Consider the following 113652-nt stretch of genomic DNA (forward strand, 5'->3'; position numbering starts at 1 on the left):
TGGCCGGCCGCGGCCTTGTATTCCTGCACCCAGCGCGCCAGCACGGCCGGGTCCATCACGTCCTCGATGCGCGCGAAGCCCTCGGGGGCGCGTTCTTCCACCATGTCGAGGATGGCGTCCAGGCCCTCCTGCCGGTTCAGGGCCACGATGCGGGCGGTGGCGGGGCGGCGCGCGGCCTCGTAGTGTTCCAGCGCGGCGACGGGGTCGGGCTGCGCGTGCAGCGCATCGGCCAGCGCGCGGGCGTCCAGGATGGCCTGCGTGGCGCCGTTGGAGCCGATGGGGTACATGGGGTGCGCGGCATCGCCCAGCAAGGTGACGCGGCCGTGGCGCCAGCGGGGCAGGGGGTCGCGGTCCACCATGGGCCACTCCAGGATCTGCGTGGCCGCGCGGATCACGCCGGGCACGTCCAGCCAGTCGAAGCGCCACGCGCCGAAGGTGGGCAGCAGGTCGTCCACCGCGCCGGGCCGGCTCCAGTCGGCGCGGTCGGGCGCCCGGAGCCCGCCGCCGAAGCCGTCCTCGCGCAGGCGGCGGTCGGCCACCCAGTTGATGAGCTGCGTGCCGTCCGCCGCGGGCGGTGCGATCGGGTAGACCACGAACTTCGCCCGGCGGTGGCCGGCCTGCACCATGGTGCGCCCGTCCAGGAACGGCCTCGCCACGGTGGTGCCGCGCCACATCATCATGCCGTTCCAGCAGGGAGCGCCTTCATCGGGATAAAACTGGCGTCGCAGCGCCGAATGGATGCCGTCCGCGCCGATCAGCAGGTCGCAGGGCAGCGCCTCGGTGCGGCCATCGGCATGGGCGATGTGGGCGGTGGCGCCGGCGTCGTCCTGCGTGCTGCCGGTAATGCGGGCGCCGCTGCGCAGCTGTGCCGCGCCGAGGCGCCGCGTCGCCTCGTCCCACAGGAACATCTGCAGCTGCCCGCGGTGCACGCTCAGCTGCGGATGGCTGTAGCCCGCGGCCACGCCGCGCCGGTCTTCGTAGATCGGCTGGCCGTGGCGGTTGGCGAAGACCAGCGCCGCGGTCTCCACCCCCATCGTGCGCAGCGCGGGTAGCAGCCCCAGGCCATCGAGCACCGCCACGGCGTGCGGCAGCAGGTTGATGCCGACGCCGAGCGGCTTCAGGTGCGCGGACGCCTCGCACACGGTGATGCGGTGGCCTTGCGCCGCCAGGGCCAGCGCGGCCGTGAGGCCGCCGATGCCGCCGCCGGCGACGACGATGTGAAGCGGTGCAGAGGGCATGGGGTGTCTCCGGGTTGTCCTGCTTGACGCCGTGCGATGGCGCCGCCTATTGTTGCGCCATGCAACAAAAATCGGCACGCGCGAAAACCCTGCCCTCCCACGCGCCGGCCAAGCCTGCAGCGCCGGCGCGCCCCCCGGATGCGCCCGAGGGCGAACTGCGCCCCTTGCCGGGCCTGGACTACGGCGTGCTCGACCAGCTCATGGGCTATGCATTGCGGCGCGCGCAGAACGCGCTGTACCTGCACTTTCAGCGGGCCGTCGCCGCGCAGGCCGACGTGAGCCCGCAGCGCTTCGCCGCGCTCGTGCTGGTGGCGGGCAACCCGGGCCTGCGCCAGGGCGTGCTGGCCGATGCGATGGGGCTGCACCGCAGCGGCGGCATGCGCCTGGTGGACTGGCTGCACGCCCAGGGCTGGTTGCGGCGCGCCCCCGATCCGCTGGATGGCCGCGGCTGGACCCTGCACCCCACGCCCGCGGGCCGTGCCGCGCTGCAGCGGCTGAGCGAGGCGGTGCTGGCGCACGATGCGGCGCTGGTGCAGGCGGTGGGCGAGGGCGGCGGGCAACTGCATCCGCTGCTGGAGCGCCTGGCAACGGCGGCGGCGGCAGCGGCCTCGTCCGCGCCCCTCCCTTGATCCCCGCCCCCCTGATGGCCCCGTGGTTCCGGCCGGCACGGTCGTCTGGCATGCTTTCCGGCCTTGCCCCAACAGAACCCACACAAGGAGACAACGCATGACGAAGATGAACCGACGCCAGGCCGGCCTGGCGCTGGCAGGGCTGGCCGCCGCCGGCCTGGGAGCGCCCGCACGGGCGCAGCAGGGCGTGCCCCGCATCCTGGTGGGGTTTCCCGCCGGGGGATCGATCGACGTGGTGGCCCGCCGCCTGGCCGAGCAGTGGCGTGGCCGCACCGGCACCACCACGGTGGTCGAGCAGAAGGTGGGCGCGGGCGGGCGCATTGCCCTGGCCACGCTCAAGGACGCGCCGCCCGATGGGCTCACCCTGGTGCTCAGCCCCTCGTCCATGCTGACCATCTACCCGCACGTGTACAAGCGCCTGCAGTACCGGCCGGCCACGGACTTCATCGCCGTGACGCCGGTGGCCCTGTCCACCTGCGGCTTCATGGTCGGGCCGAGGGTGCCCGAGTCGGTCAAGACCCTGCGCCAGTTCGCCGACTGGACGAAGGCGCGGACCGAGCCCGAGGGCTACGCCTCGCCCGCGGCCGGCGCCATGCCGCACTTTCTGGGCAACCAGTTCGCCCGCGCGGCCGGCATCCAGCTCACGCACGTGCCTTACCGCGGCGCGGCCCCGGGCCTGCAGGACCTGATGGGCGGGCAGGTCGCCTCCGGCTGCTTCAGCGTGGGCGACTGCCTGCCGCACCTGCCCACCGGCCGGGTGCGCGTGCTGGGCGTGACCGACACGCGGCGCTCGCGCTTCCTGCCCGATGTCGCCACGTTCGAAGAGCAGGGCTTCGCCGGCATCCACGGCGTGGAAAGCTATGGGCTGTACCTGCCCGCCAAGACGCCCGCCGCGCAGGTCGACCGGCTGCTGGCGCTGGCGCAGCAGGCCATCCGCGATCCGGCCGTGGTGGAGTCGCTGGCCAAGCTGGGATTCGAGCCCGTCAGCAGCACGCCCGAAGAGTTCGCACGGCAACTGGCGCAGGAGCGCGAGCGCTGGGCGCCCGTGGTGGCCGCATCGGGCTTTTCGTCCGAGGAATAGCCGCTGCCGGGCACAGGGCGGGCCGGGTCAGTCCCAGGCCGGTGCCAGGCCTTGCGGATCGACCAGCCGGCCGCCGCGCTCCAGCGCGGCGATGCGTTGCATCTGCCCATATGCCGAACAGCCATGGCGATGTCGCTGTGCGCGAGCCGGCCTGCCCAATGGAGTGAGGAAGCGCATGCCTCACGCCGAAGCATGGCATGCCACCGTGCGTTGCAGGGACAGCCCTCGTTCTTCTTCTGCCCGGGCGCGGAAACCCTTGAACTGGATGGGCTTGAAGAGATTCTTTTGCCGCTCCGCCAGAATGGCCTTGTCCTGGGTGCCTGCCAGAAAAAGAGCCTTGACGAGGGGCTCGTCGCGCTGCACCTTCAACCGTTCCGCCGGGGTGAGCGCGCACCGGTTGGCGGGAGCTGCGTCGAATTCAAAAACGATTGCGGAGACCACGATGCGGCTCAGTTGGCCGGGTGCAATAGAGGCCGCAGCGTTAAATCCTGCCCAGCAGCCAAAAAAACTGGCAAACGACAGGAGAAAAATACCCACCTTGCGTTGAGCCATCCGAACGCGAATGCGTTCCGAACGTCGGCGATAAGGGCGCAGGGAAAAAAGCAGAAAGAAAGTGCTGGTCTCTTTTTCAGGCAGACGCACTCCTTGTTTCTGCAGCATCGATAAAAACAGGGAAACCTCAAAAATCAATGCGGTGAGTGAAAGGGCCAACGCGACGGCGAGCAGGAGAAAAAAGCTCGTCGCGGCAACATGGGCCATGGGAACGTTGGCCGCACTGATTCCCAGTATTTCTCCGATCCATAGGGCCGCATACCCCTTTGACAGATAGTGAAGTGGAACGGGAATGGCCAAAAGACCGATCTTGAAAAAAGTATCTTCCCAAAGCTGACGCAAGAAAGGCAACTTCACGAGCAGAGATAGAGTCAGCGTCGAAACGAAAAACGCGTAACCCAACAGCAGCAAAGTAATCCAAATAATATCGAGAGGGATGGAGATAAAGTAAAAAAGGACCGCTATCGCAATCACATGCATAATCACGGTGGTCCAAATGCGCGCCACCGATAATGCGTGAAGTTGATTGGCGAAGGAAGTGAGCAGTTTTCTAGTTGCCGTGGTTTTATTTCTCCAAAGCGTTGCCGCCAGGAATGCGTTGACGGAGATGTACGCGACGACAAGCAGTGGAAGACCGAAGACGGCAATGGCCAGAAGTTTCATGAAGGTGTGAGCGGGGGCTCGTTGAACGGCTGAATGAGGCGAATCGATGATTTGCGTTACGTAGTACCCAACGGGCAGCGTCGTCGCGGCAGTTCTCGGGTCGCGGGGTGAGGGGTGGAGGTGCTTCAGTGCCTGTGCCGTTGGGTTGATTGCCCTCGTTGCTGCCGTATTGATAGCAAACGACACGGCCCCAGGCATCGTGCGTGAAGCGCTCGTGCAGCCCGCCCGGGTGATCGACGGCCAGCAGATCGCCGCTGTCCGGGGCGTAGCGGTAGCGGGCCAAGACTATTTGTGTGTATTTTTTTTAAAGCGAACGTATGAAGGAATACCGTACTGTGAATAATTAATCAAAATACAAAAAAATAGAAAGGCGAGATATGAAGGCGCAAATCCTGGGAGTCTTTCCTGAAATGTTAGTGTTATTGTTGGTATGCCGATAATTATAAGATAGTAGGTGAAAACCTTCCAATAAAAATTAAATGCTGAAATCGTAGGATGGGCTGGTTTGCGGCTGATGGTTAAAAGATAGGTAAAGGTGGCAAAAGTGCAAATTAATATACACAAATGCAATATACCAATTGCAGTTTGCAAGAAAATTGGTAAATTATTTTTCAAATTTATTGAATAATAATTTGCCAGCCAAAAGTATGCAATCAAAAAAATATGGAGAAAAATAAGAAATGCACGTGTATTTTTCATCATTTTTCGCAGCTACAGGATACGCTTTTAATGGTTGCATTAACTGACGAGCCAACGAGTACACCAAAACTCCAAGCGCCACTTACGGCTGCACCCTGTATCGCTGATGTTCGTACAGCATTGGTAAGTAGTCCGGGAGTTCTGACCTGTTGAATAAGGCCGTAACCAGATTTTGCCGGGAGACTTTCGCGAGCATATTTAACAGCCGCTTGAACTGCTGTCATGCCGCCAATGCTACCTGCGGTAGCGCCTCCTAGTGCGGCTGTAAACGGCGTTCCAGGGCTGGTTAAAATATCAGGTACTGGTCCGAATAAACCATCTGCAAAACTATCTGCGGTTTTTTGTGTGTCAACATAATTTTCCACCATGTTGTCAAACCATCCTTGATCACAATTCATCAATCCCTTGGGATCGACATATTTAAGAGGAGTATTTGCAGCGTAAGAATAGTTATTCACCCCACCCGTCAACCCAATCGGGTCTTGCGAGACATACCGCCCCAGTTTCGGGTCGTAATACCTGTGCCGGTTATAGAAGAGCGATGCCCCCTCGCCCTCATCGTGCTGGCCCTGCATGCGAATGGGCTGGTGCAGGTTGAGCGGGTTGTGCTCGGTGATCGTGTTCCCCCAGGGGTCCAGTTGGATGTGCCAGTCGATGCGGCCTTGCAGGTTGATGAGCGCCAGGGGCGTGCCCAGATGGTCGCAGTGGTACAGGTGCAGATGGGTGATCTGTGCCCCCTCGCCGCGCAACTGGGTTTGCAGGCGGTCCGCATCCAGCCCCGTGGATTGCAGGTGGCGGCGGGTTGCCTCGCTGGCGCCGTGGCGCAGTTCCTCCTGCAGGGCTTGCAGGGCCTCGGGCTGTTCTCGCTCGCCTGCGTCGGCGGCGCCCAATAGCTGGGCGAGGGTGGGGGGCTCGGCGTGGGCGCGGGTCTGGATGCGCACGAGGGGCAGGAAGGAGCCGGGGGCGTAGAGCGTGTGGATGCGGCGGGTGTCCTCGGGGAGCCCAGGTTTGCCCGTCTCGCCCAGGTCGCGCAATTCGGTGAGGGTTAACGCATCGCCCTGCCATCCGTGGCAGCGCATCTCGGTGTGGGCCACCTGTCCGTCGGTTGCGATGCGCTCGATACGGGTAGCGATACGCCGCCCGAACACATCGTAGTGGTGCACGCGGCGGATGCGCTGGCCGGTGGCGCCGTCGTGCTGCTCGTGGGCGATCAGGCGCTGGGCGTGGTCCCAGTGCAGGCGGTGGGATTGTTGGCCGTCGGCATGGGTCTTCTCCAGCAGGTTGCCGCAGGGGCCATAGCAGTAGCGCCAGGGGCCATGGGCCAGGACGCGGTTGTCGGGCCATCGGTCGCGGGGGTGGCCGGGCAGGGGCGGGGCGTCCTGGCGCAGCAGGTCGAAGGCCGGGTCGTGGAACTGGCGGCGCACCTCGCTCGCCCAGTCTTGGGGGTCGCCTGCCGGGGCGCCGGCCTGGGGCGCCCAGGGGTTGCCGGCCGGGTCGTAGCGGTAGTGCTGCGGCTCGTGCCCGGGCCACTGCGTGGCGGCCAGGCGGCCTGCTGCGTCATAGGCGTGCAGCAAAGCGCCGTGCGGCGTATCGATGCGGGCCAGGCGGCCGGCCGCGTCGTAGTGGTGCTGGCGGGCCAGCGAGGACAGGCCGGGCATGCCCGCGTGGTCCGGGGCCGGCGAACCCTCGGTGCCTGCCAATCCCGCCAATCCCTCGGTGCGCCCGACGGCCATCGCCTGCAGCCGCGACAGCGCATCGCGCCTGTAGCGGGTGCGGGTGGCGCCGAAGTCCAGGGCCACGGGGCGGTGCAGGCCGTCGCGCTCGATGTGCAGCAGGGGTTCTCCGTCCAGCAGCAGGCCGTGCACATGGCCCGCGCCGTAGGTCAGCCACTGCAGCGGGGCCAGGCCCGGCAGGTCGGCCTGCGCCGGGGCGCCGCCCGCCTCCAGGGCGTGGGCGCTCTCGTGGCGCCACAGCAGGGCGCCGTCCAGGCAATGCACCTCCTGGCGCTCGCCCAGGATGCGGCCCAGGCGGTCGCGGCGCAGGTGCACGCTCACGCGGTGGCGCTGCATGGCCGTGTGGTGGTGGGCCGCCACGAGCTGCCCGGCGCCGTCGTGCTCGAACCACTCGATGATCGGCGCGGCCTCGCTGGCGCCGCCGGGCTCCGGCAGCGCTGCGGCCTGTTCCAGCGGCGGGCCTGTATCGCGGGCGACCGGCGTGATCACCCGAGCCAGCAGCCACCCTGTCTCGCTCCACTGGTAGGCGATGGCGTGGCGCGCGTCCTCGGTGCGGGTGCGCTGGCCGGCCCGATCGTAGGCATGGCGGGTGGCGTGGCCGTCGAAGCCCGTTTCCTGCACGAGCCGGTCGCGCACGTCGTAGGTGAAGCGGTGGACGCTGGCGTTCTCGTTGTGCAGCTCCACCAGGCGGCCGGCTGCGTCGTAGCGGTAGTGCTGGGCGAGCAGGGAGGCTGTTTGAAGTGTTTCCGTGCCCACGCCGGGGTGTTGATTGCCCTCGTTGCTACCGTATTGATAGCAAACGACACGGCCCCAGGCATCGTGCGTGAAGCGCTCGTGCAGCCCGCCCGGGTGATCGACGGCCAGCAGATCGCCGCTGTCCGGGGCGTAGCGGTAGCGGGTGGTGCGGGCCAGCGCATCGGCCGTCTCGACGGGCCGGCCGGCGGCGTCGTAGGCCGTGCGCTGCTGCCAGCCTTCCTCGCCATGCACGCGCGTGGTGCGGCCCCAGGCGTCGTACTGCCAGCGGGTGGTGCGGCCGCTGCAGTCGGTGCGGCGGGCCGGCAGGCCCAGGGCGTTCCATTGCAGCGCCGTGGTGCCGCCGCGCGCGTCGGTGATGGCGATGGGGAGGTCGGGGAGGTCGGGCAGATCAGGGAGATCGGGCTGGCCAGGGAGATCGGCCGCAGGCATCTCCGGGTAGCGGTATCGCGTGACCTGGCCCAGCGCGTCGGTGTGCTCCAGGAGCCGGCCCCAGGCATCGTGGCGCCAGGTGGAGGCCAGCGGCTCGCCGGCGGCGCCCTCGGGGGCGCTGGCGAGGTGGCGCAGGGGCAGCCCCAGCGCATCGCGCTCGATGCGCTGGGTGCGCCCGGCCGCCCCGGTGGTGCCGACCTCGGTGATGCCCACGACGAGGCCGGTGGCGGCATCGATGTCGTGGCGCACGCCGCGGCCCAGGGGATCGGTGCGCTCCAGCAGGCGGCCGGCGCTGTCGTGGCGCCAGGCGAAGCGGGCGCCGTCGGCCTCGATGCGCTCGGCCACGCGGGCCAGGCCGGCCTGGCCGGAGAAGACGTAGCGCCGCTGGCGGCCCAGGCCGTCGGTGACGAGGGTGCTGGCGCGCTCGGGCAGGGGCGGGATGGCGGCGGCGTCGGCGGGCAGGGGGGTGTAGTCGAAGTGCAGGTCCAGCCCGTGGGGCGTGGTCTGGGAGACCTGGGTGGTTTGGGAGATGACGCGGCCGAGTGCGTCGTAGGTGTAGCGCGTCATGGGCCGGCCGGCGTGGGCGTGGCCCGTCATGCGGCCGGGGTGGGCGACATCGGCGTAGTCGAACTGGCGCACGGTGCGGCCCGCGTGGTCGATCACGCGGGCGAGTTCGCCGCGCACGGTGTAGGCATAGCGCACCAGGGCCAGGGGCAGCCCCTCGCGCGGTTGATGATTCTCGCGCGGCTGGTGGGGGTCAGCCTCCAGGAGCACGGCCACCAGGCGCACGCCGGCATCCGGTCCCCAGCCGTGGGTGGGCGGGGTGGCCAGGGTGGCCGGCGCGATGCGCTCCAGCTCGAAGCGATAGCGGCGGCCCGCGCCATCGGTGACCGTGTGCAGATGGCCGGCGAAGGGGCCGTCGGCATGGTGCTCGTGGCGCTGCACGCGGCCGAAGCGGTCGCACAGGCCGTGCAGCGTGTCGCGGTGACTGACGCCGGCCCTTGCGGTCCCCGCCACTGCAGTTGCTGACGTGGCCGCAACGCCGGCGCTCGCTGGCGCGAACACCCACCACGGGCCCAGGGGGGAAGCGGTCGCCACCGTGATGCGGGCGTCGGCCCGGATGACCGCGGGCAGCGCATTCCAAAGACCCGCCAGGCGGGCCGCGTGGCCGCCCTGGGCGGCCCCTGGCAGGTGCCCGGTGCCGCAGCGCACGAGCCACAGCCCTTCGCTGGCGCTGTGGGCGATCTCGCCGGGCGCCAGCGGCTCGAATTCGATGCAGCGCCCGCGCCCGTCGTGCAGGCGCAGCGCGCCGGGCGAATCGCCACCCCCATCGCCATCGCCGGGCACATGGGCCAGGCTGGCCTCTCCCGGCAGCCACCACCCCGGCCCCAGCAGCCCCACGGGGGCCGGCTGCGGGCTCTGGTGGCTGGAGTACGAGCGCGTCAGCGCAAACGGCAGGGGGCCGGGCAGGGCGAAGTCCTGCTCTCCCGGCAGCACCTTGGCGCCCAGCAGCGGATTGACCGGGTGGCCTTCGGTGACGCCCCCCGGGCAGGCCGAACAGGCCACGCCCCCGCTGGTGCCGATCAGCACCGTGCGCGAGCCCTGCACGATGGGGCCTCCCTTCTTCGTCAGGTCTGTCTGTCTCGCTGCTGGCTTGCCCATGGGGTCTCGCTTCTGGGGTATCGGTTGATATGGGGTGGGTGCGGGGGCACGGGCGCCGTGGCTTGCCCGCGGCCCTGCCACGTTGCGTGACTGGCGCGGTCAGAACGCCGATTTGGCCAGCACGGACGAGGGTGGGGCGCCTGGCGCGGCCGCCCTGGCGGATGCTGCGGCCTGCCCGGCGAAGCCGGGTGTCTTGCCGGGCGATCCGGCACTGGCGGCGGTGTCCGCGTTGCCTGCGCCATCGCCACCCGCCGGGGCCTCCGGCGGGGTCTGGCTGGCGCCGCAATTCCACTGGATGGTGCCGGCGTCGCCATGGATGCCGCTGTCGCCCTGCAGTTCGATGTGCGCGCCCTTGAGGTAGATGCCGCCATCGGCCTTCAGCACGATCCGGGCCTGGCCGCACGCGAGCTCCAGGTGGTCGCCGCTCGAATGGATGGAGACCTGGCCAACGGTTTCCGTCTTGCGTTCGCCCACTTTCAGTTCGAACGATCGGCCGATGCTGGCGGTGTAGCCCTGGCCGACGAACAGCTTTTTCTGCAGGCCGACTTCGCTGGCCTGGAGCATGCCGACCAGGGAGTTCATCGCCATGCCCACGTTGCGGCTGTAGGCCATGCCGATGTTCATCAGCTTCGCGAGGCCGGTGGTCTCGCGGTAGGTCTTGCCCACGGTTTCCTTCTTGTGGGAGCCCACCTGGATCGTCCAGTCCCGGCCGATGTCGTCCTCTTCGCTCCGCCCGATGGTCTTGGTGCGGTTCTTGCCGATGCGCACCGTTTCGTCGATGCCCACGTCCCGCTGGCGGTGGTCGCCCACGGACAGGGTTTCGTTGTGGTCCACGCGCCGCTGGCGGTCGTTGTGGACGGTCTGGGTTTCGTCGTGGTCGATGGTGGTCACACGGTCGTGGTGCACCGTGCGGGTTTCATCGTGGTCCACCACGGTGCGCAGGTCGTGGCCGATCCAACGGTCCTCGTCGTTTTCCACCTCGGACAGCTGGTCCTTCTGCGCATGCAGCCACAGCTGCTCGGCCCCGGCCTTGTCCTCGAAGCGGATGGCGTTGGCATCGCCCGCCCCATCTTTCATGCCCGCTCCGAAGGCTCCGCCCTTGCTGGATTTGGTCTTGATTCCTGATTGCGTGGCGTTGCCCGGCAGCGCCCACGGCGGCATGTTGTCGGCGTTGTAGACGCAGCCGGTGATGATCGGATAGTCCGGGTCGCCATTCAGGAAATCCACCACCACTTCTTGGTTGATCCGGGGAATGAAGACGGCCCCGAAGCCCGAGCCCGCCCAACTGCTCGATACCCGCACCCAGCAACTGGAGTTCTCGTTCATGGCCCCGATGCGGTCCCAGTGGAACTGCACTTTCACGCGGCCGTACTGGTCGGTCCAGATCTCCTCGCCCGGCGGGCCCACCACCACCGCGGTCTGCGGGCCGGTGGTCTTGGGCTTCGGGGTGGTGCGCGCGGGCGTGTACGGCAGGCTGGTGGGCTGGGCCTGCAGGGTGAACTTCTGGAACGAGCCCTCCTCCTGCGGCGTGCCCTTGGTGCCGGGCGCTGCGGCGCTGACCTGGGGGTTTTCCTTGAAGTGGTATTCGATGCCGGTCAGCAGGTACTGCTGGTTCTGGTCCTCGCGCGGGTAGTTCTCCAGCGTGAAGGTGTAGCCGGGGGCGAGCGCCCGGTGGCGCGACTGGCCCCGGACGGTGCTTTGGCCGGTAAGGCTCGATTGCAGGCGCACGCGGGCATAGGCCTCGCCGTCGCCGAACTGGGTGTAGCCGCCCGGCCATTCGTAAACTTCGTGGGCGTCGTGCGCGTGGCCGGGCGGGGTCTGGCGCATGTTGGACAGGTCGGCACGGGGCTTCTGGAAATCGTAGTCGTCGTTGTAGTGCCGACCCGAATGGATCGTCTGGTGCAGTTCCCAGGCGTGGATGTTCTCTTTGTCGGCGACCGCAGCCTTCTCCGGGGGATGGAACGGGATGACCGCCGCCCCCGGCAGCGGGCTGTGCGAGGCGACGATGTCGTCGGCCAGGATCAGGGTGTGCTGGCCTGCGGCATGCTCGAAGTAGTAGTACGCCCCTTCATGCTCCAGCAGCCGGGACACGAAGTCGCAATCGCTCTCGCCATACTGCACGCAATAGTCCCAGCTGCGGTAGCTGCGGGTGAGCTTCCTTTGCAGGGGGTAGCCGTATTTTCCGAGGACCTCTTCGACGATCTCCGGCGCGGTCTTGTTCTGGAATATCTTGAAATCGGTCTTGCGGGTGGCGAGCCACAGCCAGGGCTGCAGGCGCAGGCGGTAAGAGTAATACCGGTGGTCCTCGCCCTGCATGCCGAAGCGGGTGACGATGCCGTCCAGGTAGCGCCGACCGCCACCTTGCGTTTCCACCACGACCGTGGCGTTCTTGCCCAGCAGCGCCTTCGGGTCGATGCTTTTGCTGTCGCTCAACAAATCCAGGTCGAGGCAGAACAACTGGCTGATGGCTTCCTTGCCCTGCAACTGCCGGAACTGCAGCTGCCCTCCCAGGGGCGTTTGGATCGTGACGCGGCGGGTCATGTTTGGCAGGCCCGCGGACCGGGCCACTACATTGAAATGGCCGCGATCATATATCCGCTGTGCGGAAAGTCAGAAAAAATTCCCTGTCAACGGTGAAAAAAATTGCGCGATAGTTGCGTTACTTTCTTGCAAAAATCAGGGGCTTTTTGCTATCCGCACTGAGCCAATTCGGCTTCAAAGCAAGGGGCACGGCCGTCAAGCGCAGCCGCGAAAATAAATGGCGCGAACTGCAAGCCACCGCTGCAGCCTCTCAGCCCAGCGTCTCCAGGAACGTCTTGCGCCACCAGTGGATGTCGTGCTCCCGGATGCGCTCCATCAACGCCTGGTGGCGCCGCTGGCGTTCCTTGAGGGGCATCTGCAGCGCGGTCTGGATGGTGTCGGCCATGCCCTGCGTGTCGTAGGGGTTGACCAGCAGCGCTTCCTTCATCTGCTCGGCCGCGCCTGCGAAGCGAGACAGCACCAGCACGCCGGGGTCGTCCGGGTCCTGGGCGGCGATGTATTCCTTGGCGACAAGGTTCATGCCGTCGCGCAGCGGCGTCACCAGGCCCACGGCGGCGGCGCGGCACAGGCCCGGCACGCGCTTGCGGGCCACGGTGCGGTGGATGTAGCGCAGCGGCATCCAGTCGAGTTCGCCGTAGTCGCCGTTGATGGCGCCGCACAGGCCTTCCAGCTCCTGGCGCAGGTCGGCATAGGCGTCCACGCTGTCGCGGGTGGGCGAGGCGATCATCACCAGCGTGGCGCTGTGGTGGTTTTCGGGGTAGCGCGCCAGCAGCTCGCGGAAGGCGCGCACGCGCTGTGGGATGCCCTTGGAATAGTCCAGCCGGTCGATGCCCAGCAGCAGGCGCCGGCGCGAATACTCGTCGCGCATGGCGGTGAAGGTCTGCACGGCCTCGGGCGCGGCGGCCAGGCGGGTGAATTCGTCCACGTCGATGCCGATGGGGAAGGCCCCCACCTGCACCGTGGCGCCGAACGCGCGCAGGTGCTGCGGGCCCACGGTTTCCGCATTGGCCTCGTTGCTCAGGTAGCGCGTGAAGTGCGACACGTCGGCCTCGCTCTGCAGGCCCACGAGGTCGTAGGCGAACAGGGAGCGCATGAGCCATTCGTGCTGCGGGATGGCGGCCATGATGAGCGGCGGGGGCACCGGGATGTGCAGGAAGAACCCGATGCGCTGGCGGCAGCCCAGCGCCCGCAGCTCGGCGGCGAGTGGGATCAGGTGGTAGTCGTGCACCCAGATGGTGTCGTCTTCCTTGAGCAGCGGCAGCAGCTTGCGGGCGAACATCTGGTTCACGCGGCGGTAGCCGGCGATGTAGCTGGCGTTGAAATCCGCCAGGTCCAGCCGGTAATGGAACACGGGCCACAGCACGCTGTTGCTGTAGCCGCTGTAGTAGCTGTCGTGGTCTTCCTGGCACAGGTCCACGGTGGCCAGGGTGACGGTGCCCGCCTGGCGCGTCTGCAGCTTGCCTTCACCGGGCAGGCCGTCTTCGGAGATATTGCCGCTCCAGCCGAACCACAGGCCTCCGGTGCGGCTCAGCGTCTCGCCCAGCGCGACCGCCAGGCCTCCGGCGGCGGGCTTGCGGGGATCGGCGATGCGGTTGGAGATGACGACGAGGCGGCTCATGGGAAATTTCCTTGCGGTGCGAACGGGCAGTCGGGGTGGGCGTAGCGGATGCGGCGCCTTTCAGATCACGCTGTCCCAGGGGTCGGACAGCCGGACGGCGGCATTGATGATGCCGACCATGGAATAGGTCTGCGGGAAGTTGCCCCACATCTCCCCGGTCTGCGCGTGCGTGTCCTCGGACAGCAGTCCGAGCGGGTTGCGCGTGGCCAGCAGGGCCTCGAAGATCTCGCGCGCCTGCGCCTTGCGGCCGATGCGGGCCAGCGCGTCGATGCGCCAGAACGCGCAGATGTTGAAGGCGGTGTCGGGCTTGCCGAAGTCGTCGGCGGCCTCGTAGCGGCGCATGTAGGGGCCGTCGCAGAGCGACGCCTCCATGGCGTCCACCGTCGAGACGAAGCGCGGGTCTATCGGGTCGATCAGGCCCACCTCGGCCATCAGCAGCACGCTGGCGTCCAGTTCGTTGCCGCCGAAGCTCTCGGCAAAGGCCTGGCGCTCCTCGCTCCAGGACTTTTCCAGGATCTCGTCGCGCATCGACCGGGCGTGCGCGCTCCAGTAGTCGGCGCGTTCCGGCAGTTGCAGCGAGTGGGCGATCTTGGCCAGGCGGTCGCAGGCGGCCCAGCTCATCAGCGCCGACGAGGTGTGCACCCGGGCGCGGGTGCGCAGCTCCCACATGCCAGCGTCGGGCTGGCCGTACACGCGCACGGCCAGCTCGCCGATCTGCTCCATGCGCGAGAACTCGGTCGCGCCCGCCGGGTGCAGCAGCCGCTGGTCGTGGAAGGCCTGGGCCGCGCCCAGGATGATGTTGCCGTACACGTCGTGCTGGAAATGCTCGGCCGCCTGGTTGCCCACCCGCACCGGGCCCATGCCCCGGTAGCCGGCCAGGTGCGGCACGAAGGCCTCGGGCAGGTCGTGCTCCAGGCCGATGCCGTACAGCGGCTGGATGTGGCCGTCGCTGGCCTCGGCCACCACGTTGCTGAGCCAGCGCAGGTAGTCCTCCATCGTCGCCGTCTCGGACAGGCTGTTGAGCGCCCGCACGACGAAGAACGCATCGCGCAGCCAGCAGTAGCGATAGTCCCAGTTGCGGCCGCTGTCGGCGGATTCGGGGATGCTCGTGGTCATTGCCGCCACGATGGCGCCGGTGTCCTCGAACAGCGACAGCTTGAGCGTGATGGCCGCGCGGATCACCGCGTCCTGCCATTCGAGCGGCACGGCCAGGCGCTGCGTCCAATGGCGCCAGTACCACACGGTTTCCTGCTCGTAGTGGCGCGCCGTGTCGGCGATGCCGGTGGGCAGCGATTCGTCGGCACCCAGAAGGAAGTTGTGCTCGCGCGCCATCACGAAGGGCTGGCCCGACAGCACGTGGGAGATGGGGACGTCGGTGTTCAGCCGCAGCGTCAGGTCCTCGCCCACGTAGCGGATGTGGTTGCTGCCCTGCGTGATCTCGGGCGCGTCCTTGCCCCAGCCGTAGCGCACGTCCACCCTCACGCGGATGCGCGGTGCGCCCTCCAGCCGGCGCACGCGGCGCACCAGCATCATGGGCCGGAAGTAGCGCGAGCGGGCGTAGAAGCGCGGGGCGAAATCCGTGATCTCGATGCTGTTGCCCGAACGGTCGGTGAGCCGCGTGCGCAGCACCGCGGTATTGGGCTCGTACCACTGCTCGGTGGTGGCGAGGTCTTCGATTTCGATGGCGAAGCGGCTGCCTTCGTCGCCCGGCTGCAGCAGGGCGTTGAACACCGGGTCGCCGTCGAAGCGGGGCAGGCAGCACCACACGATGTGCGCCTGCGCATCCACCAGGGCGCTGATGGCGCAGTTGCCGATCAGGCCCAGGGCGAGCGAGGGCTCGGCGGGCGGGCCGAAATGGGAAGCGGTCTTCATGCGGCGGGCCTTTCCGGCGCCGCCATCTGGTAGAGCCATTCGCGCAGCACGGTGGTGTCGTCGCAGCGCACCGTCGCCTGCGTCTCGCCCGTGCCCACCTTGATGCCGATGCCGCCCAGGGCCTGGGTGGCGACGAAGCCGTTCTCGTCCGTCACGTCGTCGCCCGCGAACACAGGGATGCGGCCCTGGAAGGGCGGGTGCTGCATGAAGTCGGTGATCGCCCGCCCCTTGCTGGGGCCCGAGGGCTTGATCTCCAGCACGCACTTGCCCTGCATCAGTTCGAGCCCGGGCGCGTGCTTGAGCGCATGCTCCAGCGTCGATCGGCACAGTGCTTCGAGTTCCTGCGCCTGGCGGTAGTGCAGTGCGACGCCGGCGCTCTTGCGTTCCAGGACCAGGGCGGGATAGCGGTCGCGCAGTGCCTCGATGGTGCGGATGACCGCCGTCAAATCCATGGCCGGCACGGCCCCCACGAGCCCGCTGTTCAGGCGGTACTGGGCGCCATGCTCACAGGCCAGCGGCAACTGGAGGGGGGACAGGAAGCGGTCGATGTCGGCTTGCGTGCGGCCCGTCGCGATGGCCAGGGCACCGCCCAGCCGTTCGTGCAGCGCCTGCAACGCCGGCACGATGCCCGGGGGCACCTGCACCGCATCGGGGTGGGACGCAATATCGGCGAGCGTGCCGTCAAAATCGAGGAAAAGTGCGTATCTCGCAGTCAGTAGCGGTAGATTTTGCATTGCCAGCCACCTTACCAGAAGCCTTCGCGCGGGCTGTAGGCGCCAAGGCAGGGCGGCTGTAGGCGGGTTGAAAACCCCCGCCGCAGCGCCCATGTGCGATGGGCCTGCCCCGGTGCCCTGTGCCTGCCTGGGCCACCACCCTTCCTCATTGCGGCCTTCCATGAACGACACCTCGCACCTGCACATCGTCTGCCCCCATTGCCACACCACCAATCGCGTGCGGACGGACCAATTGGCGAGCGCGCCCGACTGCGGGCAGTGCCATCAGCCGCTCTTCGCCGGCGCCCCTCTGGCACTGGATGCCGATGGTTTCGAGCGCCACGTGCAGCGCAGCCACATTCCGGTGCTGGTGGATTTCTGGGCGCCCTGGTGCGGCCCCTGCCGCGCGATGGCCCCGGCGTTCACGCAGGCCGCGCGCGAACTGGAGCCGCAGGTGCGCCTGGCCAAGCTGGACACTGAGGCCCACCCGGCGCTGGCTGCGCGCCATCAGATCCGCAGCATCCCGACGATGATCCTGTTCCAGAACGGCCGCGAGTCCGCGCGCATCTCCGGCGCGCTGGGGGCGGCGGACATCGTGCGCTGGGTGCGCACCGCGACCCGCTGACTGTTCGGCAGGCGATCGCTTTCAACGGCCCGCTTGCGGGCGCCTGGGGCAAAGAAAGGGCATCAGCCCTGTGCGGCCAGCCAGTCGGCCACCGCGCTCACCCGCGCCTTGCGGATCCATTCGCCCACCTGCGGGCCCGCGGCGCCGGCCGCCGCTGCGCGGGCGGCGATCTCCGCCGTCACCACCGACTGCGCCGCCGCGAGGATGGCTGCCAGCCGGGGGTGCTGGGGGTAGGGCGTCTCTTCGAAGCCGAGCCGGCCCCGCGCGTCGCATTCGCAGGCCAGCAGCACCTCGGCAAAGCGCGCCGGCTTGCGCAGGGCGTCGCAACGCTCCAGGAGCCGCACCAGGGCGGCGGCGTTGAGGTCCGCGCTGCGGTGGATGTGGCCGTGCTCGCGTGCCACCACGTCGGCGGTTTCGCGGCAGTCCACCGGCACGCGCAGGCGCTCGCACACGTCGCGCAGCAGTTCGGCGCTGCGGGTTTCGTGGCCGATGTGGCGCGGCAGCACGTCGGCCGCGGTGGTGCCCTTGCCCAGGTCGTGCACCAGGCAGGCAAAGCGCACGGCCAGGGGCGCCTGCAGCCGCGCGGCCATGTCCAGCACCATCATCACGTGCACGCCGGTGTCGACCTCGGGGTGGTACTCCGCGCGCTGGGGCACGCCCCACAGGCGGTCGAGCTCCGGCAGCAGCACGGCCAGCGCCCCGCAGGCGCGCAGCACCTCGAACATGCGCGAGGGCGCAGGCTCCATCAGGCCGCGGGCCAGCTCCTGCCAGACGCGCTCGGCCACCAGATGATCCACCTCGCCGGCCTCGACCATCTCCCGCATGAGCGCCAGGGTCTCGGGGGCCACGGTGAAGTCGGTGAAGCGAGCGGCGAAGCGGGCCACGCGCAGGATGCGCACGGGGTCTTCGCGGAAGGCGTCGGTCACGTGGCGCAGCACGCGCGCCTGCAGGTCGCGCACGCCGCCGTAGGGGTCGCAAAGGCCATGCGTTGCCGAGGGATCGGAGGCGGAGGCGGAGGCGCCGGCCGCATCGGCCGGCTGCGCGATGGCATTGATCGTGAGGTCGCGGCGCGAGAGGTCCTCCTCCAGCGTGACCTCGGGCGAGGCCTGTACCGCAAAGCCGCGGTAGCCGCGCCCGCTCTTGCGCTCGGTGCGCGCCAAGGCGTATTCCTCGTGCGTCTGGGGATGCAGGAACACCGGGAAGTCGCGCCCGACAGGCAGGTAGCCCTGCGCCGCCATTTCGTCGGGCGTGGCGCCGACGACGACCCAGTCCCTGTCGTTGACCGGGCGGCCCAGCAGCCTGTCGCGCACCGCACCGCCCACCATGTAGATTTGCATGGGCGGCAGTGTACGGCGCGGCGTTGCGGGCCCGGCAGGCATCCCCCCAGCGGCCAGACCGATCGGTTCAAGGCCAAACCGGTGCCATGCCGGCGGATTTCATGCCTGTGTCGCTATTGAAAATATAGCAAACGACAGTTGGCACTGGCTGGCGCACGGGGGCTGCGGGGCGTCGCCGCCCTCGCGCCGCTCAGCGCTTGTCGGCCGTCAGCCGCGCGAGCGCGCCGCGGATCACCTCGATGCGCTGGGCCTCGTAGGAATGGCTGTAGCGCAGGGTCTTGATGCCGTGCGGTCCCGAGATGGCGCGCGCCTCGAAATCGCCCTGCAGCCGGTCGAGGCAGGCCAGCAGTTCGGGGTGGTGGCGCGCGGCCACGGCCCTGTCGAACGAGAGGCTGCCGTCTGCCCTCGGACCGAAATCGCTGTCCGGCAGAGTGCCGTGGCCCGGCGTGAACGGCGGGGGCGGAATGGCGAACCGCGTGGGCGGGCGGCCGGGGCGGTCCACGCCCATCAGGGACGGATCGGGCGGGGTGCTGAAGTAGGTGGAACGCATGGAACTCTGGTCCTGGAGTGGCTGCGTTCACAGCGTGCCGCCGCTCCCGCCACGCCCCTGCCGCAGGCCGGAAGCGATGTTCCATTTTGCGAAGCGCCCCCTCGCGGGCGCTTCGCCGATCAGCGCGCCGTGCGGCCGAGCCGGTAGGGCTCTTCGAAGTCGAGAAAGTCCGCTTCGGCCTCGGCCCCGCGCACCCAGTCCTGCACGCCGGGCAGCGCCAGCACGCGCTCCACATAGCCCGCGATGTGCGCCGGCAGCGGCAGGGCGTAGGTGGTCAGGCGCGAACACACGGGGGCGAAGAAGGCATCGGCGATGGTGAATCCGCCGAACAGCAGAGGGCCGCCGTGCGCCTGCAGCAGCGCCGTCCACATCTCGATCAGCCGCGCCACGTCGGCGCGCACGGCGGGGCGGTCACGCCACAGCAGGGCGCCGGTGTCGGGCAGGCGGGCCTCGATGTTCATGGGGCAGGCGCCGCGCAGCGCGGAGAAGCCGCTGTGCATCTCGGCGCAGACGCTGCGGGCCCGTGCGCGGGCGGCCGCGTCGGCAGGCCACAGCGCCTTGTCCGGGTGCTTTTCCGCCACGTATTCGGCGATGGCCAGGGTGTCCCACACGGCCAGGTCGCCGTCGACCAGCACGGGCACCTTGCCGGTGGGCGTGACCGCCTGGATCTTCTGCTTGAACTGCGAGCCCTCGTCGAAGCTGTCGAAACGCAGCGGCACTTCCTCGAACGCGATGCCGGCCTGGCGCAGCAGCACCCAGGGGCGCATGGACCAGGAGGAGTAGTTCTTGTTGCCGATGTAGAGCTGGAACATGGGATTCACCTCGGAAAACGGGAGGTGCATCCTACGACGCCGCCGCACGGCCCTTCGATGCCTTTTCGCCCGGCGACTGATGCGCGCCGCGCATCAGCGGTGCCTGGCGACCCTGGCCGGTCAGATCGGCCAGACCACGCCGTTGTCGTTCAGGATGGCATTCAGCGGCAGATCGTGGGCCTCGGGCTCGAAGTCGTCGATGTAGCCGTGCGTGAAGCCCAGGCCCACGGTGGTGGGCACCGGCTGCAGCGTGGCCAGCGTGCGGTCGTAGAACCCGCCGCCGTAGCCCAGCCGGTAGCCGCCGGGGCCGTAGCCCACGCAGGGCACGAACAGCAGGGAAGGCACGATCACCTCGGTGTCCTTGGGCTTGGGAATGCCGTAGGCGTCCTCCTCCATCGGGCAGCCGGGGTACCAGGCATGGAAGGTGAGGGTCTTGTGCACCTTGTCCACCACCGGCAGGCCGATGCGGCGCCGCTGGGGCTCGTCGAGCAGTTCGCCGTCTTCCTTCCAGCGGTGCAGCGCCGGGAGCGGGTCGAACTCGCCCTTGATGGGCCAGTAGGCCCCGATGACGGTGTCGGGCCGGTCCACCAGCCAGATTCGCATGACGCGCTGAAGCAGGTCCGCCCGCTGTAGGCGGTCGGAGAGGTTCAGGCGTTCTTCTACCAGTGCGCGGCGCAGGGCTGCTTTGTCCATCACATAATTCCCCCAATGCAATTGCTCAAGATTCTGACACCGCTCGTCGCGGGCGCCTTGCTCGCCGGTGGCGCGACCCTTGCGGTCGCGCAAAACCGGGGTGACGATACCCTGCTGGAGATGCAGCAGGCCTTCCGCAAGGGCGACCGGCAACGGCTCACCCAGTTGCTGCCGAGTGCCCGTGGCCACGTGCTCGAGCCCTGGGCCGCCTATTGGGAGTTGCGGGCCCGCCTCGGCGAGGCCCTGCCGCAGGAGGTGGGCGCCTTCCTGCAGCGCTACGCCGGCACCTACCAGGAAGACCGCCTGCGCAACGACTGGCTGCTGCTGGTGGGCCAGCGCCGCGACTGGGTGCAGTTTTCCGAGTTGCACCCGCAGTTCCGCATGGGCGACGACCGCGAGGTGCGCTGCTACGCGCTGCTGATCGAGCAGATCAAGGGCACGGCGCCGGCCGGCGCCATCGACGAAGTGCTGCGCAACTGGTACGGCCAGCGCGAGGCCGACGATGGCTGCACGCACGCGGTGGCCGAGTTCTATGCCGACAAGAAGGTCACGGCCATGGACATCTGGCGCAAGGCGCGCCTGTCGGCCGAGGCCAACCGCGCCCGCGCCACGCGCAACGCGGTCGAGATCGTGGCGCCCGAGGCGCTGCCGCAGTTGCGCGAGGTGTTCGATTCGCCCGTGAAGTTCCTGGCCGGCCGCGCCACGGCCGCCGGGCGCGTGCGCCAGGAACTGGTCGTGCTCGGGCTCATCAAGATGGCCATGGCCGATCCCGGCGCCGCGGCGCGGCTGCTGGATGCCAAGTGGGGCGTGCAGCTGTCGTCCGAGGAGCGCAACTGGGTCTGGGGCGTGATCGGCAAGCAGACGGCGATCGCGCTGTCGCCGGACGCCATGGGCTACTTCGGCAACGTGTCCAAGGACGCCGACCTCTCCGACGACACCCTGGGCTGGAAGGTGCGCGCCGCCCTGCGGGCCGGCCAGTGGAAGCAGGTGGCGCGCGCCATCGACGCCATGTCGCCCACCGCCCGCCAGGACAGCACCTGGACCTACTGGCGTGCCCGCGCCTGGCTGTCCAACCGCCCGGGCGACGAAGACAAGGCCCGCGCCCGCGAGCTGCTCGAACGCATCGCGGGCACCAACGGCTTCTATGAAATGCTGGCCCTGGAAGAGCTGGGACAGCGCGTGGTGCTGCCGGCCGCGCCCCTGCCGCCGACGCCCGAGGAAAAGGCCGCCGTGCGCGCCAACCCGTCGCTCAACCGCGGGCTGTACGCCATCTTGCTGGGGCTTCGCGGCGAAGGCGTGCGCGAATGGAACTACGCCACCAACCTGCACAGCCCGGGCGGCATGGCCGACCGCGAGCTGCTGGCCGCCGCCGAATTCGCCTGCCAGCGTGAGGTGTGGGACCGCTGCATCAACACCAGCGAGCGCACCAAGGCGGCGTTCGACGCGTCGCAGCGCTTTCCCATGCCGTTTCGCAGCACGGTGGTGGCGCGGTCGCAGGCCATCGGGCTCGACCCGGCCTACGTGTATGGGCTCATCCGCCAGGAAAGCCGCTTCGTCATGGACGCGCGCTCGGGGGTGGGGGCTTCCGGCCTCATGCAGGTGATGCCGGCCACGGCCCGCTGGACGGCCCGCAAGATCGGCATGGCGAATTTCACGCCCGACCAGATCAACGACCGCGAGACCAACATCACCATCGGCACCGCCTACCTCAAGCTGGCGCTGGACGATTTCGACGGCTCCATGCCCCTGGCCGCGGCGGCCTACAACGCCGGCCCGGGCCGCCCGCGCAACTGGCGCAACGGCCCGCTGCTGGAGGCGGCCATCTGGGCGGAGAACGTGCCTTTCAGCGAAACGCGCGACTACGTGAAGAAGGTGCTGGCCAACACGACGCTGTACGCGGCGATCCTGAGCGGCCAGCCGCAGTCGCTCAAGGGGCGGCTGGGCAGCGTGGGGCCGCGCGATGCCGCGGTGCCGGAGCCGAACAAGGACCTGCCCTGATTCCTGCGCGGTGCCGGGTGTGAGGGCGCCCGGCACCGCGGTTTCACCCGGCCGCGGAGGGCGGCCGTTTCATACACAAAAAAACCATGTCCAAGAACAAGAGAGTCGGGGTCGCTGCGGCCATCGCCGTGGCAGCCGGATTGCTGTGCGCGGCCGTTTCGGCGCAGCCGGTCTACAAGTGGGTGGATGCGCAGGGCCGCACGCAGTATGGCCAGCAGCCGCCGGACCGGTCCACGGCCGAGCAGCCGCAGTTGCACAACACGGTGCCGTTCGGCAGCAGCGGCGGGACCGGTTCCGGCACCGCGCCGCGCAAGCTGCCCCGGGACGTGCAGGACCAGGTGAACGGCCTGGCGCAGGGCTTGACCAAGACGCAGCCGGGCAAGGTGCCGCTGTCCTGCGGCAGGGCGGTGAGCAACGCGACCTCGGGCCTGGACACCATGCTGGAGACCGGCGACAAGAACGCGCGCGACGGCTACCTGTCGCGCGAGCAATACGAAGCCACCGCGGGCAAGATCCGCGCCACGCGCAGCCACATCACGGTCGGCGACTGCGAGGCGGCCACCGGCGTCAAGCGCGACTTCTACCAGTGCATTTCCAACGACCGCAACCACGTGATGGGTTGCGCGCAGCAGCACCGCTTCTGAAGTCCCGCCGGCCGGTCCACCGGCCTGCCGGCGCTCAGGGCACGTCGTCGCCCGTGGGCGGGGTCTTGCGCCCGGTGACCATGGCCCGCACGAGGTTCTCACGGTGCTGGTACCCGGTGAACAGCACGCCACCCACGTGCAGGGCGACCAGGCCCAGCAGGGTCCAGCCCAGGCCCTCGTGCAGGTTGGCGAGCCAGCCGTAGCCCCAGAACAAGTCGGTGGTGTAGAGCCAGCCGGTGAACCCCAGCAGACCGATGCAGCCCAGCAGCGCCACCACCATCCAGCCGCCCAGCGGGTTGTGGCCCAGGTGGCGCGGCGCGCGCCCCGCACCCACGGCCCGCGCGTAGGCCCAGGTGGCGGCCGGCCCGCGCACGAACTGCGCGAAGCGCGCGTGGTGCCGGCCCGCGAAGCCCCAGGCCACGCGTGCGCAGGCGATGGCCAGGGCAGCGTAGCCCAGGTTTTCGTGCAGGGGCCCCAGCCGGTGGCGGGTGATCCAGGCCGCGGCGACCGAGGCCACCAGCGACCAGTGCAGGAGCCGCACCGCCGCGTCCCACACGGGGACGGGCGGGTGGGGCGGATTACTTTTCTTCAACGCGTTCCAGCGTCTTGGGGTCGAAGAACGCTTCCACGCGCTTGCCCTGCGGGTCCTTGCCGTACACCTCGTAGCAGGTGGGGGTCTTTTCCATGCGGCGCACGGTCCAGCCTTCCTTGACCAGCTTTTCCTGCAGCTCGGTGTGGGGGCGCCATTCCGAAGCGGGATGGGCGGGGCATTGCACGTCGCCGTGCGCCCAGGCGCCGCCGGCGGCCACGGTCAGGGCCAGTGCGATGGCGGCACGTCGAAAGGGGGTGGAATTCATGGGGAAGCTCCTGCAAAGAAAAGGAATGGGAGGACAGAACGGTTTCGGCCGGCGCAGCGTGTCAGGTCTGCGCCCAGCGGCGCAGGAGATTGTGGTACACGCCCGTGAGCTGCAGCAGCCGCGGGTCGGCGGCGTCCAGCGAGGGGGTCAGGCGCTGGATGGTCTGGTCCAGGTCGAAGAGCAGCGTGCGGTCGCCCTCGTCCTGCACCAGGCTTTCGATCCAGAAGAACGAGGCGATGCGCGCGCCGCGCGTGACCGGCGTCACGCGGTGCAGGCTGCTGGAAGGGTAGAGCACCAGGTCGCCGGCTTCGAGCTTGACGCTCTGCACGCCGAACGGGCCTTCGATCTCCAGCTCCCCGCCGTCGTATTCGTGCGGGTCGGCGAGGAACAGCGTGGCCGACACGTCGGTGCGCATCGACTGCTGCGTGCCGGGCCACTGCATGACGGCGCTGTCCACGTGCGCGCCATAGGTGCCGCCGTCGGCGTAGCGGTTGAACTTCGGCGGGTGGATCCTGCGCGGCAGGGCGGCCGCGATGAAGGTCGGGTGGCGGCCCAGCACCCGCAGCAGGTGCTGGCCCAGTTCCACCGCCACCTCGCTGGCGTCGTCGAGCTGTTCGTTGCGCTTGACCGACCGCGCCAGCGTGCCCGCGGTGGCGCTGCCGCTGCGCCAGTCGGCGCCATCCAGGCGCTGGCGGAAGTGACGGACTTCGTCCGGGTCCAGAACGTGTTCGAGGGTGATCAGCATGGCGTTTCTTCGGACAGGGAGGGAAAGGCCGGCGGCTGGGCCACGAGCGCGCCCGGGCCGATGTCGGCCAGCGTGGCGCAGCCGGCCAGCGCCATGCAGGCCTGCAGTTCTTCGACCAGCAGGCGCAGCAGGTGGGCCACGCCCAGCGCGCCGGCCACGGCCAGCGCATAGACCTGCAGCCGGCCGATCAGCACGGCATCGGCGCCGAGCGCCAGCGCCTTGAACACGTCGGTGCCGCTCCGGATGCCGCCATCGAACAGCACGGGCCAGCCGGGGCCCACCGCCGCCCGCACGGCGGGCAGCATCTGCAGGCTGGCGGGGGCGCCGTCCAGCCCGCGCCCGCCGTGGTTGGAGACGACGATGCCCGCCACGCCCCGGGCCTGCAAGGCGGTGGCGTCGTCGGGGTGCAGCACGCCCTTGACCCAGACGGGCAGGTGCGTCTGCGCCATCAGCCAATCCAGGTCGGCCCAGGTGGGCGCGAAGTGCATGGCATGGAAGACCCGGCCCTGGCCCGGCTGCGGGGCGGGCGGCTCCATCGGGGGCTGGTCGCGCAGGTTCTCGGCGACGCAGGTCGGCGGCATGCGAAAGCCGGCCGCCAGTGCTTGGCGGCCGGCGGTCTGCAGGGCCGCGTCCAGCGTGACGACGATCGCGCGGTAGCCGGCCGCCTCGACGCGGCGAACCAATTGCAGCGTGTCCTCCCGCCGCGGCTGGAAGTACAGCTGGAACCAGCGCGCCGGGCCGCTGGCCTGCGCGATCGATTCGAGCGTGCGGGACGACAGGGTGCTGGCGACCAGGCAGGTGCCGGTGGCCTCGGCCGCGCGCGCGGTGGCGATCTCGCCGTGCGGGTGCGCCAGGGCCTGGAATGCCACCGGCGCCAGGGCCAGCGGGTGCTCCCAGGCCTCGCCGCCCACCACCGCCCGCACATGGCCGTGGCGCACGTCGCGCAGCAGCCGGGGCAGCACGGCCCAGCCGTCGAAGGCGCGCCGGTTGGCCTGTGCCGACGTGCCCAGGCCGCTGCCGCCCGCCACGTAGGCATGGTGCGCGGCATCCATGTGCTTCGGTGCGAGCAGTGCGTAGTCGAGCGCGCCGTGCACGCCGGGTGGAATGCGGTCCGGCGGCGGGGAAGGTGCGGTGGAGGGAAGGGCTGGAGTCATCGTTGAAAGCGGCAATGCCGGGCAGAGCCCGGCATTGGATCAGACCCGGGGCGCCGTTGCCAGCGCGCCGATCAGAACTCGTAGTCGAGCGTGACGCGCACCGCCCGCCCGTCGCCCTTGTACAGGAACGAACCCGAGCGGTACACCGCCGTGTAGTAGTCCTTGTCGCCGGCGTTGAGCACGTTGATGCGGATGTCGGCGTGCTTGTTCAGGCGGTACGAAGCGAACAGGTCGTACACGGTGAACGAGGGCACGGGCTGCGCGCAGGTGCCGTTGGTGTAGCTCGCGCCGGTGTCGGGCTGGCCGCCGCAGCGGTCGCTTTCGTGCCGTGCCGTGGCGCCCACGGACAGCGCGGGCGTCAGCTGGTACTTGCCCTGCACCGAGAACGAGCGGTCGGCGAAGTTCGACAGCGGCAGGCCCACGTTGGCCGCCGTGGCCGACTTGAGCACCTTGGACTTCATGAACGCCACGCCGGCCTGCACCGTGAACTGGGAGGTCACGTTGCCCACCAGGCCGAATTCGACGCCGCGCACGCGGTTCTTGCCGGTGTTGAAGGTGCCCAGCGAGTCGTAGTTGGCGCCCTCCATCACGTCGGACTTGGTGGTCTGGAACGCCGCGGCCGTGAACAGCAGCTTGTTGTCCAGCAGGTTCCACTTGGTGCCGATTTCCAGATTGCGCGAGGTCTCGGGCTTGGCACCGGCAGCGCTGCCGTTATAGACCACCAGGCCGCCGTAGCCGCTGCTGGTGCCGGTGTCGGATTCGCCGCCGTTGATGTCCTGGGCCGAGCCGTAGCTGGCGTACACGATGCCCATGGGGTTGATCTTGTACGACACGCCCAGGTGGCCGTTGAGCAGGGTATCGGTATAGGTGTAGTTGCCCGTCTGCGCGGCCGTGGTGGCGTTGCGCGTGACGAGGCTGAAGTCGGTGTAGTCGGCACGCACGCCGCCGAACACCGTCCACTTGTCGGTCAGGTCCACCGTGTCCATGGCGCTGAGCGCGAAGCTCTTGACCTGCCAGTCGTTGGCCCAGGGTGTCTGGGCGATCTGCCGGCCCATGATGGAGTTCAGGCCCGGCGTGACGGCGCCCGTGGGGCCCGATAGGCAATAGGCCGTGTTGGCGCCGGTGCCCGCCTGCGTGCGGCAATTGAATGCGCCGGTGTTGGTGACGGCGTAGTTGCCGCGCGTCACCTGGTGGTCCGTGTATTCGAGGCCGAAGATGAGTTCGTTCTTCTTGCCGGCGATCTCGGTGTCCCAGCGCAGGTTGGTCTGGTGGGCGAAGTACTTCACTTCCTGCCAGCCATTGTGCGTGCTCAGCGAGGCGCTGGTGAACGGCGTGCCGTTGCTGTAGCGCGTGCCGCCCGAGGCGCCGGTGACCACGTAGCCGTTGTCGGACGTGCCGTAGCGCGTCAGGCTGGTGAGGGTCTTGTCGGGCGCGATGCGCCACTTGACGCGTGCCGTCAGGGCGTCCACGTCGGAGTTCAGGAAGTCCTGGTTCTGCGCGTACACGGGCACACCGGTGGCGGGCACGCGGTTGGGCACCGTGCCGAGCAGGTAGCTGCCCAGGTCGGGGTACTTGTCCCTGGCGCGCAGGCCGTAGTAGTCCAGCGTGACCGACAGGTTGGCATTGGCTTCCCACAGGCCCGACAGCGCCAGGCCCTCGCGGCGGCGCTTGGACGGGTCGCGGTCCGGCACGCCTTCGGTGCTGTAGAGCGCGTTGGCGCGCAGCGCGAACTGGTCCGAGAAGCCCTTGTTGGCATCCAGCGTGGCGCGGCGGTAGCCGTCGCTGCCCGCGCCCACGGAGACGCGCGAGAAGTCGTAGTCCAGCGTGGCCTGCTTGGTGATGGCGTTGATCGCGCCACCGGCCGAGCCGCGGCCGGCAAAGGTCGAGTTCGGGCCCTTGGTGATTTCGAGCTGCTCGATGGCGAAGCTCTCGCGGGTCGTCATGCCGGGGTCGCGCAGGCCGTCCACGAACACGTCGCTGCGGGCTTCCTGGCCGCGGATGATGTAGCGGTCGCCGAAGGCGTTGCCGTTCTCGCCCGTGCCCAGGGTGATGCCGGGCTGGGCCGCGAGGATCTGCTTGAGGTCGGTGAAGCCGGAGTCGTCGATCGCGGCCTTGGTCACCACCGAGATGGTCTGGGGCGTTTCCGCCAGGGGCCGCGTGTGGCGCACGTCGGCCGAGGTCTTGGCCTTGTAGGGCGCGCCCACTTCGGCGTTGGGGTTGGGATCGATGGCCTGGTCCTGCACCGTCACGGTCGGCAGGACGGTGGCGTCCTGCGGCGGTGCGGTCTGGGCCATGGCGGCCCAGGGTAGCAGCACGGCGGTGGAGAGGCTGGCGGCAACGCCCTCGGCCAGGCGGAGGCTGCGGGGTTTCTTGACGGGGTTGGAGTGTTTCATTTTGTTGTCAGAACCAAAAACAGCCGCGATTATTGATACGAATCACTCTCGTTAAGGTGTTGTCTGACAGAGGCACGGCGTGGAATCTGACAATTTGTAAGATTTCCGCCACAAATTCCGCACGGGAGGTGCGCCGGGCGAGAGGTGGGAGGTAAAAGCGGCCCCGGCACAGGCGTGCCGAGCCAGCAAGGCCGGGGCCGCGCCTTCTGCCCTACCGGTTGTGGATCTGCGTGCCCTGGAGGGCGGCGGCACCCGAGCGCACGAGGTCCTGCACCGTGCCCTCCAGCCAGGCCTGCAGCGGCTGGTCGGCGAAGTAGCGCGCGTGCAGCAGCGCGAAGTAGGGCGTCGCGGCGGCCCAGGCCCAGAGCCGCTGCGCCTCGGCCTGCTGCCACTCCAGCAGTTTGTATTTGACGAGCACCTTGGCGGCGTAGCGCGCGTGCTTTTCGGGCGCCTGCACGAAGCCGTCCAGCCGCCGGCGGGCGGTGTCCAGCGCCGGGGCGAGGCCGGTGAAGACGCGGCCGTGCCCGGGAACGAGGGTGCGCGGCGCCAGCGACTCGATCAGGTCGAACGTGGCCGCCACGTCGGCGAAGGCGCTGTCGCCCTCCAGCTCGGGAAAGACCACGCCGAAGCCGTTCTCCCACAGCGCGTCGGCTGAGATCAGCACGGCGTCGACCGGCTCGAACAGCACGATCGAATGCGGGTCGTGCCCGGGGGCCGCATGCACCTGCCAGGCCCGGTCGCCGAGCATCACTTCAGTGCCCGGCTGCAGCACGCCGTCCATGCGAAACGGCGGACAGTCCTGCCCCGTGGGCGTGTAGCTCAGGGCGTTGGCGTCCCACTGGCGCACATGGGCCGCCTGGCCCGGGGGGATGAAGGTGCCGAGGGCGGGCCAGGCCGCCTGCAGCGCGGCGTTGCCGCCGCAGTGGTCGCTGTGCAGGTGGGTGTTGAGCACGCGGTCCAGCGCGCGGCCCTGCAGTGCACCCTGCAGCAGCGCGACGGTCTGCGCGGCATGGGTGCAGTAGCCGGTGTCCACCACCGCCGTGTGCCCGGCGCCGATGAACACGATGTTGTTGGCCGACAGCCAGCCGCGCTCCAGCACGGTCATGCCGGGGGGCAGGGGCGCGGGGCCGGAGGGCGTCGAAAGGGGGGGCATGGCGGTGGCTTTCATGGCGCGCCGCCCCGGGCCGTCTAGAACGTCACGCCGGCGATGAGTATGACATTCGCATAGGGCGTGCATTCGCCGGTGCGCACCATCACCCGCGCCTGCTGGCACAGCCGTTTGAATTCCTCGTGCGGCACGGTCTCGGGCGCCACGGGCAGCAGGCACCAGTCCGGCAACTGGCCTTCGGCGCGTTCGACGGCTTCGGTAGCGACGATGGCGCGTTCCACCTGTAGTTCGGAGAGGACGGCGCACAGCACCTCGTCCACGGCGGGTATGCCGGCCATGACGGCCAGGTCGATGCGGCGCGGCCCGGGGGGAATGGGCAGGCCGGCGTCCCCGATGACCAGCATGTCGCCGTGGCCCATGCAGGCGATGGCATGCGAGAGTTCGGCGTGCAGCAAAGCGCGGCGTTTCATAGCAATCTCCAGTCGGGTGGGCGGGGGCTGGCGGCGACGGCGTCGCGCGTGGGGATGGAGGGCTGGGCGCCGGGCCGGGTCACGCACAGCGCCGCGGCACGGATGCCGCCCTGCACGGCGGGGTCGAGCGCCTCGCCCCGTCCGAGCGCGACGGCGAGCGCCCCCAGGAAGGTGTCTCCGGCGGCGGTGGTGTCCACGGCCTGCACGGCCATGCCGGGGTGGTGGCGGCAGCCATAGGCATCGGCCGCCACGGCGCCGGCGGCGCCGAGCGTGACCACGACGCGCGCCGGGCCGCGCGCGCGCAGCCGCCGGGCGGCGTGCGCCGCCTCGTCCGGGGTCTGGACGGCACCACCCACCAGGGCGGCGGCCTCGACCTCGTTCACGACCAGCGTGTCCACCAGCGGCCACAGCGCATCGGGCAGGGGCTGCATGGGCGAGGGGTTCAGCACCACGCGGCAACTGGCGGCGTGCGCCTGGGCGGCCGCGGCCAGCACCTGGGGCAGCGGCACTTCGAACTGGGCGACCAGGCAGGCTGCTCCCTGCACCGCGGGTGCCAGGGTGGCGGGGTCCAGCACGAACTGCAGGTTGGCCCCGGCGGCCACGACGATGCGGTTTTGCGCCGCGTCGTCCACCACGATGGCGGCCAGACCGGTCGGGGCGCTGTCGTCGGTCTGCACACCCGAGTGGTCGATGCCGTCGGCGTCGAGCGCTGCCCGCAGCGCCTGGCCGTTGCCGTCGGCGCCCACGCGCCCGAACAGGTGCACGTCCGCGCCCAGGCGGGCGCACGCCACGGCCTGGTTGCCGCCCTTGCCGCCGGGAATGTGGTTCAGCGAGTGCGCCATGACGGTTTCGCCGGCGCCGGGCGCCTGGGGCACGCGCAGCACCAGGTCCATGTTGAGGCTGCCGACGACGGCGATGCGGGGGCGGGAAGGAGGGGTGGCGTTCATGCGCGGGAGAAAAGGGACGAAGAGAAGCAGAAAGAAGGGGCGGACGGAAGGGAAAGAAGCCGGGCTGGGGTCAGGAAAAAAGATACCGGGCCGTGGAGGCCCGCACGCGCAGTTCGGGTTGCAGCAGCATTTGGCGCGGCTCCTGCCGCTTGCCGTCGATGCGTTCGAGCAGCATGTCCACCGCCAGCCTGCCGATGCGCAGCTTGGGCTGGGCGACGGTGGTGAGCGGCGGGCTGGTGAAGGCGGCCAGTTCGATGTCGTCGAAGCCGACGACCGACAGGGCATCGGGAATGCGCAGCTGCCGCTCGTTCGCGGCGCACAACGCGCCCATGGCCATGAGGTCGTTGCACACGAAGACGGCGCTCGGTGCGGAAGGAGCACGGAACAGCGCCTGCATGGCCTCGTAGCCGCTCTGGCTGGTGAAGTTGCCGTGCGACAGCATGCCCTCGGAGGAAGCACCGGCCTCGGCCAGCGCCTCGCGCCAGCCCGCGATGCGCTGCTCGCTGGGCGCCAGCCCCTGCGGCCCGCCGATGCAGGCGATGCGGCGGTGCCCCAGGTCCAGCAGGTGGCGGGTGGCCAGCCGCCCGCCCTGGGCATGCGCGGTTTCCACCAGGTCGCAGGGCGGTTGGGGCACCTCGATCTCGCGGTCCACGAGCACGGTGGGGATCGACAGGTTTTCCAACTGCCGCGCCAGCGTGGCGTCGTGCCCGGTCGAGACCACGATCAGCCCGTCGATGCGCCGCTCGGCCAGCACCTGCAGGTAGGAGGCCTGGCGCTGCGCCTCGTCGTTGGTGTTGCACAGGATGAGGTTGTAGCCCGCGCCGAAGCAGCGGTCCTCCACGCTGTGCACCACCTCGGCGAAGTACGGGTTGGAGCTGTTGGGGATCAGCATGCCCAGGGTGCGCGTGTGGTTGCGCTTGAGGCTGCGCGCGATGGCGCTGGGCACGTAGCCCAGTTCGCGGATCGCGGCCTCCACGCGCGCGCGGCCCTCGGCGCTCACGTGGCGCGTGCCGTTGACCACGTGCGACACGGTGGTCACCGACACTTCGGCACGGCGGGCGACGTCCTTGATGGTGGCCATGGGATCAGGGGTGCAGGTGCGGGGCGGCCCGGGGATTAAACGGCTGCCCGGCGCTGGCGCACGGTATCGACGATCACGGCGGCCACGATCACGCAGCCGGTGATGATGCGCTTGCTCGGCTCGCTCGCGCCGATCTGCGCCAGGCCCGCCTCCAGCACCGCGATGATGAGCACGCCGAACGCGGTGGTGATGACCGAGCCGCGCCCGCCCATCAGGCTGGTGCCGCCGATCACCACGGCGGCGATCACCTGCAGTTCCATGCCGGTGCCGGCATTGGGGTCGGCCGCCTCCAGGCGCGCGGACTGCATCAGCCCCGCCAGCCCGGCCAGCAGGCCGGTGAGCGCGAACACCGCGATGCGGATGGGGCGCGGGTCCACGCCCGCCAGGCGCATGGCCTCTTCGTTGGTGCCGATGCCCACCAGGCACCGGCCGAACACCGTGCGCGACAGCACCAGCTGCGCCACCACCACCAGCACGAGGGCCAGCACGAACGCCACCGAGACGCCGCCCGCCACGGGCGCCGACAGCCACGAGATCGCGTCGCCCACGTACTGCGTGCGCGAATCGGTCACCACGTAGGCGCCGCCGCGCACCGCCTCCAGCATGCCCAGCGAGACGATGAACGAGGGCAGGCGCCAGGCCACCGATACCGCACCGGTCACCGTGCCGCAGATCAGGCCGGTGGCCAGCGCCAGCGCGGCCGCGGCCGGCACGCTCCATTTCCACTGCAGGATGGCGGCGGCCGACGTGGCCGCCGACAGCGCCATCACCGATCCCACCGACAGGTCGATGCCCGCGATGATGAGCACGAACGTCATGCCCACGGCCATCACGGCCAGCGCCGGGATCTCGTTGGCGATGGTGACGAAGGTCTCGCGGCTCCAGAAGTACTCGGACATCCACGAAAACAGCACGACCATGCCGACCAGCACGGCCGCCAGCCCCAGGAAGGTGCCCAGTTGCGTGCGCCAGACGGAGGCGGATGTGGCGGCGGAAGAAGAAAGGGCGGCGGCCTGGGGCGCCGGTGCGGGGGTGTTCATGCGGAAAGGGGTTTGGGGGCGGCCGTGCGGCCACCGGGTTCGGAAAAAGCGGCCGCGAGCAGGGACTGTTCGGTCCACTGGCCGCGTTCGAACACGGCCACCAGGCGCCCGGCGCTCATCACGCCGATGCGGTCGGCCATGGCCATCAGTTCGCGCAGGTCGGACGACACCATGCACAGCGCGCGCCCGGCATCCGCCATGCGGTCGAGTTCGGCATACAGGTCGGCGCGCGCGCCCACGTCCACGCCGCGCGTGGGCTCGTCCAGCAGCAGCACGCGGCCGTCGCGGTGCAGCCAGCGGGCGAACACCACCTTCTGCTGGTTGCCCCCCGACAGCTGGCCCACGGGCTGCTCGGGACCGCGGCAGCGCACGCCCAGCGTGCGGATGAAGCCCTGCACCACGCTGCTTTCGTGCGCCCGGCGCAGCCAGCCCAGGCGCGAGACGGCCGACAGGTCGGACAGCGTGGCGTTCACGCGGATCGGCTGCGTGAGCAGCAGGCCCTGCGACTTGCGGTCCTCCGCCACCAGCCCGATGCCCGCCGCGATGGCCTGCATCGGCGAGGCGAAGCCGCGCGGAATGCGGCGTTCGCGCGGCTCGTGGGAATCGTTTGCTATTGAATTTGTAGCGGTATGCCCTAGTACCGATTGTGCTGGAGGCCGATTTGGATCATGTCCTTCGGACAGCACCACCGTGCCCCGGTCCGCCCGGTCGGCGCCGAACAGCAGGCGCAGCAGCTCGGTGCGGCCCGAGCCCACCAGGCCGGCGATGCCGAAGACCTCGCCCGCGCGCAGCTCCAGGTTCACGTCCTGCACCGCCGTGCCCCGGCCCAGGCCCTCGGTGCGCAGCACCACCGGGCCGGCCTGGCGGCGTGGGCGGTGTTCCAGATCGCTCACCGCGCGGCCCACCATGCGCTGCACCAGATCGGCCTCGCTCAGTCCGGCCATGGGGCGGGCGTCCACCAGCGCGCCGTCGCGCAGCACGGCCACGCGGTCGGCGATGCGGCGCAGCTCCTCCAGCCGGTGCGACACATAGACGATCGCCACCCCGCGCGCCGTGAGCCGCGCGATCTGCTCGAACAGGTAGTTGGTCTCCCGCGGCGTGAGCATGGCGGTGGGCTCGTCCAGCACCAGCACGCGCGTGTCGTCGTGCAGGTTGCGGGCGATCTCCACCATCTGCTGCTGCCCCAGCCCCAGGCGCGCGACCGGCGTGGCCGGGTCGATGTCGGTCAGGCCGATCTTGGCCAGCTGCGTGCGGGCGGCCGCATGCAGCGCGCCGCGGCGCAGCCAGCCCGCGCGGTGCGGCAGGCGGCCCATCAGCAGGTTCTCGGCCACGGTGAGCGTGGGAATCAGGCCCAGCTCCTGCATGACCATGCGCACGCCCTGGCCCTCGGCGTCGCGGCGCGAGGCGGGCGCATAGGGGTGGCCCGCGAGCCGCATGCTGCCGCGCGAGGCCGGCTCCAGCCCGCACAGGATCTTGGACAGCGTGCTCTTGCCCGCGCCGTTCTCCCCGGTGAGGGCCAGCACCTCGCCCGCATGCAGCGACAGCGTCACCGTGTGGAGCACCGTGGTGGCGTGGTAGTCCTTGCCCACGCCGATCATCTCCAGCAGGGGGGCGGACGCGGGCGCGGCGGCGGGCGGCAAAGGGGGCACGGGGTCGGTCCTCAGGTCAAAGGCGGCAGGCGAGGAGGTCGGCAGGCGCTGCGGGCGCGCTTACTTACTGTCCTTGGTGACCAGCACCACCTCGGTCTTGACCTCGGCCGGCAACTGGGCCTGCGGCGTCTTGGCGGCCAGGGCTTTCTGCACCAGTTCGATGCCGAACACGGCCTGCTTGGCGGCGTACTGGTCGGCCGTGGCGAGCACGCGGCCATCGGCCAGCATGGGCTTGATCGCGTTGATGTTGTCGTAGCCCACCACCTGCACCTTGCCGGCCTTGCCGGCGGCCTTCACCGCGGCCACCGCGCCCAGCGCCATGCTGTCGTTGCCGGCCAGCAGCGCCACCAGGTCGGGGTGCTCGCGCAGCATGCCGGCAGCGACCGTGTTGCCCTTCTCGATCTCCCACTGGCCGGACTGCACGCCCACCACCTTGATGTTGGCGGCCTTCATCGCGTCCTGGAAGCCCAGCGTGCGCTGCTGTGCGTTGAACGTGGTCGACACGCCTTCGATGATGCCGACCTTGTCGCCCGCCTTGATCGATTTGGCCAGGTAGTCGCCCACCAGCTTGGCGCCTGCGCGGTTGTCGGGGCCGACGAAGGGCACGGTCAGGTTCTTTTCCTTGAGCGCATCGGTGTCCAGGCGGTTGTCGATGTTCACCACCAGGATGCCCTTGTCCACCGCCGCCTTGACGGCCGGGACCAGCGCCTTGGAATCGGCCGGCGCCAGCACGATGGCGTTGACCTTCTGCGCCACGGCCTGCTCGATCATCTTGATCTGCGCGGCAGTGTCCGTCTCGTTTTTGATGCCGTTGGCCACCAGCGTGTATTCGCTGGCATGCGCCTTCTGGTGCGCCTTGGCGCCGTCTTCCATGGTGCGGAAGAACTCGTTGGCCAGCGATTTCATCACCAGCGCGATCTTGGGCTTGTCCTGCGCGAACGCGGGCGAGGCCAGCAGGCCCCCCAGCACGGCGAGGGCGGCGGCGGTTTGAACGGAGCGGCGGGTGAAGGGCATGGTGTCTCCTGGAAAGGGCGTTGTCGGGATACGGAATGCGCCGGTTGCGGACCCGATGGGGCTGTCGAAAGAGCCTCGATCGCCGTCCGGAAAAACCGCCGCGGACCGCCATGGTAGCGAAAGCAAACGTTTGCGCAAACGTTTGCGCGTGGGATTATCCCTGAGCCCAGGGGGCGGTGGTGCTTGGGAAGGGGGGCCGGCGGGCGGCTGCGGCCGGAAAAGAAACGGGGTGCGCGCACAGGGGCGCGGGCCGGCTGACGGAGGGCGAACGGGTGTTTGCCTGCCTGGGAGAGACCGGTAGCAGGACCCGGGCGGGCTGAAATCAGCGGATGCAGCTGTTACTTCTGCGTGCCACCCCGGCCGGGCGGCACGTCATCCGCCGCGGGCTGCCACGGCCCGGCGTGCGCCGGCCGGACTCAGTCAGCTGCGCAGTTCCCGGCGCAAGATCTTGCCCACGTTCGTCTTGGGCAGCGCATCGCGGAACTCGATGTGCCGGGGCCGCTTGTAGCCGGTGAGGTGCTCGTGGCAGTAGCGCTCCACGTCTTCCTCCGACAGCGCCGGGTCGCTTTTCACAACGAACACCTTGATCGCCTCGCCCTGTTTTTCGTCCGGCACGCCGATGGCCGCGCATTCCAGCACGCCGGGGCACAGCGAGATCACCTGCTCCAGCTCGTTGGGGAACACATTGAAGCCGCTCACCAGGATCATGTCCTTCTTGCGGTCGATGATGCGGGTGTAGCCGGCCTCGTCCATGATGCCGACGTCGCCCGTGCGCATGAAGCCGTCCGCCGTGAAGGCCTTGGCGTTCTCCTCGGGCTGCTGGTAGTAGCCGGTCATCACGTTGGGGCCGCGGATGCAGATCTCGCCGGACTGGCCGATGGGCAGGCTTTCGCCGGCATCGTCCTTGATGGCGATGTCGATGCCCGGCAGGGGCAGGCCGATGGTGCCGGTGAACTGCGTGTTGTTCACCGGGTTGTTGGTGCCGATGGCGCAGGTCTCGCTCATGCCCCAGCCTTCGATCATGGTGCTGCCCGTCACTTTCTGCCACTGGCGCGCCGTGCCCTCCGACGCGGCCATGCCGCCGGCCTGGGACACGCACAGGTGCGAAAAATCGAGCGCAGCGAACTGCGGGTGGTGCAGCAGCGCGTTGAACAGCGTGTTGACCGCCGGCAGCATGTGGAAGGGCCGCTTCTTCAGCACCGCGACGAATTTCGGAATGTCGCGCGGGTTGGGGATCAGCGTGAGGTGCGAGCCCTGGCGGATCGCCAGCAGGCACAGCGTGAGCGCGAAGATGTGGTACAGCGGCAGCGCCGCGATGCTGTTGGCATGGCGCACGTCTCCCACTTTGGACAGCGCGGGCGTGAACCACGCCTCGGCCTGCAGCGTGGCGGCCACGATGTTGCGGTGCGTGAGCACCGCGCCCTTCGACAGCCCCGTGGTGCCCCCGGTGTACTGCAGGAAGGCGGTCGAATCCAGCGTGGCGTGGCTGGGCGCCAGCGTGCGCCGCTCGCCCAGGGCCAACGCCTTGTTGAACGGCACCACCTGGCGGCCGTTGGTGAGCGGAATCTCGTAGGCCGGCACCATCTTGGCCAGGTGGCGCACGGCGAACGTGATCCAGCGCCCGAAGGCCGCGCCCAGCAGGTCGCCCATGCTGGCAACGCACACGTGCCGCACGGCGGTGCGGTCGATCACCTCGGCCAGGGTGTGGGCGAAGTTCTCCAGGATCACGATGGCGGTGGCGCCGGAATCCTTGAGCTGGTGCTCCAGCTCCCGTGCGGTGTACAGCGGGTTCACGTTCACGCAGGTGTAGCCGGCGCGCAGCACGCCCACCATGGTCACGCCGAACTGCGGCACGTTGGGCAGCATGATGGCCACGCGCGCGCCGGGCTCCAGTCCCTGGCCCTGCAGCCAGGCGCCGAGCTGGGCCGACAGGCGGTCGAGTTCGCCGTAGGTCATCCACCGGTCCATGCAGACCGAAAAGGGGCGGTCGGCATGCTTGCGGAACGACTCCTCGAACAGGTGCGGCAGCGAGCGGTACTGCTCGGGCTCCACGTTGTGCGGCACCCCCGGAGGGTAGTTTTTCAGCCAGATCCGTTCCATGCGGTCGTCCCTTTCGTGCGCGGGTGGAGGTGGGCACGATTGTGGAAGCGGCTCGCGCCCTGTCCAGGGGGCTTGTCCTATGCCCGTCCCGCAAGTGACATGATGCGGACTCGTTTTTTTCAGGAGCACCGGTCTTGACCAATGCACGATGGCAACGCGGAATGGTGGTGTGCAACCTGCTGCTGGCCGCCGGCTGGCTGGTGTGGCAATGGCCCCACTCGCCCCTGCGGGCGGTGGCGGGCCTGGCCGCGGTGATGCTGCTGCTGCGGCTGTTCATGGGGCTGCAGTTCGTGTGCATGGTCCGCGTGAACCGGCAGGCCAGCCGGGCCGACGGGGTGCCGGTGCCGTCGCTGGCGCAGGTGGTGCGCGCCTGGTCGGCCGAGGCGCGCTGGGCCAGCGTGGTGTTCGGATGGTGGCAGCCGTTTCGCTCCACCGCCGTGCCCGACTGGCTGCCGCCCCCCGTCACCGGCGGCCCGCCGCCCGCGCGCGGCGTGGTGCTGGTGCACGGCTTCATCTGCAACCGCGGGTTCTGGACGCCCTGGATGAAGGTGCTGCGCAGCCGCGGCCACCCGTTCGTGGCGGTGACGATGGAGCCCGCGTTCGGCGCCATCGACGACTATGTGGACACGCTGGACGAGGCGGTGCGCCGGGTCACCGCCGCCACGGGCCGCCCTCCGGTCGTTGTGGGCCACAGCATGGGCGGTCTGGCCGTGCGGGCGTGGCTGCGGGCGCGGCAGGCCGATGCGCGCGTGCACCGCGTGATCACGCTGGGCTCGCCCCACCAGGGCGCGTGGGCGGCGCGGTTCAGCCGGTCCGCCAACGGCCGGCAGATGGTGCCCGGGGGCGAATGGCTGCGGCAGCTGGCGCAGGACGAGCCGCGCGGGCGCGCGGCGCTGTTCACCTGCTTTTATTCCAACTGCGACAACGCGGTGTACCCGGCCGCCACGGCCACCCTGGACGGCGCGGACAACCGCCTTCGCGAGGGCCTGGCGCACGTGCAGATGGCATTCCATCCGCCGGTGGTGCGGGAGTGCCTGGACCTCATCGCGGCCCCGTAGGCCGCAGGGCATTGCCGCCTGCTTCTACGCCGCGGCCGCCGCGGAGCGCCGCGCGTTGAAGTCGTCCGATCCCACGCCCATGTCCTTGCCGTACTGCGGCGACACATAGGCCACGTTGACGCCAGCCAGCAGCCGCTTGAGCTGCTTCACGGCGGCCACGTTGCCGCTGCTGAAATCGTCGGGCAGCGTGAGCCGGTCCTGGTAGGCCAGCTGGAAGGCCCGCTTGTCGTCCGTCGAGCCGTTTTGCGCGGCCTTGAATGCCAGGGCGATTTCCCGCAGCCCCGCATCGGCGGATTCGGGCGTGCCGAAGCCCGCGCGCAGCGCCGCCCGGCCTTCTTCGGTGGAGATGGCCATCACATGGACCGGCACCGGTTTGGCCGTTGGCGCCGGCGCGGCGGGGACCGGGTGCAGCGCCGGCTTGGCGGCAGGGTGCTTTTGCGGGCGGGGCTTGAGGTGCGCCTTGGGCGGTGGAGGCGGGGGCGGCGGTGCGGCGGCGGCCTCGGCTTCGGCCTTGGCGGTGGTTTCGGCCACGGCGGCCGTTTCGGCAGCGGCGGCCGCGTCGGCCGGGGTTTCGGCCGGCGGCTCCGCGGGCGGCATGGTTTGCGGGGCGAACCGTCCCAGGGTGTGGTTCAGGAACTTCTGCAGCGACTGGCCGGTGGTCAGCAGCGACTGGCCGATGTCGGCCAGTTCTTCGCGGATCTCCTGCGACAGCCGCGTCTTGTTCTCCACCATGTGCTGGAGCGCGCCGGACAGCGCATGCAAGGCCGGTGCGGCCTGGGTGGCCAGGCGCTGCACCCGGGCCAGCACCTCCTGGGCTTGGGCGGCGGTCGTGATCTGCACGGTGTTGGCGCTCTCCAGGCCGATGGCCACGGCGGCGTGGGCCACGGACTGGAAGGCCGCCGAGGCCGCCTGCAGCTTGGCCGGCAGCACCGAATACCGCGTTTCCATGGGCGCCTGGGCGGAGGCCGAGCCGCTGGCGGCGCTGCTGCCACTACCGCTGCTCTGGAAGGACGGTCTTTGGGGCAGCACCGAAGGGCGGGGCCCCTGCGGGCGCGGGCTGGCGCCCTGCAGGATGGAGGGGCGCACCTGCGGCAGCACCGACACCCGCGGGGGCCGCTGTGCGGCGGCCTCCGGCCGGGCGGGGTCCTGCGGCGCTGGGGCCGGGGGAAGGACCGAGCTGCCGAACGCCCCTTGCGGCGCGGGCGCATAGGGCGACTGGAAGGTGTTCATCGCCGAGTGCGACTGGTACGCCTGGGGCGGCAGAAAGCTCTGGCGCAGCGGCGACTGGTATTGGGGCGGCAGCTTCGAATGGCGCTGGTAGGTCTCAGGCGGCTCGGTGCCGGGCCGCTGGGGCGACTGGAACTGCGGCGGCAGCAGCGAATGCCGCACTACATGCAGGGGTGCACGCGGCGGCATCGGGGCTGAGGACAGGCGCCGGGCCAGTTCGGGCAGCGTTGGTTCGGCGGAGGGCGGTTGGCGCCTGCGCCGGACGGGCGCGACGGGCGTCAGCAGCCCCGGCGAGGGATCGACGACGATGCCCGGTGCGGGACGCAGCGGTGACGAAATGCCAGAAATGCGCGACATGGATGGATTCCTCGGGGAATCCGCCGCCAATGTGCCTCGCGCTGGGCGCCAGTTGGACCTTGCGGCGGATGACGGAGTCGATCATCCGCCGCCGCACGGGGCCGCCCCTCCCCCGGCGCGAAGCCATGCTGCCGCGTGCGAAGAAGCGGCGGCCGGCCGGGTGCGCGCCGTCAGGCCGGCACGGCCTCGCGCTCGTCGGCCGCGAACTCGGGCTGGCCTTTGAGGCGCTCGTAGATCGGGGCGAAGTCGGCCGCGGTCATGTCGAACAGCTGCTGGAAGCTGTCGATGATGAAGTAGGTCTGCTGGTAGGTGTCGATCTTGTAGCGCGTGCGCATGGTGCGCTCCAGCTGCAGGGGAATGCGCTGCGGCTCGGGGCTGCGCACCGAATGGGCCAGTTCGCCCGAAGAGCTCAGGATGCCGGCGCCATAGGCCCGCAGGCCGTCGTCCTGGCGGATCAGGCCGAACTCGATCGTGTACCAGTACAGGCGCGACAGCAGCTCGCAGGCGCCCAGGCCGTGGGCCTTGAGGCCGCCCTGGCCATAGCGCTGCACGTAGTCGGCGAAGACCGGGTTGAACAGCAGCGGCACATGGCCGAACAGGTCATGGAAGATGTCGGGCTCGACGATGTAGTCGAACTCCTGCGGCGTGCGGATCCAGTCGGTCACCGGGAACTTGCGGTTGGCCAGCAGCGTGAAGAATGGCACCTCGGGGATCAGCCCCGGTACGCCCACCAGTTCCCAGCGCGTGGCCTGGTACAGGCGCTCGTTCACTTCCTCGAAGCGCGGAATGCGGTCGCGCGCGCCGAGCGAGGGCAGGGCCTCGATGAACGCATCGCTCGCCAGGCCCGGCAGCAGGGCCGACTGGCGTTCGTACAGGCGCCGGTAGGTGTCGTGGTCGGCCGCGGTGTAGGCCTCGTAGTCCTGCGCGCAGGTGTAGTCGGCGTTGGCGCGGGCGTAGTCGCCGCGGGGTGGGCGATCGGATTGTCCGTAGACGACGGGGGGCTGTCCCATGCTTGGCTCCTTGGGTTTTGGTATCCATGCCGCAGCCCTGGGCGTCCTGCCCCCGGCCGCGGCTAATCCATCTTGATCTTTGCGGCCTTGATCAGAAAACCGTACTTGCTGTGCTCCGAGCGCACGAACTGACCGAAGCTCTCCAGCGTCAGGTCCTCGGGGTCGAGGCCCATCTTCTTGAAGCGCTCCGTGCTGGCCGGCGACTTCATGCCCGCGCTGAAGGCCATGGCGTAGCGGCGGGCGTCGGCATCGGGCAGCGCGATCGGGGCGAACAGCCCGAACCACGTCACCACGTTGAAGCCCTGCACCTCGTCGTTGATGCTGCGCACGTCGGGCAGGTCGTCGTCCCGGCCCAGCGAGGTCACGCCCAGCGCCTTCAGCTTGCCCGCCTTGATGAGCGGCAGCGACGAAGCCAGGTTGTCGAACACCAGGCTCACTTCCTGGGCCTGCAGTGCCTTGAGCGCCGGTGGCGAACCCTGGAACGGCACGTGCGCCATGCGCGTGTTGGTCAGCGACTTGAACATCTCGGCCGCGATGTGGCCGATGCTGCCGTTGCCGCCCGAGCCGTACTTGAGCTGGTCCGGATGCTTCTTGAGGTATTGCACCAGTTCGGTCGTGCTGCCGATGTTCAGGCTCTTGGCCTGCTCGGCGCTCATCACCAGCACGTTGGGCGTGCGCGCGACGAGGGCGATCGGCTTGAAGTCCTTGATCGGGTCGTACGGAAAGTTCTTGTACAGCCAGGGGTTCACCGCATGCGTGGCCACCGCGCCCATCACCAGCAGGTTGCCGCCGGCCGGGGCTTTCGCCACCAGATCGGCACCGACGTTGCCGCCCGCGCCGGGCTTGTTCTCCACCGCCACGTTGCCCAGCGCCGCCTTGGCGCCTTCGGCAACGATGTGGGCCGAGGCATCGACCGGCCCGCCCGCAGGGTAGGGCACGATGATCTTCAGCGGCGCGGAAGGGGTCTGCGCGTGCGCGGCAAGTCCTGCCATGCACAGCAATGCACCCCCCAGATAGGCACTGGCACTCAATAGCTTCACGGTATCTCCTCCGGTTCTAAGACGTGCCGCAGTATAGAGATGCGTCGCCGTGAAGCTGCATTCGGTTACAGGCGTTGTCTCAGTCGGACTTCAGCACGCCCCGGCGCATCTGGTCGAGCTCGATGCTCTCGAAAAGCGCCTTGAAATTGCCGTTGCCGAAGCCGTCGTCGCCCTTGCGCTGGATGAACTCGAAGAAGATGGGGCCGAGCTGGTTCTCGCTGAAGATCTGCAGCAGCAGCGCGTCCTTCTTGCCGTCCACGAGGATCTTGCGCTTGTGCAGTTCGGCCAGCGGCTCGCCGTGGCCGGGAATCCGCTTGTCCACCAGCTCGTAGTAGGTGTCGATGGTGTCCAGCAGGCGCACCCCGGCGCCGCGCAGCGCGTCCACCGTGGTGTACAGGTCGTCCGAGCCCATGGCGATGTGCTGGATGCCCTCGCCGTTGTACATGTCCAGGTATTCCTGGATCTGGCCGGCCTTTTCCTTGCCCTCTTCGTTGATCGGGATGCGGATCTTGCCGCAGGGGCTGGTCATGGCCTTGCTCTTGACGCCGGTGACCTGGCCTTCGATGTCGAAGTACTTGATCTCGCGGAAGCCGAACAGGCGCTCGTAGAACCCGGCCCATTCGTTCATGCGGCCCCGATGCACGTTGTGCGTCAGGTGATCGATGTAGGTCAGGCCGTGGCCGTGGGGGTTGAGCGCTTCTTCGGCCGACACGCCGGGCAGCGGTTCGAAGTCCACGTCAAAGAAGCCGATGTTGCCGATGTCGCCGGGCTGCGCGCCGCCCTTGCCGCGCCAGCGGTCCACCAGATAGATCAGGCTGTCGCCGATGCCCTTGATGGCGGGAATGTTCAGCTCGCCCGGGCCGGCGGTGCCGGCATAGCCCCAGGCGCCCAGCCCCAGGGCGCGCTCGTAGGCGGCCTTGGCATCGTGCACGCGGAAGGCGATCGCGCAGACGCTGGGGCCGTGCATGCGCGCAAAGCGCTGCGCGAAGCTGTCGGGCTCGGCATTGATGATGAAGTTGATCTCACCCTGGCGGTACAGGGTGACGTTCTTGTGGCGGTGCCGCGCCACGGGCTTGAAGCCCATGCCTTCGAACACCTTGCCCATGGCCTGCGGATCGGGTGCGGCGTATTCGATGAATTCGAAACCGTCGGTGCCCATGGGGTTCTCCCAGGCGGCGGTCTGTTGCGTGGCTTGCTCGGGCAAGGCTGCGTTCATTGGCGTCTCCGTTCGTGGATGGATGTCTGCCATCCACTTTAGGCCGTAGAGACTCAGCATTCGGGCGAAATCGTGCCCCCGGCGGGTCCGTTTTGCAGGAAACCTGCATGAATGGCGGCAATGCCGCAGCCGAAGGTTGCCCGCGGTCAGCGGGCCTGCGTGGGAAGCGCCCGCAGCGCCATGGCGCCCTCCAGGCGCAGTTGCTCCTGCGGGGTGAACAGCTCCGACCGCAGTTGCGCCAGCCGTGCCGAAGAAGACCCCGAGCCCATCGCTGCCTGGTACTGGTCGAGCCGGCCCTGCCATTGCCGGTCCTGCGTGTCCATCTGGGCCAGCCGCTGCGCGGCTTCGGCGCCGTATTGCGCCCTGCGCGCGCTGAAGCGGGCCGTGGCGTCCATGCCCTGCGCGTCGAAGTCCGCGGTCTGCCGGGCCAGGCCCACGTGCGCCACCGCTTCGCTGCGCTGCGCCTGCAACGCGGGGCCGAGGGCGCTTTCGGCCTGCTGCAGGGCCGCGCTTTTCTGGTCGGCCGTGAGCGACGGGTCGCGCTCAATCTCCAGCCGGGACAGCAGGTACTCGTCCATCTGCGCATCCGCGGCGAACAGGGCCTGGTACTCGTCCGGCTCGAAGGCGGCCATGCGCACCTTCTGGCGCGCGGCCAGGGCCTGGCGCAGGGCCTGGGGATCGCGCAGATCGGCGGGCGCCTGCAGCCGCCCCAGCGCCACGCGGTAGTCCACGTAGCGGTGGGCCAGCGCCAATGCGCGGGTGGCGACCTGCGGCGGGAAGAACTGGCCGATCAGGCCCTCCAGCCGTGCCTTGAGAAGGCCGGGCTCCGGCGCTTCGCCCGCCGCGTGCAGCAGGGCTTCCAGCGTGTCGCGCAGGCCGGGTCCCAGCAGCGGGTCGTCGCTGGCGGCGGCCACGGGCGGTGCGGGCGCGTCCCACACCGCCGGCGTGGCCGGACTGCGAGCGCGGGTGCCCGCAGCCATGGCCGAGGCGGTCTCGGCGCCCGGTGTGCGGGGCGCCTGCGCCGCTGGGCCGCCCGCGGTCCACCAGAGCAGGGCGGCGGCCGCGGCGAGGCCGCACCCCGCCAGTGCCGCGCCGGGGATGCGCGTCACTGGCCGGTGCGTCATGGTTCGGCTTGTCACAGGCCCGCTTTCTTGAGGCGGTTGGCCTGGTCCAGGTACAGCGTGACCGGGTCCACCGACAGCCAGTCCCGCAGGCCGAGCAGTTGGTTGATCTCGTCCAGATGGTTCTGACGATAGTCGCCCAGGTGTTTGCCCAGGCGTGCCGAGCAGGCCGACACCAGGCCGTCGTTGGCCTCGTTGAACACCAGCCCGGTCGTGGCGAGCAGGGCGTCGCTGGCATCCAGCACGTTGGTGACCGTGCGCACGCCGGTCCATGAGTAGTAGCGCACGCCGTTGACCAGATCGGCCCCGTCGCCGCAGCCGCTGGTGGGCACGCCCGCGCCGAAGCGCTGGTTGAAGCGCGCCGAACCTTCGGTGGTGAGCGAATCCAGCGCCGCGGTCGGCATCTGCGGCAGGCCGCTGCCGCCCGAAGAAAGGTTGATGAGCGCCACCAGCGCCGAGGCCGCCTGGCTGGCCACCGCCTCGCTCACGCTGCCCTTGGGCGCGACCCCGCGCACCACGTCCGCCACGCGCGAGCCGCGGTTGACGCCGCCCACGGAGGTGACCGACGCCACCCACTGCGGCGCCACCCCGGCGACGTACCGCGCCGTCGGGCCGCCATGCGAATGGCCGATCAGGTGGACCTTCTCGGCGCCCGTGAGCGCCCGGATGTTCTTCACCTGGGCCAGCAACTGCTCGCCACGCACCTCGGTGCTGTTGGCCGCCGATACCTGCGCCACGAACACGCGGGCGCCATCGCGCTGCAGCGCCTGCGGAATGCGGTAGAAGTAATCCACGCCCAGCGCGGAATCGAATCCGAACAGGCCATGTACCAAAACAATGGGGTAGCGGGTCTGCGCGTAGCCGGACTGGGCGCTGGCGCCCTGCAAGCCCTGCAATGCGAACGCGGCCAGGACGAAAGCGAAACCGCGTAGCAGGCGGCTGAATGCAACGAACATGGTTTGTCTCCGGTGGTGGTGTGAAAAACACTCTCTCTTATAAAAAAGAACGACCGTTCTTTTTTTGAGATTTTGCGACGATGCGCCGTCTTCCACATCGGGAAATACGTGCATCCGGCGGCTGTGGAATCCACCTTCGCAGCTGGCCCCAATCTCCGTAGAATCCTGCGCCATGACCGCTGACCACGCACTCGACAAGCTCGACCGCGCCATCTTGCGCTGTTTACAGGTAAATGGACGCGAGACCTACGACGAAATCGGGGAGCGGGTGGGGCTGTCGCCCAGCGCCGTGCTGCGCCGCGCCAAGCGCCTGGAGGACAGTGGCGTGATCGACCGCTACGTGGCGCTGGTCCGGCCCGAGTCGGTGGGCCTGGGCCTCACGGCCTATCTGAACGTGCGCCTCGAAAAGCACACCGAGAGCCACAAGCGCAACCCCATGGACCTGTTCCGCGCCAGCGTGCAGACCTGGCCCGAGGTGGTGGAGTGCGCCGCGCTCACGGGCGAGATGGACTACCTGCTGCGCGTCGTGGTGGCCGACATGGCGCACTACAGCCGCTTCATCATGGACACGCTGCTCAAGCACCCCAGCGTGCAGGATTGCAAGACGAGCTTCGTGCTGGACCGCGTGAAGGCCACCACCGCCGTGCCGGTGTAGCGCGCAGGCGCTCATGAATCCATAGCTGCCCAGGCCCTCGGGCCCATCGGTGGCGTCGTTTCAAGGCAGGGGCCTTCGCCCGCCGCGCCGCAGTGCAACAAAAAGTTTGGTCAGATATAAGGGAAAACCCTAAAATCTCGCCATCATGATCCCCACCCAAGGCTGGCTTCGCGCGTCCCCCGATGCAGGCGGCACTGTGCTGCGCAGCGAAGCGCCCCGTCCGCCGCACCGGCGGGGCAGCTCGCCGGTCATGGTGCCGATCCGCTCGCTCGGCCCCGGGCACCGCGAGCGCATCGCCGCCCACCTGCTGCGGCTGGAGCCTGCGGACCGCTACCTGCGCTTCGGCTACGCCGCCAGCGACGAACAGGTGCAGCGCTATGTGGACCAGCTGGATTTCGTGCGCGACGAGATCTTCGGCATCTACAACCGGCGGCTGGAACTCATCGCCGTCGCCCACCTCGCCTACGCCGATTCGCCAGAGCATCAAAGCTGCGCCGAGTTCGGCGTGTCCGTGCTGGGCCAGGCGCGGTGGCGCGGCTTCGGCGCGCGGCTGTTCGATCGCGCCGTGATGCACGCGCGCAACCAGGGCGTGAGCATGGTGTTCATCCATGCCCTGAGCGAGAACACCGCCATGCTGAAAATCGCGCGCAATGCCGGCGCCACCGTGCGCCGCGACGGCTCGGAGTCCGAGGCCTACCTGCAGCTGCCGCGCGCCGGCCTGGACACCCGCATGGCGCAGATGGTGGTGCACCAGTTCGCCGAGATGGACTACCGCTTCAAGAAGCAGGCCCGCCAGTTCTGGCGGCTCCTGGCCGGGCTGCAGGAAGTGCGGCGCGGCGTGCGCGACGGGCGCCACCAGTCGGCCGAATGACGTCAACGGGCGCCCGGCAGGGCCGCCAGCGCGGCGCTTCCGCTATCCTTGGGGCCTGATCAACCACCGCACGTCCTGCATTCCAAGACCGTGTCCGACCCCCATTCCGCGCGCCCGTCCGAACGAGAGGACAAGCGCACGTTCCTGCAGCGGCTCGTCGAGTTCATCCACCCCGGCCCGGATTCGACCGACGAGCTGATCGCCACCCTGGCGGAAGCCGAAGACAACCAGATCATCAACGCCGATGCCCGCGTGATGCTCGAGCGCGTGCTGCGCATGGCCGAGATGCGGGCCAGCGACGTGATGGTGGCCGCCCCGCGCATGGACCTGATCGACATCGAGGCGCCGTTCGATGCCCTGCTGCACCAGGTGATCGACACCGCGCACTCGCGGTTTCCCGTCTATCAGGGCGAGCGCGAGAACATCATCGGCATCCTGATGGCCAAGGACCTGCTCAAGCTGCAGCGCGCGCCGGAGCTGAACATCCGCGCGCTGTTGCGCCCCGCCGCCTTCGTGCCGGAGAGCAAGGGGCTGAACGACCTGCTGCGCGAGTTCCGCGTGAACCGCATCCACATGGCGGTGGTGATCGACGAGTTCGGCCGTGTGGCCGGATTGGTCACCATCGAGGACGTGCTGGAGCAGATCGTGGGCGAGATCGAGGACGAGTTCGACATCCCCGAGGACGAGGGCGACATCTTCGGCCTGGCCGACCGCACCTACCGCGTGAGCGGCGACACCCCGGTCGAACGGGTGGCCGAGGCGTTCGGCGCGGTGCTCGCGGGCTCCGACCGGACCGAGCCCTTCGACACCATCGGCGGCCTGATCGCGCACGAGATGGGCCGTGCGCCCAAGCGCGGCGAGACGCTCGACCTGGGCGGCCTGCGGTTCGTCGTGCTGCACACCAAAGGCGGCGCGGTGCGCTGGTTCAAGGTGTCGCCGGTTCCCGCCGAAGACGACCGGGCTGCGCACTGATGGGCGCCGCTGGCGCGCGCCGCGGCCCGCTCGGGCCGGTGGCGCTGGCAGGGGGGCTCGCGCTGCTGGCGGGCCTGGCGCAGGCCGCCTCGATCGCCTGGCCCTTCGGCGGCGAGCCGGTGTGGTGGCTGCAACTCCTGTCCCTGGGCGGCTTCGCGTGGCTGCTGCTGGCCAGCCGCAGTGCCCGGCAGGCCGCGGTGCTGGGGTGGCTCTTTGCCACCGCCTGGCTGACGGGCACCTTCTGGTGGCTCTTCATTTCCATGCACACCTACGGCGGGCTGGCCGCGCCGCTGGCCGCGCTCGCGGTGGTGGGGCTGGCGGCGTTTCTGGGCAGCTACTACGCGGTGGCTGCGGGGTGTTTCAAGGCCCTGGGGCAATCAAATCGCCGGCATGCTGCTATCGTTTTCGGAGCATTCTGGCTGCTGGCCGAGTTGGCGCGCGGCCAGTGGTGGACAGGCTTTCCATGGGGCGCCGGCGGCTACGCACACATCGAAGGCCCGCTGGCCGTGCTGGCGCGGTCGGTCGGGGTGTACGGCATCGGCTGCGTCGCGGCCGTGCTGGCCATGCTCTTGGCCCAGGGGCGGCGCAGCGACCTGCGCAGCCTGAAGGCATGGGCCCTGGTGGGGCTGGCCGTGCTGGCCTGGGCCGGGCTGGCGGTGCAGCGCCACTGCGCCGTCGAGCTGTGCCACACGCCGATGCAGCGCCCCGCGCCGCTGTCGCTGGCGCTGCTGCAGGGCAACATTCCCCAGGACGAGAAATTCCAGGCCGGTAGCGGCGTGCCGACCGCCCTGCGCTGGTATGCCGAGCAGCTGCGCAGCGCCCAGGCCGCGCTGGTGGTGGCGCCCGAGACCGCCATCCCGCTGCTGCCGCAGCAACTGGTGCCGGGCTACCTGGATTCGGTCACCGCACGCTACACCCAGGCCCCCGCGGCGGGCCAGGGCGCCGGCCGGCAGGCGGCGCTGCTGGGCATTCCGCTGGGCGACATGGCGCTGGGCTACACCAACTCGGTGATGGGCTTCGCGCCCGGCCAGGCCGCGCCGTACCAGTACGACAAGCACCACCTCGTGCCCTTCGGCGAGTTCATCCCGCCGTTCTTCCGGTGGTTCACCGAGATGATGAACATCCCGCTGGGCGACTTCAACCGGGGCGCCGTGGGGCAGGCACCGTTCCTCTGGGCGGGCGAGCGCATCGCGCCCAACATCTGCTATGAGGATCTGTTCGGCGAAGAACTGGGCGCGCGCTTCACCGACCCCGCCCAGGCGCCGACGATCTTCGTGAACCTGAGCAACATCGGCTGGTTCGGCGATTCGGTGGCCATCGACCAGCATCTGGCCATCAGCCGCATGCGCGCGCTGGAGTTCGAGCGCCCCATGGTGCGGGCCACCAACACCGGGGCCACCGCCATCATCGACCACCGGGGCGTGGTCACGCAGCGCCTGCCGTCGCACGTGCGCGGTGTGCTGACCGGCGAGGTGCTGGGGCGCAGCGGGGCGGTCACGCCCTACGCGTATTGGGTCTCGCGCTGGGGCCTGTGGCCGCTGTGGGCGCTGGGCGCGCTGGTGGCGGGCTGGGCCTGGGTGCGCCGGCGCCGCGCCCGCAGAGCCGCCACCACCTGAAACCCCCGCGCGCCTGGCGCCGACCGAAGGGCCGGCTCAGAGCGCGGCCGCTTCGGAGGGCGCGCGCGCCATCGTCTGCATGAGCACGTCCGACAGCAGGGCCAGCATGCGGGCGGCATGGCGGTCCGGCGGGCGGTTGGCGGCGTGGTAGGCATGCAGCGCCATGGGGGGCAGGTCGCGCAGCGGCACCGCGGTGATGGCGGCCGGGTCGAGGTTGCGTGCGGTCAGGAAATCGACCACCGTCCACCCCATGCCGCGCTTGACCAGCGCCAGGGCCAGCTGCGAGGTCTGCATCTGGATGCCCAGCTCGGTGTGCACGCCCAGGCTCTGTGCCAGTTCGGCCATGGGTTGGCGCATGGGCTCGTCGCCCAGCAACTGGATCATGGGCGTGTTCGCCAGGAACGTGATCGGGTCGGATCGGTTCAACCGCACCGCGCGCAGCCAGATGTCCCGCGCCACGGCGATGAACAGCGGCCCGCTCACCAGGATGCTGCTCTCCAGCTGCGGGTGCGGGTGGTCGTAGAAGCCCAGCGCGAAATCCACCGAGCGGGTGAGCAGCGCCTGCGCCATCTGGTCCTGGTGCAGGGTGCGCACTTCCACGCGCACCCGGGGCGATTGCTGGGCATGGCGCTCCAGCACCGCGGGCAGGAATTCGTGCGTGACGGACGGAATCGCCGCCAGCCGCACCAGGCCGCCCTCGGGCTGGCGCAGGTTGTGCGCAGTGCGGCGCAGTGCGTCGAGCTGGCTGTGGATCTGGCTGGAGGCGGTGAACAGCGCCTGCGCCTCCGGCGTGGGCAGCAGGGCCCCGCGGGCCCGGCTGAACAGCGCGTAGCCCAGTTGCAGTTCCGCGTGCGCGATGGTCTTGCTCACCGCCGACGGCGTGATGTTGATCAGCCGGGCAGCCGCGCTCATGTTGCCGGTCTGCATGACGGCCTGGAAGACTTCGAGTTGGCGGAGATTCATCGCAGGGGAGGGAAAACGAGAATATGACCGGAAGTCACACCCGGCCGGCGATTATTCCCCACAGCCCGCCATGCGGCTTCCTACCATACGGCACCCGCGGAAATGCCGCGGGCACAAAAAGTGTCATTCATTACGGAGACTCACATGCTTTCCCCTCTGAAACTGAAGCGCCTGCTGGCCGGCGCCGCCTTCGCAGCCTGGGCCGTCGTGGCCGCGGCCCAGCCCGCCGCCAAGCCCAACGTCGTGGTCCTGGCCACGGGCGGCACCATCGCCGGCGCGGGCGCCTCGGCGACCAACAGCGCTTCATACGCCGCGGCCAAGGTGCCGGTGGACAAGCTCATCGCGGGCCTGCCCGAGCTGGCGAACGTGGCTAACGTCAAGGGGGAGCAGGTCTTCCAGATCGCTTCGGAGAGCTTCACCAACGAGCAGTTGCTCAAGCTGGGCAAGCGCGTGTCGGCCCTGGCCAAGCAGGCCGACGTGGACGGCATCGTCATCACCCACGGCACCGACACGCTGGAGGAAACGGCGTACTTCCTGAACCTGGTGGTGCGCACCGACAAGCCCATCGTGGTCGTGGGCTCCATGCGCCCCGGCACCTCGCTGTCGGCCGACGGCGCGCTGAACCTGCTGAGCGCCGTCTCGGTGGCGGCCAGCAAGGATTCCTCGGGCAAGGGCGTCCTCGTGACCATGAGCGACGAGATCCAGAGCGGCCGCGACGTGGTCAAGGGCGTCAACATCAAGACGCAGGCGTTCCGCAGCCAGTGGGGCCCGCTGGGCATGGTGGTGGAGGGCAACAACTACTGGTTCCGCGCGCCGGTCAAGCGCCACACCGCGCAATCGGAGTTCAATATCGACGAGATCGAGACGCTCGCCCCCGTGGAGATCGTCTACGGCTACGGCAACGTGCCGCGCTCCACGGTGGACGCCGTGGGCCGCTCGGGCGTCAAGGCGCTGATCCATGCCGGCACCGGCAACGGCTCGGTGGCCGACCGGGTGGTGCCTGCACTGCAGGAACTGCGCGGCCAGGGCGTGCAGATCATCCGTTCCTCGCGCATTGCCGACGGCTTCGTGCTGCGCAACGCCGAGCAGCCCGACGACAAGTACGACTGGGTGGTCGCCCACGACCTGAACCCCCAGAAGGCCCGCATCCTGGCCGCCGTGGCGCTGACCAAGCCCCAGACCAGCAAGGACCTGCAGCGCATCTTCTGGCAGTACTGACCGGGGCCCGATCCGCGCGGCCGCACGCCCGTGCGGCCTGCGCTGACGCGGTCCGGCGCGGTCCGCTTTCATGAAATTAGGGAATCACCCTTGGCCCTGTGTCACAGTCGGCCCTCCGTGTGCCTTGATAATGGATGCCCCGCCACCGAAAAGACCTCGGTGGCGCGCAATCAAAATCCGGCGGGCGCACCGCCGATCTGGAGCACGACTGACAATGGCTGATTCCTTTTCCTATGAACAACTGATCGCCTCCGGCGAGGGCAAGCTGTTCACCCCTGACAGCGGACGACTGCCGCTGCCGCCCATGCTGATGTTTGACCGCATCACGCACATCGACAGCGATGGTGGGGCGCATGGGCTGGGGAAAATCCGGGCCGAACTCGATGTGCGCCCCGACCTCTGGTTTTTCGACTGCCACTTTCAGGGCGATCCGGTCATGCCGGGTTGCCTGGGGCTGGATGCCATGTGGCAGCTCATCGGTTTCTACCTCACCTGGCTGCAGCTGCCGGGCCGGGGCCGCGCCCTGGGCGCGGGCGAAGTCAAGTTCACCGGCGAAGTCGGCCCCAACGTGAAGCTCGTCACCTACGAAATCGACATCAAGCGCGTGATCAAGCGCAAGCTGGTCATGGCCATCGGCGATGCCCGCCTGCTGGCCGACGGCCAGGAGATCTACGTGGCCAACGACCTGCGCGTGGGCCTTTTCAAGCGTGAAGACGGGAAGGACGGAGCACCCGCAGCGGGAGCCACGGCATGACCATGAAGAAGCGCGTCGTCATCACGGGTGCGGGCATCGTCTCGTGCATCGGCAACGACCAGCAGGCAGTGACCACGTCGCTGCGCGAAGGCAAGTCCGGCATCCGCGCCATACCCGAGTTCGCCGAACTCGGCCTGCGCAGCCAGGTGGCGGGCGCGCCGCAGATCGATCTGGACGCGCTCATCGACCGCAAGCAGCGCCGCTTCATGGGCGATGCCGCGGCGTACGCCTACCTGTCGCTGAAGGACGCCATCGCCCAGTCCGGCCTGTCGCCCGCCCAGGTATCCCACCCCCGCACCGGCCTCATCATGGGCTCGGGCGGCGGCTCGCCGGCCAACCAGATCGAGGCGGCGGACACGCTGCGCTCCAAGGGCATTCGCCGCGTGGGGCCCTACCAGGTCACGCGCTGCATGGGCTCCACCGTGTCGGCCAACCTGTCCACGGCATTCGCCATCAAGGGCATCAATTTCTCGATCACCTCGGCCTGCAGCACCTCCGCGCACTGCGTGGGCATGGCGGCGCAGCAGATCGCCTTCGGCCTGCAGGACGTGATGTTCGCCGGCGGCGGCGAAGAACTCTCCTGGGGCCTGGCCACGCTGTTCGACGGCATGGGCGCCATGTCGGCCAAATTCAACGCCACGCCCGAGACGGCCTCGCGCCCCTACGACGTGGACCGCGACGGCTTCGTGATCGCCGGCGGCGGCGGCGCGCTGGTGCTGGAGAGCCTGGAGCACGCCCAGGCCCGCGGCGCCACCATCCTGGCCGAGATCGTCGGCTTCGGCCTGTCGTCGGACGGCGAAGACATGGTCGCGCCCTCGGGCGACGGCGCCATCGCCTGCATGCGCCAGGCCATCGCCGAAGCGGGCGGCGGCACGATCGACTATGTGAACACGCACGGCACGTCCACCCCCGTGGGCGACCTGCCCGAGCTGCGCGCGCTGCGCGAGGTGTTCGGCGACGCGGTGCCCCCGTTCTCCTCCACCAAGTCGCTCACCGGCCACTCGCAGGGCGCGACGGGCGTGCAGGAGGCGATCTACTGCCTGTACATGCTGCAGGGCGGCTTCATCGCCGGCTCGGCCCACATCAAAAACCTGGACCCGGCCGCCGAGGGCATGCCCATCGTGCGCACCTCGCGCGATGCATCGCTGACGACCGTGCTGTCCAACAGCTTCGGCTTCGGCGGCACCAACGCCAGCCTGGTGCTGCGCCGCTGGCAAGATTGAGTGGACGCCCGCGGTGCAACCGCGGTGCATTGCTATGAATATGATAGCTGCCAGCGCTTGATAAGTAAGCGGTGGCGGCTATTTTTGCATGCGGGCGTGGCGGCCCCGTGCCGGGCGTGGCCGATGCGCCGGGCGCGCCTCGTAAAATCGACCGCTTTTGCGCGCGCCTGCGTGCAAACCCTCTCTACCAACCGCATGGCCCCGCCATGCCAGACACACGCATGTTGACCTTCCAGCAAATCATCCTGAAGCTGCAGTCGTACTGGGCCGAACAGGGCTGCGCGCTGCTGCAGCCCTACGACATGGAAGTGGGCGCCGGCACCTCGCACACCGCCACCTTCCTGCGCGCGCTGGGCCCCGAGCCCTGGAAGGCCGCCTATGTGCAGCCCAGCCGCCGCCCCAAGGACGGCCGCTACGGCGAGAACCCCAACCGCCTGCAGCACTACTACCAGTTCCAGGTCGTGCTCAAGCCCGCGCCGGCCAACATCCTGGAGCTGTACCTGGGGTCGCTGGAGGCCCTGGGCTTCGATCTCAAGAAGAACGACATCCGCTTCGTCGAGGACGACTGGGAGAACCCCACGCTCGGCGCCTGGGGCCTCGGCTGGGAGGTGTGGCTGAACGGCATGGAGGTGACGCAGTTCACCTACTTCCAGCAGGTGGGCGGCATCGACTGCAAGCCCGCCACCGGCGAGATCACCTACGGCCTGGAGCGCCTGGCGATGTACCTGCAGGGCGTGGACAACGTCTACAACCTGACCTGGACCGACGGCCTCTCCTACGGCGATGTGTACAAGCAAAACGAGGTGGAGCAGTCCACCTACAACTTCGAGCATTCCGACGCCGACTTCCTGTTCACCGCGTTCAGCGCGCACGAAAGCCAAGCCCAGCACCTGATGGAGCAGCAGCTCGCCCTGCCGGCCTACGAGCAGGTGCTGAAAGCCGCGCACAGCTTCAACCTGCTGGATGCGCGCGGCGCCATCAGCGTGACCGAGCGCGCGGCCTACATCGGCCGCATCCGCAACCTGGCGCGCGCCGTGGCCAAGAGCTACCTCGACAGCCGCGCGCGGCTGGGCTTTCCCATGGCGCCCCAGGAATGGGCCGCCGAAGTGCTGGCCGACCTGGCCCGCGCCGACCAGCAGCAGCAACAGCAGAAGAAGGCGGCCTGAGGCACGCACGCGCATCAGGAAGGAACACAGACCACCATGACCCATCCGAATCTTCTCGTTGAACTGTTCGTCGAAGAACTGCCCCCGAAGGCCTTGCAAAAGCTGGGCGACGCCTTTGCGGGCGTGCTGTTCGAGCAGCTGCAGGCTCAAGGCCTGGCCGCGCCGGGCTCGCGCCTGACGGCCTTCGCTTCGCCGCGCCGCCTGGCCGCGCACATCACCGAGGTGGCGCCCCAGGCCGCCGACAAGGCCGTCTCGCAAAAGCTCATGCCCGTCGCCGTGGGGCTGGATGCCGCCGGCAACGCCACGCCCGCGCTGCTCAAGAAGCTGGCCGCGCTGGGTGCCGACGCCTCCGCCGTGGCCGCGCTGCGCCGCGTGCCGGACGGCAAGGCCGAGGTGCTGTTCCACGACAGCACCGTGCGCGGCGCCACGCTGTCCGAGGGCCTGCAGAAGGCCCTGCAGGAATCCATCGCCAAGCTGCCCATCCCGAAGGTGATGCGCTACCAGCTCGCCTCCGGCTGCGAGCAGCCCGGCTGGACCAGCGTGAGCTTCGTGCGCCCCGCGCACGGCCTGGTGGCCCTGCACGGCACCGAGGTGCTGCTGTCGGTGAAGGCGCTGGGCCTGACCGCCGGCAACACCACGCACGGCCACCGCTTCGAGGCGACCGTGGACCCGGTCGTCGTCACCAGTGCCGACAGCTACGCCCAGCAACTGGCCGAGCAGGGCGCGGTGATCGCGAGCTTCGCCGAGCGCCGCGCCGAGATCGTGCGCCAGCTGCAGGCCGCGGCCGCGCGCGTGGGCGGCGGCGTGCGCCCCATCGAGGACGACGCCCTGCTCGACGAGGTGACCGCGCTGGTCGAGCGCCCCAACGTGCTGGTCTGCGAGTTCGAAAAAGAGTTTCTCGATGTGCCGCAGGAGTGCCTGATCCTCACGATGAAGGCCAACCAGAAGTACTTCCCGCTGCTGCAGGCCGATGGCCGGCTGTCGCACCAATTCTTGGTGGTGAGCAACATCACGCCCGCCGATGCGAGCGCGGTGGTGCAGGGCAACGAGCGCGTGGTGCGCCCGCGCCTGGCCGACGCCAAGTTCTTCTTCGACCAGGACCGCAAGAAGACGCTGCTGTCGCGCGTGGAGAGCCTCTCCAAGGTGGTCTATCACAACAAGCTGGGCACGCAGGGCGAGCGGGTGGAGCGCGTTAGGACAATAGCCAAGGCGATCGCCGAGCAGCTGTTCGCCGGCATCGGCACGCACCACGCGGACCTGGATTCGGCCGAGGGCGAGATCGCCCGCGACTACCTGCTGTCGTGCGTGGACACCGCCGCGCGGCTGTCCAAGGCCGATCTGGTGACCGACATGGTGGGCGAATTCCCCGAACTGCAGGGCATCATGGGCGGCTACTACGCCGCCAACGACGGCCTGGCGCACGAGGTGGCCCACGCCATCGAAGACCATTACAAGCCGCGCTTCGCGGGCGACGAGCTGCCGCGCGAGAACGTGGGCGTCATCGTGGCCATGGCCGACAAGCTGGAAACGCTGGTCGGCATGTTCGGCATCGGCAACCTGCCCACGGGCGACCGCGACCCGTTCGCGCTGCGCCGCCACGCGCTGGGCGTGATCCGCATGCTGGTCGAGCGGGAGTTGCCGCTGGACCTAACGACGTTGCTTGACAATGCCGCCGGCGCTTTTGTCGGAGTCGAGCGATCGGCAATTGAGCCGCTTGAAGAATTCATGTACGACCGCCTCGCCGGCAGCCTGCGCGAGCAGGGCTACAGCGCGCAGGAGGTCGATGCCGTCATCGCCCTGCGCCCGCAGCGCCTGTCGCTGGTGCAAAAGCAGCTCGCCGCCGTGCGCGCCTTTGCCGAACTGCCCGAAAGCCCGGCCCTGGCCGCGGCCAACAAGCGCGTGGGCAACATCCTCAAGAAGGCCGAGGTGGCCGGGCCCGTGGACCCGCACGTCAACCCCGACTTGCTGCAGGAAGAGGCGGAAAAGAACCTCTACGCCGCGCTGCAGCGCTTCGTGCCCGAGGCCGATGCGCAATTCGACGCGGGCGACTACACCGCCAGCCTGCAGACGCTGGCCGTGCTGCGCGCGCCGGTGGATGCGTTCTTCGACGACGTGATGGTCAACGCCGAGCAACTGGACCTGCGCCTGAACCGTCAGGGCCTGCTCAAGCGCCTGCACGTGGCCATGAACCGCGTGGCCGACCTGTCCCGGCTGGCGGCCTGAGGCAGGGTGCCGCGCTGGTGGTAGGCTGGCGCAGTCTTTCACCAGGCGCTCCCACACCATGAAAATCGCCATCCTCGACCGCGACGGCACGCTCAACCCCTCGGGCGAGAGCTTCATCGCTTCGCCCGACGAGTGGACCCCGCTGCCCGGGGCGCTGGAGGCCGTGGCGCGGCTCAACCATGCCGGCTGGCATGTCGTCGTCGCCACCAACCAGCCCGGGCTGGGGCGCGGGCTGTTCGACGTGATGGCGCTCAACGCCATCCACGCCAAGCTGCACCGCAAGCTCGCGGCGGTGGGCGGTCGCATCGACGCCGTGTTCTATTGCCCGCACGCACCCGACGACCTGTGCGCCTGCCGCAAGCCGGCGCCGGGCCTGATGGAGCAGATCCGCGACCGCTACGGCGTGGAGGGTGACGAGGTGCTGGTGGCCGGCAACTGCGTGGAGCACCTGCGGGCCGGCGCGGCCATCGGTGCGCGCCTGCATCGGGTCGGTGCGGCCCAGGCCGCCGAAGCGACCCTGGTCGCCTCGGGCGATGCCCTGCTGCCCAGCCCGTGGCCCGAAGGCACTCAGGTCCATGCCAGCCTGGCCGACTTTGCCGACCACGTGGCCGCGCAATCCGCCGTGGCGGCGCCGGGCCTGAACATCGCCGTCTGATGTGCTATTAATTCAATAGCTACAACGGCATATATTCCTAGGGCATGAGCCCGAAAACACCCATTTTTTCCTGATTGCCATGGCCCTGATCCGCTCCATCGCCCACCTGCTCTGGATGGGCATCACCGTGGTGCCCTATACGCTGCTCATCCTGCTGGTGCGCCTGTTCGGCGCCAGCAGCCGCACGCGCTACCGCATCGCGCGGGCGTGGCTCAAGCTCAGCACCGATGCGGCCCGCGTCATCATGGGCATCCGCACGCGCATCACGGGCATGGAGCACCTGCCCACCGATCCCACGCAGGGCGTGGTGCTGCTGGTCAAGCACCAGTCCACCTACGAAACCTTCCTGATGCCGGCGATCATGCCGCGCCCCCTGGCCTACGTGTTCAAGAAAGAGCTGCTGTACGTGCCGTTCTTCGGCTGGTCGATCGGCAGCCTGGACATGATCCACATCGACCGCGGCCAGCGCGCCCGGGCCTTCGTGAAGGTGCTGCAGCAGGGCCGCGCGCTGCTGGCCAAGGGCACCTGGGTCATCATGTTCCCCGAGGGCACGCGCGTGGAGCGCGGGCGCAAGGGCCAGTACAAGAGCGGCGGCACGCGGCTGGCCATCGAGGCGGGCGTGCCCGTGGTGCCGATCGCCGTCACGTCGGCCAAGGTGTGGCCGCGCAAGGCCTTCATCAAGCGGCCGGGCACGGTGGACGTGTCCATCGGCCGCCCCATCCCGACCGAAGGCCGCAAGCCCGACGAGCTGATGCGCGAGGTCGAGGCCTGGATCGAATCCGAAATGCAGCGCCTCGACCCCGAGGCCTACGCGCCGGGCCGGTGATGCAGCGGCTGGTGCAGCTGGCGCTCGATCTGTTCGGCGGCGCGGCGCCGGCCGAGCCGCCGACTGCGCCTGCCTCCGCGCCCCGTGCCAGGAATTCCAGGCCGAATGCCGCGGATGCCGGCGGTTCGATTGCCGATGGTGCTATTAATTTAGTAGCGAGTGACGCTGCCAAGCCCACGCCATCGCCCGCTCCACCGGTGGTGAAAGCGCCGCCCGTTCCCCTGGGCACGCTGCTCAGCCCCGCGATCTTCCGCCACCCCCGCGCGAGCCGCGAGGTGCTGCTGGGCGATGCCGTCGTGGCCTATGCGCTGCAGCGGGCGCGGCGGCGCACCATCGGGTTCACGGTGGGGGCGGACGGCCTGGCGGTGCGCGCGCCGGGCTGGGTGTCGCTGGCGGCCGTGGATGCGGCGCTGCAGGAAAAATCCGCCTGGATCCTGCGCAAGCTGGGCGAGGCGCAGGACCGCCAGCAGCGCGTGGACGGCGCCCGCATCGCCTGGGGTGACGGCGCCGTGCTGCCGTACCTGGGCGAGCCGCTCACCGTGGTGCTGGACCCGATGCACGGCTTTCGCGGCACGGGCGGCGCGCTGGTCGAGGGCCCCGAGGGGCAGCGCCAGCTGCACATCGGCCTGCCCCGCGCCGCCTCGCCCGCGCAGGTGCGCGATGCGGTGCAGGCGTGGCTCATGCGCGATGCGCGCCAGCGCTTCACCGCGCGGCTGGACCACTTCGCGCCGCTGCTGGGCGTGCGCTGGAGCAGCCTGCGCCTGTCCAGCGCCCAGACGCGCTGGGGCAGCGCGCGCAGCGACGGCTCCATCCGCCTCAATTGGCGGCTGCTGCACTACCGCCCCGCGGTCATCGACTACGTGGTCGCCCACGAGCTGTCGCACCTGCGCGTGATGGACCACAGCCCGCGCTTTTGGGACACCGTGCGCAGCGTCGTGCCCGACTACGCCGACCTGCGCGGGCGCCTGCGCGACGAGCCCGCGCCGCCCTGGGATTGACCGGCGGCCCAAGCCCCTGACGCCAGTGCTTGAACCCCGTGCGGCCCGCCGCCGGTGCTGACAGAATGCCCCGCATGACTTCCAACGCTTCTTCTTCCTCTTCCTCCTCCTCTTCTGCCTCGGACCGGCCGCAGCCGGCCGAGGGTTACGCGGGCGATGTGTCGCCGGAGCTGGCATGGCAGTGGGTGCAGTCGGGCCGGGCCGTGCTGGTGGACGTGCGCACGGATGCCGAGCGCGACTGGGTCGGCTTTGTCCCCGGGGCCGTGGCCGTGCCCTGGAAGCACTGGCCCGGCATGGCACCCAACCCCCAGTTCGACGCCGCCATCCAGGCCGCGGTGCCGCCGGACGGCCAGGCCGTGCTGCTGTGCCGCAGCGGCGTGCGCTCAGTGGCGGCGGCGCGCCGGGCCACGGAACTGGGGCTCACCGCGTACAACATCCTCGAAGGCTTCGAGGGCGATGCCGACGAGAACGCGCACCGCAACGTGAAGGGCGGCTGGCGCTTTCGCGGCCTGCCGTGGCGCCAGGGCTGAGCGCGAAGGGTTCGCTGCCTTCCCGTCTTTCGCCGCCTCGCGTGCCGCAACGAAAACGGGCCCGTGAGGGCCCGTTGGGAGGCGCGCCGCAGCGCGCTTTGAAGGACTGTCAGAGCGCGGGAATGCGCAGCTTCTGGCCGGGGTAGATCTTGTCGGGGTGCGTCAGCATGGGCTGGTTGGCCTCGAAGATCTTGGGGTACTTGTTGGCGTCGCCGTAGAACTTCTTGGCGATGGCCGAGAGGGTGTCGCCGCGCACCACGTCGTGGTATTGCGCTTCGGGCTCGGGATTCGTGACGGACATCTGGTTGTCCACGCTGGTCACGCTGGCCACATTGCCGCAGCACAGGGTCACCTTCTCCTTGGCGGCCTGCGTGGGGGCTTCGCCCTTCACGGTGACCTTGCCCTCAGGGCCGGCGAACACCACCTGGACGTTGCTCACGCCGAGGTTCTGCGAGGCGATGTAGGTCTCGATGGCCTTGCCCGCCTTGGCGTTCAGTTCGTCCTGCGTGGGGGCTGCCGCCGTTGCGGCCTGGGCATCCTTGCCGCCGAACAGTTTTTCGCCGGCTTCCTTGATGAAGCTGAAAAGTCCCATGTGCTGGCTCCTTGGTGTGGTCTGTGGATTGGACCGGCCACTGTAGCGCCATCGTCAGTCCGGGCCGTGTCGGACAGCCGCCCGAAGGGCCAGGCAGCTCCCGCGCGCGGTGCCGGGTGCCGCGATGGAAGTGCGCCGGCGCCGCAGAGTCCGCGCGTCGCGTGCGGGTAAACATGCGCGTCAAGGCGATTTGTAAAACTCGTGATAATCCCGCATGACTTTTCTGGCCATCGACGTCGGCAACACCCGCCTCAAATGGGCGATGTACGACGATCCCCAGCCGGGCGCCGCAGTGCTCGCCCACGGCGCTGAATTCCTGGACAACATCGAACGGCTGGCGGAAAGCTCGTGGGCCGGCTTGCCCGTGCCCGAGCGCATGCTGGGCTGCGTGGTGGCGGGCGACGCGGTGCGCCGCCGCGTCATGGAGCAGATGGAGCTGTGGGACGTGCTGCCGCAATGGGTGGTGTCGTCCGCGCAGGAGGCCGGCCTGGTCAACGGCTACGACCATCCCACGCGCCTGGGCTCGGACCGCTGGGTGGCCATGATCGGCGCGCGCCATCGCCTGCTGGCGCAGGGCCCGGCGCGGCCGCTGATCGTGGTGATGGTCGGCACGGCCGTGACGGTCGAAGCGATCGACGCGCAGGGCCGCTTCCTGGGCGGGCTGATCCTGCCCGGCCACGGGATCATGCTGCGGGCGCTCGAGTCCGGCACGGCGGGCCTGCATGTGCCCACGGGCGAGGTGAGCCTGTTTCCCACCAACACGAGCGATGCGCTCACGAGCGGTGGCACCTACGCCATCGCCGGCGCGGTCGAGCGCATGGTGCAGCACATCACGCAGCACTGCGGCGAAGCGCCCGCCTGCATGATGACCGGCGGCGCAGGCTGGAAGATGGCGCCCAGCATGACCCGGCCGTTCGACCTGGTCGAGAACCTGATCTTCGACGGCCTGCTGGCCATCGCCGCGCAGCGCTTCGCAAAGACCGCCGCGGAGCGGGACGAGGGCCGGGACCGCCGCTGAAAGGCGGGGGCTAGCCTTCGGCCAGTTCGGTCTGGGCCAGCTCCACGCCCAGCCGCTCCAGCGCGTCGGCGGGCTGGGTGGTGGCGACTTCCTCGTACAGGCGCGTGGCGTCGCCCATGCGCTGGTCGCCTTCCAGGATGAGCAGCGCGTTGGCGTATTCGATCTTGCCGATCACCGAGTCCGGGTTGATGGCGAAGGCCTCCTCGAAAAGCCGCAGGCTGCTGGCCTTGCGGGCGCCGTAGGTCATGCTGCCCACCATCTCGCCGACCTTGTCGATGATCTCGGCATGGAACACGGCCAGCGCCAGCCGTGCATCGGCATGGATGGGCGACAGCACGATGGCCTGCTCCAGCGTCTTGCGCACGCGGCTGCCCAGGCCCTGCGCCATGGCCTTGGCCACGCTGATCCCCTGGCTGTAGCGGCCGATGGCGTAGGCATGCCAGAACCAGGCGTTGGGGTTGGTGGGTTCCGCCCGCATCTGCTCGCTGGCCCGCTCGGCCGCCTCGGTCAGCAGTGCCAGGCGCCGGTCCTCGTGCGGCTCCAGGTAGTTCGCGTAGACGATGGTGGCCTTGTTGGCCACCGTGATGCCGGCACCGCCGGCCGCCAGCCCGGCGCGGGCGGCCTCCTCGAAGGCGCCGCGGTGAAAGAGCACCCAGGCGTCGAGTACGGCGGCATCGTCCGGACAGGGCTCGGCATCGCCCGCATGCAGGCGCTTCCATTGGCTGCGCACCGAAGCGGCGGTGAAGGGGTAGGCGTCGGAGTACGGGAAGGGCGTCCAGGGCTTCACGGTGCGTCTCCTCGGGGTGGGGTTGCGTCGGTCAGGCGGCCAGGGCCTGGGTGCTGTAGGCGCCGCTCAGCGCCTGCAGGTGCTCGCGCTGGCTGTCTTCCAGGTAGGGCATGAGCAGGTCCAGCACATGGTGTGCGCCGCGCAGCAGCGCGCTCTGCGCGCTCTCGGGCTCCAGGGCGTGCCGTGGATCGCTCACGTATTCGAAGCTGAGCCAGTAGGTCAGCACCACCACCATGCTGGTGGCCATGGAGCCGGCATCGCGGGTGCCCAGGCGCAGCGCGCCGGTGCGCTCCATGCCGCCCAGCAGCGTGCGCAGGGCCTGGGTCTTGCGCCCGAGCAGGGTCTGGAAGTGGGTCTCCAGGCGGCGGTTGCGCGACAGCAGGTCGTTCAGGTCGCGGTACAGGAAGCGGTACTGCCAGATCAGCTCGAACAGCGTGTGCAGGAAGAACCAGGCGTCCTCGACGTCGCGCACGCTGTCGGCCGCATCCAGCAGCTCGTTCAGGGCCGCCTCGTAGCGCGAGAACAGCACGTTGACCAGCTCGTCCTTGGCCGGGTAGTGGTAGTAGAGATTGCCCGGGCTGATGCCCAGCTCGGCGGAGATCGCGGTCGTCGACACGTTGGGTTCGCCAAAGCGGTTGAACAGCTCCAGCGTGGATTCCAGAATGCGCTCGGCAGTGCGGCGCGGCGCTTTTTTCACCATATCGGCGGCCTCCCGGTGCGTGGGTGGTTGTCTCTTTCACCCACTCTAACCGAGGTGGTCTGCCCGCACGGTGTTGCAGTGCATCATGCAAGGAATAGGCAATCCTTTGGAATGCCCGCTTCCTGCAGGGCGGCCGCACCGCCCGGATCGTCAGTCGGCCGGCGGTTTGGGGGCCCTGGGGCGGGCCGCGGCGGCGGTCTTGCGGGCGGCCGTGGCGCGGCCGGTGGGCGGCTTGGCCGCGCCGCGCTTGGCGGCGGGGCGGGGGGCAGCCTGTGCCTGGGTGGCGGCCTCCAGGGCCCGGGTGAGCGCATCGATGCGCTCGTGCAGCGCCTGCACATCGCGCGCGGTGGGCACGCCCAGCCGGGCGAGCGCCTTGGCCACGCGGTCTTCGAAGATGGTTTCCAGCTTGTCCCACTGGCCCGCCGCGCGCGTGCCGAACTCGCTGGCCGCGCTGGTCATGCGTTCGGCCGCTTCGGACAGGCGCTCCTGGGCTGTGGACTGGCCCTTGCGCTGCATGGCCGCGCCTTCCTTGACCAGCGCCTCGAACACCTTGCTGCCTTCCTGCTGCGCCTTGGCGAACGCGCCCAGGCCCGCCTGCCAGATCTGCTGCGCGGAGTCGCGCGCCTTGCTGCCGTAGAACGGGCCGCTGCCGGCCGGGTCGGCATCGTCCGGTGCGTCGGGGTTTTTGGTGGATCGGGGCATGGATGGCTTTCCTTGGGGCAAGTGGTGCAATGGTGCCGCGCGGGCCGGGTGGTTTGCGGCGGCATCGCTCGAGACTTTACGTGCGCGGCGCGCGCCGTGGGTAGTGTGCGCCCTCTAAACGGCGCGGCGGGCCCGCTGCGGCTCGTAACAGGGCCCCGGCACGCGATGGGATAATCCGCCGCTTTGACACAGCGGCGCCTTCGCGCGACCCCCCATCCCATGATTCTTGTCACCGGCGGCGCAGGCTTCATCGGCGCCAACTTCGTTCTGGACTGGCTGGCTTCGGGCGACGAGCCCGTGGTCAACCTGGACAAGCTCACCTACGCAGGCAACCTGCAGAACCTGGCGAGCGCGCAGGGCGACCCCCGGCATGTCTTCGTGCAAGGCGACATCGGCGATACGGCCCTGCTGACCAGGCTGCTGGCCGAGCACAAGCCCCGCGCCATCGTCAACTTCGCCGCCGAGTCGCATGTGGACCGCTCCATCCACGGGCCGGAGGATTTCATCCAGACCAACGTGGTCGGCACCTTCCGCCTGCTGGAGGCCGTACGGCACCACTGGCTAGCGTTGCCGGAGGGCGAGAAGGCCGCGTTCCGCTTCCTGCACGTCTCCACCGACGAGGTGTACGGCACGCTGTCGGCCAGCGATCCGGCCTTCGCCGAAACGGATGCCTACGAGCCCAACAGCCCGTATTCGGCCAGCAAGGCCGCGAGCGACCACCTGGTGCGTGCCTGGCACCACACCTACGGCCTGCCGGTGCTCACCACCAACTGCAGCAACAACTACGGGCCGTACCACTTCCCGGAAAAGCTGATCCCGCTGATGATCGTGAACGCCCTGGCGGGCAAGCCGCTGCCGGTGTACGGCGACGGCATGCAGATCCGCGACTGGCTCTATGTCAAGGACCACTGCAGCGCCATCCGCCGCGTGCTGCAAGGCGGTGCACTGGGCGAAACCTACAACGTGGGCGGCTGGAACGAAAAGCCCAACATCGAGATCGTGCGCACGGTGTGTGGCCTGCTCGACGAACTGCGCCCGCGCGCCGATAGCCAGAGCTACGCCGCGCAGATCCACTACGTGCAGGACCGCCCGGGGCACGACCGGCGCTATGCCATCGACGCCCGCAAGATCGAGCGCGAACTGGGCTGGAAGCCCGCCGAAACCTTCGAGACGGGCATCCGCAAGACGGTGCAGTGGTACCTCGAAAACCCCGAGTGGGTGGCGGCCGTGACCAGCGGCGCCTACCGCGAATGGGTGCAGACGCAGTACCAGGCCGTGCCCGGCGCAGCCGCTGCGGCACCGAACGCCGTGGCGGCCAGCGCATGAACATCCTGCTTTTCGGCAAGGGCGGCCAGGTCGGCTGGGAACTGCAGCGCAGCCTGTCGGTGCTGGGCACCGTGACGGCGCTGGACCACGACAGCACCGACCATTGCGGCAACTTCGCCGATCCCGCCGGCATCGTGGACACCGTGCGCGCGCTGCGCCCCGACGTCATCGTGAATGCGGCTGCCCACACGGCCGTGGACAAGGCCGAGAGCGAGCCGGAGTTCGCACGCACGCTCAACGCCACCACGCCGGGCGTCCTGGCCGAGGAGGCCGCGCGCAGCGGGGCCTGGCTGGTGCACTACAGCACCGACTATGTCTTCGACGGCAGCGGCGACCGCCCGTGGGTGGAGACCGACACGCCGGCGCCGCTGTCCGTCTATGGCCGCACCAAGCTCGAGGGCGAGCGGCTCATCCAGCAGAGCGGGGCCCGCCACCTCATCCTGCGCACCAGCTGGGTCTACGCCGCCCGCGGCGGCAACTTCGCCAAGACCATGCTGCGCCTGGCCCAGGAGCGCGAGCGCCTGACGGTCATCGACGACCAGTGGGGCGCCCCCACCGGCGCCGACCTGATCGCCGACGTCACGGCGCATGCCCTGCGCCACCTGGAGCGGCGCCCCGAGGATGCCGGGCTCTACCACCTGGTGGCCGGGGGCGAGACCAACTGGCATGCCTATGCAAAATACGTTCTGGCGCAATCGGTACTAGGGGGTGGCGCTATAAAAATAGTAGCTAACGACGTGGCGGCCGTGCCGACGAGCGCGTTTCCCACGCCGGCCGTGCGCCCGCACAACTCGCGGCTCGACACCCGCCGGCTGCAATCCACCTTCGGCCTCGTTCTGCCGCATTGGCAAGCGGGCGTCTCGCGCATGCTGGCCGAAATCCTTTAGCACCCAGGGCAGAGAGAGCACCACATGACCGCACGCAAGGGCATCATCCTCGCCGGAGGTTCGGGCACCCGCCTGCACCCGGCCACGCTCGCCATCAGCAAGCAATTGCTGCCGGTGTACGACAAACCCATGATCTATTACCCGCTCAGCACGCTGATGCTGGCGGGCATCCGGGAGATCCTGGTCATCAGCACGCCCCAGGACACCCCGCGCTTCGAGCAGTTGCTCGGCGACGGCAGCCAGTGGGGCATTCAATTGCGCTACGCCGTGCAGCCCAGCCCCGATGGGCTGGCCCAGGCGTTTCTCATCGGCGAGGAATTCCTGGCGGGCAGCCCGAGCGCTTTGGTGCTGGGCGACAACATCTTCCACGGGCACGATTTCGAGGACCTGCTGCGCAGCGCGCTGCAGCGCGAGGAGGGGGCCAGCGTCTTCGCCTACCACGTGCAGGACCCAGAGCGCTACGGCGTGGCCGAGTTCGATGCCCGCGGCAAGGTGCTGTCCATCGAGGAAAAGCCCAAGGCCCCGAAGTCCAGCTATGCCGTGACGGGCCTGTACTTCTACGACGCGCAGGTGGTGGAACTGGCCAGGCGCCTGAAGCCGTCCGCCCGGGGCGAACTCGAAATCACCGACCTGAACCGGCTCTACCTGGAGCAGGACGCGTTGCACGTCGAAATCATGGGCCGGGGCTATGCCTGGCTCGACACCGGCACGCATGAAAGCCTGCTGGAAGCCGGGCAGTTCATCGCGACACTGGAGCACCGGCAGGGCCTGAAGATCGCATGCCCCGAGGAAATCGCCTGGCGCAACGGTTTCATCGACGATGCCCAGCTGGCTCGGCTGGCGCAGCCCCTGGCCAAGAACGGCTACGGCCAATACCTGCAGCGGCTGCTGCGGGAGCCGCGCGAGTAACGCGAGGATCGCAACAGGCCCGGCGCGCCGCCGCGCCAGGCTGGCGTCCGTCGCGCGTGTCCTGTTCTTCCGCCGGTTTTCTTCTTCCTTTCGTTGTTGGCAATTCCTCCATGAACGTCATTCCCACCCGCCTGCCCGATGTCGTCGTTCTCGAACCCAAGGTGTTCGGCGATGCCCGGGGCTTTTTCTTCGAGAGCTTCAACCAGCGTGCCTTCGACGAGGCCACCGGCACGCGCCATGCGTTCGTGCAGGACAACCACAGCCGCAGCGCCCGCGGCGTGCTGCGGGGCTTGCATTACCAGTTGCGCCAGCCCCAGGGCAAGCTCGTGCGCGTGGTGCGCGGCACGGTGTTCGACGTGGCGGTGGACCTGCGCAAGAGTTCGCCCACGTTCGGCCAATGGACGGGCGAAGAACTGAGCGAGGAAAACCAGCGCCAGATGTGGGTGCCGCCCGGCTTCGGCCATGGCTTCGTGGTGCTCAGCGAGAGCGCGGATTTCCTCTACAAGACCACCGACTATTACGCCCCCGAGCATGAGCGCTGCATTGCCTGGAACGATCCCGCCCTGGCGATCGACTGGCGCTTCGACGGCGCGCCCAGCCTGTCCGCCAAGGACATGAAGGGCCTGCCGCTCAACCAGGCCGAGGTGTTTGACTGACGCCTGCCTGCGGCGGGCTGTGCAGGGCAGGGCCCGGTCCGCAGCGGCTCACGGGCCCTTGGGCTCCAGCGTCTGCTGCGTGGCCCGGTACAGGTGGTCGGAGCCGAACTTCGGGTTGTCCGGATCGAACGAGAACATGTTGTGCCCCCGGGGCACCAGCGCGCCATGCCAGCGCGGCTCGGCGAAGAACGAGAGAAAGTCCGCCCCCCGCTCTGCATGGGCATCGAACACGCGCTGCAGGGCGGTCGCGTCCATCGCCTTCAAGGGATGGAACTCGGTGATGCCGTAGCGGGTGTGGCCGCTGCGGCCCAGCCAGTCGAAGTAGGAATGCCCATAGGTCGGCTCGCCGTACAGGCTCACGCCCAGCCGGATGGAGCCCAGCGGCCGCAGCGATGCCTGGATCGCGAACTTGTTCTCGTCCCAGCCCGGGTTCGTGAACGGCACGATCTGGTGGGTGTAGCGGGGAACGTCCGCCAGGCACGAGCGTGCCACCTCGCCATCGAAATACCGCAGATAGTCGACCACCTGCTTCGCGCGAAAGGCATGCCACAGCGGCACGAGCGGGTTGTAGTAGTACGAGGACGCGTCCCGCGGCGTGTCGATGTGCGCCTGCACGCCGGGCCCGGTAGGCATGCTGGCCGGCAGCGCTGCCTGGGGCTGCGGCTGCGGCGTGCTCTGCTGCCGGTCCATGATGGCCACGTCGCGGCGGCCCAGGTGGGTGAGGGCGCCCGGCCGCGTTTCCAGGAAGATGTCCAACCGGTGCACCCCGGCCGGCAGGCGCCGGAAGTCCAGGTCCATGCGCCAGCCGGTGTTGGCATCGCCGAACTCCGGCTTGGCCGCCAGCACGTCCTGTCGCCCGAGCCGCACAGCGGTCTTGCCCACCAGGCGGCCGTTGCGGTAGATGTGGATCCAGGCGGGGTGTTCCGGGGTGGCTCCTTGCACATGCGCCCAGCCCGAAATGGGCAGGCTGCCCTGCGCGAACGCATCGATGTGCTCGGTGTAGCGGCGCAGCGGCTCGGTGCGGATGTCGCGGGACGGGGGCTCCACCTCGGAGAACGCGGCGTAGTCGCCGCCCACGGCACGGTTGAGCGCCTCGATGCGGCCGAATTCGGCCTGCAGGTGGCGCCGAAACCCTTCGATCGAGGCCGCGCTGTAGTCGGTCACCCGGTAGGCGCCATCGAAGCCCATGCCCGCCTGGAAATTGGGAAACAGGTGGTGCAGTTCCCCCAGCAGCGTGATGCCCCGGATCTTGGCGCGGTCCTGCGCCGGCAGCTGGCAGGCCGCGTCCAGCACGGCCTGCATGGCCTGGGCGCGCCGCTGCGTCAGGGTGTTGCGGGTGGTGGCGAACGTCCAGTTGAAGACTTTGGAGTCGTAATAGTCGTCGGTGCCCAATGCGCCATCCCGGGTGTGGCCCATGTTGGCCGGGTCGGAGGCCAGCGCGGCCTCGATCGGTGCCTCCGCCGAGAAATGCGTGGAGAACAGGTAGAGGATCGCCGGCCGGGGTGTGTCGCGCAACGTGCGCACCAGGCGCCCCACTTTTTCGTCGTCGATGCGCCAGTCCCCGTCCGCCGTCTGGTGGAAAAGACGCAGCAGCGGCACGGGCAGGGTGTAGCCCAGGGCTTCGCGGGGCGATGGCGGCGCTGTGGGCTGCAGCGTTTTCAGCGTGGATTCGATGAGCGCTGCGGCCGAGCCCTGCGGGCCCTGGCAGCGCTCGGCCAGGTCCTGCATCGCGGCCGGCAGGGTTTCGGGCGAGAGCACGCAGGGCTCGACGACACTGACCATCGGGGCCAGCAGCAGGCGATCCGCACGGAGCGGATGCGCAGGCGTATGCGGCTGGAGCAGCGCCAGGCCGCCCGCGCCGGCCAGAAGAACACCCAGGGCTGCGAGGGCCATGGAAACGTGCAGGGCAGTCCGTCGGGGAGGGTTTTGCATGGGCGGGGCGGGCAGTCGCATCAATTGATCGGGGGAGGCCCGCGACTTTAAGCGAAGGCCCAGCTGGTCCGCGGGGTGTGCGAAGGCCATGGCTTTGGCGGGAGTGGGCTCCAGGCCGTCGCGGCTACACTTGGGCCCCATTGCGCGCGCCCGAGGGCGCGCAACGCCGCTCGCGGCGCCATCCCACACCTCCATGACGACGAATACCCTTCCCGACCGCATCGAACCGCTGGCAGACGCGACGCCCGCGCCGCGTCCTCCGCTGGGAGAGCTGCTTGTCCAGTCGGGCAAGCTGAGCGCCCGCGACCTGGAGCGTGCCCTCTCCGCGCAGCAGGAAATGGGCGGACTGCTGGGCCGCGTGCTGGTTCGGCTGGGACTGGTGTCCGAGCTGGACGTGATCCAGTCGCTGTCGCGCCAGCTGGGGATATCCATCGTGCCGGCCGGCGAGTTTCCCGAACTCATGCCCGAGGTCGAGGGGCTGTTGCCGGAATTCCTGCACACCAACAGCGTGTATCCGCTGCAGGTCAGCGAAGGTCGCATGCACGTGGCGATGGCCGTTCCGCAGGATGCGTTCGTCGTCAAGGCGCTGCATCTGGCCACGGGCCATGTGATCGTTCCGCACCTGGCGCTGGACAGCGACATCGAGAAAGCCCTGTCCGAGCCCGTGGTGGAGCAGGGGGCCGAAGACGACGAGGCCGACGACGGCTTCGGCGATGGCTCCGATGGCGGCGACTTCGTCGAGCATCTGAAGGACCTGGCCAGCGAAGCGCCGGTCATCCGCCTGGTGAACGCCATCATCGGCCGCGTGATCGATCTGCGCGCCTCGGACATCCACCTGGAACCGTTCGACGACGGCCTGCACGTGCGCTACCGGGTGGACGGCGTGATCCATGCGGGCGAACTGGTTCCGCCGCGCCTGAGCGCCGCCGTGAACTCGCGGGTCAAGCTGCTGGCCCACCTGGACATCGCGGAGCGCCGCCTGCCGCAGGACGGCCGCATCAAGACGCGCGTCAAGGGCCGCGAGCTCGATCTGCGGGTGTCCACCGTGCCCACCGTGCACGGCGAAAGCGTGGTGATGCGGGTGCTGGACCGGGCGAGCGTGCGCCTGCAGCTGGAAACCATGGGTTTCGAAAAGGACACGCTGGAGCGGTTCAACAGCCTGCTCGCACGGCCCCACGGCATCTTGCTGGTCACCGGCCCGACGGGTTCGGGCAAGACGACCACGCTGTATGCGGCCTTGTCGAAGATCGATGCGGGGGCCAACAAGATCATCACGGTGGAAGACCCGGTCGAGTACCAGCTGGAAGGCATCAACCAGATCCAGGTGCATCCGCAGATCAACCTGACCTTCGCCAATGCGCTGCGCTCCATCCTGCGCCAGGACCCCGACATCATCATGATCGGCGAAATGCGCGACGGCGAGACCGCCCAGATCGCCGTGCAATCGGCGCTCACGGGGCACTTGGTGCTCTCCACCCTGCACACGAACACGGCCGCCGGCGCCGTGATCCGGATGAAGGACATGGGCGTGGAGGGCTACCTGATCACCTCCGCCGTCAACGGCGTGCTGGCCCAGCGCCTGGTGCGCACGCTGTGCGGCCAATGCAAGGAGCCTTTCGAGCCGGGCGAGGACGTGCGCCAGAGCACGGGGCTGGCGCGCTTCAGCGGCGTCGGCCAGGCCATCTACCGGGCCGTGGGGTGCGAGCACTGCCGAGGCTCCGGCTACCGGGGCCGGACCGGCATCCATGAACTGTTCGTGCTGGACGAGCCCATGCGCCGCGCCATCATCGAAGGCCGCGATGCCAACGCGCTCAATGCGCTGGCGGCGCAGGGCGGCATGCTCAACCTGTACGAGGACGGGCTGCGCAAGGTGGCCGCCGGCATGACCACGCTCGACGAACTCGCCCGTGTGACGCAGGACCAAGCCGATGCCTGATTACGTCTGGCGGGCCGCCGCCGCTTCGGGCAAGGTGGCCGAGGGCCGGCTCACGGCCATCAACGAAGCCCAGGCGCTCAAGCAACTGAGGGCGCAGGGTCTCACGCCATTGACCATCAGCGACTCGATCGGTGCTTCGGCCGGCGCGGGCGCCAGCAGTGCCATGGGCACCGCCTCCGCCAACGAGGCCATCGGGGCCGCTGCCGTGCCCAAGGGGCGCAGCGGCAAGGGGCCGGTCAAGGCGGCCGATGTGCTCGCGCTCACCTCCGAGCTGTCCATCATGCTGCGGGCCGGACTGGCCCTGGACAACGCGTTGCGCGTGCTCATCGACATGAGCTACAAGCCCAGCATGGCCGAACTGCTGCAAGGCATTCTGGACGCGGTCAAGGGCGGCACGCCGCTCAGCCGCGCCTTGTCGCAGCACCGCGAGCTGTTCGGCGATTTCTACATCAACATGATCCGCTCGGGCGAGGCCAGCGGCCAGATGTCGTCGGTGCTGGAGCGGCTCGTGGAGCACATGGAACGGCAGCGCGCGCTGCGCGACAGTGTCATCTCCGCCACGATCTACCCCGCGATTCTGTTGGGCGTGGCCGTGCTGTCGCTCATCGCCATGCTGGGTTTCGTGGTGCCGCAGTTCGAAAAACTGTTCACCGACATGGGCGATGCGCTCCCGATGCCGACCCAGATCGTCATGGCGCTGGGCCACGCCTTCACGCGCTACGGCCTGTTCATCGGCATCGTGGCGTTGGGCTTGGGCCTGATGGTGCGCCGCTGGGCGGCCTCCCCCGCCGGTCGCCAATGGTGGCAGGCGCGGCTGCTGAAGCTGCCGCTCATGGGCCGCCTGGCGCTGAAGTACCAGCTCACGCTGTTCTCGCGCTCCCTGGGCACCCTGCTCGGCAATGGCGTGCCCATGCTGACGGCCCTGCACATCGCGACCGAAACCGTCAGCAACACGGTCTTGCAGCAGGCCCTGTCCCGTGTCGCTCCCATCGTGAAAGAAGGGGGTAAGGTTGTCCAGGCCGTTGCCGCGACGGGCATCTTCGAACCGCTGGCGATCAACCTGATCCGGGTGGGCGAGGAAACCGGCCGCATCGGTCAGATGATGCTCGAGCTGTCCAATATATTGAACCGGGAAGTCGAAACCGGTATCAAACGCCTTCTCACGCTGGTGGAGCCGGTGCTCATTCTGGTGCTGGGTATTTTGATCGCCGCCATCATTGTTTCCATCCTTCTCGGGATCCTGTCCATCAATGACCTCGCCGTATAATTTTTGTTTGTCCAAGGAGTCCTCTTCCATGGCGCATTCCCGTGCTGGCCGCTCCTGTGGCACCCCTATGCAACGCAAATCCGCCCGCGGCTTCACCCTCATCGAACTGTTGGTCGTTCTGGCCATCCTGACGCTGCTGGCAGGCCTCGTCGGCCCCCGTGTGCTGAACCAACTGGGCGGCGCCAAGGCCAAGACGGCCGGCGTGCAGATCGCCGACCTGGACAAATCGCTTGAGTTGTTCAAGCTCGATGTGGGCCGCTATCCTTCGACCGAAGAAGGTCTGGAGGCGCTGGTGAAGCGCCCCGGCTCAGTGAACGGCTGGACAGGCCCTTACCTCAAGGGCGGCGTGCCTTCGGACCCTTGGGGCCATCCGTACCGCTATGCCAACCCGGGCCCGAACGGCGGCATCGAGATCCTGTCGCTCGGCTCCGACGGCGCCCCTGGCGGTGAAGGCGAAGCGGCCGACATCCGCAACACGCCCTGATCGCCTGCATCCCCAGGCGTCCTGCCATGCGGCGCGAGCGCGGCTTTACGCTGGTCGAGTTGCTGGTCGTGTTCGCGATCCTGGCGCTCGTGATCGGCCTCGCACCGCTGGCCTTCGATCGGCTGCGGGATTCGGCGCAGTACCGTGACACGGTCCGCACGATGATCAGCCAGATGCGAGCCGCCCGTGTCACCGCCATGGCGGAAGGGCGGGAGGTCCGCTTCTCCGTGGACTTGAAAAACCGCATGTATGGCAACGACTCTGCCTTGAAGCCGTTGCCGCAGCCGTTGCAGTTGCGTGCCATCGTGGCCGGCACCGAATTGAATGCGCAGAGCCAGGTGGCCATCCGTTTCCTGCCGGGTGGCGGCGCCACGGGCGGCAGCATCGAAATCCTGAGGGCGCCCGGCATCGGCACCCGGCTGAGGGTGGACTGGCTGTCGGGGCGCGTGACGCAAGAGGCCCTCACCCGATGATGCGGGGCCTGCATCGCCGACAGCGGGGCTTGACCTTGCTGGAGTTGCTGGTGGCCTTCGCCATCATGGCGTTGTCGCTCGGCATGCTTTACCGCGCCATGGGCAGCAGCGCGCGCAGCGTTGCGGACGTGGATCGGTATCAACGCGCAGTGGTGCTGGCCGAGTCGCTGCTTGCCCTGCGCGACGCCATACCCGAACAGGGATTGAACCAGTCGGGGGAGTCCGCCGGCTACCAGTGGCGCATCACCACTGCGCCCTATGCGACGGAGTTCAAAGGACCGACCATTCCGCCTTTGCACGAGTTGAACATCGTCATCTCCTGGTCGGACGGTGTGCGCCTGCGCAACTTCGAATTGAGTACCTTGCGGCCACAGCGCAAGCCGCCCGAGCCGGGGCGTGGATGATGAAGCGGTTGCCCGAAGGCTCGAAGGCGCCGCGCCAGCACGGCTTCACCTTGGTGGAGCTGCTGGTGGTCATCACCTTGCTGTCGCTCGTGATGCTGGCCCTGGGGTCCGCATTGCGTACCACGGCACAAACGGAAGAGAGGGTGGATCGCCGGATGCTGCGGACCGATGAACTGCGGGTGGCCAACGGGTTTCTGCGCTCGGTGCTGGGCCGGGTGTCTCTGCAAAAGCGGGCGGCGGTCGTCTCCATCGACGAAAGCCCGTACTTTTTCATCGGGCTGCCCGAGGAGATGGCTTGGGTGGGGGTGATGCCAGCCCGTTACGGTGTAGGTGGGCGCTACCATTTTCGATTGGGCGTGCTGGACCAGGCATCGGGGCCTGCTTTGGTATTGCGGTACTTGCCTTGGATCGATGGAGGCGTGGCGCCGGATTGGAGCCAGGCCGCCAGCTACGTGCTGGTGGATGGGGTGACCGGCTTTTCACTTCGGTACGAAGACGCCAACGAGGAGCCTCCTGTCTGGGGTGCTCCCTGGAAGGCGGTTGATCGGCTGCCTCAACGGGTTTCGATCGCGATCCGGACCTCCGCAGGCGTTTGGCCGGACATCGTCATTCCGATGCGCGTTCTGCCAGCCAGCGATCCGGCCAGCGACGGAGCCACTTTTGGCGGGAGCCGCTCGTGAATCAGTGCAAGCCAGGTAAGCACCGTAACAAGAAACAGCGCGGCATGGCGCTGTTGGCCGTGCTCTGGATGGTCGCTGCCCTCACCATCATCGTGTCTGGCCTGACACGGTCCATCAGGGAAGAGGCGCGCGTCATGTCCTTGTCCCGCCAGAATGTCCAGGCCCAAGCGCTGGGCGATGCCGCGATTCAACTGGCATTGCAGGCCCTGGTGGCCAGCAACACCCCCCTGGCCCGCACCCGGCAGGCACAGATCGACTATCGCGGGGTCACGATGCAGGTCCAGGCCATGCCTTTGAACGGCTTGATCGACATCAATGGTGCGCCTGTTGCCTTGCTGGCGAGGCTCTTTTCCGTTGCGGGCGAAATGCCTGCAGAGGCGGCCCAGGGGCTCGCTCAAGCCACGGTGGAAATGCGTGAGCGGCGTGATCCACGCGGCGTGCCGCAGCGTTTCGAATCGGAAGAAGACCTGCTCAAGGTGCCCGGGGTGGACTACACCCTCTATGCTAGACTTTCGCCGCTCATCACTGCAGATCTTCGAGGGCGAGGCTTGGTCAATCCGATGGCTGCGCCCATGGAAGTGTTGACTGTCCTTGCCGGAGGAAACGCTGCAGTCGCCATGCGCATCGTAGCGGACCGGGATGCCGGGGCTGAAGGCATCGACACCACGGCCCTGGAGGCCGCATTTTTAGATAACTCGACGGTTCGGCGGCTGCGAATCCAGGCAAGGGTTCCCATGCCGGACGGTGTTTGGTTGCGCGTATCGCGCAGCATCGATTTCAACGCACGTGCGAAGGGCGGTTTGCCGTGGCAGACCTTCCGTGCCAGTTCAGGCGTTGAGCCCGTGATACGTAAAAACTCCTGAGCCACCCATGCCTTCCATTTCCTCCGATGCCCGTTTCCTGGGAGTCGACTTGCACGCGCTCTGGCGTGATGTCCGCAGCCCCTGGCAGGGCATGCATGCGTGGCCGCTGTTCTCCTGGCTGACGCCGTCCGCGCCGGTCGTGCTGCTCCATCCCGAGGACGGTCTCTCTTTTTGGCTGGGGGACGAAAAGCAGTCTAAGGTGGCGGGCCCGGTCAAGGCCAGCTTCACCGCCGTTGAGCTGCCTGAAGAATTCGTGCTTCGCAGGATGCTGACCTTGCCGCCCATGGCTGAATCGGACATCGCCAAGGCCGGTGCTCTGGAAGTGCGTGCCATCAGTCCCTTTCCCGAGGCGGATCTGGTGTGGGGCTATCGCTTGGTCGAAGGCTCCACGGGCAGTTCCCGAATCGAGCTGGCCTTGGCATCTCGCAAGCAGGTCGCCCAATACCTCGCCTCCCAGGCCGCTCGCCTTGGCGGCGTGTCAAACCCGGAAGTCTGGGTGCGCAGCAATCAACAGCGCCCCATCGTGCTTGGTGGCTATGGTGAAGGCTTGCGCCATGCGCATGCACTGAGATGGAGGCGTGCGGGCTATGGGCTTTTGCTCTCGATGGCCGTACTGGCCATGATCATTGCGGTGACCCCTACGCTCCAATTGCGTGAGCGCGCGATCGAGGCGGCGCAGAGCTACCAGGATGCGGCCAAGCGCACGGCCCCGGTCGTCGCCAAGCGGGATGCGCTCATGCAATCGGCAGAAAAGCTCGGAATGCTGTCGGAAGTGCTTGCCACGCGCATTGAGCCTTTGCGTGTGCTGGACAAGCTGACCCAACTGCTGCCGGACGATACCTATCTGCAGAGTTTTCGCATGCAAGGCGCCAAAGTGACCATCGTGGGAATGACCGGAAATGCGGCCGCCCTGATGCAGGTGCTGGGCAATGAGCCGGGGTTGCGAGAGGTCCGTGCCCCATCCGCTGCCACCCGGATGGGAAATTCCCCTAAGGAAACGTTTGCCATTGAATTCACGCTGGATCCTCAGTTTTTCGGGGTGGTAGGAAGTGCGGCCACAGGCAAGGCCGCAGTGCCCTCCGCTGGGGCCGTGACGCCGGTCCTTGCCTCGGGGGGCGTTGCCAGCGCTGCCGCCTCGGGCGCCAGCGTGGCCGGAGTGCCTGTCGCCCCCGCTTCGTTGCCCGCCAATTCATCCTCCAGCGCAGTCGCACCGCCGCCGGCCAGTGCCGCTCCATCGGCCGGTGGCGCTGCCTTTGGCGGATCGGTCGCCACATTCGGCGGCCGTACCACCACTGCGCCTGCATTGCCCGCTTCTTCGCCTGCGAACCGTACCAAGCCATGAAACGCATTTCATCCCGTGAGGGGCTGATCCTCGCCTGTACCCTGGCTCTGGTGATCCTTCCCCTGGTCATGTTGGGCTGGTACATCGCTGAAAAGCACCAAGGTGCCGAATCTCAACTGGCGCAAATGGAGCCGCGCTATGCGCGGCTTCTGGGGTTGGAGTCGCAGCGGACGGATATTGAAGCCGTGCTTGCGCAGGCCAATGCAGCAAGAACGCAGTACATCTATCCGGCATCCCAGGATGCCAACCAGACTGGCAACGCGGCCCAGCAGCGGATCCGGGATATCTTCAGCGCGGCGGGCTTGCAGGTGATCAGTAGCCAGGTGCTGCCTGCCAAGGACGAGAAGGGCTTTGATCGCATTCCGCTGACGGTGCGGACCGAGGGCGAAATGCTGGCCCTGCAAAGTGCACTGGCTGTTCTGACCAGTCAAATGCCCATCATCGTCATCAATGATCTGGACATTCAGCTTCAGGGCGGCTATGCCAACTCGGATCCCAAGGTCGCCCCCCGGCTGTCGGCGCAGTTCGGCCTCAGCGTATTGCGGGAGCGCACATGAAGCGGTATGCCTTGCATCTGCTGCTGCTGGCCAATGCAGCGTTGCTGATTCTTCTGGCATGGATGTGGGTTGCACCGGATGGAAGCGTTCGCAATGTGCATTGGCAAGAACCAACGCCACACCGCACGGATTTTGCTGCCATGCTTCCTGCATTGCCAGGGGTGACCAATGCAGACACCGGTCAGTTCATTGCGATGCTGGATCGCCCATTGTTTGCTTTCACGCGCAGGCCCCCTCCACCGCCTCCGCCGCCCAAGGCCGCCGAGGAAGTGCAGGTCGACAACCTCAGCACCGCCCGCCTGTCAGGTGTCTTTGTCGGCGATGGCGCGGGAGGCATCATCATCGAAGTGGCGGGCAAGCACCGCCGTGCACGCTTGAATGACAACATCGAAGGGTGGACGCTCCAGTCCATCAACGGTCGCAATGTCACCTTCATCAAGGGTGACCAAAGCCGTGTTCTGCAGCTGCCTCGTGCGGCCGTTACTTCGTATACGGGCATGGCTCCAGCAGCACCGGTCAGCGCTCCCACATCGATCGGACGAGGGGCGGTTCAACCTCCAGCCCGGTCCGCCCCCCCTCGCGCAACATTTGGCGGTCGTTCTTAATGAACGTGCCTCTTATCTGTTCGTTTCTCCCCGTTTCCAGGCAAGCAGTCATGACCCCTTACCGACACGCACTCACCGCTATTGCGCTGGCCACTTGTCAATTGGCCATAGCCCAGTCGCAGCAGTCCGCACCCGCAACCGGTAGCAGCAACCTCGTCACGGAGTCGAGCGGTGCAGTGATGCCGAGCTCTGCATCTGATTCGTCCGCCAATGCGGCGTCGAAGAAGGCGGACAAGCCTTCCGCAGAGGGCGAGCTTCCTGCAGCAGAGCCGCGCTTCATCATCGGAAACGATCGTGTGATCGCCCCGGCCAAGCCGGTGGCTGCCGTACAAGGCGCTCCGTTGTCCTTCAATTTCGAAGAGGCGCCGGTGGCAGAGGTGGTGCGTACCATTTTGGGAGATATCCTCAAGACGGACTACGTACTTCACCCGCCGTTGAGCGGAACGGTGACGTTGGCGACACGCACGCCCATTGCGCCGGATCAGGCAGTTTTCCTGCTGGAGAGTTCCTTGCAGGCCAACGGACTCGCCATGTTGCGCGATGCCCGCGGCACTTATCACGTCGGGCGGCCTGATGCATTGCGGAGCATTGGCGGGTCCGTGCGCCAGGTAGGCAACGGTCCTTTGCCCCCGGGCTCGGGCGCCATCATCGTGCCGTTGCAATACATCGGTGCGAGCGAAATGGCTTCCATCCTTCGGCCGATGATGCCCCCCGATGCCGTCGTGCGGGTAGACAACGTGCGCAATCTGCTGATTCTGAGTGGCACACGTACCCAGGCCGAGGGGTGGCTTGATCTGGTGAACACCTTTGACATCGACCTGCTCAAAGGCATGTCGGTTGGAGTGTTCCCATTGAAGCATGCGTCGATCAAGGAAGTGGAAACCGCGCTGCGTCTGGTCAGTGGAGGTGGAAGCGCTCCGTCAACTTCTTCTGCTGCAGGAGGTGCTGTCGCCACCGGAACGCCTGGTGCAGCCCAAGCCAATGCGGCAGGAGCGGCACAGGCAATGTTGGGGGAGGGCAATCCTCTTTTTGGCGCTTTACGCATCATGCCCATCGAGCGACTCAACAGCATTTTGGTGGTGACCCCGCGTGCTTCCTACCTGGAAGAGGCTCGGCGCTGGATCGAGAAGCTGGACCAGCCGAGTGACAACGGGTCTGAGCCCCAACTGTTTATTTATCAGGTTCAAAACGTCAACGCCAAGCATCTTGCAAGCGTGCTCAGCGGAATTTTTGGTGGGCAGGCCGGTGGATCTACCGTCGCTAACAGTGGTGTAGCGCCTGGATTCGGAACTGCGACCGGCAATTCTTTTGGTCAGCAACAAAGTGGCTTTAGCGGGATCGGCAATACTTTTAGTGGTGGAGGATCCAGCTATCAAGGTGGCACCGGTAGCAGCGTAAGGTCTTCTGGCTTGACGGGTAGCAGCTTTTCCGGAGGGGGAGGCAGTGCGTTTGGCAACCGCGGCGGTACTAACTCTCAGGGTGCGCAGCAGCAAGGAGTGCTCAGTGCCAACTTGGGAAGCGTTCGCGTGATGGCCGATGAGCTGAACAATTCGGTGCTTATTTGGGGCACCCGTTCAGAGTACGCAAAGATTGAAGCTGCTTTAAAGAGGCTTGATCTGCCTCCAACGCAGGTGTTGATTGAGGCCAGCATCATAGAAGTGACGTTGAACGATGACCTCCAGTACGGTTTGCAATGGGCGTTCAACAACAGTCGCAATGGGTATACCGGCCAAGGGATTGTGAGTGGGCTCAATCCCACCACGGTCACTCCAACGACCCTTTTGGGTGGGGCCTCTCGAGGCTTCTCTTATGTACTCAGCAGTTCCACCGGCGTACAGGCTGTGCTTACCGCTCTGGCTGACAAATCGCTTTTGAAGGTGATTTCCAGTCCCTCTTTGATGGTGTTGGACAATCACACTGCTTCGATCAATGTAGGCAATCAGGAGCCGGTCAGCACCACTACAGTCAATTTTGTTGACAATGTCAATGCTTCCACAAGCTCTGTTCAGTACAAGGACACAGGGGTCAACCTTGTCGTTACGCCATCTGTGAACGCTGGCAACATCGTGAATATGCAAGTGGACCAGACAGTCACCGATCTGGGCGCCAACCGAACCAATGCCAACAATCAACCCGCCTTTTTACAAAGACAGATCAGCAGCAAGGTGGCCGTTCGCTCTGGCGAAACCATCGTGCTTGGTGGTTTGATCAAGGACAACAGCACCGTTGGTAAAGCTGGAGTCCCTCTGCTGCAAGACATTCCTGTGCTCGGGAATCTCTTCGGAACCAATAGCAATACTAGTGTTAGGACGGAATTGTTGATTGTGCTCACACCACGCGTGGTGCGTACTGACGTTGACATTCGTGAAGTGAGCGAAGACTTGCGTGACCGCATGAAGGGATTGCGGGTCATTGAGCTCAAGGAGCGAGGGGCTACGACCCCCCCCGTTTCCCCGCAAGCGCCGGTGCAACCTGCCCAACCGAATTGAGTCAGAAAAGTCCCATCACTCTAGATTGTTAATAGGAGATCAAACAACCATGAATCAAAACATCGTCCCTGGCCGTCGGATGAGAGCCCTTTTGCTGGCTGCTGGTGTACTTGCATTGTCAGGTTGCGCGGCCTTCAAGCCGTCTACCCCGGAGCAGATCGTCGAACAACGGGCGAAAGAGTACTGGCAGGCTCGTGTGGCGGGTCAATTCGAGAAGGCTTACGCTCTGTCCACGCCCGCCTACCGCAAAACCAGGACGGCAGATCAATTCAGGATGCAGTTCGGTGCAGGCGTCGCCATCAAGAGCGTGGAAGTCACAAAGGTCACTTGCGAGAGTGAAAAATGCATCACTCAGGTGAAATTAGGCGTCCAGCCTGCGATGGTGGGGGCGAAGCTTGGTACGATCGACAGCTATCTGGACGAAACATGGCTCCTTGAAGACGGCCAATGGTGGCACTACCAAGATCTTTGAGAGCTGTCTTGGAAGCCGTTTGCAAGCAGTTTGCGAAGCAAGATTCACCCAGCCGCAGACGGTGTTGCATTTCCTCAACAACAGGTTTTGTTACAACGGTTCCGTTGTACAACACGTCAGAGCGCTGTGCTACCATCCCTTAGCGTAATCAATCGTGGTAGTTGCGCTTACCAACTTTTTAACTGGAGTTCTTGATATGAGAAAAAATGTTCTGGCCCTGAGCATTGCTGCCATGATTGGTGGCCTGGGCTTTGCTGGCGCCGCATCTGCTGATGTGGTCGTTGGTACGGCTCCGCTGAAGGCGACGACCGCTACGACGATGTCGTTCGCGGAAGGCGGCGTGGGTCATGCACTGCTGGTTCCTTACTTCAACGCTCAAAACGGCAACATGACCGTGATGCACGTTGTGAACACCGACACCTCCAACGGCAAGGCCGTGAAGGTTCGTTTCCGCGGCGCCCTGAACTCCGACGACATTCTTGACTTCCAAGTCTTCATGTCGCCTGGTGACGTGTGGACTGCTGCCGTGACGGCTGGCTCCGATGGCGTGGCACAAATTGTGACTGCTGACGGTACCTGCACGTTGCCTGCGCTGGCCAAGGGTGTGAACCAACGTTTCGTGACCGACCGTCTGAATCCTGGTATTTCCGAAGCCGACAAGGCCAACAACACGCGTGAAGGCTACGTTGAAATCTTCAACATGGCTGACATTCCTCAGCAACTGGCTGGCACGACCACGGCCAACCCCCTGTACACGGCTATCAAGCACGTGAACGGCGTTGCACCTTGCACGTCTTCCGTCCTGAACGCTACGCTGACCAACCTCACGACGCCTGCCGCCGTGGCTGCAGCTGGTTTCGATACGCCTTCGACCGGCCTGTTGGGCGACTGGTACATCATCAACGTTGCTCAAACGACGACGTTCTCGGGTGGCGCTACCGCGATCCGTGCTGAAAACAATGGCGCTCAAGCCATTGCCAACTTCGTGCACTTCCCGCAATCGGCCAGCGCTGCACCTACGCCTGACACGTACACGGCTGACCCGCTGTTCCGTACGGTGAACGTGTTCACCACGGGTACGACGGCTCCTACGACCGTGCCAGCAATCGCTGCTGCGAACTACGACCTGCCCGACATGTCGACGCCTTACGTGACGGCTCCTAGCGCAACGGCTCCTCTGACGCAAGCTCGCTTGCTGACGAACGCCCTGGCTGTGACGTCGATCGCTAACCAGTACGCTAACGACACGAGCATCTCCGCCAAGACGGACTGGGTGTTCTCCATGCCTACCCGCCGTTACAACGTGGCGTCTAACTACGCTGCTGCTCAAACCGGTGGCAATGCTGCTCAAGTTCGCTACTTCTCCGACCTGATCGCCACCGGCAACGGTGTTGCTGACGAGCGTTTCAACCCAGCTAACACGTCGCTGGCTACCACCGGTGGTGCCATCTGCGTGAGCTCGACGGGCCAAGCGTTCTTCGACCGCGAAGAAACCACGACCACGACCGGCGCTGTGTTCTCGCCTGGTTCCATCACGCAGACCCGTTTCTGCGGCGAAACCAGCGTGCTGAGCTTCCGCGATGGCGGTACCTCTGTGCTGGGCGCTTCGGTGGCTCGTCAAGATCTGTCGAGCGGTTCGTTCACCAACGGCTGGAGCCGCGTGGATGTGCCTAACACGGTGGCTGGCCAATCCCTGGGTCTGCCAATCCTGGGCGCTTCGTTCATCAAGCTGTCGAACCCCAGCGCTGCGGCTGGCACGTCCGGTACCTACGGTATCACGTGGCCCCACCGCTTCACGTTCCCTACGGTTACTCCGTAATTCGTGCGGCACTTTTCACAGTAATGTGAACCAAAAAAGGCGGGGGCAACCCCGCCTTTTTTTTTAATGCTTTTTTGATGGAGTGTTGGATTTGCACATGATTCGCTCAACCTATCGCCTGCTTGCCTTGGCAGCACTTTCCGCAACCGCTCTTTCGGTCCATGCACAAACTCCGGTGCTGATTCAGGGGCCGAAAGTCGCGATCGATACGCTGGACATTCAAGCGGACTCTCTGCGCATGCCTCCCGAGATGCGCGACACCGTTCTGGCACGTCCTCAGACCGTCACGCAGATTGCCTCTAACCTGTACGCACGCCGGGTGATGGCCGCACGGGCCGAAACGGAAGGGGTGGAGAAGGACCCAGAGGTTGCAGCAGCCCTGAAGATTGCACGGGACAAAGTGCTGTCAGATGCTTACATCGCAAAAATCGACAAGCAAAGCACGCCGAACGATGTCGCAGCCGAAGGCATGGCGCGAGACATCTACAAGGCCAAGCCTGAGCGTTTCAAGGTGCCGGAACAAGTTCGGGTGAGGCACATTCTTGTCGAGGGTTCCGACGCGAATTCTCGTGCACAGATCGAAAAAATCATGCAGGAGCTCAAAGCCGGTACAGACTTCGCCAAGCTGGCCCAAGAGCGTTCCGCGGACAAGGGCTCTGCCGAAAAGGGTGGAGACTTGGGCGCCTTCGAGCGTGGCCGTATGGCACCACAATTCGATGAAGCCGCTTTTGCGTTGACCAAGCCCGGTCAGCTCAGCGATGTCGTCGAGACCCAGTTCGGGTTTCACATCCTCAAGCTCGAAGAACGCATTCCTGCGCGCACCCGGGCGTTCAGCGAAGTTCGTGAAGAGTTGATGAACGAAGTGCGCAACAACGTTCGCCAGGAGGCGCGTGTTGCCGAAGCGCAGAAGATGCAGAAAGAAGCAAAGATCGATGCCTCCGCTATCGCTTCTTACTCCCAGTCTTACGCGGCAAAAATTCCGCCCACTAAGATCGCTCCCTGAAGCTCCACGTTGGTGGAGGTGAAGCAAGTGCCCTTTCGGGTACTTGCTTCTTTTATTTCTGGTGGACCGACTGCCATCCTCTGAACAAGCTGCATGCAAACTTTGTGGAATGAATGGCGCGCGATCTGGAGCGCGCGCTCTCTGGTGTGGGTTCTGGTGCAACGCGAGGTGGCCGCGCGCCACGCAGGCACTGCTGTCGGCGTGCTTTGGCCCTATCTTCAGCCCCTGCTGACGGTGGCTGCCTACTATCTTGTCTTCGACGTGGTCTTTTCCATGCGTTTGGGAGAAGGCGCGCCGACACATGCCGTGGGCACGTTCCTGGTCGTGGGTGCGCTGCCCTGGATGGCTTTCTGCGATGCGGTGTCGCGTGGCATGAACAGCCTCATCGAGGCGGGCAGCATGCTGCAGAAAAACCCGCTTCCCCCGGTGCTGTTCACGACCCGCTCAGTGCTGGCGAGCGCGGTGATTTTCGGGCCGCTCCTGTGTCTTGTGGCGCTGGTGTACACGCCGCTGCACGGGTTCCGCCCTGCCATGCTGGCGATGGTGCCTCTCATGGCCCTGCAGTTGGTTCTTTGCGTGCTGCTGGGTTACCTGCTGGCCATCCTGGCAGCGGCACTGAGAGACACCGTTCAGATCGTCGGCTTCCTGCTGTCCGTGGGGATCTATCTCACGCCCATTCTTTTCCCCTTGACGATGTTCCCGGCCAACTGGCGCTGGGTGCTTTGGCTCAATCCCATGACGGCCCTGGTGATCGGCTACCAGCAAGTGCTGTTGCAGGGCAATTGGCCACCGATGGGTGTGTGGGTGGCGGGCGTGGTCTGGCTCGTCGTCCTGGCGCTGGCTTTGAACACTTTGGTCAAACGCAGCCGTGATCAGTTGGTGGACTGGCTATGACGATGATCGAACGCACCTCCGAGACCGTTCTGAAAGTGCAGGACGTTGGCAAGGAGTACAAGCTCTACACCTCTCCCCGCCAGCGGCTCAAGTCCTTGATCACCGGGCGATCGGCGCACCGCAGCCATTGGGCCCTGAAGGGCGTGTCCTTCGAGCTGCAGCGCGGCCAGTGCATCGGCGTCATCGGCGACAACGGCGCGGGCAAGAGCTCGCTGCTCAAGCTGCTGGCCGGCACGCTGCAGCCCTCCACGGGCTTGATCGAGCGGGTGGGCCGGGTTACCGCCATTCTGGAGCTGGGCGCGGGTTTCCACCCCGACTTCAGCGGCCGCGACAACCTGTACTTCGGCGGCAGCCTGATCGGCATCGACCGCGAAGAGATGGAGCGGCTGGAGCCGGAGATCATCGAATTCTGCGAGCTGGGCGAGGCGCTGGATCGGCCGGTCAAGACCTACTCTTCGGGCATGTCGGTCCGGCTGGCCTTCGCGTTGGTGACCGCGGTGCAGCCCGACGTGCTGATCATCGACGAAGCCCTGGCGGTGGGCGATCAGCATTTCCAGAAGAAATGCGTGGACCGGATCATGGCGTTCCGCAATGCCGGCTGCACGATCCTGTTCTGCTCGCACAGCCCGTACCACATCCGCCATCTGTGCGATCTGGCGCTTTGGCTGGACGGGGGGCGCGTCAAGCAGTTCGGCCTGACGGAGCCCGTGCTGGGCGCCTATGACGTGCACTCCCGCCTGCGCAATGCAGAGAGCCAGCACCACGCGGCAGCGGGGCAGGAGGGTGCCAGCGATGCGCCCGCGCCCGACAACGGCGCTCCGCTGGACGACGGCGAAGCCGCCTCCAAGGTTTCGGGCGCCGAGGCGGCTTCCGCCGCCGGCCGCCGGCAGCGCAATGGCAATGCCCCGGCCCGCGACGATGGCTCCGCCCGCATTCTCTCGGTGGAGATCCAGAACCTGGGTGAGCCGCAGGACGGCGGCTACGGCCGGCTGTCCGGCAAAGACCTGGTCGCCCACATCACCGTGCGCGGCCGGGGGAGCGAGCGGCCCAATGTCGGCTTCATGATCGAGCAGTCCAAAGGGGTCGGCATCACGTCGCTGGCCACCCACGAAGAGGGTGCGGCGCCCGTGTCGCTGGGCGATGGACTGTGGCGCTCGGTGCTGACGTTTCCCGGCCTGCCGCTGCACAGCGGGGACTACGTGATCAGTGCCTTCCTCTTCGACGAGAGCGGCTTGGTGGTGTACGACGAGTGGTTCCAGTTCCTGAACTTCAACTGGGTCGCACCGACCCTCATGCCGGGGCTGGTGAAATTGCCGCACCACTGGGGGTGAGCGTGCCGGCCGGCCCACTGCAGGGCGCTTGCGTTCTGCCGCCGTGGACGGCCGGAATCTACCTCCAGTGAGATGCTATATTTTTAATAGCTTAATGCCCTAGTAGAATATGCGCTGGAGCCATTTTTTGCCAATGGCGGTTTTCCGCCTTTCGGCATGAATTTTCCCGGCCCTTGACCCCATGAATGATCTGACCGCCCCTCCTCAAAAGGCCTCCGACTGGCTGGCCCTCGGAATCCAGCACCTCGAGCGCGACGAGCGCGTCCTGGCCGCAGAGGCTCTGCGCCATGCCTTGCAGGACCGCGAAACGCGCCTCACCGCCCACCAGCTCATCGAGCAGCACACGTTGCCGGGCGCCTTCTCCCAGATGATGGGGCTGAATTGCGAGATCGCGCGCGCCGACGACATCTTCCGTTTCTTCGAGGGCCATCCCTCCAGCACCAACCCCCTGCGGGACTATCTCGCGGACGGCTGGCGCACGCTGTCCGAGCTGATGACGCTGCTGGAGGCCGTGGACCGGCCTTTGCTCAAGACCCCGCGGTTCATGGAATTCGCGAGCGGGCACGGCCGCTTCACGCGGCACCTGGTGAAGGCGCTGGGCGCGGACCGGGTGACGGTGTCCGACGTCGTGCCGGACGCCATGGCGTTCGCGCAGCGCACTTTCGGCGTGCGGAGCGTGCTGTCTTCCACGGTGCCGGAAAGCCTGGTGTGGGATCAGCAGTACGACGTGGTGTTCGTGCTGTCGCTGTTCAGCCACCTGCCGCGCCGCACCTGGGCCCGCTGGCTGCAGTGCCTGTACGACGGCGTGGCACCTGGAGGGGTTCTGGTGTTCTCCACCCATGGCTTGAAAGCGGCGGCGCACGACAGCGTTGCGCTGGACGAGGACGGTTTCTTCTTCGCTCCCTCCAGCGAATCCCAGGCCATCGACGTGCAGGAATACGGCACCGCGTTCACGTCCGAGGACTTCGTTCTCGCGCGCATCGCGGAGACGGTGGGTGCGGACAAGCTCGTTCATCGCTCGCTGGTGCATTTCTGGAACCACCAGGATGCCTATGTGCTCGCCAAGCCCTGAGCGCAGGGTGTGGTGGGCTTGACCCCCTTCCTGGCACCGAGCCTTCTGACTGATTGAAATCCCGCGACAGGCGTTTTTCTCCATGACCACTCTGTTCGATCGCATCCAGCAACGATTTTGGGGACCGCCCCAGTGGGATGCCGAGCGCATTTCCGACGAGTGGTTCCGGGCGCACTTCCACTATGCGGCCGACGTGGTCCAGCATTGGCTGGGTTCGGCGCTGGATGTGAAGACGGCGCGGCTGCTCAACTTCGGCTGCGGCGACGGCATCACCGACCTGGCGCTGGCCCTGCGCCACGGAGCGACGTCGATCCATGGCATCGATATCCGGCAGGAGTACGCCAAGCTGCCGCGCATCGCGAAGGAGCAGCTGGGCCTTCGCCGCGTGCCGAAGGCCCTGAGCTTCGAGACCATCGCACCCGCCACGCCGCTGGCGGGCCGGCGGCCGGTGGACGGGATTTTCAGCTGGTCCACGTTCGAGCATGTGAGCCAGGACCAACTCGAACCCATCGCCCGCGACCTGTACGCGGCGCTCAATCCCGGGGGCGTGTTCTTCCTGCAGATCGAGCCGCTGTATTTTTCTCCCTATGGCTCGCACCTGCGGCGCTATGACGAGGTGCCCTGGCACCACCTGCTGGTGAGCGATGACGAGCTGTGGGCCATCATCCAGGCGCACGAAGGGCCGATCGATGGCGCCGAACGTGATTTCGGCTTCGACGACTTCGGTGTCGAGGGGTACAAGCAATTCGTCTTCAACGAGTACAAGGCGTTGAACCGGCTGACAGCGGACGAGCTGGTGGCCTTGATGACCCGGGCGGGCTTCCACGTCATCCGCCAGGAGCGGCGCAGCGTGCAGATGGACATTCCAGCAGCCCTGCACGGCCAATACCCGGACGAACTGCTGCTCAACAACGAGATCTTTCTGCTGCTGGGCAAATAGGGCCCGGATCGACCTTCGCCGCCATCCATCGCACGAGGGCGCCGACGGGTCTTCCGAAAACAAAAAGGGCTGCCGGAGAGGGCAGCCCTTTTTCGTTCCGGCGCCGCGCGGCGCGAAGCCGGCTCAGGCTTGCAACCAGTTCTTGACCCGGCGTTGCCACTGCGCCGGGATGCGCCGTGCAACGCCGCGCAGCACCGGCAGCGAGCGCAGATAGACCACCGCCGACAGCATGCCCGACTTGGCAGCGGCGCTGGGCGTGGCCTGGGGCAGGTAGGGCTGCAGGTCGGCCAGGGTCATGGGGGGCAGGGCGTTGGCGGGCGCGATGTCTGCCAGGTAATCGGTTGCATAGCGGAACGGAGCAGAGGATTCGTGCGGCACGGGTGCTTGCGGCTGCGCCTCGGCCAGGGCCGGGGCCTCGCCCTGGGCGAAGTGCCGGTCGCGGACCTCGGTGAACCAGGCCAGCCATTGGGCGGGCGTGGCATCCCAGGGGTGCACCCAGCTCCAGGGCCGGCCCGCCAGCCGCTCGGCGAAGGCGCCGATGTCGGGCACGACCACCGGCAGGCCGGCCAGCAGCGCGGCGCTCAGGGTGTAGCTGTAGGTCTCCGGCCACTGGGCGGGGAACCAGACCAGGTCCGGCTCCAGCCATTGCAGCAGGCCGGGCAGGTCCTTTTCTTCGTACTCGCCATGGATGGTCAGGCGGGCGCGGGGCTGTGTCTGAAGGTGGCGGTAGCCGTAGCCGATCAGGTGGAAATCCACGAGGGCGTTGCGGCGGGCCGCCTCGGCGGCCACGGCTTCCAGCACGTCCGCGCCCTTGATGGCGCTCAGGGCACCGATCACCACCACCCGCAGCCGTTGGCCAGGCTGCAGCGTGCGCGGCGCGGGCAGCGGCAGCGCCGCGCTGTCGGGCAGATCGGTGTGCGGCACGGCGTGCACGTGCGCCGCCGGCGCGAAGCCGGCGATGCGCCGCGCCGTGTCGTGGCTGGGCGCCAGCACCCGGCGTGCGCCGGTGAGCAGGCGCGCATTCGCGCCACGCCATTCGGCGACGGTGCCGCCCAGGGGGGAATGCATTTCTGGCGTGCAGCACTTGCATTGCCCGGGACCGATCTCGCCGGCGTACCGGTTGGTCGTGTCGGTCATCGAGATGTGCGTGCAATAGCTGTAGTAGTCGTGCGCGGTGAAGTCGTAGGGCACATCCAGCAGGTGCGGGATATTGCGCACTTCCTGGCCGTGGCCCAGCAGGTGGTGGAAGTGCACCTGCCGCACGCCCAACTGCCGCAGCACGCCGAGCAGGTCGTCGTACTGGTCGTTCAGGCGGAAGGTGAGCTCGAAGCCCTCGTCCTGCCCCGCCATGCGCAGCCGCACGCTGTGCCCGGGCGCGGGCGTGAGGGTCAGGAAGGTGGCCTGGTCCGCCAGGCGCACCGCCAGTTCGCGCACATGCCGGACCGTGCCACCGGCCCGGTCGTGCAGCACGGCGAGCACGGCCGGCACGCCGGCCTCGGCGATGCGGGCCACGTCGAGCGCCAGGCGGTAGGGCTGCGCCGGATCGGCCTGCACGAACGCGTGCACGTCGCGCTCGTAGCGCGGATGCAGGCGGCGCAGGGTTTCCATGGCCGCGAGTTCGCGCGGGCTCTTGCTGTCGCCGAAGCTGACCCCGCCGGTGTGCAGCACGAAGGTGTCCAGCAGGTGCAGGTTGCGCCAGCCGGCCGCGTGCGCGCGTTGGCAGAAATCGTTTTCCTCGCCGTAGCCCTTGCCGAAGTGCTCGGTATCGAACAGGCCCAGCTGCACCAGGCAATCGCGCCGGATGTACATGCAAAAGCCGACGCCCGTGGGCACGTCCACGACCGCGCCCGGGTTGGTCCTGGCGCACAGCGCGTCCAGACGGGCCGTGTCGTAGCCGGGCGGCAGGTCGTTGTCCTTGCAAAAGCGCGGGTAGCTGCAGATGGTGGCGTTGTTGGAGAACGGGGTGACCGAGGCCACCTTGGCGTCGCCGTAGGCGGCATTGCGGATGCGGTCGAGCCAGTCGTTGGCGACCTCCGTGTCGCTGTTGAGCAGCAGCACGTCGTTGCTGCCGCTCAGCGCCATGCCGCGGTTGACGGTGCCGACGAAGCCGAGGTTCTCCTCGTTCTCCAGCAGCACGATGCGCTCGTCCTGCGTGGCCCGCTCGCGCAGCCACGCGGTGACTTCGGGTTCGGGGCTGGCGTCGTTGATGACGATGAGGCGGTAGGGCGTGGCGCACGGGCTGGCCAGCACGGAATCGACGCACATCTGTGTGTCGGCCAGGCCCCGGTAGACGGGCACGATCACATCCACGGGGTGCGGCGGCGGCGTGACCTGCACGGGCCCCTGCGTTGCCGCCGCTGCGGCGGCATGCTTGGGCGCACGGCCCAGAAGGCGGTCCACGCGCATCTTGGTGTGGACAAGGGGGCGGGTCGCGCGGAACACGGTGGAGTTTTCGATCGTTTTCAAGTGGTGGGCGAGGGCGCCGTAGTCGTGCTGCAGGCGGCCCAGTTCATGCTGCAGGCGGGTGGCGTTGCGCTGGAACTGGGCGGATTCCTGCTGCAGGTCGGCCCGCTGGCGCAGCAGCGTCTGGGTGCTGTCCTTGAGCGTGGCGTTGTGTTCCTGCAAGGCCTGATTGGTGTACTCCAGGGTGCGCTTGTCGCCCTCGAGCACTTCCTTTTGCTCGCCCAAAGCGCGCTTTTCCAGTTCGAGCGCCTCGCGGGTCTGGTTCAGCCGTTGCTCGGCCTCGTGCCGGGCCCGGGCAGCGTCCTTTTCCAGCATGGCGATGCGGTCCTGCAAGGGGAACACGGCGCCCGACAGCGTCAGGTAGTCGGCGGACATGGGCCATCCCAGGTCGATGTCCAGTGCGGCCCCGGGGCCGGCGTGGGCGGCCAGTACATCCCGGGGGATCGGCAGCTCCAGCCAGGGGTCGTCCCCGGTGAGCAGCAGCAGGGTGGCGGGGGAGGCAGCCGGCATGGGCTGCTCCCACACGATCTGGCTGTGGGGCGAGCGGGCCAGCAGCGAACGCGATGCAGTGTCGGCCTGCCACGTCCACACCGCATCGCCCTGGGCATTGCGCAGGGTGATGCCGTGCAGGTGCATGAAGCCGGGGCGGTCCGCCGGGTCGAGCCTCAGGTTGGTGAGGGGGCTGGGCGTCTCGGGCAGGGCGAAGCGCACTGTCTGTCGTTCGTGGCCGATGATGCCGGTGGCGGTCAGCTTGCGGTCTTCGGCGTATTCGCCGTTCTGGCCCAGGTAGAGCTGGGCCGTGAACAGGGCATGGGCTTCCTCCGGGTCCGGCGTGCCGCTCTGGTCCAGGGCGATGGCCTGGGCGACAGGCTGCGCCGCGGCGATGAACTGGTAGGTCATGGCATCGGGTGTGCCGAGCAGATGGCGCGACACGGCCGGTGGCAGCAGGTCGAAGGCGGCCTTGAACTCCGATTCAGGCACCTCGCGGCGCACGGTGTCGATCTGGTCGACGGCCCAGCGCTGCTCGCCCAGGAACCGTCCCAGCGACCGCCGGGTGAAGAAGCGAAGGTGGGTGCGGTCCAGCAGGCCTTCCTCGCGGTAGCGGAATTCGCCCTGCAGCAATTCGGCCACCAGGCCGCAGTAGCCGGCGTTGGGTACCGAAATCAGCAGTTGACCACCGTTTGCCAGCAGCTCACGACACTGGGTCAGGATGCCCTCCGGGCGGCGCAGGTGCTCGAGCACGTCGGCACACACGATGTAGTCGTAGCGCTGGCCGGTAAAAAGGGTAACCAGATCGCATGTCTCCAGATCGGACACTTCCACGCGCCGGTAGTGGGGGCGGGCGTGTTCGGCCTCGGCTTCGCTGAGCGTCACGCCATCGCTGGTGCAGCCCCGGGTCTCTGCCAGATATTGCCCGAGTGCGCCGCTGCCGCAGCCCAGGTCGAGCACCGTGGATCCCTCGCGGACAAGGCTCGCCAGCACGGAAAGGGAGGTGCGTTCGTCTTGCTTGATGGTGCGCAGATAGACGTGCAAATCCTCGATTGTTTGGGTCATCCCCGGATTATGACGGGCGCATGGCAGCGGCCCGCCTGGCAGGACGGTGTGCGAGGCAGACGACAATACCGGGTTCATGACGTCATCTCTCAATGCGGAACGGGGCCTGGTGGTCTCGCTGATCAGCCACGGCCACGGGCCCTGGGTGCAGGCTTTGCTGCAGGATCTGGCGCGCCTGTGCGGGGCCAGCGTGTCGCGCGTGGTGCTCACGCTCAACCTGCCCGAGGCCGAGCCGCAGGCCCCCGCCGCGGGCTGGCCCTTCGTGCTGGAGATTCGCCACAATGCGTCGCCGCTGGGTTTCGGCGCCAACCACAACCGCGCATTGCGCGGGGCGGTCGAGCCGATGGTCTGCGTGCTGAACCCCGACGTCAGCCTGCTCGGCGCGAACCCGTTTCCTGCGCTGTGCGAGGCCGCCCTGCCGGCGGACGTGGGCTGCGCCTACCCGGAGCAGGTGGACGGCCGCGGCCAGTTGCAGGATTCCGAGCGCGAGCTGCCTTCGCCCGCCGCGCTGTGGCGCCGCCGCGTGCTCGGGCACCGGGAGCACCGGGTGGACTGGGTGAACGCGGCGTTCCTGGTGATGCGGCGCGCGGTGTGGGACGTGCTGGAGGGGTTCGATGAAGGGTATTTCATGTATTGCGAGGATGTGGATTTGAGCTTGCGCATGCGGCTGAGGGGCCTGCGGCTGCACAAGGGCGCGGCCCGCGTGGGCCACGTCGGGCAGCGCGACAGCCAGCGCCGCATGGCCTACCTCGCCTGGCATGTGCGAAGCCTGTGGCGGCTGTGGCGCTCGCCGGTGTACCGGCAGGCACGATCTTTGTTACCGGAGGGCCCCCGCGGCCCGCATACCATCGGCGCTCCATGATCTGGTTGTCTCTGGTTGCGTTTCTGGTTTCCACGCTGGTGGCTGCGGGCATCGTCCGATGGGGGCGCGACCACGCGTCCGTGTACGGCGACACCATGCCGCAGCGATTCCACCTGGGGGATATTCCCCGGCTGGGCGGGGCGGCGCTGCTGGCTGGCATGGCCTGCAGCTGGATGCTGGGGGTGGTTCAGACGTCGTGGATGGGCGATCCGGGCTCGCTGCGGCTCGGCGCCTGGGTGGTGTGGTGGATCGTGGCGCTCCTGCCGTCGGCGGTGGGCGGCATCGTGGAAGACCTGACGCAGCGCCTGACCGTGCGCTACCGCCTGCTGCTCACGGCGCTGTCGGGCGGGCTGGCGCTGATGGTGCTGCAGTTGAACGTGCAGCGCATGGGCCTGCCCTGGCTGGACGGCTTCCTGGCCCAGACGCCCTGGCTGGGCATGGTGATCGTGGTGCTGGCGGTGGCCGGGCTGCCGCACGCCTTCAACATCATCGACGGCTACAACGGCCTGGCGGGCATGGTGGCGTTCATCGTCTGCCTGGCGCTGGCGCACGTCAGCCTGCAGGTGGGGGACCGGTCGCTCGCGACGCTGTTCGTTTGCACGGCGGCGGCCACGGCCGGGTTCCTGGTATGGAACTACCCGCGCGGCATGATCTTCGCCGGCGACGGGGGCTCCTACATCTGGGGCGTGGTGATCGCGCTGGGCAGCATCTCGCTCGTGCAGCGCAACCAGGACGTGTCGCCCTGGTTCCCCATGCTGCTGCTGATCTACCCGGTCTGGGAGACCGTCTTTTCCATCTACCGCAAGCTGGTGCGCGGGGTCTCGCCCGGCGTGGCGGACGCGCTGCATTTCCATCAGCTCATCTACCGGCGCATCGTGCGCGGGGTGTTCCACGACGACGAGTCCCGCCGGGTGCTCATGCGCAACAACCGCACCTCGCCCTACCTGTGGGGCTTCACCCTGCTGACGGTGGTGCCCGCGGTGCTGTTCTGGAGCAATACGGTCGTGCTGGCGATCTTCTGCGCCCTGTTCATGATCGCCTACGTCTCCGCCTACCTGGCCATCGTGCGCTTCAAGGTGCCCAGCTGGCTGCGGCACTGAAGACCGCCCGCGGGCCGCTGCTGAACGGCGCCGCCCGGGCCCTCGCCCCCGCCCGTCCCGCCCCAGCGCCGTCAGGGCGCCGGGGCAAGGCACAATGCGCATCTCCATCGCTTAACCGCTCCTTCAGCCGCGAGCTCTTCATGACGACCGACCTTCTTTCGATTGCTCCGCGCGACAAGGCCGAAATCCTGGCCCAGGCGCTGCCCTACATCCGCAAGTTCCATGGCAAGACCATGGTCATCAAATACGGCGGCAACGCCATGACCGACCCGGCGCTGCAGGCCGACTTCGCCGAAGACGTGGTGCTGCTCAAGCTGGTGGGCATGAACCCGGTGGTGGTGCACGGCGGCGGCCCGCAGATCGAGACCGCGCTCAACCGCCTGGGCAAGAAGGGGCAGTTCATTCAGGGCATGCGGGTGACCGACGCCGAAACCATGGAAGTCGTGGAGTGGGTGCTGGCGGGCGAAGTCCAGCAGGACATCGTGGGCCTGATCAACCAGGCGGGCGGCAAGGCCGTGGGCCTCACGGGGCGCGACGGCGGCATGATCCGCGCCCAGAAGCTCAAGATGGTGGACAACAAGGACCCGAGCATCGAGCACGACATCGGCCAGGTGGGCGACATCGTCTCCATCGACCCGAGCGTGGTCAAGGCGCTGCAGGACGATGCGTTCATCCCCGTCATCAGCCCCATCGGCTTCGGCGAGAACAACGAGAGCTACAACATCAACGCCGACGTCGTGGCCAGCAAGCTCGCCACCGTGCTGCAGGCCGAGAAGCTCGTGCTGCTCACCAACATCCCGGGCGTGCTGAACAAGGCGGGCGAGCTGCTCACCGACCTCACCGCCCGCGAGATCGACACGCTGTTCGCCGACGGCACCATCTCCGGCGGCATGCTGCCCAAGATCGCCGGCGCCCTCGATGCCGCCAAGGCCGGGGTGAACGCGGTGCACATCATCGACGGCCGCGTGCCGCACGCCATGCTGCTGGAAATCCTGACCGAGCAGGCCTACGGCACCATGATCCGCAGCCACTGAGATGCCGGTTTGCGCCTCGCCCGCCGTGCAGCGCGCCGCCCCCGGCGGTGCCGCGCCGGTCCGTTCCTGAGCGGGTGACAGGGCGATGCGCCTGCTGCTGGTCGAGGACGACGTCATGCTGGCCAGCGGCATCAAGCTGGGCCTGACCGATGCGGGCTATGCGGTGGACTGGGTGGGCAGCGGCGAGCGGGCCGAAGAGGTGCTGCGCACCGAATCGTTCGACGCCGCGATCATCGACATCGGCCTGCCGGGCATGGACGGGCTGGAACTCACCCGCTGCCTGCGCCGCCCCGAGATGGCCCATCCGGCCATGCCGGTGCTCATCCTCACGGCGCGCGACGCCCTGCACGACCGCGTGCAGGGGCTCGACCTGGGTGCTGACGACTACATGGTCAAGCCCTACGAGCTGCCCGAGCTGCTGGCGCGGCTGCGTGCCCTGCTGCGGCGCTCTCAGGCCGCGACCACGGCCATCCTGAGCTTCGGGCCGCTGGAGCTGGACACCGCCGGCCGCACCGTGAGCATCCGCACCGCCAGCGATCCCCATGCGCGCCAGCCCATCGAGCTGGGCCCGCGAGAGTGGACGGTGCTGGAATACCTGCTGATCCACGCGCCCAAGCCGGCCAGCAAGGAAAAGCTGCTGCAGGCCCTGACCGGCTGGGACAAGGAAATCACGCCCAATGCGGTGGAGGTGTACGTGTCGCGCCTGCGCAGCAAGCTGGAGCCCAATGGCGTGGCGCTGCGCTCCATCCGGGGTTTCGGCTACCGGCTGGAACTGCAGCCCCCGCGCGGCTGAGCACCCCGCCGTCTCCGCGCCCGCCCACCCCTACACCCGCACACCCCGGCCGCCGCCATGACCTCCGCGCTGCGCATCCGGCTGCTGCTGCTGCTGATCCTGCCGCTGTGCGCCCTGGCGCTGGCGGGCGCGTGGCTCGACTACCGTTCGGCGGACGAGGCCGCCAGCCGGCACGACCAGCGCCTTCTGCGGCTGCTGCCGGCGCTGGCCGACTCGGTGGTGGCCCCGCCCGTGAGCGACGGCGGCCCGCCGCTGCTGCTGCTCGCGCCCCCGGTGGAGGAGTTCCTGCGCCAGAACAGCGGCTTTGCCGGCTACAGCGTGCAGGACCTGTCCGGCCGCGTGCTGCTGGGCGAGGACTGGGTGCAGAGCGCCGTGCCGGCCACGCACGACCCCGAGTTCCACAGCGTCGAGTACGACAGCGTCACCTACCGCGTGGCCGTCCAGCGCAGCCGCACGGGGGCGGGCGAGCTGGTGGTGGCGCTGGCCGACGGATCCGATCCGCGCCAGCAGTGGGGCAAGCAGATGCTGCTGCGCGTGCTGCTGCCCAACCTGGTGCTGGTGGCGGCCGCGGCGCTGGCGATCCACTGGGCCGTGCGCCGCGCGTTCAAGCCGCTGGTGGACCTGGCCGAGGCCGTCGCCCGGCGCTCGCCCCGGGACTTGAACCCGATCGACGAAGCCGCGTCACCCGTGGAGGTGCGGCCCCTGGTGTATTCGCTGAACCGGCTGTTCGCCCTGGTGAACGAGCAGGCCGAGGGGCAGCGCCGCTTCGTGGCCGACGCCGCGCACCAGCTGCGCACGCCGCTGGCCAGCCTGCAGGCGCAGGTGGAAGCCTGGGCGCTGTCCGCGCAGGCGGGCAGCGGTCGGGAGGGTCATGGATCAAAACAGGCTCCAGCACAAATGGTACTAGGGCATGGTGCTATATATTTAGGAGCGGATCAGATCGAGAAGCTGCGGCAGGCCACGCGCCGCACCTCCAAGCTGGCGCACCAGTTGCTGGCCCTGTCGCGCGCGGATGCCCGCAGCCTGGACGCGCAGGCCATGCAGAGCGTGGATCTGAAGGACCTGTGCGAAAGCCTGCTGGAGGCGTTCCTCGACGCGGCCACCGCCAAGGGGCTGGACCTGGGGCTGGAGGTCGCGCCGGCCCGCGCCGTGGGCCACGGCTGGCTGCTGCGCGAGCTGCTCACCAACCTGGTGGACAACGCCATCAAATACACGCCGGCCGGTGGTGCCGTGACCATCCGCTGCGGCGGCGCTGCGAACGGCGGCGCCTTCCTGCAAGTCGAGGACGACGGACCGGGCATTCCCGAGGCGGAGCAGGCGCGGGTGCTGCAGCGCTTTTACCGGGTGCCGGGGGCTGCGGGGGAGGGCACCGGACTGGGGCTGGCCATTGCCGACGAGATCGCGCGCGTGCACGGCGCGGCGCTGGGCCTGGGGCGCGGGCCGGCCGGCCGGGGGCTGGTGGTGACGGTGTTTTTCGCGCCGGCGCGCAAGGTCCGGTAGCCGCCTGTTGCGCTGATGGTTTCACCGCTCTGACGGCGCAGCGTGGTGCTGGAAATGATGGGGGCTGTCTCCACGAAGCCCGGCAGGACCCGTGTGCGAGAATCAATTGCATACATCTGTTGCCCATGCCTGAACTCCAGTCCCTGCCTGAACCTGTCGCCACCACTGTGGCGCAAGACGTCCCTGCGGTCCGCAAACGTCCCAAGCCGGGGGAGCGGCGGGTGCAGATCCTCCAGGCGCTGGCCGGCATGCTGGAGCAGCCCGGCTCGGAGCGCATCACCACGGCCGCGCTGGCGGCGCGCCTTTCGGTCAGCGAGGCTGCGCTCTACCGGCACTTCGCCAGCAAGGCGCAAATGTTCGAGGGATTGATCGATTTCATCGAGCAATCGGTCCTCACGCTGGTGAACCAGATCATGGAGCGCGGTGCGCAGTCCGACACCTCGGGCACGCAGCAGGCCGCGCGCATCATCGCCATGGTGCTGCAGTTCGGCGAGCGCAACCCGGGCATGGTGCGCGTGATGGTGGGCGATGCCCTGGTGCTGGAGAACGAGCGCCTGCAGCAGCGCATGAACCAGTTCTTCGACAAGATCGAATCGAGCCTGCGGCAGTGCCTGCGCCCCGCCGCACAGGCCGCCGGGGCCGATGCGCCCACGGTCGATGCCCAGGTGCGCGCCGCGGCGCTGTGCGACCTGGTGCGGGGGCGGCTGCAGCGGCATGCGCGCTCGGGCTTCCGGCGCGCGCCCAGCGAGCACCTCGAGGCCACGCTCGCGCTGCTGCTCTGACCCGCTGCCCCAGGCCGGCTGCGGGTCCTGCTGCCTGGGTGACGCCAGGCATTCCAGACTTTCTACTTCCCCCGAAGCGTGCCAGCCCGGCCGGCCGGGCTGGCGTTGCCGCTTGGCGCGGTCGCACTGCGTTGCTTCGTCCCGCCGTTCCAGCGTTGCGCGCGCGGCTAGGGGTTTTCCCGGTGCGGAGCCCCTCATCGCCCCGCGGGATGGGCAGGCCCGGCGTTTTCATGCAAAATAGCACGATCGTTCGTTTTATTTTCTCCATGCCGGTCACCTCCCTCCCATCCCGCTCCGTTCGCTCCGCCAGCACCCGCGAAGGCCGTGCCTTGCAAAAGGGCCAGCAGACCAAGGCGGCGATCGTCGAGGCCGCGCTGGGCCTGGCCACGCACATCGGGCTGGAAGGCCTGTCGATCGGGGCGCTGGCGGACGTGACGGGCATGAGCAAGTCCGGCGTGTTCGCCCATTTCGGTTCGCGTGAGGAGCTGCAGATCTCCGTCATCCGCGAATACCACGCGCGCTTCGAGCAGGAAGTGTTCTACCCGGCCGTGTCCGCCCCACGGGGCCTGCCGCGCTTGCGGGCCCTGTTCGGCAACTGGATGAAGCGCACCTCCATCGAAATCGATTCGGGCTGCATCTACATCAGCGGTGCCGTGGAGTTCGACGACCGCACCGGCCCGGTGCGCGATGCGCTGGCCAGTTCGGTGCTGACTTGGCTGGCCGCCATGAAGCGCGCCATCGACCAGTGCAAGGAGCAGGGCGAACTGCGCGGCGACGTGAATGCCGAGCAGATGCTGTTCGAGATCCACGGCCTCATCCTGGCGCTGCACTACGAGGCGCGCTTCCTGCAGACGCCCGGCTCCATCGACCGGGCCAATGCCGGCTTCGACAGCATCCTCACCCGCTATGGCGCACCGCCATCCGCGCAGGATTAACCGACCCGTTTCGCGTTTTTCTCTCTCTCCCTCTTTCCTTTTCATTTCCCACCCTTTCCATCCAAGGAGCCTCCCCATGCCGACCTACACGCCGCCCCTTCGCGACATGCAATTCGTACTGCACGAGGTGTTCAAGGCGACCGAAGAACTGAAGGCCCTGCCCAAGCATGCCGACGTGGACGTGGACACCATCAACGCCGTGCTGGAAGAGGCGGGCAAGTTCGCCACCGGCGTGGCGTTCCCGCTCAACATCAGCGGGGACGAGGAAGGCTGCACGCTCGACAAAGCAACGCACGAGGTGACCACGCCCAAGGGTTTCAAGCAGGCCTACGCGCAGTACGTGGAAGGCGGCTGGGCGGCCCTGAGCTGCGAGACCGAATACGGCGGCCAGGGCCTGCCGTTCGTGCTGAACCAGTGCCTGTATGAAATGCTCAACAGCGCCAACCAGGCCTGGACGATGTACCCCGGCCTGTCGCACGGCGCCTACGAGGCGCTGCACGCGCACGGCACGCCCGAGCAAAAGAAGCTCTACCTGCCCAAGCTGACCAGCGGCGAATGGACCGGCACCATGTGCTTGACCGAGCCCCATTGCGGTACCGACCTGGGGCTGCTGCGTACCAAGGCCGAGCCCGTGGCCGGCGCGCCCGAAGGCACCTACAAGATCACCGGCAACAAGATCTTCATCAGCGCGGGTGAACACGATTTCACCGAGAACATCGTCCACCTGGTGCTGGCCCGCCTGCCTGATGCGCCCAAGGGCAGCAAGGGCATCAGCCTGTTCATCGTGCCCAAGTACCACGTGAACGCCGACGGCTCGCTGGGCGAGCGCAACCCGATCTTCTGCGCCGGGCTGGAGCACAAGATGGGCATCCACGGCAACGCCACGGCGCAGATCGCCATCGACGGCGCCATCGGCACGCTGGTGGGCCAGCCGCACAAGGGCCTGCAGGCCATGTTCGTGATGATGAATGCCGCGCGCCTGGGCGTGGGTAACCAGTCGCTGGGCCTGACCGAAGTGGCGTTCCAGAACGCGCTGGCCTACGCCAAGGACCGCACGCAGATGCGCAGCCTGTCGGGCACGAAAGCCAAGGACAAGGATGCCGACCCGATCATCGTGCACCCCGACGTGCGCAAGATGCTGCTGACCGCCAAGGCCTACGCCGAAGGCGCCCGCGCGCTGCAGATCTACTGCACACTGCTGCTCGACAAATCGCACAGCCATCCCGACGAAAAGGTGCGCCAGGAGGCGGACGAACTGGTGGCGCTGCTCACGCCCATCGTCAAGGCCTTCATCACCGACAACGGGCACATCGCCACCAACGCCTGCATGCAGGTCTTCGGCGGCCATGGCTTCATCAAGGAATGGGGCATGGAGCAGTTCGTGCGCGACAACCGCATCAACATGATCTATGAAGGCACCAACACCATCCAGTCGCTGGACCTGCTGGGCCGCAAGGTGCTGGGCAACAACGGCGCCACGCTCAAGAAGTTCGGCAAGCTGGTGGGCCAGCTGGTGCAGGAAGAGGGCGTGAACGAGAAGATGGCCGAGTTCATCAACCCTATCGCCTACCTGGGCGAGCAGATGACCAAGTTCACCACCGAGATCGGCTTCAAGGGCTTCCAGAACCCCGACGAAGTGGGCGCTGCCGCCGTGGACTACCTGCGCGTGGCCGGCCACCTGGTGTTCGGCTACCTGTTCGCCCGCATGGCGCAGGTGGCGCTGCGCGAGATTGCCAATGGCAACACCGACCCGTTCTATGTCGCCAAGCTGCAGACGGCGCGTTTCTACTTCGCCAAGCTGTTCCCCGAAACGGCCACGCTGATGCGCACCGCGCGTGCCGGCGCCAAGCCGCTGATGGACACCGACGCCGCGCTGGCCTGACCGCACCGGCCGCCCCCTTCCCCGCCTTTTTTTGCACTGGAGCCGTTATGAATAAAACGCTAGCAGCGATGTTGTGTGTGGCCGTGGCCGCCCCCGCGTGGGCCCAGATGTCGCCCGTGGGCGGGTGGCGCAGCATCGACGACAAGACGGGCGAGGCCAAGGCCGAGATCCGCATCGCCGAAACGGGCGGCGCGCTCACCGGGCGCATCGAGAAGTCGCTGAAGAAGGACACGCCCGCCGATGCGGTCTGCGTCGAATGCCAGGACGACCGCAAGGGCCAGCCCATCGCCGGCCTGGAGATCATCCGGGGCGGCAAGAAGGCCGAAGGCAAGGACGTGTGGGAGGGCGGCAAGATCCTCGACCCCGAAAACGGCAAGGAATACCGCGCCAGCTTCACGCCCATCGACGGCGGCGCCAAGCTGGAGGTGCGCGGCTACCTCGGCCCGTTCTGGCGCACGCAGGTCTGGCAGCGCATGCAGTAACCCATTCCAAAGAAACCAACCATGTCCCGATTCCAAGTGAAGAAAGTCGCCGTGCTCGGCGCGGGCGTGATGGGTGCGCAGATCGCCGCCCACCTCGCCAACGTGAAAGTGCCGGTCGTCCTGTTCGACCTGCCTGCCAAGGAAGGCCCGAAGAACGGCATCGTCACCAAGGCCATCGAGGGGCTCAAGAAGCTCAAGCCCGCGCCGCTGGGCGTGGCGGAAGACGCCGCGCTGATCGGCCAGGCCAACTATGAAGAGCACCTGGAGCAGCTGCGCGGGTGCGATCTCATCATCGAAGCGATCGCCGAGCGCATGGACTGGAAGCTCGATCTCTACAAGAAGATCGCGCCCTTCGTCGCACCCGGCGCCATCGTGGCCTCGAACACCTCCGGCCTGTCGATCACGCGCCTGAGCGAGGCGCTGCCCGACGCCATCAAGCCGCGCTTTTGCGGCATCCACTTCTTCAACCCGCCGCGCTACATGACGCTGGTGGAGCTGATCGACACGCCGACGACCCGGCCCGAGGTGCTCGACCAGCTCGAAGCCTTCGTGACCAGCGGCCTCGGCAAGGGCGTGGTGCGCGCGCACGACACGCCCAACTTCATCGCCAATCGCGTCGGCATCGCCGGCATGCTGGCGACGATGAAGGAAGTGGAGAACTTCGGCCTGACCTACGACGTGGTGGACGATCTCACGGGCAAGAAGCTGGGCCGCGCCAGCAGCGGCACCTTCCGCACCGCCGACGTGGTGGGCCTGGACACCATGGCGCACGTCATCAAGACGCTCCAGGACAACCTGACCGAAGAGAGCGATCCGTTCTACGGCAGCTTCGGCACGCCCGAGGTGCTGAACAAACTCATCGAGATGAAGAACCTGGGCCAGAAGGCCAAGGCGGGCTTCTACAAGAAGGTGGGCCGCGACATCCTGCGCTTCGACCTGGAAAGCGGCGAGTACGTGCCCGGTGGCCAGAAGGCCGACGAGGTGTATGCCCGCATGCTGAAGAAGCCCGCCGGCGAGCGCCTGAAGCTGCTGCGCCATGCCGAGGGCGCGCAGGGCCGTTTCCTCTGGGCCATCCTGCGCAACAGTTTCCATTACGCTGCCGTGCACCTGGGCACCATCGCTGACAACGCGCGCGACGTGGACCAGGCCATGCGATGGGGCTTCGGCATGAAGCAGGGCCCCTTCGAGCTGTGGCAGGAAGCCGGCTGGCTGGAGGTAGCGAAGATGATCCAGGAGGACATCGACGCCGGCAAGGCGCTCAGCAAGGCGCCGCTGCCCGACTGGGTTTTCAAGGGCCCGGTGGCCGAGGCCGGCGGCGTGCACACGGCCGAAGGATCGTGGAGCGCTTCGCGCGCCAAGTTCGTGCCGCGCCGCCAGCTGCCCGTGTACGAGCGCCAGCACTTCCCCGAGAAGCTGCTGGGCGAGGCGCTGCCCGACTGGCGCACGGCCGGCACCACGGTGTCCGAGTCCGATGCGCTGCGCACCTGGACGCTGGACAAGGATGGAGGCCCCTCCGGTAGCCGGATCCTGATCGCCAGCATCCAGAGCAAGATGCATGCGATCAGCCCCGACGTGATGGAGGGCCTCGTCGAAGCCATCGACACCGCCGAGCGCGAATACGACGGGCTGGTGATCTGGTCCGGCGACGCGCCGTTCAGCGTGGGCGCCGATCTGGCCGCCACCATGCCGGCCTTCGTCGTGGCCGGCATCTCGGCCATCGAAAGCGTCGAGCAGGAACTGCAGAACCTCATGCTGCGCCTGCGCTACGCCCAGGTGCCGGTGGTGTCCGCCATCCACGGCATGGCACTGGGTGGCGGCTGCGAGCTGGCCGTGTATTCGGCCCGCCGCGTGGCGCACATGGAAAGCTACATCGGCCTCGTCGAAGTGGGCGTGGGCCTGGTGCCGGGCGCCGGCGGCCTGACCTACATCGCGCGCCGTGCGGCCGAGAACGCCGCCGCCTCCACGGGCAAGGACATCCTGCCCTTCCTGACCGAAGGCTTCACCGCGGCGGCCATGGCCAAGGTGGGCACCAGCGCGCTGGAATCGAAGAAGCTCGGCTACCTGCTGGACAGCGACATCGTCGTGCCGCACAAGGACGAGGTGCTGTTCGTCGCCCTGAACGAGGCCAAGGCGATGGCGGCCAGCGGCTGGCGCGCGCCCAACAAGCGCCTGTTCCCCGTGGCCGGTCGCAGCGGCATCGCCACCATCCGCGGCTCGCTGGTGAACATGCGCGACGGTGGCTTCATCAGCGACCACGACCAGCACATCGCCACCCTGATCGCCGAGATCGTGTGCGGCGGCGACGTGGACGCCGGCACGCTGGTGAGCGAGGAATACCTGATGGCGCTGGAGCGCAAGGCCTTCTGCGCGCTCATCCAGCACCCCAAGACGCAGGAGCGCATCCTGGGCATGCTGAACACCGGCAAGCCCCTGCGCAACTGATGTGCCATCGGACGACCGCATGACGACCTCCACCGGCGCATTCCCGCCCAACCGCATGCAGCTCCAGCTGGAACAGGTGGACGAGTTCCCGAAGTTCCTGCGCCCCTGGGTGCGCAACCTGGTGCTGCGCCGCGCCGTGCCGTTCACCCGCACGGCGCGCGTGGAGTTCATCGAGATGTCGCCGAACCGCGTGGAAGTGCGCCTGCCCAACGAGCACCGCGTGCGCAATCACGTCGGCAGCATCCATGCCTCGGCCATGAACCTGCTGGCCGAGACGGCCACGGGCATGGCGATGGGCCTGAACGTGCGCGACGACTGCCTGCCGCTGGCCAAGGACCTGAAGATGGCCTTTCGCAAGCGCGCCACGGGCGCCTTGCGCGCGGTGGCTGTGCTGACCGACGCGCAGCGCCAGGCCATGCAGGACAGCGACAAGGGCGAGATGCAGGTGCAGGTCACCGTGACCGACGAGGCCGGCATCGAGCCGGTGGAATGCGAATTCACGTGGGCCTGGATTCCGTCCAGCCGCCCCGCCAAGTAACTGATTGACTGACCGATCGATTGATCGATTGAAGGAGCCTTCTCCATGGCAAAACAAATGCAGGACGCCTACATCGTCGCCGCCACGCGCACGCCCATCGGCAAGTCGCACCGCGGCTTCTTCCGCAACACCCGCCCCGACGATCTGCTGGCGACCACCCTCAAGGCGGCCCTGGCCCAGGTGCCCGGGCTGGACCCGGCCTCCATCGAAGACATCATCTGCGGCTGCGCGATTCCCGAAGGCGCCCAGGGGCTGAACGTGGCGCGCATCGGCGCCGTGCTGGCGGGGCTGCCCACCAGCGTGGGCGGCATCACCGTGAACCGTTTCTGCGCCTCGGGCCTGTCGGCCGTGCAGATGGCGGCCGACCGCATCCGCGTGGGCGAGGCCGACGTGATGATCGCCGCCGGAGTGGAAAGCATGAGCATGGTGCCCATGATGGGCAACACGCCCTCGCTGTCGCCCAGCATCTTCGACAAGGACGGTGACGTGGGCATCGCCTACGGCATGGGCCTCACGGCCGAGAAGGTGGCGCAGCAGTGGAAGGTATCGCGCGAGGACCAGGACGCCTTCGCGCTGCAGTCGCACCAGAAGGCGCTGGCCGCGCAGCAGGCCGGCGAGTTCACCGACGAGATCACGCCCATCGAGGTGACCGACCGCACGGCGGACCTGGAGACGGGCGAGAGCATCGCCAAGACCCGCACCGTGGCGCTGGACGAAGGCGCACGGCCCGACACCAGCCTGGAAGGCCTGGCCAAGCTCAAGACGGTGTTCGCCGCGCGGGGCTCGGTCACCGCCGGCAACAGCTCGCAGACCAGCGACGGTGCGGGCGCGCTGATCCTGGCGAGCGAGGCGGCCGTGAAGCGTTTCGGCCTCACGCCGTTGGCCCGCTTCGTGAGCTTCGCCAGCAAGGGCGTGCCGCCCAGCATCATGGGCATCGGCCCCATCGAGGCCATTCCGGCCGCGTTGCGCTATGCGGGCCTCAAGCATGAAGACATCGACTGGTTCGAGTTGAACGAAGCCTTCGCCGCGCAGTCGCTGGCGGTCGTGCGCCAATTGGGCCTGGACCCTTCCAAGGTCAATCCCATGGGCGGCGCCATCGCCCTGGGCCACCCTCTGGGCGCCACGGGCGCCATCCGCGCCGCCACGGTGGTGCATGCGCTGCGCCGCAAGAACCTCAAGTACGGCATGGTGACCATGTGCGTGGGCATGGGGCAGGGCGCTGCAGGCATTTTCGAGCGCGTCTGAGGTCGGGGGCGCATTGCGCGCCCCGCCATTCCGGGGTTCAGGCAGTCGCCGGCACGACGGGACGGAGAAAGCAATCACGGCACACTCGCACACCATGACTCTCGATCTCCATCCCCTGGACGACGCGCTGGCCCTGGAGCCGGCCGGTGCCCACCAGTACACCGGCCGGACCACGCCCGCGTACTGGAACATGGTCGGCCTTTCGGCGGCGCGACGGCCGCGGTGCTGCTGCAGGCCGTGCTGCAGCACCCCGACCGCCTGGGGGAGCCGCTGTCGCTCACCGTCAATTACGCCGGCGCGGTGTCGCAGGGCCCCTTCACGGTGCAGGCCACGCCGGTGCGCACCAACCGGTCCACGCAGCACTGGACGCTGTCCATCGTGCAGCCCGGCGCCGACGGCGAATGGGTCACCACCACCACGGGCACCGCCGTGACCGCCGCCCGCCGCGAAACCTGGAGCCTGGCCGACACCCCCATGCCGACAGCGCCCGGCCCCGACACCCTGGAGCCGCTGGCCAAAGGGCTGGGCGTGGCCTGGCTCGACCGCTACGAATTGCGGCCGGTGGCCGGGGCCTTGCCGCAGCGCTGGGACGGCAGCGGCGACAGCAGCCTCTCGCAGCTGTGGATGCGCGATGCGCCGGCCCGCCCGCTCGACTTCTGCGCGCTGGCGGCACTGGCCGATGTGTTCTTTCCGCGGGTCTGGCTGCGCCGTGCGCACCGGGTGCGGGCGGGCACGGTGTCCCTCACGGTGTATTTCCACGCGGGGCGGGAGCAGCTGGCGGCCACGGGCACCGGATTCTTGCTGGGCCAGGCGCGCGCGCAAGAATTCCGCAATGGCTTTTTCGATCAGACGGCCCAGTTGTGGAACGATGCCGGCACCATGCTGGCCAGCAGCCACCAGATCGTTTATTACAAGGAATGAGGCGCCCCCGGCGCCCCGTTCGCTTTCCCCTCCCACGACCTTCCATGGCAGGAGCTTTCCCATGACCGATACCCCGACCCAGGACATCCTCGTTCACACCGAATCCGGCGTGGCCACCATCACCTTCAACCGCGTGGAGAAAAAGAACTCCATCACCACCGCGATGTACGCCGCGCTGGCGGATGCGCTGGAGTCCGCCGCGGCCGACAGCGCGGTGCGCGTGGTCGTGCTGCAGGGCGATGTGGCCATCTTCAGCGCCGGCAACGACATCGGCGACTTCCTGAACAAGCCGCCGTCCACGCAGGACTCGCCGGTGTTCCGTTTCCTGCGCGGCATCGCCACGTTCCCGAAGCCGGTGGTGGCCGCGGTCTGCGGTCCGGCCGTGGGCATCGGCACCACCATGCTCTTTCACTGCGACCTGGTCTACGCGGGCGACAACGCCGCGTTCTCCATGCCCTTCGTCAACTTGGGGCTGTGCCCCGAGGCCGCGTCCAGCCTGCTCGTGCCGCAGATGATGGGCTACCACCGTGCCGCCGAGGCGCTGCTGCTGGGCGAGCCCTTCCTGGCCGAGGCGGCGCTGGAGGTGGGACTGGTCAACCGCGTGGTGCCGCCCACGGAGTGCAACATGGTGGCCCAGACCCAGGCGCGCAAGTTGGCGGCCAAGCCGCTTTCCGCGCTCATCGAGACCAAGCGGCTCATGAAGCAGGGCCAGACGGCTGCGGTGCTGGAGCGCATGGCGCAGGAGGGTGCGAGCTTCGGTCGCATGCTGCAGGAGCCCGCGGCGCGGGAGGCGTTCAGCGCCTTCGTCGAGAAACGCCGGCCGGATTTCAGCGCGGTGTGACAGCATCTGAGGGGGCGCGGCCTGGCGTTTTGCCTGGGAACTGGGCATAACGATAGATGCCGGCGGCATGAATCTGGCAGTACATTCCTGCTCATCCATAAACCCCCTGCCGGACCGTGCCATGACTGCTGTCAAACCACCTTCGCCATTCGCTGCTCCCCGCGCGCCGTCGCGCCGCGCCTTTGTGCAATGGGGCGCATCGCTTGCCAGCGGCGCCCTGGGGTCGTCGGCCCTGGCGCAGGGGGCGGTCGCTCCGGCACCCGTGCCGCTGGAAGGCGGCATCCTCAAGGTGGTGGTGCCGTATGCGGCCGGCGGCGCATCCGACCGGGCCGCGCGCCTGCTGGCCGATGCCCTCGGTCCCCGGCTGGCGGTGCCGGTGGTGGTGGAAAACCGCGTGGGCGCGGGGGGGCGGCTGGCCGTCCAGCAGTTGCACCGCGACAGTTCCGGCCAGAACCAGGTCGTGCTGGCCAACCCGGCCACCATGCTGGTGGCGCCCCTGGTCTTCAAGGACAATGGCTACGACCCCGACAAGGACTATGTGGCCCTGTCCCAGATCACGAGCTATCAGTTCGGTCTGGCCGTGTCCACGGCCGTGCCGGTCAAGGAATTCGCCCACCTGCACGCCTGGATGCTGGCCAATCAGGACAAGGTGGCCGCCGGCGTGCCGGCCACCGGCAGCCTGCCGCATTTCTTTGCCCTGATGCTGGCGGAAAAGCTTTCCCTGCAACTGCCCGTCGTCGGATATCGGGGGTCCGCGCCGCTGCTCAACGATCTGATGGGCGGTCACGTCCCCATCGCCGTGGACACGCTGGATGCGCTGGAGCCGCTGCACAAGGCCGGCAAGCTGCGCATTCTGGCGGTGTCGGGCGATCACCGGTCGTCCACGCTGCCGACGGTGCCCACCTTCAAGGAGGCGGGGCTGGGCCTGTCCGCCCTCGGCTGGAACGTGCTCTACGCGCCTGCGTGGCTGCCGCCCGCCCGCGCCCGGCGCATCGCCGACACGGTGACCCAGGTCATGGCGGACCCGGCCCTGCAGGCCCGCTTCGTGGCGGCCGACATGGTGCCCGTGGTCAGCTCGCGCGACCAGACCGCCAAAATGCTGACGGCCTACAAGGCGCAATGGGCGCCGGTGGTCCGCCATTCGGGCTTCCAGCCCTGAACCCTTGCCCCTTCCTCGATGACTCCACCCCCTGATTCCGCCCAGCCCTCTCCGTTCGAGGCCGAGTTCATCGATGGTTTGAAGGACATCTTCGAGCAGCGCATCGTCTTCAACCAGTTGCTCGGTCTCAAGGTCACGCATCTGGGGGCCGCACATGTCGAGGCGCGCATCGAGATGAAGCCCGAGCTGGTGGGACACTACGCCTACAACCGCGTGCACGGCGGTGTCATCAGCGCGGGGCTGGATGCCATGGGGGGGCTTGCCGTGATGGCGGCCATCGGTGCCCGCCACATGGACGAGCCGCCCGCGCAGCGCCTGCACCGCTTCGGCAAGCTGGGCACCATCGACCTGCGCATCGACTATCTGCGGCCGGGCATCGGGAGCCACTTCACCCTGCGGGCTGAGGTGCTGCGGCTGGGCTCGCGCGTGGCCAGCACGCGCATGGAGTTTTTCGGCCCGGACGGCACCCTCATGTCGGCGGGCGCTGCCGCCTACATCGTTTCGTAGCCGGAGCCTACGCACGATCGCGGCGATGTATGTCGCTGCAAAGCATGCAAGTGCATGCAACGATCGAATGGTTTGGTTACCGTTCTTGCGTAACGCGGGGAGTTTTCGCGGAACGTCGCTTCTAGCATGGCTCTTTTTCAAGGAGATCTGATGGCCGTGCAAAACCCCTTCTTCGGCAAGCGTGAACCCGACGCATTCCAGCCTCGCCAACCTTCTTCCGTCCTCGGCGGTGCGACCACCGTGGTGCCCGGTGGCAACAGTGCCACGACCGCCACCCCTTCTTCCGCCAAGCCCGTGTCCACGGGCACGGCGCCCGGCAGTGCCGTTTCCGACGGCGTGGGCAGCAAGCTGACGGTGGGCCCGAACATCAAGCTCAAGGGGGTGGAGATCACCGATTGCGACACGCTCGTGGTCGAAGGCACGGTGGAGGCCACGATGGACTCCCGCGTGATCCACATCGCCGAGCAGGGCGCCTTCCGCGGCTCTGCCGAGATCGACATCGCCGAGATCCACGGCGAGTTCGACGGCACGCTCACCGTGCGCGAAAAGCTCGTGATCTACAGCACCGGCAAGGTGACCGGCAAGATCCGCTACGGCAAGGTGGTGATCGAAGAGGGCGGCCAGTTGGCCGGCGAAATCTTTGCCGGCACGTCGGGCCCCGCTCCCCGAGCCAATGCGGTGAGCAACAACAACACCACCAACGCGCGCAACGAAGCGCCTGCACTCGCCGCGGCCTGAGCCTCGGCGGGCATTGCGATCAATCCCGGCGTGCGCCGAGGGCGCGCTTCACCGACCTGCCACGTACGGCCCGTGGCAGGCCAGGCGTTTCGCGCCGGGGTTTACTCCACGTTCTCAGCCTGCCGCGCCGCCCTCGGGCGCTGCGGTGGCCGGCAGCGGACGGGGCCTGCCTGCGGCATCAATGGCCACATAGGTCAGCCGTGCTTCCGTGACCTTCACATACCGGCCCTGCGCTGAAAAGCGCTCTGCATACACCTCGACCTCCACCGTGACCGAGGTGCGTCCGGTGCGCGCGTGACCGCCGAGAAGAACGAAAGAATGTCCCCCACGCGAACGGGCTGCTTGAATACGAATTCGTTCACCGCCACGGTGGCCATGCGGCCCTGCACATAGCGCGCCGGCAGCACCGATCCCGCCAGGTCCACCTGGGCCATGACCCAGCCGCCGAAGATGTCGCCGTTGGCGTTGCAGTCGGCCGGCATCGGAATCACCTTGAGCACCAGCTCCTTGTCGGTGGGCAATTCGGTCAACGCAGCGCTGGTAAGGGCGGTCATGGGCACAATCTCGGTAAAAACAACAACCGGAATTGTCCTTCATGCGCCCCCACGGCGAATCCCCACCCCCTCTCGTCGCGCGCCCCGGCGCCGGCTCCCGCACCGACTGGGCCACGCTCGGCCGGCTCGTTCCCTATCTCTGGCAATACAAATGGCGGGTGATCGCGGCGCTGGTCTTCGTCGTGGGGGCCAAGGTGGCCAACGTCGGGGTGCCGCTGCTGCTCAAGCAATTGATCGATGCCATGTCGATCGCTCCGGGCGACCCCGCCGCCGTGGTGGTCGTGCCCATCGCCCTGTTGCTGGCCTATGGCGGGTTGCGCCTTTCCACCTCCATCCTGACCGAACTGCGGGAACTGGTCTTCGCCAAGGCCACGCAGGGCGCGGCCCGCAGCATCGCGCTCCAGACGTTCGAGCACCTGCATGCCTTGAGCCTGCGCTTTCACCTGGAGCGGCAGACGGGCGGCATGACGCGCGACATCGAACGCGGCGTGCGCGGCATCGAATCACTGATCTCGTTCACGCTGTTCAACATCGGCGCCACCCTGATCGAGGTGTTCCTGGTGCTCACCGTGCTGGCCGTCAAGTTCGACGCGTGGTTCGCCTGGATCACGCTGGGCGCCCTGGGCCTGTACATCGCGTTCACCGTGCTGCTGACCGAATGGCGCACGAAGTTCCGCCGGCAGGCCAACGAGTTCGACTCGGCCGCGCACGCCAAGGCGGTGGACTCGCTGCTGAACTACGAGACCGTCAAGTACTTCAACAACGAGGCGTTCGAAGCCCAGCGCTACGACGAAAGCCTGCAGCGGCTGCGCCATGCGCGGCTCAAGAGCCAGACCTCGCTGTCGCTGCTGAACACTGGGCAGCAGCTCATCATCGCCACCGGCCTCGTGGCCATGCTGTGGCGCGCCGCGCAAGGCGTGGCGGATGGCCGCATGACGCTGGGCGATCTGGTCATGGTGAACGCCTTCATGATCCAGCTCTACATTCCGCTCAACTTTTTGGGCGTGATCTACCGCGAGATCAAGCAGAGCCTGACCGACCTCGACAAGATGTTCACCCTGATGGACAAGGAGCGCGAGGTGGCCGATGCGCCCGGCGCCCAGCCGCTGGTCCACCTGGAGCACCCGGCCGTGCGCTTCGAAGACGTGCACTTCGCCTACGAAAGCCGTGCGGGCAGCGCGCGGCCCATCCTGCACGGCATCAGCTTCGAGATTCCTGCCGGCAAGACGGTGGCGGTGGTGGGGCCCTCGGGCTCGGGCAAGTCCACGCTGGCGCGCCTGCTCTTTCGCTTCTACGACATCCAGTCGGGCCGCATCACGGTGGCCGGTCAGGACATCCGGGCCGTGACGCAGGACAGCCTGCGGCGCGCCATCGGCATCGTGCCGCAGGACACCGTGCTGTTCAACGACACCATCGCCTACAACATCGCCTACGGCCACCCGGGCGCAGCGCAGGATGCCGTGGAAGCCGCCGCCCAGGCCGCGCGCATCCATGGCTTCATCGCCGCCACGCCGCTGGGTTATGCCACGCAGGTGGGCGAGCGCGGCCTCAAGCTCTCCGGCGGCGAGAAGCAGCGGGTGGCGATCGCGCGCACGCTGCTGAAGAACCCGCCGATCCTGATCTTCGACGAGGCGACGTCTGCGCTCGATTCAGCCAATGAGCGGGCCATCCAGGCCGAGCTGAAAAGCGCGGCGCGCAACAAGACGGCCCTGGTGATCGCGCACCGCCTCTCCACGGTGGTGGATGCGCACGAGATCCTGGTGATGGAAGCCGGCCGCATCATCGAGCGCGGCACCCATGCCGCGCTCCTGGAGCAGGGCGGCCGCTACGCCAGCATGTGGGCGCTGCAGCAAAGCGGAGAGGCCGGCTGACGGGCCGCCGCAGCGCGCCTCGATGCGCGGGCGCCGGCGCGCAGGCCGGCCCGGCCCGTCAGGGCTTGCGCGCGGCGATCGCCTTCTCGGCCTGGTCCACCAGGTCCGCGCCGATCTGGCCCTTCCACTTGTCGAACACCGGGCGCGTGGCCTTGGCGAAGGCGGTGCGCTCGGCGGGGCTGAGCTGGGTCACCGTCACCCCGTGGCTGGCGATTTCCTTGAGCAGGGGCTTGTCGGCCTCGACCATGCCCTTGCGCGCGATGGCGATCTGTTCCTTGCCGGCGTCGATGGCGGCCTGCTTGACGATTTCGCGGTCGGCGGGCGTCCAGGAATTCCAGATGTCCTTGTTGACCACGAAGATCAGCGGGTCGTTCATGTAGCCCCACAGGGTCATGTATTTCTGCGCCACGGTGTAGAGCTTGGCGGCCATGTAGACCGACACCGGGTTCTCCTGCCCGTCCACGGCGCTGCTGGCCATGGCGGGCTGGGCGTCGGCCCAGCTCATCTGGGTGGGATTGGCGCCCAGTGCAGAGAAGGTGTCCAGGAACAGCGGCGAGCCGACCACGCGGATCTTCAGGCCCTTGAGGTCTTCGGGGCTCTTGATGGGGCGCTTGGAGTTGGAGATTTCGCGGTAGCCGTTCTCGCCCCAGGCCAGCGGCACCACGCCGGCCTTGTCCAGCGTCTGGAAGATGCTCTTGCCCACCTCGCCTTGCGTCACCGCATCCACGGCGGCGTAGTCTGGAAACAGGAAGGGCAACGAGAACAGGTTGAGTGGCTTGACCTGGGGCGACCAGTTGATGGTGGAGCCCACGGCCATGTCGATCACGCCCTGGCGCAGCGCGCTGAACTCGCGCGTCTGGTCGCCCTGGATCAGCGAAACGCCGGGGTACAGCTTGATGTTGATGCGGCCTTGCGTGCGTTCGCGGACCTTGCTGGCCCACAGTTCGCCGCCCTTGCCCCAGGGGAAGGCGGTGCCCAGCACCAGCGACATGCGGTATTCGCTCTTGTAGTTTTGCGCCAGGGCCGGCGTGGCGAAGGCCAGTGCGGCGGCGGCAGCGACGGCGCTGGTGAGGAAGGTGCGCAGTTTCATGGTTTCAGTCTCCTGGTTCTCGGTGAAAAGGGGGCGGTGGGGTCGATGGGGTCAGTAGCCCAGGCGGGCGGGCAGCCACAGCGCCAATTGCGGGAAGGCGATGACCAGCACCATGACGACGAACATCGCCAGCAGCATCGGCCCCACCCAGCGCACGGTGG

The 113652-nt window shown here is 67.9% G+C and carries 98 protein-coding genes and 2 pseudogenes (2 of these 100 running past the window's edge); 60 read left to right on the forward strand and 40 right to left on the reverse strand.

Annotated features, from left to right (window positions below; translation table 11 throughout):
* Positions 1–1238, reverse strand: the 5' portion of a protein-coding gene (locus AVAK2825_RS11000) for a flavin-dependent oxidoreductase (protein WP_284397932.1). Its footprint begins 37 nt before the window's first position; the window shows 1238 of its 1275 coding nt (coding positions 1–1238); the start codon lies at positions 1236–1238; the stop codon falls past the left edge of the window.
* 59 nt (positions 1239–1297) lie between these two features.
* Here AVAK2825_RS11000 and AVAK2825_RS11005 point away from each other — a divergent pair, with 59 nt between their 5' ends.
* The gene (locus AVAK2825_RS11005; RefSeq protein ID WP_284397935.1) at positions 1298–1867 is read left to right on the forward strand and encodes a MarR family winged helix-turn-helix transcriptional regulator; all 570 of its coding nucleotides are present in this window, start codon (positions 1298–1300) and stop codon (positions 1865–1867) included.
* Positions 1868–1964: 97 nt separating this feature from the next.
* The gene (locus AVAK2825_RS11010) at positions 1965–2948 is read left to right on the forward strand and encodes a Bug family tripartite tricarboxylate transporter substrate binding protein (RefSeq protein ID WP_284397939.1); all 984 of its coding nucleotides are present in this window, start codon (positions 1965–1967) and stop codon (positions 2946–2948) included.
* Between the two features lie 180 nt (positions 2949–3128).
* Here the strand turns inward: AVAK2825_RS11010 and AVAK2825_RS11015 are convergent, their stop codons facing one another.
* From AVAK2825_RS11015 to otsB, 6 genes are all read right to left on the reverse strand, one after another.
* The gene (locus tag AVAK2825_RS11015; protein ID WP_284397941.1) at positions 3129–4163 is read right to left on the reverse strand and encodes a hypothetical protein; all 1035 of its coding nucleotides are present in this window, start codon (positions 4161–4163) and stop codon (positions 3129–3131) included.
* A 698-nt stretch (positions 4164–4861) separates the two neighbouring features.
* On the reverse strand, positions 4862–9442 hold the full coding sequence (locus tag AVAK2825_RS11020; RefSeq protein ID WP_284397943.1) for an RHS repeat-associated core domain-containing protein: 4581 nt from the start codon (positions 9440–9442) through the stop codon (positions 4862–4864).
* A gap of 99 nt (positions 9443–9541) precedes the next feature.
* Complete coding sequence (locus AVAK2825_RS11025; RefSeq protein WP_284397946.1) at positions 9542–11983, reverse strand: type VI secretion system Vgr family protein; 2442 nt, start codon at positions 11981–11983, stop codon at positions 9542–9544.
* A 250-nt stretch (positions 11984–12233) separates the two neighbouring features.
* Entirely contained in the window at positions 12234–13601 is a 1368-nt protein-coding gene (otsA, locus tag AVAK2825_RS11030; protein WP_272565231.1) for an alpha,alpha-trehalose-phosphate synthase (UDP-forming), read from the reverse strand.
* Positions 13602–13661: 60 nt separating this feature from the next.
* The gene (locus AVAK2825_RS11035) at positions 13662–15473 is read right to left on the reverse strand and encodes a glycoside hydrolase family 15 protein (protein WP_284397950.1); all 1812 of its coding nucleotides are present in this window, start codon (positions 15471–15473) and stop codon (positions 13662–13664) included.
* The gene (otsB, locus tag AVAK2825_RS11040; RefSeq protein WP_284397952.1) at positions 15470–16207 is read right to left on the reverse strand and encodes a trehalose-phosphatase; all 738 of its coding nucleotides are present in this window, start codon (positions 16205–16207) and stop codon (positions 15470–15472) included. The genes AVAK2825_RS11035 and otsB overlap by 4 nt, the downstream gene beginning before the upstream one ends.
* A gap of 160 nt (positions 16208–16367) precedes the next feature.
* On the opposite strand from otsB, the gene trxC reads away from it, so the two are divergent.
* On the forward strand, positions 16368–16811 hold the full coding sequence (gene trxC / locus AVAK2825_RS11045; protein ID WP_284397954.1) for a thioredoxin TrxC: 444 nt from the start codon (positions 16368–16370) through the stop codon (positions 16809–16811).
* 62 nt (positions 16812–16873) lie between these two features.
* On the opposite strand, the gene AVAK2825_RS11050 is transcribed toward trxC, so the two are convergent.
* From AVAK2825_RS11050 to AVAK2825_RS11065, 4 genes are all read right to left on the reverse strand, one after another.
* Complete coding sequence (locus AVAK2825_RS11050) at positions 16874–18148, reverse strand: multifunctional CCA addition/repair protein (protein ID WP_284397957.1); 1275 nt, start codon at positions 18146–18148, stop codon at positions 16874–16876.
* A 190-nt stretch (positions 18149–18338) separates the two neighbouring features.
* A complete protein-coding gene (locus AVAK2825_RS11055; protein WP_284397961.1) occupies positions 18339–18698 on the reverse strand; it encodes a hypothetical protein in 360 nt (119 codons plus the stop codon).
* A 119-nt stretch (positions 18699–18817) separates the two neighbouring features.
* A complete protein-coding gene (locus tag AVAK2825_RS11060; RefSeq protein ID WP_284397963.1) occupies positions 18818–19510 on the reverse strand; it encodes a glutathione S-transferase family protein in 693 nt (230 codons plus the stop codon).
* A gap of 120 nt (positions 19511–19630) precedes the next feature.
* A complete protein-coding gene (locus AVAK2825_RS11065) occupies positions 19631–20203 on the reverse strand; it encodes a 5-formyltetrahydrofolate cyclo-ligase (RefSeq protein WP_284397966.1) in 573 nt (190 codons plus the stop codon).
* A gap of 15 nt (positions 20204–20218) precedes the next feature.
* On the opposite strand from AVAK2825_RS11065, the gene AVAK2825_RS11070 reads away from it, so the two are divergent.
* Both AVAK2825_RS11070 and AVAK2825_RS11075 read left to right on the forward strand, forming a co-directional pair.
* The gene (locus tag AVAK2825_RS11070) at positions 20219–22201 is read left to right on the forward strand and encodes a lytic transglycosylase domain-containing protein (RefSeq protein ID WP_272565222.1); all 1983 of its coding nucleotides are present in this window, start codon (positions 20219–20221) and stop codon (positions 22199–22201) included.
* 86 nt (positions 22202–22287) lie between these two features.
* Positions 22288–22845 carry a DUF4124 domain-containing protein gene (locus AVAK2825_RS11075; protein WP_284397969.1) on the forward strand — a complete coding sequence of 186 codons (558 nt, stop codon included), beginning with the start codon at positions 22288–22290 and terminating at the stop codon, positions 22843–22845.
* A gap of 34 nt (positions 22846–22879) precedes the next feature.
* On the opposite strand, the gene AVAK2825_RS11080 is transcribed toward AVAK2825_RS11075, so the two are convergent.
* From AVAK2825_RS11080 to AVAK2825_RS11140, 13 genes are all read right to left on the reverse strand, one after another.
* Entirely contained in the window at positions 22880–23437 is a 558-nt protein-coding gene (locus tag AVAK2825_RS11080) for a cytochrome b/b6 domain-containing protein (RefSeq protein WP_284397971.1), read from the reverse strand.
* A complete protein-coding gene (locus AVAK2825_RS11085; RefSeq protein ID WP_272565219.1) occupies positions 23424–23702 on the reverse strand; it encodes a PepSY domain-containing protein in 279 nt (92 codons plus the stop codon). The genes AVAK2825_RS11080 and AVAK2825_RS11085 overlap by 14 nt, the downstream gene beginning before the upstream one ends.
* A 61-nt stretch (positions 23703–23763) precedes the next feature.
* Positions 23764–24447, reverse strand: a complete 684-nt coding sequence (locus AVAK2825_RS11090) for a Fe2+-dependent dioxygenase (RefSeq protein ID WP_284397973.1) — start codon at positions 24445–24447, stop codon at positions 23764–23766.
* Positions 24441–25601, reverse strand: coding sequence for an alpha-hydroxy acid oxidase (locus tag AVAK2825_RS11095; RefSeq protein ID WP_284397978.1), 1161 nt, complete (start codon positions 25599–25601; stop codon positions 24441–24443). The genes AVAK2825_RS11090 and AVAK2825_RS11095 overlap by 7 nt, the downstream gene beginning before the upstream one ends.
* Positions 25602–25672: 71 nt before the next feature.
* A complete protein-coding gene (locus tag AVAK2825_RS11100; RefSeq protein WP_284397981.1) occupies positions 25673–27994 on the reverse strand; it encodes a TonB-dependent receptor in 2322 nt (773 codons plus the stop codon).
* A 211-nt stretch (positions 27995–28205) separates the two neighbouring features.
* Positions 28206–29147, reverse strand: a complete 942-nt coding sequence (locus AVAK2825_RS11105; RefSeq protein ID WP_284397983.1) for an MBL fold metallo-hydrolase — start codon at positions 29145–29147, stop codon at positions 28206–28208.
* Between the two features lie 35 nt (positions 29148–29182).
* On the reverse strand, positions 29183–29572 hold the full coding sequence (gene rbsD / locus AVAK2825_RS11110; RefSeq protein WP_284397989.1) for a D-ribose pyranase: 390 nt from the start codon (positions 29570–29572) through the stop codon (positions 29183–29185).
* The gene (gene rbsK / locus AVAK2825_RS11115; RefSeq protein ID WP_284397993.1) at positions 29569–30519 is read right to left on the reverse strand and encodes a ribokinase; all 951 of its coding nucleotides are present in this window, start codon (positions 30517–30519) and stop codon (positions 29569–29571) included. Before rbsK ends, rbsD begins: the two co-directional genes overlap by 4 nt.
* Positions 30520–30589: 70 nt before the next feature.
* Positions 30590–31600: a LacI family DNA-binding transcriptional regulator gene (locus AVAK2825_RS11120; protein WP_284397996.1), complete on the reverse strand. Its 1011-nt coding sequence runs from the start codon at positions 31598–31600 to the stop codon at positions 30590–30592.
* 35 nt (positions 31601–31635) lie between these two features.
* Positions 31636–32640, reverse strand: a complete 1005-nt coding sequence (locus AVAK2825_RS11125; protein ID WP_284398001.1) for an ABC transporter permease — start codon at positions 32638–32640, stop codon at positions 31636–31638.
* Entirely contained in the window at positions 32637–34238 is a 1602-nt protein-coding gene (locus AVAK2825_RS11130) for a sugar ABC transporter ATP-binding protein (RefSeq protein ID WP_284398387.1), read from the reverse strand. The genes AVAK2825_RS11125 and AVAK2825_RS11130 overlap by 4 nt, the downstream gene beginning before the upstream one ends.
* A 111-nt stretch (positions 34239–34349) precedes the next feature.
* A complete protein-coding gene (locus AVAK2825_RS11135; RefSeq protein WP_284398004.1) occupies positions 34350–35303 on the reverse strand; it encodes a sugar ABC transporter substrate-binding protein in 954 nt (317 codons plus the stop codon).
* Positions 35304–35723: 420 nt separating this feature from the next.
* The gene (locus AVAK2825_RS11140; protein ID WP_284398007.1) at positions 35724–37403 is read right to left on the reverse strand and encodes an AMP-binding protein; all 1680 of its coding nucleotides are present in this window, start codon (positions 37401–37403) and stop codon (positions 35724–35726) included.
* Positions 37404–37537: 134 nt separating this feature from the next.
* On the opposite strand from AVAK2825_RS11140, the gene AVAK2825_RS11145 reads away from it, so the two are divergent.
* Positions 37538–38461 (forward strand): esterase/lipase family protein, encoded by a 924-nt coding sequence (locus AVAK2825_RS11145; RefSeq protein ID WP_284398010.1) that lies wholly within the window; start codon positions 37538–37540, stop codon positions 38459–38461.
* 24 nt (positions 38462–38485) lie between these two features.
* Here AVAK2825_RS11145 and AVAK2825_RS11150 read toward each other — a convergent pair whose 3' ends face one another.
* The 6 genes from AVAK2825_RS11150 to AVAK2825_RS11175 all read right to left on the reverse strand — a co-directional run bounded on the left by AVAK2825_RS11150 (position 38486) and on the right by AVAK2825_RS11175 (position 45388).
* Complete coding sequence (locus tag AVAK2825_RS11150) at positions 38486–40045, reverse strand: hypothetical protein (protein ID WP_284398012.1); 1560 nt, start codon at positions 40043–40045, stop codon at positions 38486–38488.
* Positions 40046–40215: 170 nt separating this feature from the next.
* Positions 40216–41055 carry a phenylalanine 4-monooxygenase gene (phhA, locus tag AVAK2825_RS11155; RefSeq protein ID WP_284398014.1) on the reverse strand — a complete coding sequence of 280 codons (840 nt, stop codon included), beginning with the start codon at positions 41053–41055 and terminating at the stop codon, positions 40216–40218.
* Between the two features lie 62 nt (positions 41056–41117).
* Positions 41118–42047 (reverse strand): Bug family tripartite tricarboxylate transporter substrate binding protein, encoded by a 930-nt coding sequence (locus AVAK2825_RS11160; RefSeq protein WP_284398391.1) that lies wholly within the window; start codon positions 42045–42047, stop codon positions 41118–41120.
* 127 nt (positions 42048–42174) lie between these two features.
* A complete protein-coding gene (hppD, locus tag AVAK2825_RS11165; RefSeq protein ID WP_284398018.1) occupies positions 42175–43311 on the reverse strand; it encodes a 4-hydroxyphenylpyruvate dioxygenase in 1137 nt (378 codons plus the stop codon).
* A 146-nt stretch (positions 43312–43457) separates the two neighbouring features.
* Positions 43458–44435 (reverse strand): lipase secretion chaperone, encoded by a 978-nt coding sequence (locus AVAK2825_RS11170; protein ID WP_284398020.1) that lies wholly within the window; start codon positions 44433–44435, stop codon positions 43458–43460.
* An 11-nt stretch (positions 44436–44446) separates the two neighbouring features.
* Complete coding sequence (locus AVAK2825_RS11175; protein ID WP_272565202.1) at positions 44447–45388, reverse strand: lipase family alpha/beta hydrolase; 942 nt, start codon at positions 45386–45388, stop codon at positions 44447–44449.
* 172 nt (positions 45389–45560) lie between these two features.
* Here AVAK2825_RS11175 and AVAK2825_RS11180 point away from each other — a divergent pair, with 172 nt between their 5' ends.
* The 4 genes from AVAK2825_RS11180 (at position 45561) to lnt (ending at position 49502) form a co-directional block, all read left to right on the forward strand.
* On the forward strand, positions 45561–46043 hold the full coding sequence (locus tag AVAK2825_RS11180) for an Lrp/AsnC family transcriptional regulator (RefSeq protein WP_092745358.1): 483 nt from the start codon (positions 45561–45563) through the stop codon (positions 46041–46043).
* 145 nt (positions 46044–46188) lie between these two features.
* Positions 46189–46914 (forward strand): GNAT family N-acetyltransferase, encoded by a 726-nt coding sequence (locus AVAK2825_RS11185; protein ID WP_284398033.1) that lies wholly within the window; start codon positions 46189–46191, stop codon positions 46912–46914.
* 90 nt (positions 46915–47004) lie between these two features.
* Complete coding sequence (locus AVAK2825_RS11190; RefSeq protein WP_272565200.1) at positions 47005–47886, forward strand: CorC family transporter; 882 nt, start codon at positions 47005–47007, stop codon at positions 47884–47886.
* The gene (lnt, locus tag AVAK2825_RS11195) at positions 47886–49502 is read left to right on the forward strand and encodes an apolipoprotein N-acyltransferase (protein ID WP_284398036.1); all 1617 of its coding nucleotides are present in this window, start codon (positions 47886–47888) and stop codon (positions 49500–49502) included. The genes AVAK2825_RS11190 and lnt overlap by 1 nt, the downstream gene beginning before the upstream one ends.
* A 36-nt stretch (positions 49503–49538) precedes the next feature.
* Here lnt and AVAK2825_RS11200 read toward each other — a convergent pair whose 3' ends face one another.
* Entirely contained in the window at positions 49539–50465 is a 927-nt protein-coding gene (locus AVAK2825_RS11200; protein WP_284398041.1) for a LysR family transcriptional regulator, read from the reverse strand.
* A gap of 144 nt (positions 50466–50609) precedes the next feature.
* Here AVAK2825_RS11200 and AVAK2825_RS11205 point away from each other — a divergent pair, with 144 nt between their 5' ends.
* From AVAK2825_RS11205 to AVAK2825_RS11245, 9 genes are all read left to right on the forward strand, one after another.
* Positions 50610–51683 carry an asparaginase gene (locus tag AVAK2825_RS11205; RefSeq protein WP_272565197.1) on the forward strand — a complete coding sequence of 358 codons (1074 nt, stop codon included), beginning with the start codon at positions 50610–50612 and terminating at the stop codon, positions 51681–51683.
* Between the two features lie 214 nt (positions 51684–51897).
* On the forward strand, positions 51898–52437 hold the full coding sequence (gene fabA, locus AVAK2825_RS11210; RefSeq protein WP_272565196.1) for a 3-hydroxyacyl-[acyl-carrier-protein] dehydratase FabA: 540 nt from the start codon (positions 51898–51900) through the stop codon (positions 52435–52437).
* The gene (gene fabB, locus AVAK2825_RS11215) at positions 52434–53660 is read left to right on the forward strand and encodes a beta-ketoacyl-ACP synthase I (RefSeq protein ID WP_284398053.1); all 1227 of its coding nucleotides are present in this window, start codon (positions 52434–52436) and stop codon (positions 53658–53660) included. Before fabA ends, fabB begins: the two co-directional genes overlap by 4 nt.
* A 221-nt stretch (positions 53661–53881) precedes the next feature.
* Positions 53882–54826: a glycine--tRNA ligase subunit alpha gene (gene glyQ, locus AVAK2825_RS11220; protein WP_284398394.1), complete on the forward strand. Its 945-nt coding sequence runs from the start codon at positions 53882–53884 to the stop codon at positions 54824–54826.
* Positions 54827–54862: 36 nt separating this feature from the next.
* On the forward strand, positions 54863–57049 hold the full coding sequence (glyS, locus tag AVAK2825_RS11225; RefSeq protein WP_284398055.1) for a glycine--tRNA ligase subunit beta: 2187 nt from the start codon (positions 54863–54865) through the stop codon (positions 57047–57049).
* 58 nt (positions 57050–57107) lie between these two features.
* On the forward strand, positions 57108–57704 hold the full coding sequence (gene gmhB / locus AVAK2825_RS11230) for a D-glycero-beta-D-manno-heptose 1,7-bisphosphate 7-phosphatase (RefSeq protein WP_284398057.1): 597 nt from the start codon (positions 57108–57110) through the stop codon (positions 57702–57704).
* Positions 57705–57783: 79 nt separating this feature from the next.
* Positions 57784–58530, forward strand: coding sequence for a lysophospholipid acyltransferase family protein (locus tag AVAK2825_RS11235; protein WP_284398058.1), 747 nt, complete (start codon positions 57784–57786; stop codon positions 58528–58530).
* Positions 58530–59528, forward strand: a complete 999-nt coding sequence (locus AVAK2825_RS11240) for a M48 family metallopeptidase (RefSeq protein ID WP_284398061.1) — start codon at positions 58530–58532, stop codon at positions 59526–59528. The genes AVAK2825_RS11235 and AVAK2825_RS11240 overlap by 1 nt, the downstream gene beginning before the upstream one ends.
* Positions 59529–59602: 74 nt before the next feature.
* A complete protein-coding gene (locus tag AVAK2825_RS11245; RefSeq protein ID WP_272565190.1) occupies positions 59603–60058 on the forward strand; it encodes a rhodanese-like domain-containing protein in 456 nt (151 codons plus the stop codon).
* Between the two features lie 109 nt (positions 60059–60167).
* Here the strand turns inward: AVAK2825_RS11245 and lysM are convergent, their stop codons facing one another.
* Positions 60168–60650, reverse strand: coding sequence for a peptidoglycan-binding protein LysM (gene lysM, locus AVAK2825_RS11250; protein ID WP_284398063.1), 483 nt, complete (start codon positions 60648–60650; stop codon positions 60168–60170).
* 214 nt (positions 60651–60864) lie between these two features.
* On the opposite strand from lysM, the gene AVAK2825_RS11255 reads away from it, so the two are divergent.
* Positions 60865–61668 (forward strand): type III pantothenate kinase, encoded by an 804-nt coding sequence (locus AVAK2825_RS11255; protein WP_284398066.1) that lies wholly within the window; start codon positions 60865–60867, stop codon positions 61666–61668.
* A gap of 10 nt (positions 61669–61678) precedes the next feature.
* Here AVAK2825_RS11255 and AVAK2825_RS11260 read toward each other — a convergent pair whose 3' ends face one another.
* The 3 genes from AVAK2825_RS11260 to AVAK2825_RS11270 form a co-directional block, all read right to left on the reverse strand.
* Positions 61679–62455: a tetratricopeptide repeat protein gene (locus AVAK2825_RS11260; protein ID WP_284398069.1), complete on the reverse strand. Its 777-nt coding sequence runs from the start codon at positions 62453–62455 to the stop codon at positions 61679–61681.
* Between the two features lie 31 nt (positions 62456–62486).
* Positions 62487–63155 carry a TetR/AcrR family transcriptional regulator gene (locus AVAK2825_RS11265; RefSeq protein ID WP_272565186.1) on the reverse strand — a complete coding sequence of 223 codons (669 nt, stop codon included), beginning with the start codon at positions 63153–63155 and terminating at the stop codon, positions 62487–62489.
* A gap of 150 nt (positions 63156–63305) precedes the next feature.
* Positions 63306–63857 carry a phasin family protein gene (locus AVAK2825_RS11270; RefSeq protein WP_284398074.1) on the reverse strand — a complete coding sequence of 184 codons (552 nt, stop codon included), beginning with the start codon at positions 63855–63857 and terminating at the stop codon, positions 63306–63308.
* A 219-nt stretch (positions 63858–64076) separates the two neighbouring features.
* On the opposite strand from AVAK2825_RS11270, the gene rfbB reads away from it, so the two are divergent.
* The 4 genes from rfbB (at position 64077) to rfbC (ending at position 67635) form a co-directional block, all read left to right on the forward strand.
* Positions 64077–65183 carry a dTDP-glucose 4,6-dehydratase gene (gene rfbB / locus AVAK2825_RS11275; RefSeq protein WP_284398076.1) on the forward strand — a complete coding sequence of 369 codons (1107 nt, stop codon included), beginning with the start codon at positions 64077–64079 and terminating at the stop codon, positions 65181–65183.
* Positions 65180–66070 (forward strand): dTDP-4-dehydrorhamnose reductase, encoded by an 891-nt coding sequence (rfbD, locus tag AVAK2825_RS11280; RefSeq protein ID WP_284398078.1) that lies wholly within the window; start codon positions 65180–65182, stop codon positions 66068–66070. The genes rfbB and rfbD overlap by 4 nt, the downstream gene beginning before the upstream one ends.
* Before the next feature lie 24 nt (positions 66071–66094).
* Positions 66095–66979, forward strand: coding sequence for a glucose-1-phosphate thymidylyltransferase RfbA (gene rfbA, locus AVAK2825_RS11285; protein ID WP_284398080.1), 885 nt, complete (start codon positions 66095–66097; stop codon positions 66977–66979).
* 110 nt (positions 66980–67089) lie between these two features.
* On the forward strand, positions 67090–67635 hold the full coding sequence (gene rfbC, locus AVAK2825_RS11290) for a dTDP-4-dehydrorhamnose 3,5-epimerase (protein WP_284398082.1): 546 nt from the start codon (positions 67090–67092) through the stop codon (positions 67633–67635).
* Between the two features lie 48 nt (positions 67636–67683).
* Here rfbC and AVAK2825_RS11295 read toward each other — a convergent pair whose 3' ends face one another.
* A complete protein-coding gene (locus tag AVAK2825_RS11295; protein ID WP_284398085.1) occupies positions 67684–69528 on the reverse strand; it encodes a hypothetical protein in 1845 nt (614 codons plus the stop codon).
* A gap of 232 nt (positions 69529–69760) precedes the next feature.
* On the opposite strand from AVAK2825_RS11295, the gene AVAK2825_RS11300 reads away from it, so the two are divergent.
* The 18 genes from AVAK2825_RS11300 to AVAK2825_RS11385 all read left to right on the forward strand — a co-directional run bounded on the left by AVAK2825_RS11300 (position 69761) and on the right by AVAK2825_RS11385 (position 88198).
* Positions 69761–71503: a GspE/PulE family protein gene (locus tag AVAK2825_RS11300; RefSeq protein WP_284398088.1), complete on the forward strand. Its 1743-nt coding sequence runs from the start codon at positions 69761–69763 to the stop codon at positions 71501–71503.
* Positions 71496–72770, forward strand: a complete 1275-nt coding sequence (locus AVAK2825_RS11305) for a type II secretion system F family protein (protein WP_284398091.1) — start codon at positions 71496–71498, stop codon at positions 72768–72770. Before AVAK2825_RS11300 ends, AVAK2825_RS11305 begins: the two co-directional genes overlap by 8 nt.
* 28 nt (positions 72771–72798) lie before the next feature.
* Positions 72799–73254 carry a type II secretion system major pseudopilin GspG gene (gene gspG, locus AVAK2825_RS11310; RefSeq protein WP_092745333.1) on the forward strand — a complete coding sequence of 152 codons (456 nt, stop codon included), beginning with the start codon at positions 72799–72801 and terminating at the stop codon, positions 73252–73254.
* Between the two features lie 26 nt (positions 73255–73280).
* Positions 73281–73727: a GspH/FimT family pseudopilin gene (locus tag AVAK2825_RS11315; protein ID WP_284398095.1), complete on the forward strand. Its 447-nt coding sequence runs from the start codon at positions 73281–73283 to the stop codon at positions 73725–73727.
* On the forward strand, positions 73727–74131 hold the full coding sequence (locus AVAK2825_RS11320; protein ID WP_284398397.1) for a PulJ/GspJ family protein: 405 nt from the start codon (positions 73727–73729) through the stop codon (positions 74129–74131). Before AVAK2825_RS11315 ends, AVAK2825_RS11320 begins: the two co-directional genes overlap by 1 nt.
* Complete coding sequence (locus tag AVAK2825_RS11325; RefSeq protein ID WP_284398097.1) at positions 74131–74811, forward strand: prepilin-type N-terminal cleavage/methylation domain-containing protein; 681 nt, start codon at positions 74131–74133, stop codon at positions 74809–74811. Before AVAK2825_RS11320 ends, AVAK2825_RS11325 begins: the two co-directional genes overlap by 1 nt.
* A gap of 44 nt (positions 74812–74855) precedes the next feature.
* Positions 74856–75674: a type II secretion system minor pseudopilin gene (locus AVAK2825_RS11330; protein WP_284398102.1), complete on the forward strand. Its 819-nt coding sequence runs from the start codon at positions 74856–74858 to the stop codon at positions 75672–75674.
* A gap of 7 nt (positions 75675–75681) precedes the next feature.
* Positions 75682–77016 carry a PilN domain-containing protein gene (locus AVAK2825_RS11335; RefSeq protein ID WP_284398106.1) on the forward strand — a complete coding sequence of 445 codons (1335 nt, stop codon included), beginning with the start codon at positions 75682–75684 and terminating at the stop codon, positions 77014–77016.
* Positions 77013–77573 (forward strand): type II secretion system protein GspM, encoded by a 561-nt coding sequence (gene gspM / locus AVAK2825_RS11340; RefSeq protein ID WP_284398109.1) that lies wholly within the window; start codon positions 77013–77015, stop codon positions 77571–77573. Before AVAK2825_RS11335 ends, gspM begins: the two co-directional genes overlap by 4 nt.
* 11 nt (positions 77574–77584) lie before the next feature.
* A complete protein-coding gene (locus tag AVAK2825_RS11345) occupies positions 77585–78178 on the forward strand; it encodes a hypothetical protein (RefSeq protein ID WP_284398111.1) in 594 nt (197 codons plus the stop codon).
* Between the two features lie 50 nt (positions 78179–78228).
* Positions 78229–80667: a type II secretion system secretin GspD gene (gene gspD, locus AVAK2825_RS11350; protein WP_284398113.1), complete on the forward strand. Its 2439-nt coding sequence runs from the start codon at positions 78229–78231 to the stop codon at positions 80665–80667.
* Positions 80668–80716: 49 nt separating this feature from the next.
* A complete protein-coding gene (locus AVAK2825_RS11355; protein ID WP_284398115.1) occupies positions 80717–81139 on the forward strand; it encodes a hypothetical protein in 423 nt (140 codons plus the stop codon).
* Positions 81140–81335: 196 nt separating this feature from the next.
* Positions 81336–82958, forward strand: coding sequence for a cell surface protein (locus AVAK2825_RS11360; RefSeq protein ID WP_284398116.1), 1623 nt, complete (start codon positions 81336–81338; stop codon positions 82956–82958).
* Positions 82959–83055: 97 nt separating this feature from the next.
* Complete coding sequence (locus tag AVAK2825_RS11365; protein WP_284398117.1) at positions 83056–83961, forward strand: peptidylprolyl isomerase; 906 nt, start codon at positions 83056–83058, stop codon at positions 83959–83961.
* 93 nt (positions 83962–84054) lie between these two features.
* Complete coding sequence (locus AVAK2825_RS11370) at positions 84055–84855, forward strand: ABC transporter permease (RefSeq protein WP_284398121.1); 801 nt, start codon at positions 84055–84057, stop codon at positions 84853–84855.
* The gene (locus AVAK2825_RS11375; protein ID WP_284398124.1) at positions 84852–86186 is read left to right on the forward strand and encodes an ABC transporter ATP-binding protein; all 1335 of its coding nucleotides are present in this window, start codon (positions 84852–84854) and stop codon (positions 86184–86186) included. Before AVAK2825_RS11370 ends, AVAK2825_RS11375 begins: the two co-directional genes overlap by 4 nt.
* 181 nt (positions 86187–86367) lie before the next feature.
* Entirely contained in the window at positions 86368–87258 is an 891-nt protein-coding gene (locus AVAK2825_RS11380; RefSeq protein WP_284398126.1) for a class I SAM-dependent methyltransferase, read from the forward strand.
* An 82-nt stretch (positions 87259–87340) separates the two neighbouring features.
* Positions 87341–88198: an SAM-dependent methyltransferase gene (locus tag AVAK2825_RS11385; protein WP_284398129.1), complete on the forward strand. Its 858-nt coding sequence runs from the start codon at positions 87341–87343 to the stop codon at positions 88196–88198.
* A gap of 123 nt (positions 88199–88321) precedes the next feature.
* On the opposite strand, the gene AVAK2825_RS11390 is transcribed toward AVAK2825_RS11385, so the two are convergent.
* The gene (locus AVAK2825_RS11390) at positions 88322–92215 is read right to left on the reverse strand and encodes a methyltransferase domain-containing protein (RefSeq protein ID WP_284398133.1); all 3894 of its coding nucleotides are present in this window, start codon (positions 92213–92215) and stop codon (positions 88322–88324) included.
* A 76-nt stretch (positions 92216–92291) separates the two neighbouring features.
* On the opposite strand from AVAK2825_RS11390, the gene AVAK2825_RS11395 reads away from it, so the two are divergent.
* From AVAK2825_RS11395 to AVAK2825_RS11475, 17 genes and pseudogenes are all read left to right on the forward strand, one after another.
* Positions 92292–93077: a glycosyltransferase family protein gene (locus AVAK2825_RS11395; protein ID WP_284398136.1), complete on the forward strand. Its 786-nt coding sequence runs from the start codon at positions 92292–92294 to the stop codon at positions 93075–93077.
* Positions 93074–94177, forward strand: a complete 1104-nt coding sequence (locus AVAK2825_RS11400) for a glycosyltransferase family 4 protein (protein ID WP_284398141.1) — start codon at positions 93074–93076, stop codon at positions 94175–94177. Before AVAK2825_RS11395 ends, AVAK2825_RS11400 begins: the two co-directional genes overlap by 4 nt.
* 140 nt (positions 94178–94317) lie before the next feature.
* Positions 94318–95211 carry an acetylglutamate kinase gene (gene argB / locus AVAK2825_RS11405; protein WP_092745378.1) on the forward strand — a complete coding sequence of 298 codons (894 nt, stop codon included), beginning with the start codon at positions 94318–94320 and terminating at the stop codon, positions 95209–95211.
* Between the two features lie 85 nt (positions 95212–95296).
* On the forward strand, positions 95297–96004 hold the full coding sequence (locus AVAK2825_RS11410) for a response regulator transcription factor (protein ID WP_272565155.1): 708 nt from the start codon (positions 95297–95299) through the stop codon (positions 96002–96004).
* Positions 96005–96061: 57 nt separating this feature from the next.
* Positions 96062–97504 carry an ATP-binding protein gene (locus AVAK2825_RS11415; RefSeq protein ID WP_284398147.1) on the forward strand — a complete coding sequence of 481 codons (1443 nt, stop codon included), beginning with the start codon at positions 96062–96064 and terminating at the stop codon, positions 97502–97504.
* Between the two features lie 125 nt (positions 97505–97629).
* Positions 97630–98286 (forward strand): nucleoid occlusion factor SlmA, encoded by a 657-nt coding sequence (gene slmA, locus AVAK2825_RS11420; protein WP_284398150.1) that lies wholly within the window; start codon positions 97630–97632, stop codon positions 98284–98286.
* Positions 98287–98552: 266 nt separating this feature from the next.
* Positions 98553–99221, forward strand: a complete 669-nt coding sequence (locus AVAK2825_RS11425; RefSeq protein WP_284398153.1) for a TetR/AcrR family transcriptional regulator — start codon at positions 98553–98555, stop codon at positions 99219–99221.
* A gap of 76 nt (positions 99222–99297) precedes the next feature.
* Entirely contained in the window at positions 99298–101103 is a 1806-nt protein-coding gene (locus AVAK2825_RS11430) for an acyl-CoA dehydrogenase C-terminal domain-containing protein (protein WP_272565152.1), read from the forward strand.
* 47 nt (positions 101104–101150) lie between these two features.
* Positions 101151–101585, forward strand: a complete 435-nt coding sequence (locus tag AVAK2825_RS11435; protein ID WP_284398156.1) for a DUF2147 domain-containing protein — start codon at positions 101151–101153, stop codon at positions 101583–101585.
* 21 nt (positions 101586–101606) lie between these two features.
* Entirely contained in the window at positions 101607–104027 is a 2421-nt protein-coding gene (locus AVAK2825_RS11440) for a 3-hydroxyacyl-CoA dehydrogenase/enoyl-CoA hydratase family protein (RefSeq protein WP_284398158.1), read from the forward strand.
* A gap of 19 nt (positions 104028–104046) precedes the next feature.
* Entirely contained in the window at positions 104047–104565 is a 519-nt protein-coding gene (locus AVAK2825_RS11445; RefSeq protein WP_272565149.1) for a DUF4442 domain-containing protein, read from the forward strand.
* Positions 104566–104610: 45 nt separating this feature from the next.
* Positions 104611–105810 carry an acetyl-CoA C-acyltransferase gene (locus tag AVAK2825_RS11450; protein ID WP_284398160.1) on the forward strand — a complete coding sequence of 400 codons (1200 nt, stop codon included), beginning with the start codon at positions 104611–104613 and terminating at the stop codon, positions 105808–105810.
* A gap of 94 nt (positions 105811–105904) precedes the next feature.
* Positions 105905–106731 (forward strand): annotated as a pseudogene (locus AVAK2825_RS11455) (acyl-CoA thioesterase).
* A gap of 61 nt (positions 106732–106792) precedes the next feature.
* Entirely contained in the window at positions 106793–107572 is a 780-nt protein-coding gene (locus AVAK2825_RS11460; protein WP_272565146.1) for an enoyl-CoA hydratase, read from the forward strand.
* Positions 107573–107693: 121 nt separating this feature from the next.
* Entirely contained in the window at positions 107694–108731 is a 1038-nt protein-coding gene (locus AVAK2825_RS11465; protein ID WP_284398164.1) for a tripartite tricarboxylate transporter substrate-binding protein, read from the forward strand.
* An 18-nt stretch (positions 108732–108749) separates the two neighbouring features.
* Positions 108750–109238 (forward strand): thioesterase family protein, encoded by a 489-nt coding sequence (locus tag AVAK2825_RS11470; protein ID WP_284398167.1) that lies wholly within the window; start codon positions 108750–108752, stop codon positions 109236–109238.
* Between the two features lie 150 nt (positions 109239–109388).
* Positions 109389–109976, forward strand: coding sequence for a bactofilin family protein (locus AVAK2825_RS11475; protein ID WP_272565143.1), 588 nt, complete (start codon positions 109389–109391; stop codon positions 109974–109976).
* 114 nt (positions 109977–110090) lie between these two features.
* Here the strand turns inward: AVAK2825_RS11475 and AVAK2825_RS11480 are convergent.
* Positions 110091–110530, reverse strand: a pseudogene (locus tag AVAK2825_RS11480) (acyl-CoA thioesterase).
* Positions 110531–110571: 41 nt separating this feature from the next.
* Between AVAK2825_RS11480 and AVAK2825_RS11485 the strand changes: the two are divergent.
* Positions 110572–112401 carry an ABCB family ABC transporter ATP-binding protein/permease gene (locus tag AVAK2825_RS11485; protein WP_284398178.1) on the forward strand — a complete coding sequence of 610 codons (1830 nt, stop codon included), beginning with the start codon at positions 110572–110574 and terminating at the stop codon, positions 112399–112401.
* A 58-nt stretch (positions 112402–112459) separates the two neighbouring features.
* Here the strand turns inward: AVAK2825_RS11485 and AVAK2825_RS11490 are convergent, their stop codons facing one another.
* Together AVAK2825_RS11490 and AVAK2825_RS11495 are read right to left on the reverse strand one after the other, a co-directional pair.
* On the reverse strand, positions 112460–113491 hold the full coding sequence (locus AVAK2825_RS11490) for a DctP family TRAP transporter solute-binding subunit (protein WP_272565140.1): 1032 nt from the start codon (positions 113489–113491) through the stop codon (positions 112460–112462).
* A 51-nt stretch (positions 113492–113542) separates the two neighbouring features.
* On the reverse strand, positions 113543–113652 hold the final stretch of the coding sequence (locus tag AVAK2825_RS11495; RefSeq protein ID WP_284398182.1) for a TRAP transporter large permease. Its footprint extends 1189 nt past the window's final position; only the last 110 of its 1299 coding nucleotides appear in the window; its start codon lies off the right edge, out of view — the gene reads right to left on this strand; its stop codon occupies positions 113543–113545.

Origin of the sequence: Acidovorax sp. SUPP2825 (assembly GCF_030158995.1) — a bacterium.
GTDB lineage: Bacteria > Pseudomonadota > Gammaproteobacteria > Burkholderiales > Burkholderiaceae_C > Paracidovorax.

Coding starts and splice junctions, on each gene's coding strand:
- AVAK2825_RS11005 (WP_284397935.1), top strand. CDS start 1,298: ATGCAACAAAAATCGGCACGCGCGAAAACCCTGCCCTCCCACGCGCCG.
- AVAK2825_RS11010 (WP_284397939.1), top strand. CDS start 1,965: ATGACGAAGATGAACCGACGCCAGGCCGGCCTGGCGCTGGCAGGGCTG.
- AVAK2825_RS11015 (WP_284397941.1), bottom strand. CDS start 4,163: ATGAAACTTCTGGCCATTGCCGTCTTCGGTCTTCCACTGCTTGTCGTC.
- AVAK2825_RS11020 (WP_284397943.1), bottom strand. CDS start 9,442: ATGGGCAAGCCAGCAGCGAGACAGACAGACCTGACGAAGAAGGGAGGC.
- AVAK2825_RS11025 (WP_284397946.1), bottom strand. CDS start 11,983: ATGACCCGCCGCGTCACGATCCAAACGCCCCTGGGAGGGCAGCTGCAG.
- otsA (WP_272565231.1), bottom strand. CDS start 13,601: ATGAGCCGCCTCGTCGTCATCTCCAACCGCATCGCCGATCCCCGCAAG.
- AVAK2825_RS11035 (WP_284397950.1), bottom strand. CDS start 15,473: ATGAAGACCGCTTCCCATTTCGGCCCGCCCGCCGAGCCCTCGCTCGCC.
- otsB (WP_284397952.1), bottom strand. CDS start 16,207: ATGCAAAATCTACCGCTACTGACTGCGAGATACGCACTTTTCCTCGAT.
- trxC (WP_284397954.1), top strand. CDS start 16,368: ATGAACGACACCTCGCACCTGCACATCGTCTGCCCCCATTGCCACACC.
- AVAK2825_RS11050 (WP_284397957.1), bottom strand. CDS start 18,148: ATGCAAATCTACATGGTGGGCGGTGCGGTGCGCGACAGGCTGCTGGGC.
- AVAK2825_RS11055 (WP_284397961.1), bottom strand. CDS start 18,698: ATGCGTTCCACCTACTTCAGCACCCCGCCCGATCCGTCCCTGATGGGC.
- AVAK2825_RS11060 (WP_284397963.1), bottom strand. CDS start 19,510: ATGTTCCAGCTCTACATCGGCAACAAGAACTACTCCTCCTGGTCCATG.
- AVAK2825_RS11065 (WP_284397966.1), bottom strand. CDS start 20,203: ATGGACAAAGCAGCCCTGCGCCGCGCACTGGTAGAAGAACGCCTGAAC.
- AVAK2825_RS11070 (WP_272565222.1), top strand. CDS start 20,219: ATGCAATTGCTCAAGATTCTGACACCGCTCGTCGCGGGCGCCTTGCTC.
- AVAK2825_RS11075 (WP_284397969.1), top strand. CDS start 22,288: ATGTCCAAGAACAAGAGAGTCGGGGTCGCTGCGGCCATCGCCGTGGCA.
- AVAK2825_RS11085 (WP_272565219.1), bottom strand. CDS start 23,702: ATGAATTCCACCCCCTTTCGACGTGCCGCCATCGCACTGGCCCTGACC.
- AVAK2825_RS11090 (WP_284397973.1), bottom strand. CDS start 24,447: ATGCTGATCACCCTCGAACACGTTCTGGACCCGGACGAAGTCCGTCAC.
- AVAK2825_RS11095 (WP_284397978.1), bottom strand. CDS start 25,601: ATGACTCCAGCCCTTCCCTCCACCGCACCTTCCCCGCCGCCGGACCGC.
- AVAK2825_RS11100 (WP_284397981.1), bottom strand. CDS start 27,994: ATGAAACACTCCAACCCCGTCAAGAAACCCCGCAGCCTCCGCCTGGCC.
- AVAK2825_RS11105 (WP_284397983.1), bottom strand. CDS start 29,147: ATGCCCCCCCTTTCGACGCCCTCCGGCCCCGCGCCCCTGCCCCCCGGC.
- rbsD (WP_284397989.1), bottom strand. CDS start 29,572: ATGAAACGCCGCGCTTTGCTGCACGCCGAACTCTCGCATGCCATCGCC.
- rbsK (WP_284397993.1), bottom strand. CDS start 30,519: ATGAACGCCACCCCTCCTTCCCGCCCCCGCATCGCCGTCGTCGGCAGC.
- AVAK2825_RS11120 (WP_284397996.1), bottom strand. CDS start 31,600: ATGGCCACCATCAAGGACGTCGCCCGCCGTGCCGAAGTGTCGGTGACC.
- AVAK2825_RS11125 (WP_284398001.1), bottom strand. CDS start 32,640: ATGAACACCCCCGCACCGGCGCCCCAGGCCGCCGCCCTTTCTTCTTCC.
- AVAK2825_RS11130 (WP_284398387.1), bottom strand. CDS start 34,238: ATGATCGGCGTGGGCAAGGACTACCACGCCACCACGGTGCTCCACACG.
- AVAK2825_RS11135 (WP_284398004.1), bottom strand. CDS start 35,303: ATGCCCTTCACCCGCCGCTCCGTTCAAACCGCCGCCGCCCTCGCCGTG.
- AVAK2825_RS11140 (WP_284398007.1), bottom strand. CDS start 37,403: ATGGAACGGATCTGGCTGAAAAACTACCCTCCGGGGGTGCCGCACAAC.
- AVAK2825_RS11150 (WP_284398012.1), bottom strand. CDS start 40,045: ATGTCGCGCATTTCTGGCATTTCGTCACCGCTGCGTCCCGCACCGGGC.
- phhA (WP_284398014.1), bottom strand. CDS start 41,055: ATGGGACAGCCCCCCGTCGTCTACGGACAATCCGATCGCCCACCCCGC.
- AVAK2825_RS11160 (WP_284398391.1), bottom strand. CDS start 42,047: ATGGCAGGACTTGCCGCGCACGCGCAGACCCCTTCCGCGCCGCTGAAG.
- hppD (WP_284398018.1), bottom strand. CDS start 43,311: ATGAACGCAGCCTTGCCCGAGCAAGCCACGCAACAGACCGCCGCCTGG.
- AVAK2825_RS11170 (WP_284398020.1), bottom strand. CDS start 44,435: ATGACGCACCGGCCAGTGACGCGCATCCCCGGCGCGGCACTGGCGGGG.
- AVAK2825_RS11175 (WP_272565202.1), bottom strand. CDS start 45,388: ATGTTCGTTGCATTCAGCCGCCTGCTACGCGGTTTCGCTTTCGTCCTG.
- AVAK2825_RS11180 (WP_092745358.1), top strand. CDS start 45,561: ATGACCGCTGACCACGCACTCGACAAGCTCGACCGCGCCATCTTGCGC.
- AVAK2825_RS11185 (WP_284398033.1), top strand. CDS start 46,189: ATGATCCCCACCCAAGGCTGGCTTCGCGCGTCCCCCGATGCAGGCGGC.
- lnt (WP_284398036.1), top strand. CDS start 47,886: ATGGGCGCCGCTGGCGCGCGCCGCGGCCCGCTCGGGCCGGTGGCGCTG.
- AVAK2825_RS11200 (WP_284398041.1), bottom strand. CDS start 50,465: ATGAATCTCCGCCAACTCGAAGTCTTCCAGGCCGTCATGCAGACCGGC.
- AVAK2825_RS11205 (WP_272565197.1), top strand. CDS start 50,610: ATGCTTTCCCCTCTGAAACTGAAGCGCCTGCTGGCCGGCGCCGCCTTC.
- fabA (WP_272565196.1), top strand. CDS start 51,898: ATGGCTGATTCCTTTTCCTATGAACAACTGATCGCCTCCGGCGAGGGC.
- fabB (WP_284398053.1), top strand. CDS start 52,434: ATGACCATGAAGAAGCGCGTCGTCATCACGGGTGCGGGCATCGTCTCG.
- glyQ (WP_284398394.1), top strand. CDS start 53,882: ATGTTGACCTTCCAGCAAATCATCCTGAAGCTGCAGTCGTACTGGGCC.
- glyS (WP_284398055.1), top strand. CDS start 54,863: ATGACCCATCCGAATCTTCTCGTTGAACTGTTCGTCGAAGAACTGCCC.
- gmhB (WP_284398057.1), top strand. CDS start 57,108: ATGAAAATCGCCATCCTCGACCGCGACGGCACGCTCAACCCCTCGGGC.
- AVAK2825_RS11235 (WP_284398058.1), top strand. CDS start 57,784: ATGGCCCTGATCCGCTCCATCGCCCACCTGCTCTGGATGGGCATCACC.
- AVAK2825_RS11240 (WP_284398061.1), top strand. CDS start 58,530: ATGCAGCGGCTGGTGCAGCTGGCGCTCGATCTGTTCGGCGGCGCGGCG.
- AVAK2825_RS11245 (WP_272565190.1), top strand. CDS start 59,603: ATGACTTCCAACGCTTCTTCTTCCTCTTCCTCCTCCTCTTCTGCCTCG.
- lysM (WP_284398063.1), bottom strand. CDS start 60,650: ATGGGACTTTTCAGCTTCATCAAGGAAGCCGGCGAAAAACTGTTCGGC.
- AVAK2825_RS11255 (WP_284398066.1), top strand. CDS start 60,865: ATGACTTTTCTGGCCATCGACGTCGGCAACACCCGCCTCAAATGGGCG.
- AVAK2825_RS11265 (WP_272565186.1), bottom strand. CDS start 63,155: ATGGTGAAAAAAGCGCCGCGCCGCACTGCCGAGCGCATTCTGGAATCC.
- AVAK2825_RS11270 (WP_284398074.1), bottom strand. CDS start 63,857: ATGCCCCGATCCACCAAAAACCCCGACGCACCGGACGATGCCGACCCG.
- rfbB (WP_284398076.1), top strand. CDS start 64,077: ATGATTCTTGTCACCGGCGGCGCAGGCTTCATCGGCGCCAACTTCGTT.
- rfbD (WP_284398078.1), top strand. CDS start 65,180: ATGAACATCCTGCTTTTCGGCAAGGGCGGCCAGGTCGGCTGGGAACTG.
- rfbA (WP_284398080.1), top strand. CDS start 66,095: ATGACCGCACGCAAGGGCATCATCCTCGCCGGAGGTTCGGGCACCCGC.
- rfbC (WP_284398082.1), top strand. CDS start 67,090: ATGAACGTCATTCCCACCCGCCTGCCCGATGTCGTCGTTCTCGAACCC.
- AVAK2825_RS11295 (WP_284398085.1), bottom strand. CDS start 69,528: ATGGCCCTCGCAGCCCTGGGTGTTCTTCTGGCCGGCGCGGGCGGCCTG.
- AVAK2825_RS11300 (WP_284398088.1), top strand. CDS start 69,761: ATGACGACGAATACCCTTCCCGACCGCATCGAACCGCTGGCAGACGCG.
- AVAK2825_RS11305 (WP_284398091.1), top strand. CDS start 71,496: ATGCCTGATTACGTCTGGCGGGCCGCCGCCGCTTCGGGCAAGGTGGCC.
- gspG (WP_092745333.1), top strand. CDS start 72,799: ATGGCGCATTCCCGTGCTGGCCGCTCCTGTGGCACCCCTATGCAACGC.
- AVAK2825_RS11315 (WP_284398095.1), top strand. CDS start 73,281: ATGCGGCGCGAGCGCGGCTTTACGCTGGTCGAGTTGCTGGTCGTGTTC.
- AVAK2825_RS11320 (WP_284398397.1), top strand. CDS start 73,727: ATGCGGGGCCTGCATCGCCGACAGCGGGGCTTGACCTTGCTGGAGTTG.
- AVAK2825_RS11325 (WP_284398097.1), top strand. CDS start 74,131: ATGAAGCGGTTGCCCGAAGGCTCGAAGGCGCCGCGCCAGCACGGCTTC.
- AVAK2825_RS11330 (WP_284398102.1), top strand. CDS start 74,856: ATGGCGCTGTTGGCCGTGCTCTGGATGGTCGCTGCCCTCACCATCATC.
- AVAK2825_RS11335 (WP_284398106.1), top strand. CDS start 75,682: ATGCCTTCCATTTCCTCCGATGCCCGTTTCCTGGGAGTCGACTTGCAC.
- gspM (WP_284398109.1), top strand. CDS start 77,013: ATGAAACGCATTTCATCCCGTGAGGGGCTGATCCTCGCCTGTACCCTG.
- gspD (WP_284398113.1), top strand. CDS start 78,229: ATGACCCCTTACCGACACGCACTCACCGCTATTGCGCTGGCCACTTGT.
- AVAK2825_RS11355 (WP_284398115.1), top strand. CDS start 80,717: ATGAATCAAAACATCGTCCCTGGCCGTCGGATGAGAGCCCTTTTGCTG.
- AVAK2825_RS11360 (WP_284398116.1), top strand. CDS start 81,336: ATGAGAAAAAATGTTCTGGCCCTGAGCATTGCTGCCATGATTGGTGGC.
- AVAK2825_RS11365 (WP_284398117.1), top strand. CDS start 83,056: ATGATTCGCTCAACCTATCGCCTGCTTGCCTTGGCAGCACTTTCCGCA.
- AVAK2825_RS11370 (WP_284398121.1), top strand. CDS start 84,055: ATGCAAACTTTGTGGAATGAATGGCGCGCGATCTGGAGCGCGCGCTCT.
- AVAK2825_RS11375 (WP_284398124.1), top strand. CDS start 84,852: ATGACGATGATCGAACGCACCTCCGAGACCGTTCTGAAAGTGCAGGAC.
- AVAK2825_RS11380 (WP_284398126.1), top strand. CDS start 86,368: ATGAATGATCTGACCGCCCCTCCTCAAAAGGCCTCCGACTGGCTGGCC.
- AVAK2825_RS11385 (WP_284398129.1), top strand. CDS start 87,341: ATGACCACTCTGTTCGATCGCATCCAGCAACGATTTTGGGGACCGCCC.
- AVAK2825_RS11390 (WP_284398133.1), bottom strand. CDS start 92,215: ATGACCCAAACAATCGAGGATTTGCACGTCTATCTGCGCACCATCAAG.
- AVAK2825_RS11395 (WP_284398136.1), top strand. CDS start 92,292: ATGACGTCATCTCTCAATGCGGAACGGGGCCTGGTGGTCTCGCTGATC.
- AVAK2825_RS11400 (WP_284398141.1), top strand. CDS start 93,074: ATGATCTGGTTGTCTCTGGTTGCGTTTCTGGTTTCCACGCTGGTGGCT.
- argB (WP_092745378.1), top strand. CDS start 94,318: ATGACGACCGACCTTCTTTCGATTGCTCCGCGCGACAAGGCCGAAATC.
- AVAK2825_RS11410 (WP_272565155.1), top strand. CDS start 95,297: ATGCGCCTGCTGCTGGTCGAGGACGACGTCATGCTGGCCAGCGGCATC.
- AVAK2825_RS11415 (WP_284398147.1), top strand. CDS start 96,062: ATGACCTCCGCGCTGCGCATCCGGCTGCTGCTGCTGCTGATCCTGCCG.
- slmA (WP_284398150.1), top strand. CDS start 97,630: ATGCCTGAACTCCAGTCCCTGCCTGAACCTGTCGCCACCACTGTGGCG.
- AVAK2825_RS11425 (WP_284398153.1), top strand. CDS start 98,553: ATGCCGGTCACCTCCCTCCCATCCCGCTCCGTTCGCTCCGCCAGCACC.
- AVAK2825_RS11430 (WP_272565152.1), top strand. CDS start 99,298: ATGCCGACCTACACGCCGCCCCTTCGCGACATGCAATTCGTACTGCAC.
- AVAK2825_RS11435 (WP_284398156.1), top strand. CDS start 101,151: ATGAATAAAACGCTAGCAGCGATGTTGTGTGTGGCCGTGGCCGCCCCC.
- AVAK2825_RS11440 (WP_284398158.1), top strand. CDS start 101,607: ATGTCCCGATTCCAAGTGAAGAAAGTCGCCGTGCTCGGCGCGGGCGTG.
- AVAK2825_RS11445 (WP_272565149.1), top strand. CDS start 104,047: ATGACGACCTCCACCGGCGCATTCCCGCCCAACCGCATGCAGCTCCAG.
- AVAK2825_RS11450 (WP_284398160.1), top strand. CDS start 104,611: ATGGCAAAACAAATGCAGGACGCCTACATCGTCGCCGCCACGCGCACG.
- AVAK2825_RS11460 (WP_272565146.1), top strand. CDS start 106,793: ATGACCGATACCCCGACCCAGGACATCCTCGTTCACACCGAATCCGGC.
- AVAK2825_RS11465 (WP_284398164.1), top strand. CDS start 107,694: ATGACTGCTGTCAAACCACCTTCGCCATTCGCTGCTCCCCGCGCGCCG.
- AVAK2825_RS11470 (WP_284398167.1), top strand. CDS start 108,750: ATGACTCCACCCCCTGATTCCGCCCAGCCCTCTCCGTTCGAGGCCGAG.
- AVAK2825_RS11475 (WP_272565143.1), top strand. CDS start 109,389: ATGGCCGTGCAAAACCCCTTCTTCGGCAAGCGTGAACCCGACGCATTC.
- AVAK2825_RS11485 (WP_284398178.1), top strand. CDS start 110,572: ATGCGCCCCCACGGCGAATCCCCACCCCCTCTCGTCGCGCGCCCCGGC.
- AVAK2825_RS11490 (WP_272565140.1), bottom strand. CDS start 113,491: ATGAAACTGCGCACCTTCCTCACCAGCGCCGTCGCTGCCGCCGCCGCA.